At 57.3% G+C, this 87,393-nt stretch carries 81 protein-coding genes, 1 tRNA gene and 2 pseudogenes; 48 read left to right on the top strand and 36 right to left on the bottom strand.

The features are described from left to right. Positions 1 to 149: 149 nt before the first annotated feature. A complete protein-coding gene (locus tag ACKLKD_RS17860) occupies positions 150 to 545 on the top strand; it encodes a lysozyme inhibitor LprI family protein (RefSeq protein ID WP_025714593.1) in 396 nt (131 codons plus the stop codon). Here the strand turns inward: ACKLKD_RS17860 and rutR are convergent. Further along, positions 542 to 1,180: an HTH-type transcriptional regulator RutR gene (rutR, locus tag ACKLKD_RS17855; protein ID WP_087805467.1), complete on the bottom strand. Its 639-nt coding sequence runs from the start codon at positions 1,178 to 1,180 to the stop codon at positions 542 to 544. The genes ACKLKD_RS17860 and rutR overlap by 4 nt on opposite strands. A gap of 285 nt (positions 1,181 to 1,465) precedes the next feature. Between rutR and rutA the strand changes: the two genes are divergently transcribed. From rutA to rutG, 7 genes are read left to right on the top strand one after another with little or no spacing between them, the layout of a single operon-like run. Continuing rightward, the gene (gene rutA / locus ACKLKD_RS17850) at positions 1,466 to 2,557 is read left to right on the top strand and encodes a pyrimidine utilization protein A (RefSeq protein ID WP_087805465.1); all 1,092 of its coding nucleotides are present in this window, start codon (positions 1,466 to 1,468) and stop codon (positions 2,555 to 2,557) included. Continuing rightward, positions 2,557 to 3,267 carry a pyrimidine utilization protein B gene (rutB, locus tag ACKLKD_RS17845; protein ID WP_080924463.1) on the top strand — a complete coding sequence of 237 codons (711 nt, stop codon included), beginning with the start codon at positions 2,557 to 2,559 and terminating at the stop codon, positions 3,265 to 3,267. Before rutA ends, rutB begins: the two co-directional genes overlap by 1 nt. Further along, a complete protein-coding gene (rutC, locus tag ACKLKD_RS17840; protein WP_025714590.1) occupies positions 3,260 to 3,652 on the top strand; it encodes a pyrimidine utilization protein C in 393 nt (130 codons plus the stop codon). The genes rutB and rutC overlap by 8 nt, the downstream gene beginning before the upstream one ends. After that, positions 3,649 to 4,452 carry a pyrimidine utilization protein D gene (gene rutD / locus ACKLKD_RS17835; protein ID WP_080924462.1) on the top strand — a complete coding sequence of 268 codons (804 nt, stop codon included), beginning with the start codon at positions 3,649 to 3,651 and terminating at the stop codon, positions 4,450 to 4,452. Before rutC ends, rutD begins: the two co-directional genes overlap by 4 nt. Further along, complete coding sequence (locus ACKLKD_RS17830; protein ID WP_080924461.1) at positions 4,449 to 5,039, top strand: malonic semialdehyde reductase; 591 nt, start codon at positions 4,449 to 4,451, stop codon at positions 5,037 to 5,039. The genes rutD and ACKLKD_RS17830 overlap by 4 nt, the downstream gene beginning before the upstream one ends. 10 nt (positions 5,040 to 5,049) lie before the next feature. After that, on the top strand, positions 5,050 to 5,544 hold the full coding sequence (rutF, locus tag ACKLKD_RS17825; protein WP_080924460.1) for an NADH-dependent FMN reductase RutF: 495 nt from the start codon (positions 5,050 to 5,052) through the stop codon (positions 5,542 to 5,544). Between the two features lie 21 nt (positions 5,545 to 5,565). Further along, positions 5,566 to 6,888, top strand: a complete 1,323-nt coding sequence (rutG, locus tag ACKLKD_RS17820; RefSeq protein ID WP_087805462.1) for a pyrimidine utilization transport protein G — start codon at positions 5,566 to 5,568, stop codon at positions 6,886 to 6,888. A 1,175-nt stretch (positions 6,889 to 8,063) separates the two neighbouring features. Here the strand turns inward: rutG and ACKLKD_RS17815 are convergent. Together ACKLKD_RS17815 and ACKLKD_RS17810 are read right to left on the bottom strand one after the other, a co-directional pair. Continuing rightward, positions 8,064 to 9,002: a DMT family transporter gene (locus ACKLKD_RS17815; RefSeq protein WP_042929850.1), complete on the bottom strand. Its 939-nt coding sequence runs from the start codon at positions 9,000 to 9,002 to the stop codon at positions 8,064 to 8,066. Positions 9,003 to 9,165: 163 nt separating this feature from the next. Continuing rightward, positions 9,166 to 9,339, bottom strand: coding sequence for a general stress protein (locus ACKLKD_RS17810; RefSeq protein WP_002898708.1), 174 nt, complete (start codon positions 9,337 to 9,339; stop codon positions 9,166 to 9,168). Positions 9,340 to 9,426: 87 nt separating this feature from the next. Here ACKLKD_RS17810 and ACKLKD_RS17805 point away from each other — a divergent pair, with 87 nt between their 5' ends. From ACKLKD_RS17805 to ACKLKD_RS17795, 3 genes are all read left to right on the top strand, one after another. Further along, positions 9,427 to 9,558, top strand: coding sequence for a hypothetical protein (locus ACKLKD_RS17805; protein WP_042929851.1), 132 nt, complete (start codon positions 9,427 to 9,429; stop codon positions 9,556 to 9,558). Between the two features lie 217 nt (positions 9,559 to 9,775). Further along, positions 9,776 to 10,372: an NAD(P)H:quinone oxidoreductase gene (gene wrbA / locus ACKLKD_RS17800; protein ID WP_025714360.1), complete on the top strand. Its 597-nt coding sequence runs from the start codon at positions 9,776 to 9,778 to the stop codon at positions 10,370 to 10,372. Positions 10,373 to 10,392: 20 nt separating this feature from the next. After that, positions 10,393 to 10,620, top strand: coding sequence for a YccJ family protein (locus ACKLKD_RS17795; RefSeq protein WP_008805934.1), 228 nt, complete (start codon positions 10,393 to 10,395; stop codon positions 10,618 to 10,620). Positions 10,621 to 10,754: 134 nt separating this feature from the next. On the opposite strand, the gene ACKLKD_RS17790 is transcribed toward ACKLKD_RS17795, so the two are convergent. Then, positions 10,755 to 11,432 carry a hypothetical protein gene (locus ACKLKD_RS17790; protein ID WP_025714361.1) on the bottom strand — a complete coding sequence of 226 codons (678 nt, stop codon included), beginning with the start codon at positions 11,430 to 11,432 and terminating at the stop codon, positions 10,755 to 10,757. Positions 11,433 to 11,602: 170 nt separating this feature from the next. Continuing rightward, positions 11,603 to 12,850 (bottom strand): bifunctional glucose-1-phosphatase/inositol phosphatase, encoded by a 1,248-nt coding sequence (gene agp, locus ACKLKD_RS17785; RefSeq protein ID WP_080924457.1) that lies wholly within the window; start codon positions 12,848 to 12,850, stop codon positions 11,603 to 11,605. A gap of 152 nt (positions 12,851 to 13,002) precedes the next feature. On the opposite strand from agp, the gene ACKLKD_RS17780 reads away from it, so the two are divergent. Together ACKLKD_RS17780 and ACKLKD_RS17775 are read left to right on the top strand one after the other, a co-directional pair. Then, on the top strand, positions 13,003 to 13,452 hold the full coding sequence (locus ACKLKD_RS17780) for a winged helix-turn-helix transcriptional regulator (protein WP_025714363.1): 450 nt from the start codon (positions 13,003 to 13,005) through the stop codon (positions 13,450 to 13,452). Positions 13,453 to 13,567: 115 nt separating this feature from the next. Beyond that, entirely contained in the window at positions 13,568 to 14,356 is a 789-nt protein-coding gene (locus ACKLKD_RS17775; protein ID WP_080924456.1) for an SDR family NAD(P)-dependent oxidoreductase, read from the top strand. A gap of 20 nt (positions 14,357 to 14,376) precedes the next feature. On the opposite strand, the gene ACKLKD_RS17770 is transcribed toward ACKLKD_RS17775, so the two are convergent. Then, a complete protein-coding gene (locus ACKLKD_RS17770; RefSeq protein ID WP_025714365.1) occupies positions 14,377 to 14,598 on the bottom strand; it encodes a hypothetical protein in 222 nt (73 codons plus the stop codon). 255 nt (positions 14,599 to 14,853) lie between these two features. On the opposite strand from ACKLKD_RS17770, the gene ACKLKD_RS17765 reads away from it, so the two are divergent. Further along, complete coding sequence (locus ACKLKD_RS17765) at positions 14,854 to 14,976, top strand: small membrane protein (RefSeq protein ID WP_002898600.1); 123 nt, start codon at positions 14,854 to 14,856, stop codon at positions 14,974 to 14,976. A 127-nt stretch (positions 14,977 to 15,103) separates the two neighbouring features. On the opposite strand, the gene ACKLKD_RS17760 is transcribed toward ACKLKD_RS17765, so the two are convergent. The 3 genes from ACKLKD_RS17760 to ACKLKD_RS17750 all read right to left on the bottom strand — a co-directional run bounded on the left by ACKLKD_RS17760 (position 15,104) and on the right by ACKLKD_RS17750 (position 18,261). Continuing rightward, positions 15,104 to 16,486, bottom strand: a complete 1,383-nt coding sequence (locus ACKLKD_RS17760; RefSeq protein WP_087805459.1) for an APC family permease — start codon at positions 16,484 to 16,486, stop codon at positions 15,104 to 15,106. Then, positions 16,476 to 16,658: a hypothetical protein gene (locus ACKLKD_RS17755; protein ID WP_420061980.1), complete on the bottom strand. Its 183-nt coding sequence runs from the start codon at positions 16,656 to 16,658 to the stop codon at positions 16,476 to 16,478. Before ACKLKD_RS17755 ends, ACKLKD_RS17760 begins: the two co-directional genes overlap by 11 nt. 181 nt (positions 16,659 to 16,839) lie before the next feature. Next, positions 16,840 to 18,261 (bottom strand): glutamine synthetase family protein, encoded by a 1,422-nt coding sequence (locus ACKLKD_RS17750; protein ID WP_008805927.1) that lies wholly within the window; start codon positions 18,259 to 18,261, stop codon positions 16,840 to 16,842. A 225-nt stretch (positions 18,262 to 18,486) separates the two neighbouring features. Between ACKLKD_RS17750 and puuD the strand changes: the two genes are divergently transcribed. From puuD to ACKLKD_RS17730, 4 genes are all read left to right on the top strand, one after another. Further along, positions 18,487 to 19,239 carry a gamma-glutamyl-gamma-aminobutyrate hydrolase gene (gene puuD, locus ACKLKD_RS17745; RefSeq protein WP_165931820.1) on the top strand — a complete coding sequence of 251 codons (753 nt, stop codon included), beginning with the start codon at positions 18,487 to 18,489 and terminating at the stop codon, positions 19,237 to 19,239. A gap of 25 nt (positions 19,240 to 19,264) precedes the next feature. After that, positions 19,265 to 19,822 (top strand): HTH-type transcriptional regulator PuuR, encoded by a 558-nt coding sequence (gene puuR, locus ACKLKD_RS17740; RefSeq protein WP_002898590.1) that lies wholly within the window; start codon positions 19,265 to 19,267, stop codon positions 19,820 to 19,822. Between the two features lie 294 nt (positions 19,823 to 20,116). Continuing rightward, complete coding sequence (gene puuC / locus ACKLKD_RS17735; protein WP_087805457.1) at positions 20,117 to 21,604, top strand: aldehyde dehydrogenase PuuC; 1,488 nt, start codon at positions 20,117 to 20,119, stop codon at positions 21,602 to 21,604. A gap of 2 nt (positions 21,605 to 21,606) precedes the next feature. Beyond that, on the top strand, positions 21,607 to 22,887 hold the full coding sequence (locus tag ACKLKD_RS17730) for an NAD(P)/FAD-dependent oxidoreductase (RefSeq protein ID WP_080924454.1): 1,281 nt from the start codon (positions 21,607 to 21,609) through the stop codon (positions 22,885 to 22,887). Here ACKLKD_RS17730 and ACKLKD_RS17725 read toward each other — a convergent pair. Further along, positions 22,884 to 23,846 (bottom strand): LysR substrate-binding domain-containing protein, encoded by a 963-nt coding sequence (locus tag ACKLKD_RS17725; RefSeq protein WP_165931821.1) that lies wholly within the window; start codon positions 23,844 to 23,846, stop codon positions 22,884 to 22,886. The two genes, ACKLKD_RS17730 and ACKLKD_RS17725, sit on opposite strands and share 4 nt — an antisense overlap. A gap of 82 nt (positions 23,847 to 23,928) precedes the next feature. Between ACKLKD_RS17725 and ACKLKD_RS17720 the strand changes: the two genes are divergently transcribed. Further along, entirely contained in the window at positions 23,929 to 25,014 is a 1,086-nt protein-coding gene (locus ACKLKD_RS17720) for a tartrate dehydrogenase (RefSeq protein ID WP_025713857.1), read from the top strand. 48 nt (positions 25,015 to 25,062) lie between these two features. On the opposite strand, the gene ptsP is transcribed toward ACKLKD_RS17720, so the two are convergent. Continuing rightward, positions 25,063 to 27,564 carry a phosphoenolpyruvate--protein phosphotransferase gene (gene ptsP / locus ACKLKD_RS17715; RefSeq protein ID WP_025713858.1) on the bottom strand — a complete coding sequence of 834 codons (2,502 nt, stop codon included), beginning with the start codon at positions 27,562 to 27,564 and terminating at the stop codon, positions 25,063 to 25,065. A gap of 309 nt (positions 27,565 to 27,873) precedes the next feature. Here ptsP and ACKLKD_RS17710 point away from each other — a divergent pair, with 309 nt between their 5' ends. Genes ACKLKD_RS17710 through ACKLKD_RS17690 form a run of 5 tightly spaced genes read left to right on the top strand, consistent with a single transcriptional unit; the run spans position 27,874 to position 32,837 of the window. Further along, positions 27,874 to 28,950, top strand: a complete 1,077-nt coding sequence (locus ACKLKD_RS17710; protein WP_025713859.1) for a PTS fructose transporter subunit EIIC — start codon at positions 27,874 to 27,876, stop codon at positions 28,948 to 28,950. Positions 28,951 to 28,970: 20 nt separating this feature from the next. Beyond that, positions 28,971 to 29,291: a PTS fructose-like transporter subunit IIB gene (locus ACKLKD_RS17705; RefSeq protein ID WP_025713860.1), complete on the top strand. Its 321-nt coding sequence runs from the start codon at positions 28,971 to 28,973 to the stop codon at positions 29,289 to 29,291. Between the two features lie 50 nt (positions 29,292 to 29,341). Then, positions 29,342 to 31,639 (top strand): formate C-acetyltransferase, encoded by a 2,298-nt coding sequence (locus ACKLKD_RS17700; RefSeq protein WP_025713861.1) that lies wholly within the window; start codon positions 29,342 to 29,344, stop codon positions 31,637 to 31,639. Continuing rightward, positions 31,605 to 32,480, top strand: a complete 876-nt coding sequence (locus tag ACKLKD_RS17695; protein WP_025713862.1) for a [formate-C-acetyltransferase]-activating enzyme — start codon at positions 31,605 to 31,607, stop codon at positions 32,478 to 32,480. Before ACKLKD_RS17700 ends, ACKLKD_RS17695 begins: the two co-directional genes overlap by 35 nt. A gap of 15 nt (positions 32,481 to 32,495) precedes the next feature. Beyond that, a complete protein-coding gene (locus ACKLKD_RS17690; RefSeq protein ID WP_025713863.1) occupies positions 32,496 to 32,837 on the top strand; it encodes a PTS fructose-like transporter subunit IIB in 342 nt (113 codons plus the stop codon). Positions 32,838 to 32,850: 13 nt separating this feature from the next. Here the strand turns inward: ACKLKD_RS17690 and ACKLKD_RS17685 are convergent, their stop codons facing one another. Then, entirely contained in the window at positions 32,851 to 33,618 is a 768-nt protein-coding gene (locus ACKLKD_RS17685; protein WP_025713864.1) for a phytanoyl-CoA dioxygenase family protein, read from the bottom strand. A 261-nt stretch (positions 33,619 to 33,879) separates the two neighbouring features. Between ACKLKD_RS17685 and ACKLKD_RS17680 the strand changes: the two genes are divergently transcribed. Further along, entirely contained in the window at positions 33,880 to 34,713 is an 834-nt protein-coding gene (locus ACKLKD_RS17680; RefSeq protein ID WP_080924452.1) for a helix-turn-helix transcriptional regulator, read from the top strand. A 17-nt stretch (positions 34,714 to 34,730) separates the two neighbouring features. Here the strand turns inward: ACKLKD_RS17680 and ACKLKD_RS17675 are convergent, their stop codons facing one another. The 4 genes from ACKLKD_RS17675 to ACKLKD_RS17660 form a co-directional block, all read right to left on the bottom strand. Next, positions 34,731 to 35,630, bottom strand: a complete 900-nt coding sequence (locus tag ACKLKD_RS17675; protein WP_025713866.1) for a GGDEF domain-containing protein — start codon at positions 35,628 to 35,630, stop codon at positions 34,731 to 34,733. Between the two features lie 243 nt (positions 35,631 to 35,873). After that, entirely contained in the window at positions 35,874 to 36,902 is a 1,029-nt protein-coding gene (locus ACKLKD_RS17670) for an ABC transporter ATP-binding protein (protein WP_025713867.1), read from the bottom strand. 1 nt (position 36,903) lies between these two features. Continuing rightward, positions 36,904 to 38,478, bottom strand: coding sequence for an ABC transporter permease (locus ACKLKD_RS17665; protein ID WP_165931822.1), 1,575 nt, complete (start codon positions 38,476 to 38,478; stop codon positions 36,904 to 36,906). A 21-nt stretch (positions 38,479 to 38,499) separates the two neighbouring features. Beyond that, the gene (locus tag ACKLKD_RS17660; protein ID WP_025713869.1) at positions 38,500 to 39,516 is read right to left on the bottom strand and encodes an iron ABC transporter substrate-binding protein; all 1,017 of its coding nucleotides are present in this window, start codon (positions 39,514 to 39,516) and stop codon (positions 38,500 to 38,502) included. A gap of 399 nt (positions 39,517 to 39,915) precedes the next feature. Between ACKLKD_RS17660 and ACKLKD_RS17655 the strand changes: the two are divergent. Together ACKLKD_RS17655 and ACKLKD_RS17650 are read left to right on the top strand one after the other, a co-directional pair. Then, positions 39,916 to 40,530, top strand: a pseudogene (locus tag ACKLKD_RS17655) (CSS-motif domain-containing protein); the annotation flags it as partial. Positions 40,531 to 40,659: 129 nt separating this feature from the next. Beyond that, on the top strand, positions 40,660 to 41,451 hold the full coding sequence (locus ACKLKD_RS17650; protein ID WP_228706665.1) for a cyclic diguanylate phosphodiesterase: 792 nt from the start codon (positions 40,660 to 40,662) through the stop codon (positions 41,449 to 41,451). Positions 41,452 to 41,494: 43 nt separating this feature from the next. On the opposite strand, the gene ACKLKD_RS17645 is transcribed toward ACKLKD_RS17650, so the two are convergent. The 4 genes from ACKLKD_RS17645 to ACKLKD_RS17630 form a co-directional block, all read right to left on the bottom strand. Further along, positions 41,495 to 41,836, bottom strand: coding sequence for an STAS domain-containing protein (locus tag ACKLKD_RS17645; RefSeq protein ID WP_087805450.1), 342 nt, complete (start codon positions 41,834 to 41,836; stop codon positions 41,495 to 41,497). A 64-nt stretch (positions 41,837 to 41,900) separates the two neighbouring features. Continuing rightward, a complete protein-coding gene (locus ACKLKD_RS17640) occupies positions 41,901 to 44,327 on the bottom strand; it encodes a glycogen/starch/alpha-glucan phosphorylase (protein ID WP_087805448.1) in 2,427 nt (808 codons plus the stop codon). Between the two features lie 295 nt (positions 44,328 to 44,622). Continuing rightward, positions 44,623 to 44,710 (bottom strand) — tRNA-Ser (locus ACKLKD_RS17635). A 145-nt stretch (positions 44,711 to 44,855) separates the two neighbouring features. Beyond that, positions 44,856 to 46,481, bottom strand: a complete 1,626-nt coding sequence (locus tag ACKLKD_RS17630) for an ABC transporter substrate-binding protein (RefSeq protein WP_025712919.1) — start codon at positions 46,479 to 46,481, stop codon at positions 44,856 to 44,858. A 269-nt stretch (positions 46,482 to 46,750) separates the two neighbouring features. On the opposite strand from ACKLKD_RS17630, the gene yccA reads away from it, so the two are divergent. Next, on the top strand, positions 46,751 to 47,410 hold the full coding sequence (yccA, locus tag ACKLKD_RS17625; RefSeq protein ID WP_025712920.1) for an FtsH protease modulator YccA: 660 nt from the start codon (positions 46,751 to 46,753) through the stop codon (positions 47,408 to 47,410). Positions 47,411 to 47,499: 89 nt separating this feature from the next. After that, positions 47,500 to 47,829, top strand: a complete 330-nt coding sequence (tusE, locus tag ACKLKD_RS17620) for a sulfurtransferase TusE (RefSeq protein ID WP_025712921.1) — start codon at positions 47,500 to 47,502, stop codon at positions 47,827 to 47,829. Here the strand turns inward: tusE and yccX are convergent. Genes yccX through ACKLKD_RS17605 form a run of 3 tightly spaced genes read right to left on the bottom strand, consistent with a single transcriptional unit; the run spans position 47,826 to position 49,515 of the window. Beyond that, entirely contained in the window at positions 47,826 to 48,107 is a 282-nt protein-coding gene (gene yccX, locus ACKLKD_RS17615; RefSeq protein WP_025712922.1) for an acylphosphatase, read from the bottom strand. The two genes, tusE and yccX, sit on opposite strands and share 4 nt — an antisense overlap. Positions 48,108 to 48,154: 47 nt before the next feature. Further along, positions 48,155 to 48,943, bottom strand: a complete 789-nt coding sequence (locus tag ACKLKD_RS17610) for an AraC family transcriptional regulator (protein ID WP_087805446.1) — start codon at positions 48,941 to 48,943, stop codon at positions 48,155 to 48,157. Between the two features lie 17 nt (positions 48,944 to 48,960). Continuing rightward, entirely contained in the window at positions 48,961 to 49,515 is a 555-nt protein-coding gene (locus tag ACKLKD_RS17605) for a YbhB/YbcL family Raf kinase inhibitor-like protein (protein WP_087805444.1), read from the bottom strand. A gap of 190 nt (positions 49,516 to 49,705) precedes the next feature. Between ACKLKD_RS17605 and rlmI the strand changes: the two genes are divergently transcribed. Next, complete coding sequence (gene rlmI / locus ACKLKD_RS17600; protein WP_087805442.1) at positions 49,706 to 50,908, top strand: 23S rRNA (cytosine(1962)-C(5))-methyltransferase RlmI; 1,203 nt, start codon at positions 49,706 to 49,708, stop codon at positions 50,906 to 50,908. A 59-nt stretch (positions 50,909 to 50,967) separates the two neighbouring features. Beyond that, positions 50,968 to 51,285 (top strand): heat shock protein HspQ, encoded by a 318-nt coding sequence (gene hspQ, locus ACKLKD_RS17595; RefSeq protein WP_002898441.1) that lies wholly within the window; start codon positions 50,968 to 50,970, stop codon positions 51,283 to 51,285. Positions 51,286 to 51,314: 29 nt separating this feature from the next. On the opposite strand, the gene ACKLKD_RS17590 is transcribed toward hspQ, so the two are convergent. Next, positions 51,315 to 51,728 (bottom strand): CoA-binding protein, encoded by a 414-nt coding sequence (locus tag ACKLKD_RS17590; RefSeq protein ID WP_002898434.1) that lies wholly within the window; start codon positions 51,726 to 51,728, stop codon positions 51,315 to 51,317. Positions 51,729 to 51,881: 153 nt separating this feature from the next. Here ACKLKD_RS17590 and mgsA point away from each other — a divergent pair, with 153 nt between their 5' ends. Beyond that, a complete protein-coding gene (gene mgsA, locus ACKLKD_RS17585) occupies positions 51,882 to 52,340 on the top strand; it encodes a methylglyoxal synthase (RefSeq protein WP_008805898.1) in 459 nt (152 codons plus the stop codon). An 11-nt stretch (positions 52,341 to 52,351) separates the two neighbouring features. Here the strand turns inward: mgsA and helD are convergent, their stop codons facing one another. Then, positions 52,352 to 54,406: a DNA helicase IV gene (gene helD / locus ACKLKD_RS17580; RefSeq protein ID WP_025712926.1), complete on the bottom strand. Its 2,055-nt coding sequence runs from the start codon at positions 54,404 to 54,406 to the stop codon at positions 52,352 to 52,354. A gap of 124 nt (positions 54,407 to 54,530) precedes the next feature. Between helD and ACKLKD_RS17575 the strand changes: the two genes are divergently transcribed. Together ACKLKD_RS17575 and yccS are read left to right on the top strand one after the other, a co-directional pair. Further along, on the top strand, positions 54,531 to 54,977 hold the full coding sequence (locus tag ACKLKD_RS17575; RefSeq protein ID WP_002898425.1) for a YccF domain-containing protein: 447 nt from the start codon (positions 54,531 to 54,533) through the stop codon (positions 54,975 to 54,977). A 17-nt stretch (positions 54,978 to 54,994) separates the two neighbouring features. After that, positions 54,995 to 57,130 (top strand): YccS family putative transporter, encoded by a 2,136-nt coding sequence (gene yccS, locus ACKLKD_RS17570; RefSeq protein ID WP_025712927.1) that lies wholly within the window; start codon positions 54,995 to 54,997, stop codon positions 57,128 to 57,130. A gap of 13 nt (positions 57,131 to 57,143) precedes the next feature. On the opposite strand, the gene ACKLKD_RS17565 is transcribed toward yccS, so the two are convergent. Next, positions 57,144 to 57,740, bottom strand: coding sequence for a TfoX/Sxy family DNA transformation protein (locus tag ACKLKD_RS17565; RefSeq protein ID WP_025712928.1), 597 nt, complete (start codon positions 57,738 to 57,740; stop codon positions 57,144 to 57,146). A gap of 357 nt (positions 57,741 to 58,097) precedes the next feature. Here ACKLKD_RS17565 and sulA point away from each other — a divergent pair, with 357 nt between their 5' ends. Then, the gene (gene sulA, locus ACKLKD_RS17560) at positions 58,098 to 58,607 is read left to right on the top strand and encodes an SOS-induced cell division inhibitor SulA (protein ID WP_025712929.1); all 510 of its coding nucleotides are present in this window, start codon (positions 58,098 to 58,100) and stop codon (positions 58,605 to 58,607) included. Positions 58,608 to 58,959: 352 nt separating this feature from the next. Next, a complete protein-coding gene (ompA, locus tag ACKLKD_RS17555; protein WP_087805440.1) occupies positions 58,960 to 60,012 on the top strand; it encodes a porin OmpA in 1,053 nt (350 codons plus the stop codon). 107 nt (positions 60,013 to 60,119) lie between these two features. On the opposite strand, the gene matP is transcribed toward ompA, so the two are convergent. Beyond that, positions 60,120 to 60,572, bottom strand: coding sequence for a macrodomain Ter protein MatP (gene matP / locus ACKLKD_RS17550; protein WP_025712931.1), 453 nt, complete (start codon positions 60,570 to 60,572; stop codon positions 60,120 to 60,122). Positions 60,573 to 60,757: 185 nt separating this feature from the next. Here matP and ACKLKD_RS17545 point away from each other — a divergent pair, with 185 nt between their 5' ends. Together ACKLKD_RS17545 and fabA are read left to right on the top strand one after the other, a co-directional pair. After that, positions 60,758 to 62,515, top strand: coding sequence for an AAA family ATPase (locus tag ACKLKD_RS17545; RefSeq protein ID WP_080897935.1), 1,758 nt, complete (start codon positions 60,758 to 60,760; stop codon positions 62,513 to 62,515). Between the two features lie 69 nt (positions 62,516 to 62,584). Continuing rightward, entirely contained in the window at positions 62,585 to 63,103 is a 519-nt protein-coding gene (fabA, locus tag ACKLKD_RS17540) for a bifunctional 3-hydroxydecanoyl-ACP dehydratase/trans-2-decenoyl-ACP isomerase (RefSeq protein WP_025712933.1), read from the top strand. A gap of 68 nt (positions 63,104 to 63,171) precedes the next feature. On the opposite strand, the gene rmf is transcribed toward fabA, so the two are convergent. The 6 genes from rmf to rlmKL form a co-directional block, all read right to left on the bottom strand. Beyond that, positions 63,172 to 63,339: a ribosome modulation factor gene (rmf, locus tag ACKLKD_RS17535; protein WP_002898396.1), complete on the bottom strand. Its 168-nt coding sequence runs from the start codon at positions 63,337 to 63,339 to the stop codon at positions 63,172 to 63,174. A gap of 253 nt (positions 63,340 to 63,592) precedes the next feature. Further along, positions 63,593 to 64,156, bottom strand: a complete 564-nt coding sequence (gene pqiC, locus ACKLKD_RS17530; protein ID WP_025712934.1) for a membrane integrity-associated transporter subunit PqiC — start codon at positions 64,154 to 64,156, stop codon at positions 63,593 to 63,595. After that, positions 64,156 to 65,793, bottom strand: a complete 1,638-nt coding sequence (pqiB, locus tag ACKLKD_RS17525; RefSeq protein WP_025712935.1) for an intermembrane transport protein PqiB — start codon at positions 65,791 to 65,793, stop codon at positions 64,156 to 64,158. Before pqiB ends, pqiC begins: the two co-directional genes overlap by 1 nt. Then, a complete protein-coding gene (gene pqiA / locus ACKLKD_RS17520) occupies positions 65,783 to 67,051 on the bottom strand; it encodes a membrane integrity-associated transporter subunit PqiA (RefSeq protein WP_025712936.1) in 1,269 nt (422 codons plus the stop codon). Before pqiA ends, pqiB begins: the two co-directional genes overlap by 11 nt. 14 nt (positions 67,052 to 67,065) lie before the next feature. Next, positions 67,066 to 68,973 carry an ABC transporter ATP-binding protein gene (locus tag ACKLKD_RS17515; RefSeq protein WP_087805437.1) on the bottom strand — a complete coding sequence of 636 codons (1,908 nt, stop codon included), beginning with the start codon at positions 68,971 to 68,973 and terminating at the stop codon, positions 67,066 to 67,068. Between the two features lie 12 nt (positions 68,974 to 68,985). Continuing rightward, positions 68,986 to 71,091, bottom strand: a complete 2,106-nt coding sequence (gene rlmKL, locus ACKLKD_RS17510; RefSeq protein WP_025712938.1) for a bifunctional 23S rRNA (guanine(2069)-N(7))-methyltransferase RlmK/23S rRNA (guanine(2445)-N(2))-methyltransferase RlmL — start codon at positions 71,089 to 71,091, stop codon at positions 68,986 to 68,988. Positions 71,092 to 71,190: 99 nt separating this feature from the next. On the opposite strand from rlmKL, the gene ACKLKD_RS17505 reads away from it, so the two are divergent. After that, positions 71,191 to 72,300: a YcbX family protein gene (locus ACKLKD_RS17505; protein WP_025712939.1), complete on the top strand. Its 1,110-nt coding sequence runs from the start codon at positions 71,191 to 71,193 to the stop codon at positions 72,298 to 72,300. On the opposite strand, the gene zapC is transcribed toward ACKLKD_RS17505, so the two are convergent. Together zapC and pyrD are read right to left on the bottom strand one after the other, a co-directional pair. Next, a complete protein-coding gene (zapC, locus tag ACKLKD_RS17500; RefSeq protein ID WP_023289043.1) occupies positions 72,297 to 72,839 on the bottom strand; it encodes a cell division protein ZapC in 543 nt (180 codons plus the stop codon). The genes ACKLKD_RS17505 and zapC overlap by 4 nt on opposite strands. A 170-nt stretch (positions 72,840 to 73,009) precedes the next feature. After that, a complete protein-coding gene (gene pyrD / locus ACKLKD_RS17495; protein ID WP_025712940.1) occupies positions 73,010 to 74,020 on the bottom strand; it encodes a quinone-dependent dihydroorotate dehydrogenase in 1,011 nt (336 codons plus the stop codon). A gap of 248 nt (positions 74,021 to 74,268) precedes the next feature. Here pyrD and ssuE point away from each other — a divergent pair, with 248 nt between their 5' ends. Genes ssuE through ssuB form a run of 5 tightly spaced genes read left to right on the top strand, consistent with a single transcriptional unit; the run spans position 74,269 to position 78,513 of the window. Continuing rightward, on the top strand, positions 74,269 to 74,844 hold the full coding sequence (gene ssuE, locus ACKLKD_RS17490) for an NADPH-dependent FMN reductase (protein WP_004201416.1): 576 nt from the start codon (positions 74,269 to 74,271) through the stop codon (positions 74,842 to 74,844). After that, positions 74,837 to 75,799: a sulfonate ABC transporter substrate-binding protein gene (locus ACKLKD_RS17485; protein ID WP_025712941.1), complete on the top strand. Its 963-nt coding sequence runs from the start codon at positions 74,837 to 74,839 to the stop codon at positions 75,797 to 75,799. Before ssuE ends, ACKLKD_RS17485 begins: the two co-directional genes overlap by 8 nt. Continuing rightward, positions 75,796 to 76,941, top strand: a complete 1,146-nt coding sequence (gene ssuD, locus ACKLKD_RS17480; RefSeq protein ID WP_025712942.1) for an FMNH2-dependent alkanesulfonate monooxygenase — start codon at positions 75,796 to 75,798, stop codon at positions 76,939 to 76,941. Before ACKLKD_RS17485 ends, ssuD begins: the two co-directional genes overlap by 4 nt. Positions 76,942 to 76,951: 10 nt before the next feature. Further along, positions 76,952 to 77,743, top strand: coding sequence for an aliphatic sulfonate ABC transporter permease SsuC (gene ssuC / locus ACKLKD_RS17475; protein WP_080897937.1), 792 nt, complete (start codon positions 76,952 to 76,954; stop codon positions 77,741 to 77,743). Further along, positions 77,740 to 78,513 carry an aliphatic sulfonates ABC transporter ATP-binding protein gene (gene ssuB / locus ACKLKD_RS17470; RefSeq protein WP_087805435.1) on the top strand — a complete coding sequence of 258 codons (774 nt, stop codon included), beginning with the start codon at positions 77,740 to 77,742 and terminating at the stop codon, positions 78,511 to 78,513. The genes ssuC and ssuB overlap by 4 nt, the downstream gene beginning before the upstream one ends. Positions 78,514 to 78,610: 97 nt before the next feature. Here the strand turns inward: ssuB and pepN are convergent, their stop codons facing one another. Continuing rightward, positions 78,611 to 81,226, bottom strand: coding sequence for an aminopeptidase N (gene pepN / locus ACKLKD_RS17465; RefSeq protein WP_025712944.1), 2,616 nt, complete (start codon positions 81,224 to 81,226; stop codon positions 78,611 to 78,613). A 326-nt stretch (positions 81,227 to 81,552) separates the two neighbouring features. Here pepN and pncB point away from each other — a divergent pair, with 326 nt between their 5' ends. The 4 genes and pseudogenes from pncB to ACKLKD_RS17445 all read left to right on the top strand — a co-directional run bounded on the left by pncB (position 81,553) and on the right by ACKLKD_RS17445 (position 87,369). Further along, positions 81,553 to 82,755 carry a nicotinate phosphoribosyltransferase gene (gene pncB, locus ACKLKD_RS17460; RefSeq protein WP_087805433.1) on the top strand — a complete coding sequence of 401 codons (1,203 nt, stop codon included), beginning with the start codon at positions 81,553 to 81,555 and terminating at the stop codon, positions 82,753 to 82,755. Between the two features lie 165 nt (positions 82,756 to 82,920). After that, positions 82,921 to 84,321: an asparagine--tRNA ligase gene (gene asnS, locus ACKLKD_RS17455; RefSeq protein WP_008805873.1), complete on the top strand. Its 1,401-nt coding sequence runs from the start codon at positions 82,921 to 82,923 to the stop codon at positions 84,319 to 84,321. Positions 84,322 to 84,911: 590 nt separating this feature from the next. Continuing rightward, positions 84,912 to 85,991: pseudogene (gene ompK35, locus ACKLKD_RS17450) on the top strand (porin OmpK35). A 187-nt stretch (positions 85,992 to 86,178) separates the two neighbouring features. Continuing rightward, entirely contained in the window at positions 86,179 to 87,369 is a 1,191-nt protein-coding gene (locus ACKLKD_RS17445) for an amino acid aminotransferase (protein ID WP_025712947.1), read from the top strand. The last annotated feature ends 24 nt before the right edge of the window (positions 87,370 to 87,393 follow it).

The raw sequence follows: 87,393 nt of genomic DNA, 5'->3' as shown, positions 1-87,393 counted from the left end.
AACAATATAACAATACAACGAGGTAGCCCGGATAAGGCGCTGTGCGCCGCTATCCGGGAGAGCGGCGCGGTGATCAGCTAATGACAGCCGACGTCAGCTGTGCTTAATTAAGGCTCCCGGAGGGGAGCCTTTTTTATGGGAGCAGAACAATGAAACGTATGTTATTTGCCGTAGTGGCCCTGCTGGCCAGCGGCGCGGCGCTGGCGGACGAGTGCAGCAACGCCAATACCCAAACCGAAATGAATCAGTGCGCGGCCGCGCAGTTTCAGGCGGCCGATAAAAAACTGAATGACACCTGGCAGCAGGCCCTGCAGCGGGCGGCGGGTAAACAACAAACATTACTGAAGCAGGCGCAGCAGGCATGGATCGCCCTGCGCGACGCCGATTGCGCCTTTCTCGCCTCCGGCGCCGAAGGCGGCAGCATGCAGCCGATGCTGGTCAGCCAGTGCATGACCGATAAGAGCGTGGAGCGGGAGTCATTCCTCGCCTCGCTGCTGCAGTGCGAGGATGGCGATCAAAGCTGCCCGCTGCCGCCGGCCAATTAACGGACGCGAATGCCTTCGATAATCATCCGCTGGACATTATCGACCGTTTGTTCAAAAAAAGCCGCGTCCTGCAGCGTGGCGCCGGTGACTGCCTCCACCTGGGTGGCAAAGTCGGCGTAATGCTGGGTGGTGGCCCAGATCATAAAGATTAAATGCTGCGGATCGACCGGCGCCAGCTTGCCGCGGTCGATCCAGCCGGAAACAATCGCCGATTTCTCATCCACCAGCGCTTTCAGATCCCCGGTCAGTTCGCCCATCAGCAGCGGCGCGCCCTGCAGCATCTCGAGGCAGAACAGCTTCGAGGCCTGGGGATGATCGCGGGACACCTCCAGCTTCAGGCGAATATATTCGCGGATCGCCACCAGCGGGCTGATGTCCTCACGAAACGCCTTCAGCGGCGCCAGCCAGATGGCGAGGATCTGCTGCAGGACAGCCACATACAGCGCCTCTTTCGAAGGGTAGTAATAGAGCAGATTGGTTTTCGATACCCCGGCGCGCTCAGCCACCTGCTCCAGTCGCGTACCGTGAATGCCAAATTGCGAAAAGGCCTCCAGCGCGGCGGCCAGAATGGCCTCCTTTTTGGCGCTTACCGCTTGTGAACGTTTACCGGTTTTTTTCGCGGCGCCCTGTGCCATACATCCTCTCCTTCAGTTGACGCCTCCAGCATAGCAAAAGCCCTGCCCCGACACGACCCCGTGCACCCTGATTGCGCATGACTGCCGTTTTTTCGTGCACTGATTTTGACCATTCAGTCCACTTTTTTATCGTCCTTTTTAGCAACTCAAAAGTAACACATTAATAACATTAGCATTTATAAAACTGGCATCGCCTTTGCTTTAGCTCTTCTGCGAGGTGGTCCAGAGAGAGGCAGGATGCCGCACCACCGCAACTTCATCTTCCATGACTGCAGAGAGGTAGGTATGAAAATTGGTGTTTTCGTTCCCATTGGCAACAACGGTTGGCTGATCTCTACCCATGCCCTGCAGTATATGCCGACCTTCGAACTGAATAAGGCTATCGTACAGAAGGCCGAGCACTACCATTTCGACTTCGCGCTCTCCATGATCAAGCTGCGCGGCTTCGGCGGGAAAACCGAGTTCTGGGATCACAACCTGGAGTCCTTCACCCTGATGGCCGGCCTGGCCGCGGTGACCTCGAAGATCCAGATCTACGCCACCGCCGCCACCCTGACGCTGCCGCCGGCGATTGTCGCCCGGATGGCCTCCACCATCGATTCCATCTCCGGCGGCCGGTTTGGCGTCAATCTGGTGACCGGCTGGCAAAAACCGGAATATGACCAGATGGGCATGTGGCCGGGAGATGACTATTTCGCCAGCCGCTATGACTATCTCACCGAATACGTCCAGGTGCTCCGTGACCTGTGGGGCACCGGGCGCAGCGATTTCAAAGGCGACTACTTCACCATGAACGACTGCCGGGTCAGCCCGCGCCCTTCGCAGCCGATGAAGGTGATCTGCGCCGGGCAGAGCGATGCCGGTATGGCCTTCTCCGCCCAGCACGCGGACTACAACTTCTGCTTTGGCAAAGGGGTCAACACGCCAACGGCCTTTGCCCCGACCGCCGCGCGCATGATGCAGGCGGCGGAAAAAACCGGCCGCGACGTAGGATCCTATGTGCTGTTCATGGTGATCGCCGACGAAACCGACGAGGCGGCGCGCGCCAAATGGGAACATTACAAAGCGGGCGCCGATGAAGAAGCGCTGGCGTGGCTCACCGAGCAGAGTCAGAAAGACACCCGCTCCGGCAGCGATACCAACGTGCGCCAGATGGCTGACCCCACCTCGGCGGTCAACATTAATATGGGCACCCTTGTCGGATCGTATGCCAGCGTCGCGCGCATGCTCGATGAAGTGGCGAGCGTGCCCGGCACCGACGGCGTGCTGCTGACCTTTGATGATTTTCTTGCCGGCATCGACGCCTTTGGCGAACGCATTCAGCCGCTGATGCGCTGCCGGGACCACATTGCTCCAGTTACCCGTGAGGTGGCCTGATGATTACCCTTCCCGCTCGCCCGGAATCCCTGACCTTCGCGCCGCAGCAGAGCGCGCTGATTGTTGTCGATATGCAGAACGCCTACGCCAGCCAGGGCGGCTATCTGGATCTCGCCGGCTTTGACGTCTCCGCCACCCGGCCGGTTATCGACAATATTAATACCGCCGTCGCCGCCGCCCGCGCCGCGGGCATGCTGATTATCTGGTTCCAGAATGGCTGGGATGATCAGTATGTTGAAGCGGGCGGCCCGGGCTCGCCGAACTATCACAAATCCAACGCGCTGAAAACGATGCGTCAGCGTCCGGAGCTGCAGGGCAAGCTGCTGGCGAAAGGCGGCTGGGATTATCAGCTGGTGGACGAGCTGACGCCGCTGGAAGGCGACATCGTGTTGCCGAAACCGCGTTACAGCGGCTTCTTTAACACCCCGCTCGACAGCATTTTGCGCAGCCGCGGCATACGCCACCTGGTGTTCACCGGGATCGCCACCAATGTCTGCGTCGAATCAACGCTGCGCGATGGCTTCTTTCTCGAATACTTCGGCATCGTGCTGGAGGATGCCACCCATCAGGCCGGCCCGGCCTTCGCCCAGCAGGCGGCGCTGTTCAATATTGAAACCTTTTTCGGCTGGGTCAGCGACGTCGAGAGCTTCTGCCACGCGCTGTCCCCCGCCACCTCGCTGGCTTTAGCCAAGGAGAAACGTTATGCCTAAACAGGTGATTATTCCGCCAGGCACCACCACGCCGATTGCCCCCTTTGTTCCGGGGACGCTCGCCGACGGGGTGGTCTACGTCTCGGGCACCCTGCCGTTTGATAAGCAAAACAATGTGGTGCACATCGGCGACCCAAAGGCGCAAACCCGCCACGTGCTGGAGACCATCAGGAGCGTTATCGAAACGGCGGGCGGGAGTATGGCGGATGTGACTTTCAACAGCATCTTTATCACCGACTGGACAAATTACGCCGCGATTAACGAGGTCTACGCCGAGTTCTTCCCCGGCGATAAACCGGCGCGTTTCTGCATTCAGTGCGGACTGGTGAAGCCCGATGCGCTGGTGGAAATCGCCACCGTCGCCCATATCGGCACCCCGACATGATGAGGCTCAATATCGCCCCGGCCCCATGGCCCGGCGCGCCGGTGGTGGTCCTCAGCGCCGGTCTGGGCGGGGGTGGCGGCTACTGGCTGGCGCAGCGCGCGGCGCTGGAGGCACAGTATCAGCTGGTGAGTTATGACCATAACGGGACCGGGGAAAACGCCGGCCCGCTGCCCGCCGACTACAGCATGGCGACGATGGCCCAGGAGCTGTTCCGCGCCCTGCAGGCGGCGGGGATCGCCCGCTTTGCGCTGGTGGGCCACGCCCTGGGGGCGCTGATTGGCCTGCAGCTGGCGCTCGATCATCCCGAGGCGGTGAGCGCCCTGGTGCTGGTCAACGGCTGGCTGACGCTGTCGCCGCACACCCGCCGCTGCTTCCTGGTCCGCGAGCGTCTGCTGCATGCCGGCGGCGCGCAGGCGTGGGTTGAAGCGCAACCGCTGTTTCTCTACCCGGCGGAATGGATGGCCGCGCGCCTGCCGCGCCTCGAAGCGGAAGATGCGCTTGCCATCAGCCATTTTCAGGGCAAGGAGAATCTGCTGAAGCGGCTGCAGGCCCTGAAGCAGGCTGATTTTTCACGCCGGGCGGCGGCCATCGCCTGCCCGACGCTGATTGTCAGCGCCGCTGACGACCTGCTGGTCCCCGCCTCCTGCTCCCGCGTGCTGCAGGCGGCGATCCCCGGCAGCCAGCGTGTGGAGATGCCGTGGGGCGGCCATGCCTGTAACGTCACCGACGCCGATACCTTTAATACCATTTTATGCGACGGGCTGGCCGCTATGCTGCCGGTCGCCAGGGAGATCCGATGAACGACGCGATAAACCACACGGCCTGCGAGACGCTGTTTACCCAGGCCCGGACCCACAACGGCTGGCTGGATAAACCGGTGAGCGACGCACAGCTGCAGGCCGTCTGGGACCTGATGAAAATGGGGCCCACCTCCGCCAACTGTTCGCCGGCGCGCATCGTGTTCGTGCGCAGCGCGGAAGGCAAAGAGAAGCTCCGCCCGACGCTCTCCAGCGGCAATCTGCAGAAAACCATGCAGGCGCCGGTGACCGCTATCGTGGCGTGGGACAGCGCCTTCTACGAGCGGCTGCCGACCCTGTTTCCCCACGGTGACGCCCGCAGCTGGTTTACCTCCAGTCCGCAGCTGGCGGAGGAGACCGCGTTTCGCAACAGCTCACTGCAGGCGGCGTACCTGATTTTCGCCTGCCGCGCGCTGGGCCTCGACACCGGGCCGATGTCCGGTTTTGACCGGGAAAAAGTCGACGCGGCGTTTTTCGCCGACAACGGCTGGAAAAGCAACCTGCTGGTGAACATCGGCTATGGCGATCCCGGCAAGCTGTACGGCCGCCTGCCGCGTCTGTCTTTTGATGAAGCCTGCCTGCTGGCATAAGGAGTTGGCGATGGAGTTAGCAGACAAACAGAGTTTCCGTGACGCCATGGCCCACGTCGGCGCCGCGGTTAACATCATTACCACCGATGGCCCGGCGGGCCGGGCGGGGTTTACCGCCAGCGCGGTCTGCAGCGTCACCGACGCGCCGCCGACCCTGCTGGTCTGCCTGAACCGCTCGGCCTCGGTGTGGCCGGTGTTCAGCGAACACCACACGCTGTGCGTCAATACCCTGGCGGCCGGCCAGGAGGCCCTGTCGACGCTGTTTGGCGGTAAAACGGCGATGGACGAGCGCTTTGCCGCCGCCGACTGGCAGACCGGCGCCACCGGCTGTCCGCGGCTGGAGGCGGCGCTGGTCAGCTTTGACTGCCGCATTGACCAGCGCGTCAGCGTCGGCACGCACGACATCCTGTTTTGTCACGTCGTGGCCATTACCCGTCACCCGGAGCCCCGGGGACTGATGTGGTTTGACCGCGGTTATCACACGCTTATGCGACCCGCTTGTTAACCTTTAACCCGGGATATCATCATGGCACTCTTCGATTTTCCTCGCTGGAAGTTGACCTCCCCCGCCGCTGAGTCCGGCGTTGTTGCGCCCGATGAACGCTTGTCGGCCGGGCAAACGCTGGTGATGGGCGTGCAGCACGCCGTTGCGATGTTCGGCGCGACGGTGCTGATGCCGTTGTTGATGGGGCTCGACCCCAACCTGTCGATTCTGATGTCGGGCGTCGGCACCCTGCTGTTCTTTATCGTCACCGGCGGACGGGTGCCGAGCTATCTCGGCTCCAGCGCCGCCTTTGTCGGGGTGGTGATCGCCATTACCGGCTTTAACGGCCAGGGGCTGAACCCTCATCTGAGCGTCGCCCTTGGCGGGATCATCGCCTGCGGGCTGGTTTACACCCTGATTGGTCTGGTGGTGATGAAGATCGGCACCCGCTGGATCGAGCGCCTGATGCCGCCGGTGGTGACCGGCGCGGTGGTGATGGCTATCGGCCTGAACCTGGCGCCGATTGCCGTGCGCAGCGTCTCCGCCAGCGCCTTCGACAGCTGGATGGCGGTGTTGACCGTGCTCTGCATCGGCATAGTGGCGGTATTTACCCGCGGGATGCTGCAGCGTCTGCTGATCCTGGTCGGCCTGATCGTCGCCTGCGCACTGTACGCCCTGCTGGCTAACGGCTTTGGCCTTGGCAAGCCGCTGGACTTCTCCCCCCTCGCCCAGGCGGCGTGGTTCGGGCTGCCGCACTTTACCACCCCATCCTTTAACGGTCAGGCGATGATGTTGATTGCGCCCGTCGCGGTGATCCTGGTGGCCGAGAACCTTGGGCACCTGAAGGCCGTCGCCGGAATGACCGGGCGCAATATGGACCCGTACATGGGGCGCGCCTTCGTCGGCGACGGGCTGGCGACCATGCTCTCCGGTTCGGTGGGCGGCAGCGGGGTCACCACCTATGCGGAGAACATTGGCGTCATGGCGGTGACCAAGGTCTATTCGACGCTGGTCTTTGTCGCCGCCGCGCTGATTGCCATGCTGCTGGGCTTCTCGCCGAAGTTTGGCGCATTAATCCACACCATTCCCGGGCCGGTGATCGGCGGCGCCTCGATCGTGGTCTTTGGTTTAATTGCCGTCGCCGGGGCGCGGATCTGGGTGCAAAACCGCGTCGACCTCAGCCAGAACAGCAATTTGATCATGGTGTCGGTGACCCTGGTGCTGGGCGCAGGGGATTTCGCGCTGTCGCTGGGCGGCTTTACGCTGGGCGGGATTGGCACCGCCACCTTCGGGGCGATCCTGCTGCACGCGCTGCTTCATCGCGGAATGCGCGAGGCGAAGGAGGCCAGGGTAACGCCGGTGTAAGCCACATTAGCGCGGCGTTGGCGCGTGGGCCTGGGTGGTGTGAGCCTGTAGGCCGGATAAGGCATTTATGCCGCCATCCGGCACCGCCGCAGGTACGGAGCCTGACCGCCCGGCGGCGCTGCGCTTGCACGGGCCGACTGACGGCCGGAGCTGGATAATTCGATAAGGTTATCGGTTTGCAATGGTTTCGCCCCGGAAAAACGGTTGTTCTGTGTTATTTCCGGGCAGATGGCGCTCCCGATTGGTCTTCTGCGTTATGCCTCTCCTGGCGCAGGGAGCGCACAGGGGGCGGCCAGTCGCCGCCGCCCCCTGTACCCCCGGGCTCCGGCCAGCAACATCGCCACTACGCGGTCCCTTCGACTTATCCCTGCAGGCTTCGGGTCGGGCCGAGGCAGCGTCCGTGCAAAACACGGCCCTCAGCCCGCATCCATGCGGGCTGCCCCGGCCTTCCGGGAACGTCTCAGCGATGTTGAGGCCGTCAGCACCGGCAGTTTCAGCAGCCCCAGGACCCGCGGTGATTTTGGGATGTAGGCCGGGCAAGGCGTGAGCCGCCGCCCGGCATAAAAGCGACGCCGCGCCTGATGCCATCGCCCGGCGGCGCTGCGCTGGCGCGGGCCGACTGACCGTCAGGGCTGGATAATTCGATAGGGTTTTCGGTTAGCAATGGTTTCGCCCCGGAAAAACGGTTGTTCTGTGTTATTTCCGGGCAGATGGCGCTCCCGATAGGTCTTCTGCGTTATGCCTCTCCTGGCGCAGGGAGCGCACAGGGGGCGGCCAGTCGCCGCCGCCCCCTGTACCCCCGGGCTCCGGCCAGCAAAATCGCCACTGCGCGGTGCCTTCGACTTATCCCTGCAGGCTTCGGGTCGGGCCGAGGCAGCGTCCATGCAAAACACGGCCCTCAGCCCGCATCCATGCGGGCTGCCCCGGCCTTCCGGGAACGTCTCAGCGATTTTGAGGCCGCCAACACCGGCAGTTTCAGCAAGAAAGGTGAATAAATTAACGGCAGGTCGCACGAACGTAGGCCGGGCAAGGCGTGAGCCGCCGCCCGGCATAAAAGGCAGCTCTGTGCCTGATGCCATCGCCCGGCGGCGCGGCGCTTGCGCAGGCCTGGAGACAATCAGAGCCGGACGAGCACCAGCCAGAATAAGCGCTGCTGTAGGATCAGATGCGTAAAATTATGGCTCGCGGCGATCGGCCAGGTCCGGGAGCGGCGGCGCATCGTCATTCGTTGCAATCTGCGGCGGCGATTTGCGCTTCCACTTCAGCTCGCTCACCAGTACCCCCGCAAGGATAAAGACGCAGCCGAGGAGGGCCAGCAGCGGCAGACGTTCGCCGGCCAGCCGGCCAAAAATACCGGCCCATACCGGTTCCCCGGTATAGATAAGGGTGGCCCGCGTCGGCGAGACGCTACGCTGCGCCCAGTTCATGGTCACCTGAATGATCGCGCTGAAAATCCCCAGCCCCAGCGCGACGCCGAGCAGTGTCGGCGTCAACGGCGGAACCACCTCACCGGCCGGCTTCATGGCGGCGAAAGCCACCAGCGACGCAGTCGCCAGCTGCACGACCGTCACCCGGCGGACATCGACTTTCCCGGCCCAGGCGCTGATAAGGATAATCTCCGCCGCGATCGCCACTGCGCTCGCCAGCGTGATTATCTCCCCCACGCCAAGCGCCAGCAGATTATTTTCCGGCCCGGCCAGCAGGATCAAACCGATAAAGGCCAGCACAATCCCTATGCAGGACATCACCCCCGGCATACGGCCCAGACACAGCCACTGCAGCAGCGGCACCAGCGGCACATACATCGCCGTGATAAAGGCAGATTTACTGCTGGAGATCGACTGCAGTCCCCAGGTCTGCAGGCCATATCCCAGGGCAATCGCCACGCCAATCGCCACCCCCGCTTTCACCTCCAGCCACGTCAGACCGCGCAGAGTGCGCAGCGAGAGCAGGCCCACCGCCAGCGCGGCGGTCGCGAAGCGCAGACCGACAAAAAACAGCGGCCCGCTGAGGCTCACCGCATACTGCACGGCGAGAAAGGTTCCTCCCCAGAACATGGTGATCATGATGAGGAGCACTTCCTGGCGGGTAATGGAGAATTTTAACAAAGACATAAGACAGCCATGACGATTAACGGGCGACCAGTGTGCAATCCGCCCGGCGGGAGTGCAACCACCGACAGATAAAAAAACCGCCGGCAGATGCCGGCGGCGAGGGGCGATGCGGTTGGGTCGGGGAGATTAACACCGCATCAAAGAGAACCGTGCGGGCCGCACGTTAACTCTCACGACTACCGTGACTGTTTTTACCCCCTTTTTTGCCAGCCTCTGAGGCGCGCTGAGGGTCATTTTTAAAATTCCCCCCGCTATGCTGGCCACCTTTACGTCCTGCTTCTGATGCTCTTTCACGGTCTTCAGCAAAGTTACCTGAGCCGCCACGATGGTTTGCCATTACTGACCTCCATTAGGTTAGACATCATAGTGCATTACGCGGGAGCGGCGATGCCGCTGTCGTACCGCGTACCTATAAGGTTAGTGAATGACGGCTGCTGACGGCGGCAAATGTAATATCCAGAAACAAACCCGGGCGAAAAAAGTCCCTTCGCGCCGCGAACGGCTCCTAACCACCTCTACTGACGGAGAAAAAATAGTCGGCAAAAATGTATCCTGATGCTACACCCCTGCCGCAGCGGCCAGAATAACGAAAGCATAGCTTCCCTCTTCTCTGCCGCTCAGGCCGCGCTGTGCAAGGAAAAGTAAATAACGCTTTGTCATTTTGTTATAAATCAAATAAATGCCTGTTGGATTTGCACTCTCCGACAGAGGCTTTATCTTTAAAGGTAACCAGCCATTTGGCTGGCTTATAACGCAACCGAGGAGTGATGGAAATGGCTAAAATTCTGGTGCTTTATTATTCCATGTATGGACACATTGAAACCATGGCTCACGCCGTCGCCGATGGGGCGAACCGGGTGGATGGCGTTGAGGTGGTTGTGAAGCGCGTGCCGGAAACCATGCAGGCTGAAGCATTTGCCAAAGCAGGCGGGAAAACGCAAAACGCGCCCGTCGCCTCGCCGCAGGAGCTGGCAGAGTATGACGCCATCATCTTTGGTACCCCGACGCGTTTCGGCAACATGTCCGGACAGATGCGCACCTTCCTCGATCAAACCGGCGGCCTGTGGGCGTCCGGCGCCCTGTATGGCAAAATCGCCAGCGTGTTCAGCTCAACCGGCACCGGCGGTGGCCAGGAACAAACGATCACCTCAACCTGGACGACGCTGGCCCACCACGGCATGATCATCGTCCCGATCGGCTATGGCGCCCAGGAGCTGTTTGATATCTCCCAGGTCCGCGGCGGCACCCCGTATGGCGCGACCACCATTGCCGGCGGCGACGGCTCACGTCAGCCGAGTGAGGAAGAGTTAGCCATTGCCCGCTATCAGGGCGAACATGTCGCCAAACTGGCCGTTAAAGTCCACGGCTAATCTTCTGCAGGAGGAGCACTATGCCAACTCAAGAAGCAAAAGCACATCGCGTCGGCGAATGGGCAAGTTTACGTAACACCTCGCCGGAGATCGCCGAAGCGATTTTTGAAGTCGCCCATTATGATGAAAAATTGGCGGAGCAAATTTGGGAGGAAGGCAGCGACGAAGTACTGGCGCTGGCCTTTGCCAAAACCGATAAAGATGCGCTGTTCTGGGGTGAACAGACGATTGAGCGTAAAAACGTCTGACGTCGATCACCTAATGCGGGCTTCAGGCCCGCATATTCCCGGATGAAGTTGGTCATAACTGACCTTATCCCCTTGACAACATTTTGAATGTTGGCAGGCATTGTTATTGATTGTCTCGCTAAAAAAATAGCCATTTAAAGCGTATTATGGTTGCCGGTTATGACGCGTGCAAACCGTGAATGATACCTTACCGGGATCGGCAGTATATAAAAATTCCCATTATCCCTGTCAATCACCCCGTAAAAAATAACATCACCGACATCTGCAACGACTCGTAAAGTGCTACATTCAAAATACTGCATTTTTCCCGCACTGGTGACTATCTTTCCCAGGCCGTCAATATTGTTCAACTCTACGCTCTTGGTTCTGCGCAATGAGTGCATACTGATCTTTATCAAACCATTAGCCCTTATTATAGTAAGACAACGAAGCGTAAACTTCCTATATTTAATACACCTTGCCGAATAGGTTTTATAACAAAAGTCCTGTAATCGGTATTTGTATTTTTTAAAGATAAAAATAACTGCCGGAAATACAATTAAAAATGCAAGCACAGATTCAACAGAATAACCAAGAAGCATAAAGAACATAATAAAGGATAAAAAAATTGAGATGCTCATCACAATATTAAATCGGCGTGCAAACTTACACTTGTCGTCAACCTTGAACCATTTCATGGTTTTTGTTTTTTGTATATTATCCTTCAATAAATATCTTAAATAATTTTTCAGCAAGTACGCTCTAATTGTACAAGCTTCAGTCTTAGTAAGCTCATAATTAACGCTTGAATATATCATCCATGAATCACTCATAAACCATCCATAATATAAGTCTATTGTTTCACATGCCCTCTTATTTCTCAATAAATTATGTGCATCCTCACTGAAAATATCAACACATTAACGTACAGACTATCCACGTAGATAATTTTCAGCATATTACCATCGAGCATAAACCCGGATTGCTCCGGGTTTTTTTTACATTATTTCGCCGCCTCGTTGATCACCTTTTTGAAGGTCTCCAGCGGGCAGAATCCCTGAGCGTCAACCGGGCAGCCGTTAAGCGCCAGCGTGACCCGCTGCGGCGGGGACTGCAGGGTTAACGCGTCGGCGTTACGCAGCTGCTCGGTACTTTGATAGACATACTCAATCTTCATCAGATCGCGATTGCTGCCGCTGTCGTGCCAGCGCTGAAACAGCAGTTTACCGCCGATGGGCGTGCGCTCGTACTGGCCGGGCAGTTGATAGGGCTTGAAGTCCAGGGCCGTCAGCAGCGAAGCGATATTCGAGTCGTGCCCCACCAGCAGCGTGACTTTCGCCTTGTTGGCGTCTTCACCCACTAAAGCGTTATCGATATATTTGACCAGCGGTTTGGCGACGTTTTGCGCCACCGCCACCGAGGTAAACAGACTATCCTGATAGCCGTTTTTCAGCTTCGACAGCACCTGCCACTGCTTATCGCTGGCGATCTCCCCCCACGCCACCTGGTCTTTCGGGAAACCTTCATAATATTGCAGGGTGAAGGCGTCCACCAGCGAGTTACCCACCTTCAGCGGCCCGGTCACGCCCGGCTCCTGCTGATAACCAGCGCTAAAGGTATCCTTACCCTCGCTCAGGGAACAGACCTGCTTCTCTTTGCAGGAGGGCGAGTTGCGGTAATCGATCATCGTCTCCAGCAGCTTGTAGCTCTCGGTCAACTGCATCCCCTGGCGCTCTTTTTCCATCGCCTGCAGCGCTTTCTCGCGAAACGCCGGGGAGTCGTCGGTAATAACCGGGTTGAAGGTCGGATCCATGGTGCCCATCTGCGGCTGGTGATGCACTGCAATGCCGCAGCCAGGGAACGCGCCGGTGATAAAGAACTGCGCGGTGGCAACGGTGCGCTGCAGGCTGTTGGCATAGGCGTAAACCGCGTTTTCCGGCGGGCACTCGCCGCTGGTCACCAGCTTCTGCTGCGCCAGCCATTCGCGCATATAGTGGCCCATATAGACTTCCAGCACCCCGCCTTTGGTGGTCAGCTGGCCGCCCGGCACATCCCACTGCGGCCAGGCTTTCGCTGTCGACTGCTCCAGCACGCTGCCGTTATTGGCCAGCGGCGCACGCAGGTTGTGACGGCTCATGATCAGCACCTGCTGCAGCTGATACCCCTCCGGGGCGGCAGTGTCCTGCGCCTGAGCGCCAGCGGATAACATCACCGCGCCCGCTATGGCGGCGGCAAGTAGACGTTTTTTCATCCCTTCATCCTTAGTCATTTATTATCATCGCGTTAATTGTGACGGATTTATGACATATTTCCTGGTAATCGCTCGCAAACTTAGACCGCAGCCGAAAATTTCCCCTGCCGGGCAAATAGTTTTATAATGAAACAATTAACCTGGAGGCCTTCGTGAAACGTACCCGTCTGGAAAACAGCTGTTGCCCTATAGCCCGCTCCCTCGATGTTATCGGCGACTGGTGGTCGCTGCTGATCGTCCGCGATGCCCTGCGCGGGGTGCGCCGTTTTAGTGAATTCCAGAAAAATCTCGGCATCGCCAAAAATATGCTCGCCGGGCGGCTGAAAATGCTGGTGGATGAGGGTATCCTGCGCCTGCAGCCGGCCTCCGACGGCAGCGCCTGGCAGGAGTATGTCCTGACCGACAAGGGTCGCGCCCTGCAGACAGTGCTGGTCGCCCTCTCCCAGTGGGCAGACGACTATCTTTTTGACCCGAACGAACCGGCGACCCGGCTCATTGACCGTCAGCAGCGCCAGCCCCTGCGTAAGCTGGTCCTGCAGGCGGCCGATGGCCGTGAGCTGGCCCCGGCAGACATCACGATTGCTATTCCGTTGCACGACTAATCGCTGCTCACGGCAGGCAAAAATAAAAAAAGCCCGGCAAAATAGTTGCATTATTAAACCACTTATTCCATGCTCAACTTGGTTTAATAATAAAACCTTTTACGAGGCTCTTCCCATGACCCAACCATCGCACACTGCTTTTATCACCGGCGCGTCCTCAGGTATCGGCGCGATCTATGCTGAACGACTCGCCGCCCGCGGCTACGATCTGATCCTCGCCGCCCGCCGTGAAGACCGGCTGCAGGCGCTCGCCGATCAGCTACAGTCACGCTTTGCCATCCAGGCCAGCATCCTCAAAGTCGATCTCAGTGAGGAGCAAGGCATTGCCGCTGTAGAGCAACGTCTGCAACAGGATCCCGCCATCGATCTGTTTATTAACAACGCCGGCACAGCGAAAATGGCAGGCTTCCTCGCCAGTACACCGCGCGAGCATCAGGCGATTCACACGCTGAACACCACGGCGCTGCTGCGTCTGAGCTATGCCGCGCTGGCGGCTTTCGCTCCCCGAGGTCGCGGTACGCTGATCAATATTGCCTCTATCCTCGCGCTGCATACGCTGCCAGGTAGCGCGGTCTACAGCGCCAGCAAAGCCTGGGTGTTGAGCTTTACCCGCGGTCTGCAGGATGAGTTTGCCGACAGCGGCGTGCGTATTCAGGTGGTATTGCCGGCGGCGACCGCCACCGATCTCTGGCCGACTTCCGGGGTGGCGCTGGATGCCCTGCCCAGCGGCACGGTGATGACCACAGAGGATCTGGTGGACGCCGCCCTCCGTGGACTGGCGTTGGGGGAGAAGGTCACGTTACCGCCGGTTCATGACCTGAAACTGTGGGATACTTATGAGCGGGCCAGGCTGGCGCTGTTTACCACCGCCCGAACCGGGGAGCCGGCGCCACGGTATCGCTAACCAGCACCTCGCGGCGGTGGTTACTCCGGTAGCGGAACCGCCGTCAGGGTACAGATCGCCTCGTGCTCCCCGCCGCGGCGATCGGTTATCATCACCTTATCGCCCGCTTTTTTACCTTCACAGGGTTTGAGAACCTGCTCCACGATCCGCTCGCGGCTCGCCTGACGTTCACTTTCAGCCTGACTGGCGAAGGCGGTTAGCGCCAGCACCACGCCCAGCAGGCCGAGGGTTTTCTTATACATGTCTTACTCTCAGAACATTCTCATTCGCCGTCAGCGTAACCCTCTGTACGCCATACTTCTGTAAAATCACTTAACGGAGTGTTACGTCATTTCAGGTGAAACTCCGGCGGTCACATTCGTGCGGGAAATATATTATCACAACCCCGGCGGCGGTTATTCTCGCGATGAGACGTCATCTTTCAGACATATCCCGATGTTATCTTCAATCGCGCCCTGTATCTTTTTCCCTTTCTAAACAGAATATTAGGTTGGTCTATGTCGGGTCTTATTCTCTTTATCGTCGCGGTGGCGCTGCTGGGCGTCGCCATTTACAGTCTGGTGTCGTACCTCAAAGAGCGGCGCGCCAGTCAGTTGCCTGTCCATAAAAAGAAGAAATAATACCTTCCGTTCCCTGCCGTTTTCTGCAGATTTCCTGACGCGCCTGTACGGTCCCTTACTGTCGCCAAAACGAAGGCAGGCCCATGAGCCTGCCTTCATTCAACGCCTGGATTCGCCTTTATGACTCTCAGGCCTGCTCCGCTTTCGTCGCATCAAACTGCGGCGGCGGTTTACGAAAGCGCCGGGTCAGATAAGTCAGATACAGCAGGCCAAGCGCCGCCCACACCAGACCGAGCGTTAGCGAGGTAGCCTCGAGGTTGATCCACAGCACGCCCACGGTCAACGCCCCCACCATCGGCAACAGCAGATAGTGCAGACGATCCTTCCAGGTCTTGTTGTAGCCCTTGCGCCGCCAGAAGTGGTTGAACACCGACAGGTTAACGAAAGTAAACGCCACCAGTGCGCCAAAGTTGATCAACGCCGTGGCGGTCACCAGGTCGAAGAACAGCGCTGACAGCGCAACGATACCCACCATAATCACGTTCAGCGCCGGGGTACGCCATTTCGGGTGCACATAGCCAAAAATGCGCTCCGGGAAGACGTTGTCGCGGCCCATCACATACAGCAAACGAGAGACGCTGGCATGGGAGGCCAGGCCCGACGCCAGGGTGTTAACAAAGGTGGTGCACAGGAAGATCGACTGGAACAGCTTGCCGCCCACGTACAGCGCAATCTCCGGCAGCGCGGCATCGGGATCTTTAAAGCGATGAATATCCGGAAAGAACAGCTGCATAAAGAACGACGCGACAATGAAAATAATACCGCCGTACATCGCGGTAAGAAAAATTGCTTTCGGGATCACCCGCGCGGCGTCAGGGGTCTCTTCCGACAGGGTGGTCACGGCGTCGAAGCCGAGAAACGAGAAGCAGACAATGGTCGCCCCGGTGATAATCGGGATCAGGTGCGCATTCTGGCTGATAAACGGCTGCAGCGACCAGACGGTCCCCACCCCTTCGCCTTTGTGCAGCCCCTGCACCACCAGAATAATAAACACCACCATAATCGAGATCTGCACCAGCACGAACAGGGTGTTGAAGTTGGCCACCAGGTTAACGCTTTTCAGGTTCGCAGCGGTCAGAATAGCGACAAAGGTCACTACCCACACCCACGGCGGCACCTCCGGGAACAGCGCCGAAAGGTAGATCTTCGCCAGCAGGACGTTGATCATCGGCAGGAACAGATAATCGAGCAACGACGACCAGCCGACCATAAAGCCAACGTGCGGACTGATGGATTTTTGCGCGTAGGTATAGGCGGAACCGGCTTCCGGGAACTGACGCACCAGTTTGCCGTAGCTGATGGCGGTGAACAGCACCCCGGCCAGCGCCAGCAGGTAAGACGCCGGTACGTGGCCATTGCTGATGCCGGAGACGATGCCGAAGGTATCAAACACCGTCATCGGCGTCAGATAGGCCAGCCCCATCATCACCACTTGCCAGAGTTTGAGGGATTTACGCAGACGCGGTCTGCCCGCCTGAGCGGCGTTATGCGCAGGAAGATTAATAGCCATCGCCCATTCCCCCCTTGCTGATAACAGTTTGCGGGCCCAACGTCCGCGTGACAAACCTGCTTAGCAAAGGGGTAAGGCGTAGATAAAAGGGTAAGACGGACCGGTGAGCGGTAGCTGGCTGGCATCCAATGCGGCCTGAGCGGCCTCCCTCTCCCTGCGGATATTTGAACATCTGCATCATCTCATTTCCTCGTCACACACTGTGTCGTTAACTGAAGCCCCGTTGCCGCCTGCGCTCCTTAACGCGACATCCGGGAAATGGCTGGGCTCCCAGCAAAAAGGACGACCAGGCTCCGCTCAGGCCGTATGATGCTACTGATTACCAAACTCATGGGCCCCTCGCGGGGCGACCATTAGGCGTTTTTCAACATCCACTCGATTTCGGTTTCTGTGATAAGACGCTCAAACTGCAGTAATTCATCATGCTTACAGGCATGGAAAACGTGGCAGAAACGCTCGCCGAGGCGCTCGCGCAGATGATCGTTCTGCATAAACTCCCACAGCGCGTCGCTCTGACGGATCGGGAACGGCAGGCCCTCTTGTTCCAGACCGTTACCCTCCACCTCTTCCTGCAAAGGCAGCTGGGGGTTATCCAGCCCGTGCAGAATGCCGGCAAAAATCGCCGCCATCACCAGATACGGGTTGGCGTCCGCCCCCGCCACGCGATACTCGACGCGGTGGTTCTGCCGCTCGCCGCACGGAATACGCAAGGCCACGGTGCGGTTGTTATGCCCCCACGAAGCCTGCGTCGGGACGTACATCCCCGGCTGGAAGCGGCGATACGAGTTCACGTTCGGCGCCAGCAGCGCCATCGAGGCCGGCATCAGATCGATCATCCCGGCCAGCGCGCGTTTGAGCAGCACAGAGTCTTCCCCGTCGCCGTCCACCAGCACGTTTTCCCCTTTATTGTTCAGCATGCTGATGTGGATGTGCATCCCGCTGCCCGCATGCTCTTCATAAGGCTTCGCCATAAAAGTGGCGTGCATCTTATGCTTCTCCGCCATTAAACGCACGAGACGTTTTAACGCCAGCGCATCATCGCAGGCATCCAGCACGTTATCGGTATGGTGAAGGTTGATTTCAAACTGGCCCGGCGAGGCTTCCGCCACCGCGCCGTCGGCGGGGATCAGCTGCAGTTTGGCCAGCTCGTCGATGTCATAAAGCACGTCGGCAAAGTGGTTCAGGTTATCGACGGAGTAGACCTGGCTTTGGGTGTTGCGATCGTCGGTGCCCGGCGCGCACGGCGGCTGGAGGTAGCCTTCGGCGTCGCGTTTGCGGTCCAGTAAATAGAACTCCAGCTCTACCGCTACCACGGGGAACAGCCCGCGCTGGCGCAACTGCTGCCAGAGGCGGTTGAGTACGTTCCGCGGCTCAACGTCAAAGGGAGCGCCATCTTCATCAACCATGGTCAGCTGTACCTGGGCTATCGATTGTGGGTCAGCCGCCGAAGGCGTTAAGGTGCCGGGTACCGGAATGCAGCTGCGATCCGGTTCGCCCATATCCTGACCCAGGCCGGCCTCTTCCACCACATTGCCAAGAATATCCATTGCAAACACCGAGGCCGGGAAATAACAGCCTTTCTCCAGTTTGCTCAGGCCGGCAACCGGAATGCGCTTGCCGCGGAAGCAGCCGTTCAGGTCGGTAAGGAGGACATCGACATACTGGGTATCGGGGTAGGTTTCGAGGTAGCGCTTCACTTCTTTCGCGAACGCGCTGACCCGTCTCTCTTCCGTCTGCTGAACAAAATTCTCTACTTCTACGATATTGGTTTCCATGATTCACCGCCGTTGGTTTGGTTTCGGCCCTGCACTCAGGCCGTTAAATATAATGTCCACCCCATCGACTGTGTATGCAAATAAATTGTTTGTCAAATGTTAAATTAAGTTTGCAAAGGGCTATTTCCACTGCTAGATTGAGAAAATATTGAACGATATGGCCGTTAAACCCGCTATAGCGGTCATAATTTAGTCCACTTTGTGAGGGCGATCATGGAAAATATAATGTACAAGCCAGTTATTGGCGTCGTGATGTGTAGAAACAGGCTTAAGGGTCACCAGACCCAGACTCTGCAAGAAAAGTACCTGAATGCCATTGTTAACGCCGGCGGACTGCCGATCGCCCTGCCGCATGCGCTGGCGGAGCCGGAGCTGCTGGATGCGTTAGTCGATAAACTGGACGGGATTTACCTGCCAGGCAGCCCCAGTAATGTGCAGCCGCACCTTTATGGTGAAAACGGCGATGAGCCTGACGCCGACCCCGGGCGTGATCTTCTGAGCATGGCGCTGATTAACGCCGCGCTCGAAAGGCGCATCCCCATTTTCGCCATCTGTCGTGGACTGCAGGAACTGGTTGTCGCCACCGGCGGGACTCTGTATCGTCGTCTGTTTGAGCAGCCTGAGCTCCTTGAACATCGTGAAGATCCTGAACTGCCCGTCGAGCAGCAGTATGCGCCGTCCCATCAGGTTGAGGTTCAGGAAGGAGGATTGCTGTCGCAATTGATACCGGGCTGCAACACGTTTTGGGTAAACTCGCTACATGGGCAAGGGGCAAAAACCCTGAGCCCGCAGCTGCGCGTGGAGGCGCGAGCGCCGGATGGACTGGTGGAAGCGGTCAGCGTGAACGATCATCCTTTCGCGTTGGGCGTACAGTGGCATCCTGAATGGAACAGTAGCGAATACGCCCTGTCGCGTATGTTGTTTGATGGTTTTATCACCGCCTGTCAGGGCCATCATGCTGAAAAGCGGCGGCGCTGACCACTACCGTTAAGGAAATGCAAATATGAGCGATGACGGACTGGCGCCAGGGAAGCGTCTGTCAGAGATCCGCCAACAGCTGGGTCTCTCGCAGCGTCGTGCCGCCGAACTGTCTGGGTTAACACATAGTGCCATCAGCACCATAGAGCAGGACAAAGTCAGTCCTGCCATCAGTACGCTGCAAAAGCTGCTGAAAGTCTATGGGCTGTCGCTCTCGGAATTCTTTTCTGAACCCGAAAAGCCGGACGAACCCCAGGTGGTCATTAATCAGGATGACCTGATTGAGATGGGAAGTCAGGGCGTTTCCATGAAGCTGGTTCATAACGGAAATCCGAACCGTACGCTGGCGATGATTTTTGAAACTTACCAGCCTGGAACCACGACCGGGGAGAGAATTAAGCATCAGGGTGAGGAGATAGGCACCATACTGGAAGGTGAGATCGTGCTGACCATTAACGGTCAGTCGTACCACCTGGTGGCTGGACAAAGCTATGCCATTAATACCGGCATCCCGCACAGCTTCAGCAACACCTCGGCAGGTATCTGCCGCATCATCAGTGCCCACACCCCCACCACTTTCTGAATATTTAGCCTGAACCAGGTTCAGGCTTTTTTCAGGCCTGCGGCGGCGGAAATTTTATTTTCGTCGCGGCGAAGAACTCGTAGTAATAACGCCTGCGCCGTACGGAATATTATTTCCTGCTGGCCCTGAAATAATTAACGCCAGTGCATGGCGACGCGCTCCTGAACTATTCAGGGGAATAAAACGGTATTCAACTCCGGGGATACGCTATGCCCTGCGCCCGGCGCAGTGCCCTCGTGCAGCCTGAATACGCCGAACTGATTAATTTGCCGATAATGTTTTTAAGGAGTCATGATGAATTTTCAGCACCTGGCTTACTGGCAGGAAAAAGCGAAAAACCTGGCCATTGAAACGCGCTTATTTATTAACGGCGAATATTGCGCCGCGGCCGATAATACCACCTTTGAAACCATTGACCCTGCCGCGCAACAGACATTAGCCCAGGTCGCCCGCGGTAAAAAAGCCGACGTTGAGCTGGCGGTAAAAGCCGCGCGCCAGGCTTTTGATAACGGCGACTGGTCGCAGGCGTCCCCCGCACAGCGTAAAGCGGTTCTCACTAAATTTGCCGACCTGATGGAAGCCCATCGCGAAGAGCTGGCGCTGCTGGAAACGCTGGATACCGGCAAACCGATCCGCCACAGTCTGCGCGACGATATTCCCGGCGCCGCCCGCGCCATTCGCTGGTACGCCGAAGCGCTGGATAAAGTTTATGGCGAAGTGGCCCCCACCGGCAGCAACGAGCTGGCGATGATCGTTCGCGAACCGATTGGCGTGATCGCCGCGGTGGTGCCGTGGAACTTCCCGCTGCTGCTGGCCTGCTGGAAGCTTGGCCCGGCGCTGGCGGCGGGCAACAGCGTGATCCTCAAACCCTCGGAAAAGTCGCCGCTCACCGCCCTGCGTCTGGCCGGGCTGGCAAAAGAGGCCGGCCTGCCGGACGGGGTGCTGAACGTGATCAGCGGCTTTGGTCATGAGGCGGGACAGGCGCTGGCCCTGCATCCCGATGTCGAAGTCATTACCTTCACCGGATCCACCCGCACCGGCAAGCAGCTGCTGAAGGATGCCGGCGACAGCAATATGAAGCGCGTGTGGCTGGAAGCCGGCGGCAAGAGCGCCAACATCGTCTTCGCCGACTGCCCGGATCTGCAAAAAGCGGTCAGCACCACCGCCGGCGGCATCTTCTACAACCAGGGCCAGGTCTGCATCGCCGGGACCCGCCTGCTGCTCGAGGAGAGCATCGCCGACGAGTTCCTGGCGCGGCTGAAAGCCGAGGCGCAACACTGGCAGCCAAGCAACCCGCTCGACCCGAACACCACCATGGGGATGCTGATTGACAATACCCATGCCGACAACGTGCATAGCTTTATTCGCGGCGGTGAAAGCCAAAGCACCCTGTTCCTCGACGGGCGTAAAAATCCGTGGCCTGCCGCCGTCGGTCCGACCATTTTCGTTGACGTCGACCCGGCCTCTCGCCTCAGCCGGGAAGAGATCTTCGGCCCGGTATTGGTGGTGACGCGCTTCAAAAGCGAAGACGAGGCGCTAAAGCTCGCCAACGACAGCGACTACGGCCTCGGCGCCGCGGTGTGGACCCGCGATCTCTCCCGCGCCCACCGCATGAGCCGTCGCCTGAAGGCCGGTTCGGTCTTCGTCAACAACTACAACGATGGTGATATGACCGTTCCGTTCGGCGGCTACAAGCAGAGCGGCAACGGGCGCGATAAATCGCTGCACGCGCTGGAAAAATTCACCGAACTGAAAACCATCTGGATTGCCCTGGAGTCTTGATCATGACTGAACATACCACTAGCTACTACGCTGCCAGCGCCAACAAGTATGAACCGTTCCCAACGCTGGACGAATCGATAAGCTGCGACGTCTGCGTTGTCGGCGGCGGCTACACCGGCCTCTCGTCCGCCCTGCATCTGGCCGAAATGGGCTACGACGTGGTGGTGCTGGAAGGAGCGCGCATCGGCTTCGGCGCCAGCGGCCGCAACGGCGGTCAACTGGTTAACTCCTACAGCCGCGATATCGACGTCATTGAGAAAAACTACGGCCCGGATGCAGCGAAAATGCTCGGCAGTATGATGTTCGAAGGCGGCGATATCATCCGCGAACGGATCCAGCGTTATCAAATTCAGTGCGATTACCGCCCGGGCGGCCTGTTCGTGGCGATGAACCATAAACAGCTGGAAACCCTGGAAGAACAGAAAGCCAACTGGGAGCGCTACGGCAACACCCAGCTGGAGCTGCTGGACAGAGAGGCCATTCGTCGCGAAGTGGACAGCGACCGCTACGTCGGCGCCCTGCTTGACCACAGCGGCGGCCATATTCACCCGCTGAACCTCGCCATCGGCGAAGCGGACGCCATTCGCCTGAACGGCGGCCGGGTGTATGAGCAGTCGCCGGTCACCCGCATCCAGCACACCAGCCCGGCGGTGGTCAGTACCGCCCGCGGCCAGGTCACTGCCCGCTACGTGATCGTCGCCGGTAACGCCTATCTTGGCGATAAACTGGAGCCGGAGCTGGCGAAACGCAGCATGCCGTGCGGCACCCAGGTGGTCACCACCGCGCCGCTGTCGGAAGAGTTAGCCCGCTCGCTGATCCCGAAAAACTACTGTGTGGAAGATTGTAACTACCTGCTGGACTACTACCGTCTGACCGGCGACAACCGCCTGCTGTACGGCGGCGGCGTGGTCTACGGCGCCCGCGATCCGGACGACGTTGAGCGGCTGATTATGCCGAAGCTGCTGAAGACCTTCCCGCAGCTGCAGGGGGTGAAAATTGACTATCGCTGGACCGGCAATTTCCTGCTGACCCTGTCGCGGATGCCGCAGTTCGGGCGTCTCGATAAAAATATTTACTACATGCAGGGCTACAGCGGCCACGGCGTGACCTGTACTCATCTGGCCGGACGCTTGATTTCAGAACTGCTGCGCGGTGACGCCGAGCGCTTTGACGCTTTCGCCAAACTGCCGCACTACCCGTTCCCGGGCGGCCGCAGCCTGCGCATTCCCTTTACCGCCATGGGCGCCGCCTACTACAGCCTGCGCGACCGACTTGGCGTTTAATCGCCTGCGCCGACGGCCCTGGCCGTCGGCGCCTGCTGCGGGTAGTGCTGCTGAAAATAGTGACGCAGAAACTCCACGGTAGTGCGAATTTTGGCTGAGGTGGCCAGCCGGGAGACATACACCGCCCAGACGTTGGCCGGTTGCCAGTAGTCCGGCAGCACCTGCACCAGATGCCCGCTGGCGATATTCTCCCTGACGTCCCACCACGAGCGCAACGCAATCCCCTGCCCGTCCAGGCACCACTGATGCACAATTTCACCATGATTGGAGGAGAGCGGCCCGGTCACTTTGATGGCGTGCTGTCCCTCTTTGCTGTGCAGTTGCCACACGCCGAACGGCCGGTCGCGCTCTTTGATCACCAGGCAGGGTAACGCGGCCAGATCGCTGAGCTGTTTTGGCAACGGATAGCGGGTAAACAGTGCCGGCGCGGCGCACAGAACGCGTTGATTAGTCGCCAGCTGGCGGGCAATCAGATTCGGCGCGATATCGTCGCCGACGCGAATATCAAGATCCACCCCTTCACTGGCCAAATCCACCAGCCGATCCTGGACATCAAAACGCAGCTCCAGCTGCGGATACTGGCGGGCCAGCGCCGACAGCGCCGGGGCCACTACCCGACGACCAAAGCCGAAGCTACTGATGATCCGCAGCGTCCCCTGGGGGACCTCGCGCACGTCGGAGAGTTCGTCCATCATCTCATCGACATCCTGCAGAATGCGCTGCGCCCACTCGTAGATCCGCTCTCCCTCCTCGGTGATAGCCACCCGGCGGGTAGTGCGGTGCAACAGCCGCACATTCAGAGTTTGTTCCAGCAGGGAGAGGCGCTTGCTGACGAAAGCTGGCGACACGCCAAGCTCTTCAGCGGCAACGGCAAAGCTGGCCCGGCGGGCAACCAGCATAAAGACACGCAGGTCATTCAGCAGCGGCAGATTATTCATGATCTGTGTTTTATGTTTCACCAGTTAGCGTGATTAATTATGAAACAGTCAATTATAGGATAGGCAGCGGGTCAAACATCATCGCTAAAAAGTGAGAACCGCTATGAAAAAAACCTGTCGCATCGCCGCCATTCCCGGCGATGGCATTGGTAAAGAAGTGCTTCCGGAAGGGATCCATGTCCTGCAGGCCGCCGCAAGGCGGTGGGATCTGTCGCTCAGCTTCGTGCCGCTGGACTGGGCAAGCAGTGAGTACTATGTCCGTCACGGGAAAATGATGCCCGACGACTGGCGCGAGCAGTTGCAGGGCTGCGACGCTATCTACTTCGGTGCCGTCGGCTGGCCGGATACCGTCCCCGACCACATTTCGCTGTGGGGTTCGCTGCTGAAGTTCCGCCGTGAGTTCGATCAGTACGTCAACCTGCGTCCGGTACGCCTGTTTCCCGGCGTCCCCTGCCCGCTGGCGGGGAAAAAAGCCGGTGATATCGACTTTTACGTGGTGCGCGAAAACACCGAAGGCGAATACTCCGCGCTGGGCGGGCGCGCCAACGAAGGCACCGAGCATGAGCTGGTGATTCAGGAGTCGGTCTTTACCCGTCGCGGCGTCGACCGTATCCTGCGCTACGCTTTCGAGCTGGCGCAAAGCCGCCCGCGTAAGACGCTAACCTCGGCGACCAAATCCAACGGTCTGGCCATCAGCATGCCCTACTGGGACGAGCGGGTGGAGGCGATGGCTAAACACTATCCCGAGGTCCACTGGGACAAACAGCATATCGATATCCTCTGTGCCCGCTTCGTGCTGCAGCCGGAGCGGTTTGACGTGGTAGTGGGTTCCAACCTGTTCGGCGATATCCTCTCTGACCTTGGCCCAGCCTGTACCGGCACCATCGGCATTGCGCCGTCGGCCAATCTCAATCCGGAACGCATCTTCCCGTCGCTGTTCGAGCCGGTTCACGGCTCCGCGCCGGATATCTACGGTAAAAATATCGCCAATCCGCTGGCGACGATCTGGGCCGGGGCAATGATGCTCGACTTCCTTGGCAACGGCGACGAGCGCTACCGCGCCGCTCACGATGGCATCCTGGCGGCAATCGAACAGACGATCGCCAGTGGTCCGAAGACGCCGGATATGCAAGGAACAGCGTCTACCCGGCAGGTCGGGGAAGCAGTTTGCCTGGCCTTAACCCAATAAGGCATAGCCGCCCCGGTTCACGCTGTGCCACCGGGGCGGCTTACCGGCTTAAAGCTCCAGCTCACGCTGGAGCAACGTCGCGATAGCCTCGCTGCTCTCTGCGGATACCAGCGCCTGGCGGAACTCGGCGTGCATAATGCGCCGCGCCAGCCGTGAAAAAATGCGCATATGCTGGTCACCCGCCGAGTGCTTGTTCAGCGTCAGCATGATCACAAACTGCGCCTCTTCATCGCCCCACGCCACCGGCTGGGCCAGCCGGGCAACGCTGATGGTCGACTGCTCAATATGCTCGGATTTACTATGCGGAATGGCAAAGCTAAAACCCAGTCCGGTGGAGAACACCGCTTCGCGGGCCCACAGATCAGCCTCCAGCTTGCGCGGATAGCGACAGCGTCCGGCCAGCAGCAGATTGTCCGTCATCCCCTTCAACACCTCTTCCTTGCTGCGCCAGTCGCTGTTAAGGGTGATGCACTGGCGGCTAATCAGCGGCACATCCTGCTGGCGCATGCGGAACTGGGCCAGCAGATGCTCCACTTCCAGCGAGGTACGACACTGCATGGCCTGATTCAGCAGCTGGCGGCAGGCGCGGCTGTCCAGCTGCGCCAGACGCGCCTTGGTCGCCGGGATCGCCGGCGCGCTCATGCTCAGCTCATCTAAACCGAGACCGACCAGCAGCGGCAGTACCGAACCTTTGGCTCCCAGCTCGCCGCACAGGCCAATCCATTTCCCCTGGCGGTGTACCGCCTGCACGGCATAGTCCAGCGCGCGTAGAAAGGCTGGATTGAGGCTATTGTAATGGCGCGTCACTTTTGCGTTATCACGGTCGACAGCCAGCAAATACTGCGTTAAGTCGTTGCTGCCGATGCTAAAGAAATCCACCTCTTCGCAGCACTGATCGATGATAAACATCACCGACGGCACCTCCAGCATAATGCCCAGCGGGATCTTTTCATCAAAGGGGATCTGCTCGGCACGCAGCGACTGTTTGGCCTCCGCCAGCCGCTCTTTCACCCACAGAATCTCCTCCATTGAGGAAATCATCGGGATCATAATCTTCAGCGAGCCGTGCGCCGAGGCCCGCAGGATCGCCCGCAGCTGGGTATGAAACAGCGCCTGGTACTCTTCATAAATGCGCACCGCGCGGTAGCCGAGGAACGGATTGTTTTCTGCAGGGATGTTGAGATAGGCCACCGGTTTATCGCCGCCGATATCCATGGTGCGCACAATAATGCTGCGCCCGGCGGCCGGCTCCAGCGCCTGGCAAAAGATGTTGTAGAGTTCGTCTTCCGATGGCGCGCCCGGCCGGTCCATATACAACATCTCCGTGCGGAACAGACCAACCGACTGCGCGCCGTGGTTAAACGCCGCCACCGCTTCTACCGAATGAGCGATATTGGCCGCCACCTCAAGGCGGATACCGTCTTGCGTCTGTCCGGCTTTATCCAGCCATACCTGCTGCTGTTGCTGCATTTGCGCCTGTACCCACGCCTCCTGTTGATAGTAGCGCGCCACCGCCGGACTCAGGTCGACCACCAGCAGCCCGGCGTTGCCGTCAATCTGCACCTGGGTATCGCCCCACGGCAGCACCGCGTCCAGGTCTACCCCCACCAGGGTTGGGATATTGAATGAGCGGGCAAGGATCACGGTGTGCGACGTGGTGCCGCCGCTGCGCAGCAGCAGTCCTTTGAGATGCGTTTTATCCAGTTCCAGAAACTGGCTAGGGGTGAGCTCGTCGGCAAGGCAAATGGCGGCCTCCCGCAGCTGGCCCGGCGCCGGGAAACGGGCTTCGCCGTAGATATGCTGCAACAGCTGGAAGCAGACATCACGCACATCCAGCACCCGCTCCTGTAGATAGCTGTTGCCGGAATCGCGGAACTGGGCGCAGAAGTGGTCGCTGGTGGCGACGATCGCCTGGGCGCAGCTGAGACCGGTGAGGATCCCGCCGAGCAGATGCTGGCGCAGCGAGGCATCCGTCGCCAGCGAACGATGAGCGTCCAGGATAGCGCTGGCGGTGCCGTCATTGTCCAGCAGCCGCAGTTCGATATCTTTCACCAGCAGGCGCAGGCCGTTATCCAGTGCCGCCTGCTCCTGTTCAGGACTGCTGGCGACAGGCAGTTCGCCCAGCTCGTGCAGATCGCGGGATTTGAGATGAATCAGCTTGCCCCCCGCGCTGCCGGCACAGACCGGGCGGGCATGGAACAGCGTTGGGTTCAGCCTTGAGAGGGACGCCGGCACCGGCTGGATGTCCAGCGCCTGAGCCGTGGGCAGCGGTGCGTCGCAATGGGGAAACTCATCCCGCATGAAGGCCGTCAACGCGGCGAACGCCTCAGCTTCATCCTCCCCGTTGATGATCAACTGACAGGCGTCGCCTTTCAGGGTATTCGTGCCGATGATGGCCAGCGCGCTTTTGGCGTTTCCCCCCGTTTCACCGCGCAGATTTCGCCATTCAATCGCCGCGATAAAACGGTTGCATAGCGTTTCGACCAGACTGGCCGGACGCGCATGCACGCCGTTGGGCAAATCACATATAAATTCAATGACCAGAGCCATCGCCTTCCTCCTGAGCAATCCATTATTTCCCCAAAAGGTAATGAAAGAAGAGGCCAGGGACTAGGTGATAAAACTGGCAATTACTGGACTATTGTACACACGATTCTTTTTTATGCCCGCCATCACAATTCCACCCTGTTAGCGCTCATCTTTCAGGTCACGACTAAGATTTGAGGTGGATCGCAATTCTTTTCTCACCTTACAAATATCCAGTAAATGCACTTTTTCTCTACTGTTTTATGCGGCGCCCTTTTTCTAATGTTGAGCCATCAATACTGTCACGGGCCCTACAGCGCTCAGGAGCAAGCAATGAACGAACTGGTGCAAATACTAAAAAATACTCGCCAGCATCTGATGACCGGCGTGTCACACATGATCCCCTTCGTCGTCTCCGGCGGGATCCTGCTGGCGGTTTCCGTCATGTTGTATGGCAAAGGCGCCGTGCCTGATGCCGCGACCGATCCCAATCTGAAGAAACTCTTTGACATCGGGGTCGCCGGGCTGACGCTGATGGTCCCCTTTCTCGCCGCCTACATCGGCTACTCCATCGCCGACCGCGCCGCGCTGGCGCCCTGCGCCATCGGCGCCTGGGTGGGCAACAGCTTCGGCGCCGGCTTCTTCGGCGCGTTAATCGCCGGGATGATCGGCGGCCTGGTGGTCTATTACCTGAAAAAAATACCGGTCCACAAGGTGCTGCGATCGGTGATGCCAATTTTCATTATCCCCATCATCGGCACCTTTATTACTGCCGGGATCATGATGTGGGGGCTCGGCGAACCGGTCGGCGCGCTAACGGCAAACCTGACCAGCTGGCTGCAGGGCATGCGCGAAGGCAGCATCGTGGTGCTGGCCATCATTATGGGCCTGATGCTGGCGTTTGATATGGGCGGTCCGGTGAACAAAGTGGCCTACGCTTTCATGCTGATCTGCGTTTCACAAGGGGTCTACAGCGTAGTGGCTATCGCCGCCGTTGGCATCGCCGTGCCGCCGCTGGGGATGGGGCTGGCGACGCTAATCGGCCGCAAATATTTCACCGCCGAAGAGCGGGAAACCGGCAAAGCGGCGCTGGTGATGGGCTGCGTCGGGGTCACCGAAGGGGCCATTCCCTTTGCCGCTGCCGATCCGCTACGCGTTATTCCAGCCAATATGATTGGCGCCGCCAGCGGCTGCGTCACCGCCGCGCTGCTGGGCGCCCAGTGTTACGCCGGCTGGGGCGGGCTCATCGTGCTGCCGGTGGTCCAGGGCAAACTCGGCTTTGTCGCCGCGCTGCTGGTCGGCGCCTGCGTTAGCGCCGCCTGCGTGATTGTGCTGAAGGCGCTGGCTAAAAAGAAATCATCTGACACCAAAGCCGACGACGAATTAGACCTCGATTTCGAAATTAACTAACAGACTGAAAGGAACAGATTATGACCCACATTATCGCTGTCACCGCCTGCCCGTCGGGCGTGGCTCACACCTATATGGCCGCTGAGTCCCTGGAAAGCGCCGCTAAAGCCAAAGGCTGGCAGGTCAAAGTTGAAACCCAGGGCTCGATTGGCATTGAAAACGAGCTGACGGCGGACGAGATCGCCGCCGCCGATATGGTCATCCTGACCAAAGATATCGGCATCAAATTCGAAGAGCGGTTTGCCGGGAAAACCATCGTACGCGTCAATATCAGCGATGCGGTCAAACGCGCCGACGCCATCATGACCAAGATAGACAGCCACCTTTCCCAGCGAGCCTGAAGCCTTAAAAGGGGCGCCCGCGCGCCCTTCGCCACCACATGGAGTTTGTCATGACGAATCGTACTCAACGCCTGAAAGCCAGTCTCTTCGCCCAACCGCGCGAAATCTCTCTTGAACGCGCCCTGCTGTATACCGAGAGCCATCGGCAAACGGAGGGCGAGCCGGTGATTATTCGCCGGGCGAAGGCCACCGCCTGGATCCTCGATAAGGTGATGATTTCGATTCGTGAAGATGAACTGATTGCCGGCAACCGCACCGTCAAACCGCGGGCAGGCATTATGTCGCCAGAGATGGACCCCTACTGGCTGCTTAACGAACTCGACACCTTCCCGACCCGTCCGCAGGACCGCTTCGCAATAAGTGAAGAAGACAAGCGGATATATCGGGAAACGCTGTTCCCCTACTGGGAAAAGCGCTCGATGAAAGATTTCATCAACGGGCAGATGACCGACGAGGTCAAGGCCGCGGTCCGCACCCAGATCTTCAGCGTTAACCAGACCGATAAAGGCCAGGGCCACATCATCATCGACTATCCCCGCCTGCTCAATCATGGTCTCGGCGCGCTGGTTGCGGAGATAAACACCCTCTGCGAACAGCAACCCGAGAACCCCTTTTACCAGGCCGTGCTGATCCTGCTGGAGGCCTCCCGGCGCCATATTCTGCGCTACGCCACGCTGGCCGAAGAGATGGCTACGCGCTGTCAGGACCCGCAGCGTCGCCAGGAGCTGGCCACCATCGCCGCTATTTCGCGCCATAACGCGCAGCATCGGCCAACGGACTTTCCCCAGGCCTGCCAGTTGTTCTGGTATATGAACATCATTCTGCAGTACGAATCCAATGCCAGCTCGATTTCGCTGGGGCGTTTTGACCAGTATATGCTGCCGTTTTATCAGGCATCGCTAAATCAGGGTCAGGATCCCGCCTATCTCAAGGCGCTGCTGGAGTCGCTGTGGGTGAAATGCAACGATATCGTCCTGCTACGCTCCTCCAGCAGCGCGCGCTATTTTGCCGGTTTTCCCACCGGCTATACCGCTCTGCTCGGCGGGTTGACGGAAACCGGGCGCAGCGCGGTCAATGTGCTGTCATTTTTATGCCTCGACGCCTATCAAAACGTGCAGCTGCCGCAGCCGAATCTTGGCGTGCGGGTCAACGAGCTGATTGACCGCCCGTTTCTGCGCAAAACCGCCGAAACCATCCGCCTGGGCACCGGCATCCCGCAGATTTTCAACGACGAGGTGGTGGTGCCCGCCTTCCTTAACCGCGGCGTATCGCTGGAAGATGCCCGTGATTACGCGGTGGTTGGCTGTGTGGAGCTCTCCATTCCGGGCCGCACCTACGGCCTGCACGATATCGCCATGTTTAATCTGCTAAAGGTGATGGAAATTGTGCTGCAGGAAAATGAAGGGCAACCGGAAGTGAGCTGGGACGGGCTTATCCGCCAGATCCGAGATAAAATTCGCTACTACATCAAGCTGATGGTCGAGGGCAGCAACATTTGCGATATTGGTCATCGCGACTGGGCGCCGGTGCCTCTCCTCTCCTCGTTCATTGCTGATTGTATCCAGCACGGCAAAGACATCACCGCCGGCGGCGCGCGCTATAACTTCTCCGGCGTCCAGGGCATCGGTATTGCCAACCTGAGTGATTCGCTTTATGCCCTGAAGGGGATGGTCTTCGACCAGCAGCGCCTCAGCTTTGACCAACTGATGGCGGTGCTGAAAGCCAACTTCCAGACGCCAGAGGGAGAAAAAATCCGCGCCCGGCTGATCAACCGTTTTGAAAAATATGGCAACGATATCGACGACGTCGACAATATTAGCGCCGATCTGCTGCGTTTTTACTGCAAAGAAGTGGAGCAATATCTGAACCCGCGCGGCGGCCACTTTACGCCCGGATCCTATACCGTCTCAGCGCACGTGCCGCTGGGTTCGGTGGTCGGCGCCACGCCGGATGGCCGGCTGGCCGGCGAACAGCTGGCGGATGGCGGCCTTTCGCCGATGGTCGGTCAGGACGCCCAGGGGCCAACGGCGGTGCTGAAATCAGTGAGCAAGCTGGATAATTATCTGCTGTCGAACGGCACGCTATTGAACGTCAAATTTACGCCGGCGACGCTGGCCGGCGACGGTGGGTTGAACAAGCTGGCAGACTTTTTACAGGCTTTCTGCAAGCTCAAGCTGCAGCATATCCAGTTTAACGTGGTCAACGCCGACACCCTGCGTGAAGCCCAGCAGCGGCCGCAGGACTTCGCCGGTCTGGTGGTGCGCGTTGCGGGCTACAGCGCCTTCTTTGTTGAGCTGTCAAAGGAGATTCAGGATGACATTATCCGCCGCACCGCGCATCAGCTGTGAGGTCATCGACACGCGCCCCGACCGGGCGCGCATTTTTAACCTCCAGCGCTACTCGCTCAACGATGGCCAGGGGATCCGCACGTTGGTCTTTTTTAAAGGCTGCCCCCACACCTGCCCGTGGTGCGCTAATCCCGAGTCAATCTCCCCAAAAATTCAGACCCTGCGCCGGGAGAGCAAATGCCTGCACTGCGCCCGCTGCCAGCAGGACGTCGCCGAGTGTCCGTCCGGCGCATGGGAGCAGATCGGTCGCGACGTAACGCTGGACACCCTGCTGCAGGAGGTGCTGAAAGACGAGGTCTTCTTCCGCGCCTCCGGTGGCGGTGTTACCCTCTCCGGCGGCGAAGTGCTCATGCAGGCCGAATTTGCCGCCCGCTTTCTCCGGCGCCTGCGCCAGTGGGGGATCCATACCGCCATCGAAACCGCCGGCGACAGCGCCTTCAGCCGTTTTTTACCGCTGGCCGAAGCCTGCGATGAAGTGTTATTCGATTTAAAAATCATGGACCCTGAGCGGGCGCGGTCGCTGCTGCGAATGAATCAGCCGCGGGTCATGGACAACTTTCGCCAGCTGGCAGCGCGAGACATCAACCTGATCCCGCGAGTGCCGCTGATCCCCGGTTACACCATGAGCCTTGAGAATTTTCGTCAGATTCTGGCGTTCCTCGCGCCCTTCGCGCTTAAAGAAATACACCTGCTGCCGTTTCATCATTATGGCGAGCCAAAATATCGTCTGCTGGGCAAACGCTGGCCGCTGGCTGGCGTAAACGCCCCAGAAGAAGCAGAAATTCTTCCTTACCGGGCGCTGGCCGAAGCGGCCGGCTTCCACGTCACTATCGGCGGTTAACGCCAAGAGGATGTTATGGACTTCAATATCGTCGCCGTCACCGCCTGCGTCAGCGGAGTGGCGCACACCTATATGGCCGCTGAACGGCTGGAAAAGGTCGGTCATCATGAAAAATGGCACCTGAAGGTGGAAACCCAGGGCGCGCTCGGGGTGGAAAATCGCATTACCGCGGAAGATATCGCCCGCGCCGAAGTGGTGCTGCTGGTGACGGATATCGAAATTGATGACGCCCAGCGCTTTTGCGGCCTGCGGACAATTAAAACCAGCATTCAAAGCTTCCTGCTGCAGCCGCAGCAGATCGTCGAGGCCGTGAAAAGCATCATGAAGAAGCCGGTCGTCTATCTGGAGATCCCCTGACCGGCTCCGGGCCTTACTCTACATCCAGCAGCCACTTTTGCGCCGGCGTCAGGCGGCTTGCCGTCTCGGGCGTCAGCCAGCGCCGCTGGTCCTGCTGCGCAGTATCCGCGCGATCGATATATAACCCATGCAGCACACGTCGTCTGCTGCCCTCACGATTACGCGTACCGCCGTGCCAGGCGTGGGCGTTGTAAATCATCACGCTCCCGGCCGGCGCGGCGAAAACAATTTCTTCAGGGTGGGTCAGCTCCGGGTCGGCCAGCACCTCCTCCGGTAACTCGGGGCGAAGATGGGTACCGGGGATAATCCGCGGCGCACCGTTGGCGGCGCTCAAATCGTCTATCGCCCAGATGGTATTCACCAGGTGGACTTTAGGAAAATCCGGGCGCGGCTTTTTCCAGTCGGCGTGCAGCGGCTGATGGCCGCCGTTATACAGCGCCTCGCGCGCGTTCAGACTGGAGACTTTAAAATCGCCGTTGAAGATATAGCGGCAGGCGGAGAGGATCAGCGGGTGCGACCAGACTTTCTCCCAGATAACGCCTTTATTCACCAGGTTGGCGATCCGCGTCGCCGTCGCCTCCTGGTGGTGTTCCATCGCCAGATTGTCACCTTCACGTTCCACCAGGGTATCAATTAGCTGGCGCATTTCGCTCAGCCACTGAGCGTCTACAACGTTATGCACAATGGTGTAGCCGAGGGTGTCGAGCTCGTATTTCATTTGTGCGCTAAGCGCCAGACCGGCGCCCAGCGCATCGAGAAAGCTAGCCGAGGATGAGTTCATTTTGCGTTCCTTTTTAACGTTCCGATAACACAAACAAACTCTACTGGTCCACACGGGGTATGACAGGAGGGGAGCGCTACGAAAAACTGGACATACGTACGCGAGCCAACAAAATGTGATGGGCATCAACAATCTCGTTTCCGGTGATGCATGCGCTGCACCTGGCCGGGAATTCGCGGCGCAAAATGGCGAAACAAACGCTGCCTGGCAGGAAAAAATAGCTTACCATCAACGGGATAATGCGCATTCTGAGGGCAAGCAATGATTGAAGATCTGCCGGATATTCTGCATCGGTTAATCAGTCAAAAAGATCACTTACAGGTGAGATTTCCTGAACCGGATATCTCCGTGCCTGCCCTCGCCTTCAACGTGCCGTTTCCACGTCTGGAAATAGTGCTGGAGGGCCAGCTTACTGAGCAGGGACTGCCGCTGGCCGCCTCGACGTTAACCACCCTGCAGGTGCTGTACGTTCAGGCGGGAAAATGGACGCTGCCACAGTGGACCGGACCGGCAACCACCCTGAGCGTCCTGTTTGGCCGGCAGAAGCTGGGTTTCAGTATTCAGCGCTGGGACGGGAAAAGCCTGCACACGGAAAAACAGAGCGTGGCCCGCCTCGGGCCGCGCGTGGGCTCCTACCTGCTGCTGAGCCTGAATGAAGTCAGCCTGCAGCCCGATCCGCTGACCGCACGGCTGGTGGTCGCTGCGCTGCTGAGTCACTGTCGTGAACAGCTGGTCGGGCTGGAGATGCGCGTCAGCCGCAGTCGGGATCTGTTCCTCGCCGTCCAGGACTACCTCGAGGAGAATCTTAGCCTGCCGTTAACGCGGGAATCGGTAGCCAAACGTTTTCACATCACGCCCAACTACCTTTCGCATATTTTTCAGAAATCAGGCTCGGTAGGATTTAATGAATATCTGACGCGGGTACGCCTGGAAAAAGCGAAGCAGCTGCTGCGCGGCTATGACCTGAAGGTAAAGGAGATCGCTCATAACTGCGGCTTTGTCGACAGCAACTATTTTTGCCGGGTGTTCAAACGTTACACCGAACGCTCGCCGTCGGAGTATCGGCGACACTGCCGCAGCGCACAGCAGGCCTAACCTTCAGCCGGGGAATATTATGCCCACTCCACGCGTCCGCGCCCGTTGTGCTTGGCTTTGTACAGCGCCTCGTCGACTTTGCGGATAAACGTCTCCTGGGCTTCGCCTGGCCGCCACGTTCCGACGCCAATGCTGATCGACAGCGGCGTTTGGTTATTGATCAGAATGGTACGGGCATTATTGAGGATATCCTGCGCCAGGGCATGCAACTCCGGCTCTGACTGGCCGTCGACGATGATGGCAAACTCTTCACCGCCGATACGCGCCGGCTGGACGTGTTCGCCGGTCAGTTTCGCCAGCTGTTTCCCCAACGAAAATAACACCTCATCCCCCACCAGATGCCCCCAGGTATCATTAATTTTCTTAAAAAAATCGATATCCAGGATCATCAGTCCCAGCCCCTGTCCGGATTTCTCGCGGATCGTGTCGATGAAAAAACGGCGGTTGGGCAACTGAGTGAGTTCATCCTTCAGGGATTGCGAGCGCGCATCAACATACAGCAGATTGATCCGCTCAATAATTTTGTAGACCCCCACCACGGTAAATAACATCCCGGAAAGGCGCAGCAGATCTTCGCAGTAATAGCCCATCCAGCGCGGCTGCACCACGATCTCATCCATTACGTCAAAGGTGCCACCGGCAATCCACAGCAGCAGCCCATAGCGCACCCAGTTAACGGCAATATGGCTCATCCGCACCCTGGCAGAGCTCCAGAGCATAAACACCAGAAACAGTAAGGCCAGCAGATCGATATAGAGTCCGGGGTTGGCCAGGATCTCACCCAGCGTGCCAATCGGCGGCGATACCAGCGCACAGCCGACAGCGACGGCGACGATAACCAGCAGCGCAGGCAGGAGCGTCCCCCGGGGCAGAGCGGCCGAAATGGGGCGATTCGCAGGATGTTGGCATTCAGGCATAGCGATGTCTCATGGTAACAGCAGGGCCGATCGCGGGACAGAATAGCAGGTAAGCGCAGCGGGACGAATGAAAAAGCGTCGCATAGGTCAATGACGGCGTGGTGGACTGACCCCGCGGAATTGTTCCAACGTACTACCACTCCATGGCGACGAGGTCAGTGGCGCGGATACTATCGGCTTCATCCGCCATCTGATTAGCATTCTGTGCGGCACCGCTGTAACCCGGCGCCGCCTGCTCAGGGATTAGCCGCTAAACACCCGCGCCTTGCCGCTGACCGTCAGTTGCACCGTCGCGCCGGGCTGCCACGCCGGCTGGCTGACGGTTCGCAGCACTATTGGCCGATCTTGCCCGACCATCGACAGCGTCAGTGTGGAAAGATGGCCTGAAAAATCGACATCGCGAATGGTCGCCGTACTCTCCTGCGGGGCGCTCACGCTGACGCTGAGCTGTTCCGGACGCAGCATCACCTTTCCTTCACCAGCAGGATGCAGTGCGTCCGTCGCCAGATCGCCCAGCACGCAGCTTGCCCTTCCGGGGCTCAGACGTGCGGGAAGGATCAGGGCATCACCAAGAAACAGCGCCGTCTCTTCATCCACCGGCTGCGAGTAAACCGCCAGGGGGGTCCCCACCTGAGCGAAACGCCCCTCGCGCATCACCGCCACCTGAGTGGCGAACGACAGCGCCTCGTTCTGGTCATGAGTCACCAGAATCGAGGCGATACCCGTCTCGGCCAGCAGATCGGCGGTCGCTTTACGCGTGCTGGCGCGCAGTCCGGTATCCAGTGCCGAAAACGGCTCATCCAGCAGCATTAGCGCCGGCTGCTGCGCCAGCGCGCGGGCCAGGGCAACGCGCTGCTGCTGACCGCCGGAAATTTCGTGTGGCCAGTGGCGCGCCAGGCCGTGATCGAGGGCAACCATCTCCATCAGCGCGCCCACCCGGCGACGTTTCTCCTCGCGGCTGACGTCCAGCCCCCAGGCGATATTGTCCGCAACATTGAGATGAGGGAACAGCGCTCCCTCCTGCGGGACATAGCCGATCCGTCGCTGATGCGCGGGGACAAACGCCCCCTCGGCGAAAAGAGGCGCTCCGTGCATAACGATCCGCCCGCTGTCGGGCGTTTCGAAGCCGGCAAGAATGCGCAGCAGCGTGGTTTTTCCCGAGCCTGACGGACCCACAATGGCCGTCCGGCTCCCCGGCGCCACCGTCAGATTGAGATTATCGAGGACCCGCACGTCGGCGAAGGATTTCGAAATAGAAGACAATTCCAGCATGTTACAACCCTGCCATTTTTTTCGACTGCATATAAAGAACCGCGGTCAGCGGCAGCGAAATGACGATCATCAGTAGCGCGTACGGCGCCGCCGCCACATAGTCGATCTCGCTGGTTAAGGCCCAGAAGCCGGTCGACAGGGTGCGGGTGCCTAGTGGCGAGAGCAGCAGCGTGGCGGTAAGCTCATTGCTCACGCCGAGGAACACCAGCGCGGCGCCGGCGGTCGCCCCCGGGGCGGCAAGCCGCATGGTGATGCTCCACAGGGCGCGGGCCGGGCTGCGTCCGAGGCTACGGGCGACGTTTTCCAGTTCCACCGGCGCCTGAGCGATACCGGCGCGCAGGTTAATGAGCGCGCGCGGCATAAACATCAGCAGGTAGGCGAGAAACAGCGTCACTTCCGTCTGGTACACCGGGCGGGCATAGTGGATGGTGACGGTCACCAGCGCCAGCGCGGTGACGATGCCGGGCAGCGAGCTGGTGATGTAATTACACCCCTCCAGCAGGCGGAACAGCGGACACGGATAGCGCACGCCGAGCCAGGCGATGGGGATCGCGCAGGCCGTTGTCAGCAGCGCCCCGCCCGCCCCCAGTAACAAGGTTTGGCGCAGCGAATGCCACAGATCGGCATGCAGCCAGTTGTCGATGCCCCCCAGCCATAGCCAGCGGCACAGGACCAGCAACGGCACTCCCATCGCCAGCATCACCAACAGCAGAAGCAGTAGCTGCGCGCTAAAAGCGGCCCCTTTTCCCAGCACCAGGCGTTGCTGCTCGCGCGCCGCCCCGGCGCCGATACGCGCGTAACGCGCTTTACCGCGTGAGGCGCTCTCCAGCAGCAGGATCGCCAGACAACACAGGGCCAACACGCCTGCCAGCATGTTGGCGGCCGGACCGCTGAAGGTCGACTGGAACTGATCGTAAATAGCGGTGGTGAAGGTATCGAAGCGGATCATCACATACAGGCCATATTCCGCCAGCAGATGCAGGGCCACCAGCAGCGCACCGCCGCAGATAGCCAGTCGCAACTGCGGAAGCACCACCCGGAAAAAGACTTTCCACGGCGGCGTGCCCAGCGATGCGGCGACATCTTCAAGGGTAGGATCGAGGCGGCGCAGCACGGCTGCCACCGGCATATAAATAAACGGATAGTAGGCCAGCACCGAGAGAAACACCCCGGCGGAGAGGCCATGCAGCGATGGCACGGCGCTGATCCAGGCGTAGCTCTGGACAAAAGCCGGAATCGCCAGCGGCGCCACCGCCAGCGCCGCCCACAGCTGCCGACCGGCCAGCGCGGTACGTTCCGTCAGCCAGGCCAGCGTCACGCCGAGCACAATGCTGATGGGGACCGCCAGCATCGTCAGCCACAGGGTATTGTTGAGCAACTCCCCGACCCGCGGACGAAAGACCAGCGCTTTGATCGTCAGCCAGCCGGTGTCGAATCCGACGGCCACCACAAACCCTAACGGCAACAGCGCCAGCAATGAAAACAGCAGCGCTAACGCAACCATCGGAAATGCAGGACGCCTGCGCTCGGGCAGGCGTCCTGTTTTCTTTCCGAGCGACAGACTCAGAACAGACATAGCAACATCACTTCCTCAGGATCAGAGCAGGCCAGCCTGCGTCATCAGCTCAATGACCTTTTTGCTGTTCAGCGAGGAAGGTTCCACCTTCGGTGCATCCAGATCTTTCAGCGGGGTCAGTTTCGGGTTAGAGGCCGCGTCTACCCCCACCGCATATTCGAAGGCGTTATTGGTGCGTAGCGCATCCTGCCCCTGCTTGCCGGTGATCCATTTAATAAACGCCTGCGCCTGCGCTTTATGTTTGCTGGAAGCCAGCACGCCGCCGCCGGAAAGGCTGACGAAGGCGCCCGGATCCTGATGTTTGAAGTAATACAGTTGGGTGTTTTTGCTGTTCTCGCCGGTTTTTGACTGGTCGACGAAGCGATAGTAGTGGTAGATCACCCCGCCGTCGATCTGCCCGGCGTTGACCGCTTTCATCACCGTGCTGTTGCCTTTGTAGGCGACAAAGTTGGTTTTCATCGCCTTCAGCCAGTCGAGAGTCGCCTGCTCACCCTTCAGCGCCAGCATCGCGCTGACGATAGCCTGGAAATCAGCCCCCGATGGTGAAGCCGCCCAGCGCCCTTTCCACTCCGGTTTTGCCAGATCCATCAGGGAATGCGGCAGTTGCGCCTCGCTGATTTTCGCCGGGTTGTAGACGAAAACAGTGCTGCGGGCGGCGATGCCGATCCAGCGCCCATGCTGCGGACGGTATTGCGCCGGAACCTGCTGCAGGGTGGCGGCATCCAGCGGGGCGAAAAGTTTGGCATTATCGACCAGCACCATCGACGGTGAGTTCTCGGTCAGAAACACATCGGCCGGCGACGCGGAACCTTCCTGAACCAGCTGATTACCCAGCTCGCTGTCATCGCCATTGCGCAGCGTGACCTTAATACCCGTCTCTTTGGTGAATCCATCCACCCACGACTTCACCAGATTTTCGTGCTGAGCGTTGTAAACCACGATCCCATCGTGACCGTCAGCCGCCATTCCCTGCGGCGCCAGAAACAGAGAAGCGGCAACCAGCGCTGCCGTGCGGAAAGGCGATAAGCGAAACTTCATGAACGCATCCTTAATGAAATGGGACAATAAACGGTGAATAGCCTGAACGGAGGGGATTAAATCACAGCAAAAAAAGAATGATAATGAAAACAATTATCATAAACTTAAAAAAGCAAAAAATAACGTCGGCGCACCACTCTGGATGGGAAAATGCTTAAAAACATACCGCACCGGAATTTATATTAAGAAAACATTAAATTTCGATTTTTTATTGTCGGTGGAAAAATCTGCCGTTGTTACATGCGGTAAGCGGCCTTGCCAGTGGGTATTGTGATATGGATCATATTTTTAATATGCTCAATCATCGCGAAAGATTTCCCCCTTCTACGATCATTGAAAAGCCTTTACCGCCAGATGGACGGTTCCCTTTATGCCTAATTACCTTAGCACGCTAAATAAATGAAAGAGATAAAGCGGCGAAATGCATGGATTGCCTTTTCTCTGGCACTGGTGGTATTTCTTGCTGGCGTGTTTGTCATTAACTGGCAATTGTGGCATTCAGACCAGGCTGCCCATGTCGATGACGCCAAACAAGCGGCGAAGAAAATCGCCGTGATCCTTGATGAGGCGCGTGCCGCAACGGCCACTGCACTGAATGTCAGCAGTGCCGGTTGCTCCGGTCAGGGTCAGTTCCAGCTCGGAACGGAAGCCGCGCTGCAGCCACATCTGCGTACTATCCTGCTGGTAAAAAACGGCAAGGTGTGGTGCTCGTCACTGCCAGGTAACCGGGTTTTGACGCTCCATGCTGAGGCATTACCGGACGAACCGCTGCTGTTGTTGCCATCCCGAATGATGGTCAATAAACGACCGGTACTGATCTATCAAACACGGTCGGCAGAGGTCAAAGTTATTGTCAGTATCAGCGACGTGCATCTGCGCGATGCCCTGTATAGCGATACGGATAACGACGGGCTCGCACTCTGGGTACAGAACCAGATGATCGCCAGATATGGCGATGTACAAACGCTAACAAACCAGCCTCAGTTGGGCGTATTTTCCTCAGCGGACTACCCGTTTCGCATCGTCTATCCTGAGTCTCCCTTTTTTAGCCCCGGTCGCTTATTTCATAATGGTTTCGGTCTGTTGATTTTTATTTTCTCCGTTTCGCTGCTGTTCTATTTCCTGCTGCGGAAATACCTCAATGTGTATACCTCAGAAGAGGAAAACCTGCGCTATGCGATAACCCAGGGCGATATCGTTCCCTTTTACCAGCCGCTGGTGAATGGGAAAACCGGGGAGATATACGGCGTGGAAATTCTCGCCCGCTGGCAAAACACCACCCCCCAATGGCGTTCGCCCGCGGAATTTATTCCGCTGGCCGAACGTACCGGCTTAATTATTCCCCTAACCCGCAGCCTGATGGCGCAGGTTAACGCGCAGATGAGACCACTCTTTAGTAAACTTCCGGATGGGTTTCATATTGGCCTCAATATCAGCGCGTCCCATATTAACGCCCCAACGTTTATCGATGATTGCCTGCACTTTCAGCACGGTTTTGAGGGTAAAGCGGTAAAGCTGATGCTGGAGATCACCGAACAGGAACCGCTGTTGCTCAACGGCGCGGTTGTCGACAAACTCAATAAATTGCACAATCGCGGGTTTTCCATCGCGCTGGACGATTTCGGCACCGGCTATTCCGGGCTTTCCTATCTTCACGAGCTGGTTTTCGACTATATCAAAATCGATCAGAGCTTTGTTGGCCGCGTGACCGTTGAGGCACCGTCTAGCAAACTGCTGGACTGCGTGATAGAGATGGCGCGGACGTTGTCATTGCGCATCATTGCCGAGGGCGTCGAAACTCAGGCCCAGCTGGAATATCTTAATCGCCAGAATATTCATCTGCTGCAGGGCTATTATTTCTGGAAGCCGATGCCCTACGTCGCGCTGGTCATGCTTCTTCTGAGCAAACCCAAAGCGAAGATTATCGAACAATAAGCGGGCGCTCCATAACCCGCTGGCAACCCTGACCGCATAAACGTTATAACGAGGTGAACGCGTTTAACACATCCTGGCGGGTCTCCTGAATGGCAAAGATGCGATCCATACGGGTGAGCTTAAACAGGTTTTTAATCGTGTCATTGAGCGAACACAGCGCCAGCTCGCCCTGACCATTGACGCTTTTCAGAATGGATACCAGCGCGCCAAGACAGCTACTGTCAATGAAATCGACGTGACTCAGATCCAGCAGCACATTTTTGGTATCCGGATCGATAGCCTCCAGAACCTGCTGCTTAAACGCCTGCACGACGGAAGCATCCAGTCGGCGCACCAGTGGCACAATAATTTTTACGCCCTGCTCGGTGTGTAATTCAACGTTCATGCTCATCCTCAATAGTGACTGATATTCGTCGACGAGTCCCTTTTTTGCCCGGCGTGTTCGCTCTTTAGCTGGTGATACCCCAAATATCCCGGGCGTAGCCACGTATGGTTCTGTCGCTGGAAAATTCGCCCATCCGGCAAATATTGAGTAAGGCCCGACGGTGCCATTGTTCCGGCTGTTCAAAATCGATCATCGCCTGCTGCTGCGTCTGGCAATAGCTGTCGAAATCCAGCAAATGGCAGTAATGATCGCCCTCCACCAACATATGGTGAAGCGGCGCAAATAGCTCACGATCGGCGGTAAACAACCCAGACACCAGGGTATCGACAACACGCGCAATAGCCGGATTCTGATGATAGAAAGTATGGTGATACCCGATGCGCCGGCTCTCTTCAATCTCTTCCGCCACGGCACCAAACAGATAAAAATTGTCCGCCCCCACGGCCTCGCGAATTTCGATATTCGCCCCATCATAGGTACCGATAGTTAACGCGCCGTTCATGGCAAACTTCATATTGCTGGTGCCGGAGGCCTCGGTACCTGCCGTGGAAATCTGCTCGGACAGATCCGTCGCCGGAATAATTTTTTCCGCCAGCGAGACTTTATAGTCTTCGAGGAAAACGACTTTAAGTTGTCCGGCAATCTGTGGGTCGCGGTTAATTTTTCGGGCAACGGTGTTAATTAACTGAATAATCAGCTTCGCCATTCGATAGCCCGGTGCCGCTTTGCCCGCAAACAAATGCACCTTAGGCGCGATAGTCTTCCCTGTCTCTTTGATATCCAGGTAAAGCGCGATCACGTGAAGAATATTGAGCAACTGACGCTTATATTCATGGATACGTTTGACCTGACAATCAAACATCGCCAGCGGATCCAGCGCGATGCCGTAGCGTTGAGCCACCAGCTGGCTGAGCACGGTTTTGTTGGCAAATTTAATGGCCCGGATGTTATCAATAATAGCGGTATCATCGGCCAGGCTTTCCAGACTGGACAGCAAGGGTAAATCGGTCGGCCACCCTTCTCCCAGCTGTTGGTGCAAAAATGCTGCCAGGCCGGGGTTCGCCTGCTGCACCCAGCGACGCGGCGTAACGCCGTTGGTCTGATTAATGAATTTCTCCGGGGTCAAAAAATAAAAGTCGGGCACCAGTTGTTTCTTGACCAGCTCCGAATGCAGCCATGCCACGCCGTTCACGCGATGGCTACCGACAATGGCCAGATTGGCCATACGAATTTGCTTATCGTGATGTTCATCGATTAAAGACAGCGAAGATAACAGATGATTTTTATCCGGCCAGCGCCGGGCCACCTCTTCAAGGAAACGATGGTTGATCTCAAATATAATTTGCAAATGACGCGGCAGCAGTTTTTCAAACAGCGTTACTGGCCAGGTCTCCAGCGCTTCCGGCATCAACGTATGATTAGTGTAGGCACAGGTGTTTTGCGTTATTTCCCACGCCTGCTCCCACGGCAGTCGGTATTCATCCACCAGGATCCGCATCAGCTCCACGACCGCTAATGCCGGATGGGTATCATTAAGCTGAATAGCCACATGCTGCGACAGGAAAGAAATATCGTCATTAACTTCGGCATAATCACGGAATATATCCCGCAGCGTACAAGCCACCAGAAAATATTCTTGCGTCAGCCGCAACTCTTTTCCGGTGAGCACCTCATCGGATGGATAGAGTATTTTTGAAATATTCTCCGATGCAATTTTATCACTCACTGCCTTAATATAATCGCCGCGATTGAAAATATGGATATTAAAGGAGTCAGAGGCCACCGCGCTGTAGAGCCGCAGCTTGTTGGTCGTCGTATCCCGGTAGCCGGAAACAAAATAATCATGGGGAATACCGACGATGGTTTTCCAGCCCAGCCACATTGGATTGTAATTGCCATCAATATCTTCGCTGTGTTCGATATATCCCCCCAGCGGGACCAGGATTTGCTGAGCATGATGCGCCACCAGCCATGGTGAATGCATGGAGTGCCAGTCATCCGGATGCTCGATCTGCTGGTCATTTTGAAAGGATTGGCGAAACAGACCATATTCGTATTTGATGCCATGCCCGGATGCAGCAATATCAAGGGTAGCCATCGAGTCGATAAAGCATGCAGCTAAACGCCCTAACCCGCCGTTGCCCAGCGCGGCATCTGGCTCTTCGTCAAGGAGCTGATCAAGATCAAAACCCAGGTCGTGCACCACCTGACGCATCTCCGCCAGTAAATTCATATTTAGCAGGTTATTACGCAACGACTGGCCCAGTAAAAACTCCATCGACAGATAGTAAACACGTTTTTTACGTTGTTCACGTTGCCGCGTCTGGCTCGTCAGAAAATGGTCCTGTTGAAAATGACGAATGGCCAGCGCCACCGCGTTAAAAATATCGCCATGCGTAGCTTTATTTAAGCTAACACACAATGCGTACTTTAATTGCTGTTCAACTAACGCCCGTAATTCTTTGATATTTTGCGGGTTAATGACAGGCATGCTGACCTCACTGGTCTCTGTATCTGTGTAAAAACCATGGCAGGTAAATCATCATTTTTCCAAGTATAGACGAAGATATTTTGCCGAATGGTTTTTATTCCTCAGCACCATTGCCGTTTATAACGAGAGGCTAATAATTAAAATAACAACACGTTGCATTGGATGGATCGTCATCTTTTGCCAGCGATAACGCTACAGGCAAGGCGGGTTTGCGGGGTTGGGAAGTGAAAGCGCCGTCAAGACGGTCGTGGGGAAAGCAAAAAGGGGTTACCTTTCGGTAACCCCTTCTTTTATATGGCGGAAGCGCAGAGATTCGAACTCTGGAACCCTTTCGGGTCGCCGGTTTTCAAGACCGGTGCCTTCAACCGCTCGGCCACACTTCCGGTGTGAGGCGCACTATAAACACCTCGGCGGATGCTGTAAAGCACCATTTTGTTCAACTGCCTTAAAAACAAACAATTTTGTGTTATTCGTCTGAATTTCAGGCAGTTCGCGCAGAAAATCAGCGCCCTCACCGCTATCAGAGGACTATTTTTTAATGTACATGTCTTTAGTGTAGTAATACCCCAGCTTATCCGGCGTGAAACCGCCCACCCTGGGTTTCACTAAATGGGTGCGCACATAGTGATAGACCGGAATGGCGGGAACATCCTGCGCCAGCAGATCTTCCGCCTGCTGATAGTATTTGCCCCGGGTCGCCACGTCGGGGGCTTTCGCCGCGTTGCGCAGGGCCGCGTCGTAAGCCGGGTTGCTGTACTGACTGGTATTCTCACTATCCCCGGTACGGAAAGTATTGAGGAAGGTGGCGGCATCGTCGTAGTCGGCGATCCAGGCATAGCGGACGGCGTCAAAGTTATGCGTATGCATGGTATCGAGCATCGTCTTCCACTCCTGGTTTTGCAGCTTCACCTCGACGCCGAGGTTTTTCTTCCACATTGAGCTGGCGGCGATGGCGATACGCTGGTGCGATTCAGAGGTGTTATACAGCAGGGAAAAGACCAGCGGATGGCTTTCATCATACCCCGCCTGCGCCAGTAGTTTTTTCGCCTCGGCAATTCGCTTCTCGCGCGGCCAGCTGGCGTAGTCCGGGTTGTGCAGCGTCACGCCGCCGATATCCGGTTGACTGATCAGCCAGGCCGGGCGCTGCCCCTGGCCAAGCACTTTTCCGGCAATGATATCTTTATCAAGCGCCATATTCAGCGCCCGACGCACGCGGGCGTCGTTAAACGGCGGCCGGGTAGTATTGAATTCGTAGTAATAGGTCGCCAGCTGCGGCGAAACGTCCAGCTGGTCGCCCATGGTTTTCTGCAACTGCGCAAACTGATTGATCGGCACCGTATAAACAATATCAATCTCCCCCGCTTTGTAGCGGTTGACATCGGCGGCCTCCGAAGTGATCGGCAGGTAAGTCACTTTATTAATAACGGTGTGCGCATTATCCCAGTACTTCGCGTTACGTTCAGCCACCAGCCGCTCATTCACCACCCATTGGGTCAGCTTATACGGGCCGCTGGTGACGATATGCTCTGGTCGGGTCCATTTATCGGCAAAACGCTCCACCAGCACTTTGTCGATCGGTACCAGCGAAGGGTGCGCCAGCATCGCCAGGAAGGCGGCATTCGGCTCGGTCAGAGTGACCTGCAGCGTGGTGTCGTTCAGCGCTTTTACCCCCAGCGTCTCGGGTCCCTTTTGCCCCAGGGCAATTTCGCGGGCGTTGGCGATATGCATATTGCCGGGATAGCTCGCATAGGGCGAGGCGGTGGCCGGCGAGACCAGCCGTTGCCAGCTCCAGACGATATCCTGCGCCGTGATGGCCGTGCCGTCGGACCAGGTCAGACCGGGGCGTAAATGGAAGGTCCATAACAGGTTGTCCTTGTTTTCCCAGCTTTCCGCCAGCCGCGGCTCGATCGCCCCCGCAGGCGTCACGCTGACCAGCCCTTCAAAGAGATCGCTAATGATGTTGAATTCAATATCGCTCTCGACTTTGTGCGGATCGAGTGACGCCGGTTCACTGCCGTTATTTCTGACCAGCTCCTGCTTTTCCGCCAGCTGAGTACCCGGCGGCACCTGCGCCGCCAGCGCCCCGCCGATCGTGGCCAGCATACTTACTGCCAGGAGTGTTCGCGTGATGTGATTTTTGTTGTGTAATGTCATTTCCCTTTGCCTTTGACGTACGGGGCTATCCCCCTCTTCCACACTTAGTCGCAGAAACGCAATAAGGCAATATTTTTCAGTGACCTATAAGATTTCGATCGGCTCAGCGACGCGAAAAGCGAAAATATATCGCTTTTCCCTATCTATATAGAATTTTATGCTAGGCAAAAGCGCTAAAAACTAAGTAAAGATGGGTAAAAGGATTAGGGCTTCACGCTTGTTTTTCTTATTCTTTATCCCTAATTACATCTGTCATAAGAGAGTGACTCATGGATCGCATAATTACATCATCGCGTGACCGTTCCTCGCTGCTTAGCACGCACAAGGTTCTGCGTAATACCTACTTCCTGCTCAGCCTGACGCTGGCGTTTTCCGCTATCACCGCCACCGCCAGCACAGTGCTGATGCTCCCTTCGCCGGGTCTCATTTTGACCCTCGTGGGGGTGTACGGTCTGATGTTCCTGACCTACAAAACGGCGAATAAACCCACCGGGATTATTTCCGCCTTCGCCTTCACCGGCTTCCTCGGCTATATCCTTGGACCGATGCTGAACGCGTATCTTTCTGCCGGCATGGGCGATTTGATCGGCCTGGCGCTGGGCGGTACGGCGCTGGTCTTCTTCTGCTGCTCGGCCTACGTGCTGACGACGCGCAAAGACATGTCGTTCCTCGGCGGGATGCTGATGGCGGGCGTGGTGGTCGTCCTGATTGGTATGGTCGCTAACCTGTTCCTGCAGCTGCCGGCGCTCCATCTGGCGATTAGCGCGGTGTTCATTCTGATCTCTTCGGGCGCCATCCTGTTCGAGACCAGCAACATCATCCGCGGTGGTGAAACCAACTACATCCGCGCGACGGTTAGCCTGTATGTCTCGCTGTACAACATCTTTGTCAGCCTGCTGAGCATCCTGGGCTTCGCCAGCCGGGACTAACCGCTCCCCTGCTAATCCGGAGGCCTCGCTTATGCGGGGCCTTTTTTTTTGCTACACTGCGGCCAGTTTCAGGCGGTATGTGAAAAATCATGTTTATTTTTGAAGGCAATGAAATTGAGACGGATAGCGAAGGCTATCTGAAAGATACGACTCAGTGGAACGAGGCGATGGCGGAAGTTATCGCCGCGCAGGAAGGGATAACGCTCGCCGTTGAGCATTGGGAAGTGGTGCGCTTTGTGCGAGAGTTTTACCTTGAATTCAACACCTCGCCAGCGATCCGCATGCTGGTGAAGGCGATGGCCAACAAGTTTGGCGAAGAGAAAGGCAACAGCCGCTATCTCTATCGCCTGTTCCCGAAAGGCCCCGCCAAACAGGCGACCAAAATCGCCGGGCTGCCGAAGCCGGTGAAGTGCATCTAATACAGAATCGCGAATTTGTCCCAGCTGCGGGTGGGTTGATGGGGCTCGGTTAACACCCGGTCAACCCGCGCGCTGCGCGGCCCCCCGGCTTTCAGCCAGGCTATGAGTTTTTCCACCTGCGCCGCCTCGCCGCAGGCAAGCACTTCCACCCCGCCGTCATCCAAATTACGGGCATAGCCGGTCAACCCCAGCTGCAGCGCTTCCCGCTGCGTCGAATAGCGAAACCCTACCCCCTGAACCGAACCGTAAACCCATGCCATGGTGCAGATACTGGCCATTATCTTCTCCTTTTGCTCACCCTTTACGCTGAGAATAGCAAATTCGCTCAGCGTACGTGCTTCGGCAGTAAACCATAGTGCTGACGAAAGCGCGCGGTAAAGCGCGAACCCGACTGATATCCGCTATTCTGCGCAATTTCGCCTATCGACCGCGAAGTGGTCTGCAGCTGCCCCAGGGCGTGGGCCATCCGCACCTCCTCGACGATCTGGCGGAAACTCTGCGATTCCTGCTGCAGCCGACGGCGCAGCGTGGACTCGCCGAGAAAGAGCATTTTCGCCACCCGCGACACGCTCCATGCCTGCGCCGGCGACAGCATGACCAGTTGTCGAACCTGCGCCGACAGATCCTGCTGCCGCTCGACGAGCAGCGGGCCCGCATAGCCCGCCTCGTGCAGGGCCAGCAGCAGGCCCATAGTCTGGTGGAGCTGTAGAGAGGTGGATAATCCCTCCCGCACCGCCTGCAGAACGTTTTGCCACATAAACGCCAGCTCTGTCGTCACCGGGGCGCAGAGCGAGGTCAGACGCCCTGGCGGTGGTTCTCTGAGATAACGAGTCTTAAACGTCGTCAACAGCTCGGGGGTCAGCGACAGCAGATCGGAGCAAAAGAGGCCGTTCTCCGGCTGGTTAATCACCTCCAGCTCCACGTCAGCTGGCAACACAATCAGCTGTTGCGGCGTCGCCAGCACCCGGCTCTCCCCTTGCACAATCACTTTGCTGCCGCGTTTCACCCGACAGAGCGCCGGGGAGAACAGCCGCACGCGATGCAGCCTGCACAGCCGTCGGGTAGTGATCTCTGCCGCGGTTAAGGCGTTATGCTGAAAGTGGATACTCTCCATGCGACCGACCTTTTATTTTAGCGCCCGGCCATCGCCGTCAACTGTGCGCTGGCGAGAGCATGGCTGTGTAACAGATAGCCGACCAGCGCCCCGCTGGCCCCGGCATCCACCGGCAGCGTGGGGACATCCAGCGCCCATACCGTAAAGCGGTAGCGGTGTGGTTTGTCTCCCGCCGGCGGACAGGCGCCGCCGAAACCGGCATAGCCAAAATCATTGCGGCCCTGCACCGCTCCGCCCGGCAGTGTAGCGCTGTTTTTATCTCCCGCGCCAGCGGGCAACGAAAAGACGCTGCTGGCGATATTGACCACCGTCCAGTGCCACCAGCCGCTGCCGGTAGGCGCATCGGGATCCCGGACGGTGACCGCGAAGCTGCGCGTCCCCGCCGGGGCATTTTTCCATGCCAGCTGCGGAGAGACATTGCCTCCGGTACAGCCGAAACCGGCAAACCAGTGCTTCCGGGCCAGCGCCTGCCCGTCATGCATATCATCGCTGCTCACGCTAAACGGCGCAGCCATCGCGCCGCTGCTCACTGCCGCGACCATCGCCACGGCCATGCGGATACCTGTTTTCATCGTCTGCTCCTCGTTGGGGTGAGAAAACAGGGTATGAGAGTCCGCACAAACTGAATGTGCCGAAGCGCCTGCATTTTGTGCCGAAACGCTCACCTGTGCCTGCCGGGCGAAAGATGCTTGCGTGCGCCAGGTGTGCTACTCTACGCGCCATTTTTCGGTGCCGACATTCCCGTTGCTTAAAGGTAGCTCCATGACAGATTCCCTATTCCCCCGCTTAGTGTTAGCCAAAGGACGCGAGAAATCCCTGCTGCGTCGCCATCCGTGGATTTTCTCAGGCGGCGTCGCCCGCATGGAGGGTAAAGCCCGCAGCGGTGAAACCATCGATATTGTTGACCATCAGGGAAAATGGCTGGCCCGCGGCGCTTACTCGCCGTCGTCGCAGATCCGCGCCCGCGTGTGGACCTTCGACCGCAATGAAGCCATCGATAGCACCTTCTTTGAACGCCGCCTGCAGCAAGCGCAAACCTGGCGGGCATGGCTGGCCGAGCGCGATGGTCTCGACAGCTACCGTCTGATCGCCGGCGAGTCCGATGGGCTGCCGGGCGTCACTATCGACCGCTTTGGCAACTTTTTCGTGCTGCAGTTGCTCAGCGCAGGCGCCGAATACCAGCGGGCCGCCATCATCAGCGCCCTGCAGAACCTGTTCCCGGACTGCGCCATTTACGATCGCAGCGATGTCGCCGTGCGTAAAAAAGAGGGACTGGAGCTGGCCCAGGGGCCGGTGGTGGGCGAGCTGCCCCCGGCGCTGCTGCCGATCACCGAGCACGGCATGAAACTATTGGTTGATATCCAGGGCGGGCACAAAACCGGCTACTACCTCGACCAGCGCGACAGTCGCCTGGCGACCCGTCGTTATGTTGCGGATAAGCGGGTGCTGAACTGCTTCTCTTATACTGGCGGCTTTGCGGTGTCAGCGCTGATGGGCGGCTGCCGCCAGGTCACCAGCGTGGATACCTCTCAGGAAGCGCTGGACGTCGCCCGACAGAACGTCGAGCTCAACAGACTGGATCTGTCGAAAGCGGAATTTGTGCGCGACGACGTGTTCAAACTGCTGCGTAAATACCGCGATCAGGGAGAGAAATTCGACGTGATCGTGATGGATCCGCCGAAATTCGTGGAAAACAAAAGCCAGCTGATGGGCGCCTGCCGCGGTTATAAAGATATCAATATGCTGGCGATCCAGCTGCTGAACCCCGGCGGCGTGCTGCTGACTTTCTCCTGCTCCGGCCTGATGACCACCGATTTATTTCAGAAAATCATCGCCGATGCCGCAATTGATGCCGGGCGTGATGTACAATTTATAGAACAGTTCCGTCAGGCTGCCGACCACCCGGTGATCGCAACCTACCCGGAAGGGCTGTATCTGAAGGGGTTTGCCTGTCGCGTCATGTAACTTGAAAAACGAAACATGAGCCTCATATAGGGAGTATTCATGTTTCCCAGGAGGTGCCTATGATAGCCAGCAAATTCGGTATCGGCCAACAGGTCCGCCATACGCTCTTGGGCTACCTGGGTGTCATCGTCGATGTCGATCCTGAGTATTCACTCGCGGAACCGGAAGAGGATGAGATTGCCGCCAATGACGAACTGCGTGCGGCGCCCTGGTACCATGTGGTGATGGAAGATGATGATGGTCAGCCGATCCACACCTATCTGGCAGAAGCGCAGCTGAGCAGCGAAACCCGCGACGAACACCCGGAACAGCCGTCCCTCGACGAACTGGCCAAAACGATTCGTCAGCAGCTGCAGGCTCCGCGCCTTCGCAACTAAAACAAAACCCCGCCAGGCGGGGTTTTTTGTTATTTTGCTAATCCCAGTCGCGGTAGCTCAATGGCCGGGCAACGATCCATCACCACGTTCAATCCGGCTTCTCTGGCCAGCACCGCGGCCTGTTCATTGATCACCCCCAGCTGCAGCCACAGCGTTTTCGCGCCGATGGCTATCGCCTCTTGCGCCACGCCCCACGCCGCTTCTGAATTACGGAAGACATCAACCATGTCGACCTTTTCCGGAACGTCGGCGAGCGTCGCATAGCCCTGTTGCCCGAGCAGCGTCTTGCCCGCCACCTTCGGCGAAACCGGGATCACGTGATACCCCTGATCCAACAAATACTTCATGACCCGATAGCTCGGGCGGTCAGGCTTATCGCTGGCGCCGACCAGCGCAATTGTCCGTGTCGACGTCAGAATGCCGGCAATATCGTTCTCTTTCATGGGTTCCTCCTGCTATTTCATCTAAGTGTATGCTAATCCGCAGCAGGCGGCCATCCAGGCTAACCCACAGATTCGACAAAATTTTCACCCGGATGCTTGCAGCGACAGCCACATTCAGTAATCTGTTTGCAGGTCAAAATGTGGAATGAAATTATGGAACTGACAACTCGTACCCTGTCCGCGCAAAAACATATCGCGCTGGTGGCTCACGATCACTGTAAAGATATGCTGATGAAATGGGTGGCACGCCATCAGGCGCTGCTGGCGCAACACGTTTTGTATGCCACCGGCACCACCGGTAACCTGGTCTCGCGGGCTACCGGACTGGAGGTTAATGCCATGCTGAGCGGCCCAATGGGCGGTGACCAGCAGGTGGGCGCACTCATCTCAGAAGGGAAAATCGACGTGCTGATCTTCTTCTGGGATCCACTGAACGCAGTACCTCACGATCCGGACGTTAAAGCCTTGCTGCGCCTGGCCACCGTCTGGAACATTCCGGTCGCCACTAACGTCTCCACCGCTGACTTCATCATCCAGTCACCGCACTTTAATCAGCCGCTCGATATTCTGATCCCGGATTATCCGCGCTATCTTGCCGAGCGCCTGAAATAACCCAGCCGTGATTAGGGTTTCCTGGCAACCGGCACATTCAGCTCCTGCAGGATCTCGACAAACGGCGAAGGTTGCGCTTTGTTAAATAACAACCACACCCGATGACGCGCGCGGGTTATCGCCACGTACAGTAGTCGACGCTCCTCCGCATCAGGAAAATCTTCCGGCTGCGGCAGGAGCGCCTGCTCCATGATCGACTCGCGCGCCGGCGCAGGAAACGCATCCTCCCCTTCCTGCAGCCCCACAACGATCACATAGTCCGCCTGCTGGCCTTTGCTGGCATGAATGGTCATAAAATCAAGCTGCAGATGCGGCCAGCGCGTCGCCGCTTTGTTGAGCGCCTCAGGCTTCAAATGGTGATAGCGAGCGAGCAGCAGGATCCGCTGCTCGGGCTTAACGTAACCACTCAGTTTATCCAGTAAATCATCCAGCTTATCGTCGGCTAACAAAGTGACGGCCTTTTTATCGCCCGCCGTCAGGCTGTTCAACGGTTTACTTAACTGATGCGGATTCTGCTGGATAAAGCCATTGGCTACTTCGCCGATACGGCCGTTAAAGCGATAGGTGGTATCCAGCGCGCAGCAATCCCCTTCGCCAAAATAGTGATTAAATGCAGTGGTGAGAGACATTTGTGCCCCGCTGAAGCGATAAATCGCCTGCCAGTCGTCCCCGACGGCAAAGAGCGTGGTTTGGGCGTTCTGACGGCGTAACGCGGCCAGTAGCGAGGCTCGCTGCGGCGAGATATCCTGAAATTCATCCACCAGAATATGTTTCCACGGGCTGACGAAGCGACCTTTATCAAGAATATTGACTGCCTGGTGGATCAAGCCCGAGAAGTCGACCGCATTCTCCGCCTTCAGTGCGGCTTTCCACTCTTTCAGCAGGGGCGACAATAATTTCACTCGCTTACTGAACAGATCGCGTACCGCTTCCGGCGCGCCGGCGATCATCTCCGCCTGCGATCCGCCGTGCATACGCATCAGGCTGACCCAGCGGTCGAGCCGACTGGCCATCCGCCGCTGCACCCTTTTGTCCTGCCAGAAGTCCCCTTCCGGCAGCTGCCAGCCCATCTCCTCTTCCAGCCACAGGCGCCAGCCTTTGGCCTGGGCTTTTTTCTCATGACACTGCTGCTGCCAGCATTTCAGGAGCAGAGCCTGACGGGCTGCGCTATCGCTTTCCAGTTTGCTGATGGTGGGCACTTTTTTGCTGCCCTGCTGAATAATATGCAATGCCAGCGAGTGGAAGGTACGCGCGGTGATATCGTCGGATGCCAGACGCTCGCGGATCCGCGCGTCCATCTCCTGCGCCGCCTGGCGGCCGAATGCCAGCAGCAGAATTTGATCTGCCGCCGCTTCTCCCCGCGCCAGCAGCCAGCCTGCCCGCGCCACCAGCACTGAGGTTTTACCGCTGCCCGCCCCCGCCAGCACCAGCAGGGAGCGCTCACCATTCACCACCGCCCGCGCCTGTGAGGCATTGAGCGGGGACGACTCAACGCTATCAAAAAAGCCGCGATACTGTTCGAGCATCGCCTCGGTGAAGGCCTGGTTATGGGCCAGACGCGTTGTTTCAATATCCCCTAACCAGCGCTGACACTCCCGCCACAGGTCGCGGCAGTTATCAAAGGACTCAAGCCGACGGGCAGGCATCGGCAATCCGGTGAGCGCCTGGCGAATATTGTCCTGAACATCTGCCACCTGCTGACGCGTCAACCATTTACCTTCCGCGCGGGTGCGTTCGATCGTCGCCAGTTGCTGCTTTAGCACGCCGGCAGCGATATCACTCATTTCGGCGCTCCATTGCTCCCAGAGTGTATGTAAATGGTGATAGAAACGTTGCGTTTCGCTCCATTCGGTCCCGTGCAAACGCACGACTTTCTCGTCAGGCAACACAAATTCCAGCTCGCCCCATACCAGACCACGCTTACAATGCACTGACAATAACTGATTGAAAGGGATAAGATACTCATGACGATCGCCGGAAACCTTTACCCCGGCGTTCAGTAATTGCACCCGATCATAAGGGTGCTGAGCCATGCGTTTGCCCAATGTTGTCGCTTTAAGTTCCATATAATGTCGATTTTCAATCAGGGTGGATTGTTTTTCAGTTTAACCGCCCGGGACCAGGTGCTCCAGCGCAAAAAAACGTTACAATTGTCAGGTCTAATTATCCACAGGGCAAAACCGAGGGTTTATGCGTACCATTCTGAATATTTTGAATTTTATCCTTGGCGGTTTCGCCACCACCTTAGGCTGGCTGCTCGCCACGCTGGTCAGCATCATTCTTATCGTGACGCTGCCGCTGACCCGTTCCTGCTGGGAAATTACTCGCCTTTCGTTATTTCCCTATGGTAATGAGGCAATTCATGTCGATGAACTGGAGCCAGGCCGCAAAAATGGACTGCTGAACGCCGGCGGCACGGTGCTGAATATTCTGTGGTTCATTTTTTTCGGCTGGTGGCTGTGTCTGATGCATATTTTCAGCGGCATTGCTCAATGCCTGACGATTATTGGCATTCCGGTGGGAATCGCTAACTTTAAAATTGCCGCCATTGCCCTTTGGCCGGTGGGACGCCGGGTCGTCTCTGTGGAAACCGCGCGTGCTGCGCGTGAAGCCAATGCGCGTCGTCGCTTTCAGTAACCGAACGGAACACGGACATGATTAGCCCCCTGCTACGTCGCTACACCTGGAACAGTGCCTGGCTTTATAACGTAAGGATTTTTATCGCGCTTTGCGGCACGACGCTGTTTCCCTGGTGGATCGGTGAAGTCAAACTGACCATCCCTCTGACCCTCGGCGTTGTGGCCGCGGCCCTGACCGATCTTGACGACCGCCTGACCGGTCGCCTGCGAAACCTTGCCATTACCCTGGTCTGCTTTTTTATCGCCTCCGCTTCCGTGGAGCTGCTTTTTCCCTGGCCACCGCTGTTTGCCCTCGGTCTGACGGTCTCTACCATCGGCTTTATTTTGCTCGGCGGCCTTGGCCAGCGCTATGCGACTATCGCCTTCGGCGCGTTACTCATTGCTATCTATACTATGCTCGGCGTCACGCTGTACGATCACTGGTATCTGCAACCGCTGTTTTTGCTGGCGGGCGCCGTGTGGTACAACCTGCTAACCCTCTCCGGGCACCTGATCTTTCCTATTCGCCCATTGCAGGACAACCTGGCGCGCAGCTATGAGCAACTGGCCCGCTATCTGGAGCTCAAATCCCGGCTGTTTGACCCTGACCTGGAGGATGAGAGCCAGGCGCCGTTATACGACCTGGCCCTTGCCAATGGCCAACTGGTGGCGACGCTTAATCAGACCAAGGTATCGCTCTTAACCAGACTGCGAGGCGACCGGGGCCAGCGCGGCACTCGCCGCACACTGCAGTATTACTTTGTGGCTCAGGATATTCATGAACGCGCCAGCTCGTCGCATATTCAGTATCAAACCCTACGCGATCAGTTTCGCTACAGCGACGTGATGTTCCGTTTCCAGCGTATGCTGTCGATGCAGGCACAGGCCTGCCAGAAGCTCTCGCGGGCGATTCTGCTGCGCGAACCTTATCAACATGACGCCCATTTTGAACGCGCGTTTATGCATCTCGATGCGGCACTCGAGCGCGTGCGCGCCAGCGGCGCATCCGACGAGCAGATCAATGCCCTGGGCTTTTTACTCAATAACCTGCGCGCCATCGATGCGCAGCTGGCCACGATTGAATCGGTGCAAACCACCGCCCCTGTTAACAGTAATACCGAGACACTGCTGGCCGATGATCGGCTCGGCGGGTTGAACGATATCTGGCTGCGTCTGCGGCGCAATATGTCGCCAGAATCAGCCCTTTTTCGCCACGCGGTGCGTATGTCACTGGTGCTCTGCGCCGGCTATGCCTTTATTCAGTTTACCGGCCTCCAGCATGGCTACTGGATCCTGCTGACCAGCCTGTTTGTCTGTCAGCCGAACTATAACGCCACCCGCCATCGACTGGCGTTGAGAATTATCGGCACGCTGGTTGGCGTCGCGATCGGCCTGCCCGTCCTGCTGCTGGTTCCCTCTGTTGAAGGGCAATTACTGCTGATCGTCCTGACCGGCGTGCTGTTCTTTGCCTTTCGTAACGTACAGTATGCCCATGCCACCATGTTTATTACCCTGCTGGTACTGCTGTGCTTTAACCTGCTCGGGGAAGGTTTTGAGGTCGCGCTGCCGCGCATCATTGATACCCTTATCGGCTGCGCCATTGCCTGGGCGGCAGTCAGCTTCATCTGGCCGGACTGGAAATTCCGTAACCTGCCACGAGTGCTGGACCGGGCGATGAATGCCAACTGCCGTTATCTGGACGCGATTCTGGAACAGTATCACCAGGGACGCGACAACCGCCTGGCATACCGCGTGGCCCGTCGCGATGCCTACAACCGGGATGCGGAACTGGCCTCCGTCGTCTCTAATTTATCGACGGAACCACGTGCAGACGCCACTCAGCGCGAGACCGCGTTTCGCCTGCTCTGTCTGAATCATACTTTCACCAGCTATATCTCCGCCCTGGGCGCGCATCGGGAAAAATTGTCCACCCCCGATATTCTCGCCCTGCTGGATGATGCGGTTTGCTATGTTGATGACGCCCTGCACCATACCCCCGCCGATGAACATCGGGTACAAAAGTCTTTGACCAGCCTGCAAAGCCGGATTCAGCATCTGGAACCGCGCGCGGACAGTAAAGAGCCGCTGGTATTACAGCAAATCGGCTTGTTGCTCGCGCTGCTGCCTGAAATCTGCCGCCTGCAACAGCGCGTTCATACTCAAACTGAATGAAGACTGTTATCCGCTAGCGATCCTCCGCCCATTCCATCAGCTCCTGACGCCGCGGCGTCGGGAGCGCGGCGACATGGATCCCGCCAATCGCGGCTTCCAGCCCCAGCAGTACACTGTGTGACAAAGAAGCATTATTTTCACGTAGCTTCAGCCAGGCTTGCTGGGCGCCAATATCCCGAAGCGTCCTGACATCCGGAATGCCCGCATGAATCAGCTGCACTTCCATATGAAAGCTGATATTGGGTAAATCCTTCAAACGGCCAGAATCCCGGCGGTGATACTTTTCGCGCTGGGCACTCTGCCATGACAACAGCGACAGGCGAAAGAGCTGTTTCTCATCGCGCCATAAGGCGTCGTCGATCTGATAATATTTCAGCGGCACGATGCGCCCATGTCGGCGCAGCATCAATAAAGGATTATGGTGTTCAACCCGATAGGCGGCGCTCTGCTCGCAGGCCTTCAGATAAATATTTCCCTCTGCCACCATCGCAAACACCGTGTCATCAATGGCCAGACTGTAACCGCCAAAGAGCGGACGGGTATGTAATTGACCCAGCGGTGAAACGCAGGCCTGAAATTGCGGGAGCCGCGGACAAACGAGTTTTCTCATGATCATTCCTTTGTTAATCATGTAATTAAACTTAAGTTGTTAGCGGATCCACTATGGAAAACATAAGGGACTTCCCCGGCAGCAGCAAGGTGATTTTTGTCGACTTTCCTACCAGAATGCGGTTTTGCGAGAAGCTTTCAGAAATTTTCTCGCGTTGCTGCAACCGACCGGGGGGAGAGAAACGATTAGCCCGCGTTAAGGATGCCCGGAGAAAAAGTGTCGAACGCGGTAGCAGAGGAAGGCACATCGCGGCAGGAAATGAGTAAATTTCAGGCAGCAAAATGGCAAATTGCGGTTGATCTTTTCCCCTGACGGATATACTGTACATACATACAGTAACTACAGGCGGGATAGACTATGTTTACTTCAGCTCACGCAAATCGTTCAGCACAGGCTTCTGCTCCAGCTGGCCACTACGCTCATCGTTCCGGCGAACAGACCGCCAGTGGGCTGATCAGTGAAATTGTCTATCGTGAAGATCAACCCATGATGACACAGTTATTACTGCTACCTTTATTACAGCAGCTGGGTCAACAGTCTCGCTGGCAGCTCTGGCTCACACCGCAACAGAAGCTAAGCCGCCAGTGGGTTCAGTCCGCCGGCCTGCCACTGTCTAAAGTCATGCAAATTAGCCAGCTGTCTCCCTGCCATACCGTAGACTCGATGATCCGCGCGCTGCGCACCGGGAATTATAGTGTGGTTATCTGCTGGCTGGCGGAGGAGCTAACCGCCGAGGAGCATGAGCGTCTGGTTAATGCCGCTCAGGAAGGCTGCGCGATGGGGTTCATCATGCGCCCGGTCAGAAATCAGGGCACGCTCGGCAGACAACTCAGCGGGCTAAAAATTCACTCAAATTTGTATCATTGAGTGAAATTAGGATTATTCCTGGAATTTTTTTTACCGTTGGTTAAGGTGCTGCGATTTAGAGGGTCTTTTTCGCTGAATGCCTGCCACACGGGGATTTCTGCCTTTTCCCTGCGTACGAAAATCAACCATATTTGTTAAATATTGTGTATACAACCCTTTTTTTTCATATGCCTGACAGAGTTCACACTTGTAAGTTTCGAACTAAGTTGTAGACTTTACATCGCCAGGGGTGATCGGCTTACGCTGCATGTATCAGCATAGTTAACAACAAGTCACGCCCCCGGTGAAGGATTTAACCGTGAGGTCTTTTGTAACTTCATGGCGAATTTTGGATGATAATGAGGCGCAAAAAATGAAAAAGACAGCTATCGCGATTGCAGTGGCACTGGCTGGCTTCGCTACCGTAGCGCAGGCCGCTCCGAAAGATAACACCTGGTATGCAGGTGGTAAACTGGGTTGGTCCCAGTTCCATGACACTGGCTGGTACAACAGCTCTCTGAACAACAATGGTCCGACCCACGAAAGCCAGCTGGGCGCTGGTGCGTTCGGTGGTTACCAGGTTAACCCGTACCTCGGTTTCGAAATGGGTTACGACTGGCTGGGCCGTATGCCGTACAAAGGCGACCAGGTTAACGGCGCATTCAAAGCTCAGGGCGTTCAGCTGACCGCTAAACTGGGTTACCCGATCACTGACGATCTGGACATCTACACCCGTCTGGGCGGCATGGTATGGCGCGCAGACTCCAGCAACAGCATCGCTGGCGACAACCACGACACTGGCGTTTCCCCGGTATTTGCGGGCGGCGTAGAGTGGGCTGTTACTCGTGACATCGCTACCCGTCTGGAATACCAGTGGGTTAACAACATCGGCGACGCGGGCACCGTTGGCGTTCGTCCGGACAACGGCATGCTGAGCGTGGGTGTTTCCTACCGCTTCGGTCAGGAAGATGCTGCACCGGTTGTAGCTCCGGCTCCGGCTCCGGCTCCGGAAGTGACTACCAAGCACTTCACCCTGAAGTCTGACGTTCTGTTCAACTTCAACAAAGCAACCCTGAAACCGGAAGGTCAGCAGGCTCTGGATCAGCTGTACACCCAGCTGAGCAACATGGATCCGAAAGACGGTTCTGCTGTTGTTCTGGGTTACACCGACCGTATCGGTTCCGAAGCTTACAACCAGCAGCTGTCTGAGAAACGTGCTCAGTCCGTTGTTGACTACCTGGTTGCTAAAGGCATCCCGGCTGGCAAAATCTCCGCTCGCGGCATGGGTAAATCCAACCCGGTTACTGGCAACACCTGTGACAACGTGAAAGCGCGCGCTGCCCTGATCGACTGCCTGGCTCCGGATCGTCGTGTAGAGATCGAAGTTAAAGGCTACAAAGACGTTGTAACTCAGCCGGCGGCTTAAGTTATAACTGATAAAAAAACCCGCTTCGGCGGGTTTTTTTATGGCGTTAACTCGCCTTCACGACTGGGGGAAGTTACGCCTGGGTGGCATCAGACAGACCGTACTGATTACTCTTTGCCTAACAGCACCTGCAGATCGTGCTTCAGACTCGACATTTTGCTGGCATACTTCTCTTTGTGCTCAGCATCCTCAATCAGCTGCACGATGGTTTCAGACAAGGTTTTCCCCCGCCGCTGCGCCAGGCCGGCAAGACGCTGCCAGACGACAAACTCAAGGTCGATAGACTTCTTACGCGTATGCTGATGCTCGGCGTTAAAATGGCGTTTGCGCCGCGCGCGGATAGTCTGCTTCATGCGGTTCATTAACGCCGGATTCATATGCTGCTCAATCCAGGCTTGCACCAGCACAGGTTCATTTTCGAGCGTCAGCAAGTCATCTACCGCAGCTTGCGCAGCGCTGGCCTCAATGTAGCGGGTAATCAGCTCACCTTCCCGGTGCTTCTTTACCAGATATTTCCATTTCCAGCCGCTTTCAAGATTTTCCAGTTGTTGATATTTCATTGCGATCTCAATGTGACCGTGTAACTCATTTCAGGATATCAGTTTTTTCCTGATGTGCTGAACATAAATCATTATTCGCGATGTATATGGCCGGGGAATCACCGAGGTAACCATAATCCTCCGTGTGCTCGGTCGCGGCATCAGGTATAATTGCGCGCTTTACATCTAACTAAAAAACAGCGACTTTGACCATTACGAAACTGACCCGAACCGACCTCGCGCCTGATACGGAACCTTATCAGGCGCTGTTTGCACAAGCTGATCTTTCCCATCCGGCCCCCTCTCTTTCGGGCGATCTGCAGCCGCGTTTATTCTACGCGCTTGAACAGCTGTTGTTCACGCCGGCGGTCTCCTCCTTCATGCTGGTGAAAGCCCCAGAAGAGCCGGAGTATCTGCAATGGCTGGCAGCCGAAACCCGGACGCTGCATGAACCTGCCGCACCGCTCTACGGTGTTCGCTATGAGGTTGATGGCGCTCGCGTCACGCTCTCTCCGGCGCAACGTGCTGAGGATAATTTTGCCAGCATCGCGCCGGTCGTGGCAGCCGATTGGGTAGAGGCGGAACAGCTGTTTGGCTGCGTACGCCAGTTTAATGGCGAAATTAGCCTCCAGCCAGGCCTTGTCCACCAGGCCAACGGCGGTGTGCTGGTACTCTCTCTACGCGCACTGCTGGCCCAACCCCTGCTGTGGGTACGCCTGAAAAATATGGTGACTCGTCAGCGTTTTGACTGGCTTTCCGTCGATGAATCCCGCCCCTTGCCGGTCAGCATTCCCGCCATGCCGCTGAGCCTGAAAGTCATGCTAGTGGGTGAACGTGAATCGCTGGCGGATTTCCAGGAAATGGAGCCAGAGCTCTCTGCACAGGCCATCTACAGCGAATATGAAGATACACTGCAGTTCGCTGACGCCGATACGCTGAAAGGCTGGTGTCAGTGGGTATGGCAAAATGCCCAGCAGCTGGCGCTGCCAGGACCGGCAGCCGATGCCTGGCCGCTGTTGCTCGATGAAGGGACACGCTATACCGGCGATCAGGAGACGTTACCGCTCAGCCCACTATGGATAGCCCGCCAGCTTCGGGAGGCCGCCGCTTTCTGCGAAGGCGAGAAGATCACTGGCGAAGAAATGCAGACGATGCTGGCTCGCCGGGAGTGGCGTGAAGGCTATCTGGCCGAACGTATGCAAGATGAAATCCTGCAGGAACAGATCCTGATTGAGACCGAAGGTGAATGCGTCGGACAGATCAACGCCCTGTCGGTGATTGAATTCCCTGGCCATCCGCGCGCGTTCGGTGAGCCATCGCGCATCAGCTGCGTCGTGCACATTGGTGATGGCGAATTTATCGACGTCGAACGCAAAGCCGAGCTGGGCGGTAACATTCATGCGAAAGGCATGATGATCATGCAGGCTTTCCTGATGTCCGAGCTGGAGCTGGAACAGCAGCTTCCCTTCACTGCTTCGCTGACGTTCGAACAGTCCTACAGCGAAGTGGACGGCGACAGCGCCTCCATGGCCGAACTCTGCGCCTTAATCAGCGCCCTGGCCAATGTGCCAATTAATCAGAGCATTGCAATTACCGGCTCCGTCGACCAGTTTGGTCGCGTGCAACCGGTCGGCGGGCTGAACGAAAAAATTGAAGGCTTCTTCACCATTTGTCAGCAGCGCGGCTTAACCGGCAAACAAGGGGTCATCATCCCTTCCGCCAACGTTCGCCACCTCAGCTTGACCCGCGAGTTACGTCAGGCTGTTGCCGAAGACCAGTTTGCCATCTGGGCCATTGATGATATTACCGAAGCGCTGCCGATGTTGACCCAGCTGATGTGGGACGGAGAAGGACAGACGCTGCGACAAACCATTCAGGAGCGGATAGCGCAGGCGACCCAGCAAGAGACTCGCCATCGTTTTCCGTGGCCGCTACGCTGGTTAGGTGGGACAAGTTCTAACTGATCGGACTTGTTCAGCTTACACGTGTTAGCTATCCTGCGTCCCGAACTTAAAATAAGGCTTACTGAAAACATGGTAGATAAACGCGAATCCTATACAAAAGAAGATCTTCTTGCCTCCGGTCGTGGTGAACTGTTCGGCGCGAAAGGCCCGCAGTTGCCGGCACCGAACATGCTGATGATGGACCGCGTCATCAAAATGACCGAAACTGGTGGTAACTATGACAAAGGTTATGTTGAAGCAGAACTCGACATCAACCCGGACCTGTGGTTCTTCGGTTGTCACTTCATCGGCGACCCGGTGATGCCGGGCTGCCTGGGCCTGGATGCGATGTGGCAGCTGGTCGGTTTCTACCTCGGCTGGCTCGGCGGCGAAGGCAAAGGCCGTGCCCTGGGCGTTGGCGAAGTGAAATTCACCGGTCAGGTTCGGCCGACCGCGAAAAAAGTTACCTACCGCATCCACTTCAAGCGCATCGTTAACCGTCGTCTGATTATGGGCCTGGCGGATGGTGAAGTGCTGGTTGACGATCGTCTGATTTATACCGCGAACGATCTGAAAGTGGGGCTGTTCCAGGATACTTCCGCTTTCTGATAATTATCAGCAGCGATTAAAAGGCGAAGCCCCCGCCAGGCGGAGGCTTCTTTTTTAAAGAGACAGTGTCAGGCAGTTAGTACCCTGTCCTCCATGGCTTCTCGCCAGCCTCCCAGCCACCATGAGCGTTGATTCAGGCTCTGGTATGGACACATTTCTTTCGATCTCCCCGCGATACCCGCTTGATATCCACGTTGATGTGCCCGTTCCAGGCGATCTCGTTTTTGTCTCTTCATGCCTCGTTTCCCTCATTCTTTGATCTGGTGGAAAAGAAAACAGTGGTCGCAAATTGTGCAGCCACGGGTTACGAATACCGCGAAATGGAGGCAACGTCAATGCGCAAAATTCACGCCAGTGTCATATTTGTGACCTATATAAGAGTTCATTTTTTGTTCATTCAGCGCCGCGGTTGCTAACAAATTGACCTGGCAAAAAAAATGCCGCGCGGCTCAGATGAACCGCGCGGCATATTATTTTTATGAATTTTACTTATGGCAGACGCTTAAGCTCGCCGGCAATGGCAACCGCCTCCTGGCTCCATGCCTGGGCCAGAGTCTTCACCATCGCGTCATAGCCATCATCTTGCTGCTTGAGCACGATGTCGAAAGGACGCTTAATCAGCTGCCCCTGATGCTTCAACAGCCACTCGCCGCTGACGATAACCCGCCCGTCGTAGCGCCCGTGAAAGCCATTCACTGCAACGTTGAGGGTATCCTGCTCACTCCCCAGAGGCTGGGATGAGACGACCCAGCCCGGCAGCTGCTGGCTGAGGTTTGCCACCAGCGTGGTGCGTAGCTGCTGGTCCAGCGGGCTGGCCCACAGATTATTATTGGCAATCACATACTGCACATCGGTAGTCTGATAGACCACTCCGTTGCCCGCCAGATAATCCGGGATACTGACCTGCTCAACCCACAGCAGACGCGCGCCCTGGCTGGCGGCGCTTTGCGCACCGCCCTGCACCACCGGTAGCTGGTAGTATGTCTTGCTTTCGCCGCCGCTACTGCACGCCGTCAGGGCGCATACGGCTGCCGCCAGTAACCATTTTTTCATTATTTCGCTCCCTTCGGCTGTGGGTCTTTTTTATCCTTGGCCTCAAATACCAGCGCATTGCTCTTATCATTGAGCGTTTTCAGAACCGGCTGCAGTTCGCGCAGCACCTGATCCAGACGCTGCATATCCGCCACCATCTTATTGTAGGCCGCGGAGCCAGGCTGGAAGCCCTGCATGCTGCGGTTCAGCTCACGCAGCGTTGTCTGCATATCGGCAGGCAGCTGCTGCATCGACTGGCTGGAGGTGATCTTATTCAGATTATCCAGCGTCGTCTGCACATGCTGCATGGTCTTCTCACTCTGCGCCAGGGTACTGGTCGCCTGCTCCAGCAGCGGGTTGATCGGCAGGTTATTAATCTTATCCAGCGCATCCATCAGACGCTGCTGGATCTGCGCCAGGCCGCCGCTGATAGTCGGGATAATTGGATAGCCGTTAAACTCCTGGATTTTGCCGCGCGGCGGCGCTTTCGGATAGAAGTCGAGATCGATATACAGCGCGCCGGTCACCAGGTTGCCGGTTTTCAGCGAGCCGCGCAGTCCGCGGTTGATCAGATCGTCAATATGGGCACGAATATTCGGATCGCCGCCGAGCTGGTTAACCAGACGTTGCGGTTCAACCCGCACTTCCACCGGAATGCGATAATCATCGTTCAGACGCTGCTTCAGCCCAGGAATAAAGAACGGCACTTTACCGACGGTGCCCAGACGGATACCGCGGAACTCCACCGGCGCGCCGGGCTGCAGACCACGAACCGAATCTTTGAAGAACATCACATAGTCAATATGCTCGGTAAAGACCGAATCCTGGATGCTCTTCTGATCGTCAAACAGGTGGTATTCCGTTTTGTTCGCCACCGGCTCGCCGAGATCCAGACCTTCCGGAATATCGAAGCTCACACCGCCGCCAAACAGTGTCGATAGCGAGCCCATCTCAACGCGCATGCCCGCCGCGGTCAAATCAACCGCGATACCGCTGTCTTTCCAGAAGCGAACGTTGGTGGTCACCAGACGGTCATTCGGCGCATTAATAAACAGCTGATAAGAGATACGACGTTTCTGCGCATCAAAAGTGCTGGTTTCAACCGATCCCACGCGGTAGCCGCGGAACAGCACCGGGTCGCCCGGCGAAAGCTGGCCCGCTTTGCTGCTTTCCAGCAGAATACGGATCCCCTTAGCATCCGGCGAGGCCAGCGGCGGAGAATCCAGCAGTGGGTACTGCGCCGGCACCGAACCTTTCGTCCCTGGCTGCAGTTCAATATAGGCCCCGGACAATAAGGTCCCGAGACCGCTTATCCCCTCGCGCCCTACCTGCGGTTTCACCACCCAGAAGACGGAATCGTTATGCAGTAATTTCTGCATCCCGGAGTTGAGGCGGGCTTTGATTTCTACGTGAGTGAGATCATCGGTCAGCGTCGCGCTCTCCACCACCCCAACGTCCACACTGCGGCTCTTGATACGGGTTTTTCCCCCTTCAATCCCTTCCGCGTTGGTGGTGATCAGCGTGACCTCAGGCCCCTGATGGCTGTAATGATAAAACAGGATCCACGCCCCGATCAGCGCAGTGACGATAGGGAAGATCCACACCGGTGACCAGTTCTTCACCTTCTGCACTTTCGCTTCTCCGCTCTTATTTTCCATGTTGTTGTATTTCCTCATGGCTTGAATCTGGCTCACGATCCCACAGCAAACGGGGATCAAACGTCATCGCTGAAAACATGGTCATCACCACTACCAGCGCAAACATGACCGCGCCGATGGCGGGATAAATATTCATCAACCCTCCCATGCGCACCAGCGCAGAGAGTACGGCGATGACAAAAACATCAATCATTGACCAGCGGCCAACAAATTCCACCACTTCATAGATCAGATGCATGCGTTCCGAATCGCGCGCGCCGTTGCCGTTAGCATTCCAGCACAGCCAGGCGATAGCTATCATCTTCAGCGTCGGCACCATAATACTGGCGATAAAGATCACCAGCGCAACCGGGTAGGAACCTTCACTCCACAGTAAAACCACTCCGGCCATAATGGTTGACGGCATTTTATCGCCCAGCAGATCGGTGATCATGATCGGCATAATGTTGGCAGGGAGATAAAGAATAAATGAAGTCACCAGCAGCGCCAGCGTCCACTGGAGGCTATTTTTACGCCGCGCCGTTCCTTTGCTGTGACAGCGCGGGCAGACGGTCTGGTCAGCCGGCAATACCGCCGTGCAGCAGGCACAGGAACGTAGCCCCTGGCGGATCCCGGCCACGCCGACCTTCAGCGGCTGGGTAATGGCCGGCATGGGGGCAATATCATCCCATAGCCAGCGCCGGTCGACGCACTGGAAAGTGCGTAACTGCAGCAGGCAAAACATGCACCAGGGAATAAAGCTCAGACCAATGCCGATGTCGCCATAGGCCATCAGTTTGACGAAGCTCACCAGCACGCCGGCAAGAAAAATCTCCGCCATCCCCCAGGTCTTCAGTTGAAAGAGAATACGCGCGAGGAACGCCTTCAGGCCAGCGGGCATCCTGACCCGATTAACCAGCAGCAGAATGGTGACCAGGCAAAACGCTGGCACAAGTTGGACAAAGAGTAAAAAGAAGGTGCCGAGGCTGGCGTAATCCTCGGTAAACAGCACATTGGGAATTTCCAGCAGCTCTATTTCGCTACTGATGCCGCCCACTTTCATATAGATAAAAGGGAACAGATTGGCCAATAGCAGCATAAACAGCGCGACCAGCGCATACGCCGTGGGACGCTGGCGAGGCGCGTCCCACGTGGTAGTTAACGTTGTACCGCAGCGCGGGCAGGCGGCTTTCTGGCGATGCTCAAGCTGCGGCAAAGCCACCAGCAAATCACATTGGGGACATAAAATATGTCGCGCAGCATGATGATGATCGCACATGACAACTCCTCGGCTCAGGCGCCGTTTTTTAATCCTTCGAGATATTCCCAGCGTTCAAAGGCAGCTTCCAGCGCCTGCTCCGCCTCGGCCAGCTGCGCCAGCACCTGCTGCGTGCGATCGTGCGGTTGTCCGAAGAAATCGGGATCGGCAACCTGCTCCTGCAGCGTTTGCAGTTCAGCCTCGAGGGCTTCCAGCTTCTGCGGCAGCTGTTCCAGCTCGCGCTGCAGGTTATAGCTTAGTTTGTTCCCGCCGCGTTTGACAGTTTCTGCTTTTGGCTGAGCGACTTCCATCGTTTTTTTCGCAGCTGGCTGTTTCTGCGCCAGCGACTGGGACTGCTGACCGCGAGCGTCGTGATAGCCGCCGATATACTGACCAATGCGACCACCGCCTTCGAAGATCCAGCATTCGGTGACGGTATTGTCCACGAACTGACGATCGTGGCTCACCAGCATCACAGTGCCCTGATAGCCATCGATCAGCTCTTCCAGCAGTTCCAGCGTTTCAACATCGAGATCGTTTGTCGGTTCATCGAGGATCAACAGGTTGCTGGGTTTCAGGAACAAGCGAGCCAGCAACAGGCGGTTACGTTCCCCGCCGGAGAGTGCACGTACCGGGGTCATCGCCCGTTTCGGATGGAACAGGAAGTCCTGCAGATAGCCCAGCACATGGCGCGGCTTACCGTTAACCATCACCTCCTGTTTGCCTTCCGCCAGGTTGTCCATCACCGTTTTATCCGGGTCCAGCTCGGCGCGGTGCTGGTCGAAGTACGCGACCTCCAGCTTGGTGCCAACGTGGATCCGCCCGCTGTCGGCCTGCAGTTGGCCAAGCATTAGCTTCAGCAGCGTGGTTTTGCCACAGCCGTTGGGGCCAATCAGGGCAATCTTATCGCCACGCTGGATCTGCGCGGAGAAATCTTTGACCAACACTTTGCCGTCAACCTGATAGTTGACGTTCTCCATTTCGAAAACGATTTTGCCGGAGCGCGAAGCCTCTTCAACCTGCATCTTCGCGCTGCCCATCACTTCCCGGCGCTCACCGCGCTCGCGGCGCATCGCCTTCAGCGCGCGGACGCGGCCTTCGTTACGGGTGCGGCGTGCTTTGATCCCCTGACGGATCCACACCTCTTCCTGGGCCAGCTTGCGGTCAAATTCCGCATTCTGCAGCTCTTCGACGCGCAGCGCTTCTTCTTTATCCAGCAGATACTGATCGTAATTGCCCGGATAGGTCACCAGCTTGCCGCGATCAAGGTCGACAATGCGTGTCGCCATATTGCGGATAAAGGATCGGTCGTGCGAAATGAAGATAATCGTGCCTTTAAAGGTTTTCAGGAACCCTTCCAGCCAGTCGATAGTTTCGATATCGAGGTGGTTAGTGGGTTCATCCAGCAGCAGCACGCGCGGCCCGCTGACCAGCGCACGGCCCAGCGCCGCTTTACGCAGCCAGCCGCCGGAGAGCGACGCCAGTTGCGCATTGGCGTCAAGGCCAAGCTGCTCAATCACTTCGTTGATACGGCTATCCAGCTGCCACAGCCCCAGGTTATCCAGCTGCTCCTGCAGGCGCGCCAGTTCATTTAAATTTTTGTCGCTCGGATCGGTCATTACCTGATGCGACACGTCATGGTAGGCCTTCAGGTAAGCCGCCTGCTCGGCGATCCCTTCGGCGACAAAATCGTACACCGTACCAGCGACGTTACGCGGCGGATCCTGCTGCAGACGCGCCACGATCAGATCTTGTTCATAAATAATGCGTCCGTCATCCAGCCCCTGTTCACGATTAAGGATCTTCATCAGGGTGGATTTACCGGCGCCGTTGCGGCCGACCAGGCAGACGCGTTCGTTATCTTCGATATGCAGCTCGGCATTATCCAGCAGCGGCGCATCGCTGAAGGAGAGCCAGGCGCCGTGCATACTAATCAGTGACATTCTTTATTCCTTTCAGGCTGCGGTAATCAGCCAGCAGTTGTGGATCTGACGGTTGCGGGCAAAATCCTGCGACAGCGTTTTTTGCGAAATCTCTTGCGCCTTCAGGCCAAGCGCCGCCAGCCCGTCATGATCCATACGGAAACCGCGTTTGTTATTCGAGAACATAATGGTGCCGCCTTTGCGCAGCAGGCGTTTCAGATCGGTCATCAGGCGAATGTGATCGCGCTGGACGTCGAAAGCATCTTCCATCCGTTTGGAGTTGGAGAAGGTCGGCGGATCGATAAAGATCAGATCGAACTGCTCGGTACTCTCCCGCAGCCAGCCCAGTACGTCCGCCTGCATCAGGCGATGCGCGCGGCCGGTCAGGCCATTGAGACGCAGGTTGCGTTCCGCCCACTCCAGATAGGTGCGCGACATATCCACCGTGGTGGTAGAGCGTGCGCCGCCGAGGCCTGCGTGGACGCTTGCGCTGCCGGTATAGGAGAACAGGTTGAGGAAGTCCTTACCTTTACTCATCTGGCCGAGCATGCGACGGGCGATCCGGTGGTCGAGGAACAGACCGGTATCCAGGTAGTCGGTGAGGTTGACCCACAGGCGCGCGTTATACTCCTGCACCTCAATAAAGTCGCCCTTCTCTGCCATCTTCTGATACTGGTTTTTGCCCTTTTGCCGCTCGCGGGTCTTCAGCACCAGCTTATTAGGCGCCATGTCCAGCACGGCGATGGTCGCCGCAATAATATCGAACAGACGCTGACGCGCTTTGTGCGCATCGACGGTTTTCGGCGGCGCATACTCCTGCACTACCACCCAGTCACCGTAGCGATCGATCGCCACGTTATATTCCGGCAGATCGGCATCGTACAGGCGATAGCATTCAATGCCTTCCTGACGGGCCCATTTTTCAAACTTCTTCAGGTTCTTACGCAGACGGTTGGCAAAATCTTCCGCCAGCATCGCCGGCTTGCCGCCTTCGCTCTCCGCCAGGTGATAGTTCTTCTGTACGCAATCCAGCGGGCCGTTCTTGGCTTTGAATTGCTTATCGGCACGCAGCTGCAGGCAGCTCAGCAATTCCGGCGAAGCGCTGAACACCGACAGGTTCCAGCCGCCAAACTGACTTTTCATGATCCGGCCCAGCAGGCTGTGCAGAGCGATCAGCGCCGGCTCGCTTTCCAGACGTTCGCCGTACGGCGGGTTACTGATCACCGTACCGTACGGGCCTTTCGGCAGCGGGTTGTTCAACTGGGCGACGTCTTTCACGTCAAAATCGATCAGCTCGCCGATGCCGGCGCGGCGGGCGTTGCGGCGCGCGCGTTCAATGACGCGCTCGTCGACGTCGGAGCCGTAGAAGCGCGATTCATAAGTAGCCAGTCCCTGACGCGCGCGGGTTTGCGCCTCGGCTTTCACCTCTTTCCAGATGGCGTCATCATGCTGCGCCCAGCCGCCAAAGCCCCAGTGGCCGCGATGCAGGCCCGGCGCGCGGTCGGTCGCCAGCATCGCCGCTTCAATCAGCAGGGTACCGGAGCCGCACATCGGATCGAGCAACGGCGTACCCGGCACCCAGCCAGAGCGCATGACGATCGCCGCCGCAAGGTTTTCTTTAATCGGCGCCATACCGGTCCCATCGCGATAGCCGCGCAGGTGCAGACCTTCACCGCTCAGATCCAGAGAGATATGCGCCGTCTCTTTGTTCAGCCAGACATTGATCCGCAGATCGGGCGATTCACGATCGACGTTCGGACGCGGCAGATTCTTGCGGGTGAAGCTGTCAACAATGGCGTCTTTGACCTTCAGCGCGCCGTACTGGCTGTTGCGGATCTCCTCATTGAGGCCGCTAAAATGCACCGCAAAGGTAGCGCCTGGAGTAAACATCTCCGTCCACGGAATGGCCTGTACGCCGAGGTACAGATCCAGATCGCTGTATACGCGACACTCGCCCAGCGGCAGCATGATGCGCGAAGCCAGCCGGCTCCACATCAGGCTTTGATACAGCAGGCGCGTATCCCCCTGAAAATGGACCCCGCCCTGGACTACCTGGCAGTCCGTCGCGCCAAGTCCTTCCAGTTCAGTTTTTAACAGCTCTTCCAGCCCACGAGCCGTACTGGCAAACAGAGAATTCATATCGTCACTTTTACTTAAAGAAAATTGGTGCGCATTATAGCCAATATGTGCCCTATGTCATAAAGTTATAGGCTTATTTTTGGAACCCGGAGGCAGCGTATGGTAACGCTCTCGCGACTTTTTATTCACCCCGTAAAATCCATGCGCGGCATGGGCCTGACCCATGCCTTTGCTGATATCAGCGGCCTGGCCTTCGATCGCCTGTTTATGATCACCGAAACCGACGGCACCTTTATTACCGCCCGCCAGTTTCCGCAGATGGTGAAATTTATTCCGGCGCCGCTGCATGACGGCCTTCACCTGACCGCCCCGGACGGCAGTAGCGCCGTGGTGCGTTTTCGTGATTTCGCCACGCAGGCCGAGCCGACCGAAGTCTGGGGTAACCATTTCACCGCGCTCATCGCGCCTGCCGCCGTTAACCAGTGGCTCAGCGGCTTTTTCAATCGCGATGTCCAGTTGCGCTGGCTGGGGCCACAGTTAACCCGCCGGGTGAAGCGCCACGATGCGGTACCGCTCTCCTTCGCCGACGGCTACCCGTACCTGCTGGCTAACGAGGCTTCGCTGCGCGACCTGCAGCAGCGCTGTCCGGCCAGCGTAAGCATAGAACAGTTTCGTCCTAATCTCGTGGTCACCGGCGCGGCGGCCTGGGATGAAGATAGCTGGAAAGTGATCCGCATCGGCGAGGTGGTATTTGATGTGGCTAAACCCTGCAGCCGCTGCATTTTTACCACCGTCAGCCCGGAGCGTGGACAGAAACACCCCACCGGGGAGCCGCTGGAAACCTTAAAGCGTTTTCGCACCGCGCAGGATAATGGCGATGTCGACTTTGGTCAGAACCTGATTGCCCGCAACAGCGGCGTGATCCGGGTGGGAGATGAAGTGGAAATCCTCGCCCGCGGCCCGGCAAAAGCCTACGGCGCCGGGGAAAGCGACGATACCCCTGCCCCTGACACGCAGCAGCAGGCCACGGTAGCCATTGACTGGCAGGGCCATCAGTTTACCGGCAATAATCAGCAGGTGTTGCTGGAACAGCTGGAGCAACAGGGCATTCGCGTACCCTACTCCTGTCGGGCGGGGATCTGCGGCAGCTGCCGCATTCGTCTGGAAGAAGGCGAAGTCAGTGCGTTAAAGAAAAATGCGGTCGCCGAAGATGGCACTATTCTCGCCTGCAGCTGTGTGCCTAAGACGGCACTGCGCCTGGCGCCTTAAACCGCCTGTCCCAGGCTGTAGCTCACCGCGCTCTGCGCCGGCTGCAGCCTGTCGTTCATGATCTTAATGACATCGCCTAACTGCATCACGCGACCGGCAAGGGTAAGTCCTGGCTGAGCCAGCAGACAAAGCGCGGCGTTATCTCCCGGCTCCACCACCAGCAAATTTACCTGCTCCCCGGTATCGCTCAACCAGACGCAGGCCGCGTCGCCGCCGCTCGGCTGCCAGTGGTGAGGATGGGCGACGAAGTGCCAGCTTTTCGGCATCTGCGGTTTGAGAAAACGGATCGCGGTTAACGCGTTGAGGACTAATTCCGCCCGCTGCTCTTTCGACAGTTCGAAATCGCGGCATTTTTCTTCAAAAGAGAAATAGAGCGCGGCGTCATCGACGCAAAATCCCGATGGGGCAAAAGCGTCCGGGGTCAGCATGCGCCGGGCGAAGCGCGAACGAAATAACATGCCATTGGCCAAATCGAGCATCATACGATCGTGCTCTTCATCGTAATACCAACGCCAGTTATCGTCAGGTTTAATTCGCATTTTTCCCCCAGTGCCCTTCGATGCGCCTCCGCAAAGTTGTTGCGACTTGCCGCAGAATATTTTTCTAAAATTAAGAAAAGTCTAAAATGTTTAAATAAGCAACAGTGAGGGAATATAAAACAACCAGGGCCGGAAATAAAGCCCTGGGTGGGATTCAGAGGAGGAAAAGATTAGATGTGGGTAACAATTTCTTTAATCAGCGGCGGGCCTTTAAAAATAAATCCGGAATAGATCTGCACCAGCGATGCCCCGGCGGCCATCTTCTCCCGCGCGGCAATCACCGAATCAATACCGCCCACGCCGATGATCGGTAAACGACCATTCAGCTCAGCGGAGAGCATACGGATAATTTCGGTGCTCTTTAATTGTAATGGACGACCACTAAGCCCGCCGGTCTCATCACAATGTTTCATTCCCTGAACCAGAGAACGATCGAGGGTGGTATTGGTTGCAATCACGCCATCAATATTATGGCGTACGAGGCTATCGGCAACCTGGATCAATTCCTCAGGCAAAAGATCCGGCGCGATCTTCACGGCAACCGGAACATATTTTTGATGCTTTTGCTGCAACTCAAGCTGCTTATTTTTAATACCAGAAAGTAAATCATCGAGCGCTTCACCGTATTGCAGTGTGCGCAGCCCCGGGGTATTCGGTGAGGAGATATTAATGGCGATATACCCGGCGTACGGATAGACTTTTTCCATACAAATCAGGTAATCATCTTTCCCATGCTCCACCGGCGTATCTTTATTTTTGCCGATATTGATGCCCAGTACGCCGTCAAAATGCGCCTTTTTAACGTTCTCAACGAGGTTATCAACGCCATGGTTATTAAAGCCCATGCGGTTGATCAATCCCTCGGCATCCACCAGACGGAAGATCCTCGGCTTATCGTTGCCCGGCTGTGGACGTGGCGTCACGGTGCCGATCTCAATCGAACCAAACCCCATCGCGCCCAGCGCGTCAATACATTCCCCATTTTTATCCAGCCCGGCCGCCAGACCCAGAGGATTTTTAAAGGTTAGCCCCATGCAGGTGACAGGCCTGGACGGTACCTTCTGGCGAACCAGGCATTCCAGCGGCGTCCCGGTGACACGGCGTAATTGTTGAAAGGTAACTTCATGAGCGCGCTCAGGATCGAGCTGGAAAAGGGCTTTACGAACGAAGGGGTAGTACATGAACTCTCCTGGATTCCCGGTGTGCAAACCGGGGGCGTATTATGTGCGATCTATGGCGGAAAGGGAATTGACCTGCGACAAAAAATCACCCATCAGCGCAAACGATTACCTGGCCAGCCGCCGTTATGCGCTTTTCGGCTATCTAACGGCGGATAAATCATTTAGGGAAATAATGGCGCTCTGTCACACTCACTGTAAATGTTATCAATTATAGATAAATGCAAACATTTAGTTATAAGGAGAGAAAGATGCGCGTCATTACGCTTGCGGGCAGCCCGCGTTACCCTTCCCGTTCCAGCGCCCTGCTGGAATACGCCAGAGAGACGCTCACCGCCGCCGATATCGAAGTCTGCCACTGGCATCTGCAGAACTTTGCCCCGGAAGACCTCCTGTACGCTCGCTTTGACAACCCGGCGCTACAAACGCTCAATGAGCAACTGGCGGGAGCTGACGGTCTGATTATCGCCACGCCAGTTTATAAAGCCTCGTTTTCCGGCGCGCTGAAGACCCTGCTCGATCTGCTGCCTGAGCGCGCGCTGGAGGGTAAAATCGTGCTACCGCTGGCCACCGGCGGCACCATCGCCCACATGCTGGCGGTGGACTACGCGCTGAAACCCGTTCTCAATGCCCTGAAGGCGCAGGAGATCCTCCATGGCGTCTTCGCCGATGACAGCCAGGTGACCGATTACCAGCACAAGCCGCAATTTACCCCAAACCTGCAGCGACGCCTTGATGAAGCCCTGGAGACGTTCTGGCAGGCGCTGCATCGCCCCAGCAGCCGCGCACCGTCATTAACGTCTCTGCGCGGGGTGGAGCATGCTTAATCCTCTCCGCGCCCTGACTCTGGGGGGGCTGCTGCTCTTTTCGGCGCTGGGTCACGCCGCGCCGGCGGCGCCTGATGCCCTGCGCATTGGTTATCAGAAAGGCAGCGTCAGCATGGTGCTGGCGAAAAGCCATCAACTGCTGGAGCAGCGTTACCCGAAGACCCATATCTCCTGGATTGAATTCCCTGCCGGTCCGCAGATGCTGGAGGCGCTGAATGTCGGCAGCATCGATATCGGCAGCACTGGCGATATCCCGCCTATCTTTGCCCAGGCGGCAGGCGCCGATCTGGTCTATATCGGCGCGGAGCCGCCTAAGCCCAAAGCCGAAGTGATTCTGGTAGCGCAAGGCAGTCCCATCCATAACGTCGCTGAATTAAAAGGGAAAAAGGTCGCTTTTCAGAAAGGCTCCAGCTCCCACAATCTCTTGCTGCGCGCCCTGCAGCTCGCGGGCCTGAAATTTAGTGATATTCAGCCAGTCTACCTTGCTCCTGCCGATGCGCGCGCCGCCTTCCAGCAGGGTAACGTCGACGCCTGGGCTATCTGGGATCCGTACTACTCCGCCGCGCTGCTGCAGGGCGGCGCCCGGGTGCTGACCGACGGAACCGATCTGAAACAGACAGGATCGTTCTATCTCGCCTCCCGGCCCTACGCTGAACGTAATGGCGCTTTTATTGAAGGCGTACTCGACACCTTTACCCAGGCCGATGCCCTGACCCATAGCCAGCGCGCGCAAAGCATTACGCTACTGGCGAAGACGATGGGCTTACCGGAGGCGGTGATCGCCAGCTATCTGGACCATCGTCCCCCCACCTCAGTGACCCCGGTGAGCGCCGAAACCGCTGCTCGCCAGCAGCAGACGGCTGACCTGTTCTATGAGAACAAGCTGGTGCCTAAAAAAGTTGATATCCGGGCCCGTATCTGGCAGCCCGCCGCCGCACAAGGAGCGAAATCATGAGTCTGAATATGTTCTGGTTTTTACCGACCCATGGTGATGGTCGTTATCTGGGCACTGAAGAGGGTGCCCGTCCGGTCGATTACGGCTATCTGCAGCAAATCGCCCAGACGGCGGATCGACTGGGCTTCACCGGCGTGCTGATCCCGACCGGACGCTCTTGTGAAGATGCCTGGCTGGTTGCGGCCTCGATGATCCCGGTGACGCAGCGGCTGAAATTTCTTGTCGCCCTCAGGCCTAGCGTGGTGTCGCCGACGGTAGCCGCCCGCCAGGCGGCGACCCTGGACCGACTGTCGAACGGCCGGGCGCTGTTCAATCTGGTGACCGGTAGCGATCCGGCCGAACTGGCCGGCGACGGTGTCTTCCTCGACCACACCGAGCGCTATGAGGCCTCGGCTGAATTTACCCACATCTGGCGCAAGCTGATGGAAGGGGAAACCGTCACCTATAACGGCAAGCACCAGCGCGTTCGCGATGCAAAGCTGCTGTTTCCGCCGCTCCAGCAGCCGCGTCCACCGCTCTATTTTGGCGGATCGTCTGAGGTGGCGCAGGATCTGGCCGCTGAGCAGGTCGATCTCTATCTCACCTGGGGTGAACCGCCGGCTCAGGTAGCAGAGAAAATCGCTCAGGTGCGGGAGAAAGCCGCCCGCCACGGTCGCCAGGTGCGTTTTGGCATCCGTCTGCACGTGATCGTGCGGGAGACCAACGAGGAAGCCTGGCAGGCAGCAGATAGCCTGATTTCTCACCTTGACGATGAGACGATCGCCCGCGCGCAGGCCGCCTTCGCCAGAACCGACTCCGTTGGTCAGCAGCGAATGGCGGCCCTGCATAACGGGCGACGCGACAAACTTGAAATCAGCCCCAACCTGTGGGCTGGCGTCGGTTTAGCGCGCGGCGGCGCCGGCACCGCGCTGGTGGGCGATGCCGCCACCGTTGCCGAACGGATCAATGAATACGCCGCGCTGGGTATCGATAGCTTTATCTTCTCCGGCTATCCGCATCTGGAAGAGGCGTATCGGGTCGGCGAGCTGCTGTTCCCCCTGCTCGACGTCGCCGTGCCGTCGATCCCGCAGCCGCAAAACCTGCGCCTGCAGGGAGAAGCCGTTGCCAATGAGTTTATCCCGCGTAAAGTGGCGCAAAGCTGAGGAGGACCTGATGGCAAAATCGACTCATCCCCTGTTGTTACGTCTCGCCCCCTGGCTGCTTCCGGTAGGGACGGTCGTTGTCTGGCAGCTGGCGTCGTCCGTCGGCTGGCTGTCGACGCGGGTGCTGCCCTCGCCGGAGGGGGTATTGAAAGCGTTCTGGACGCTCTCGGCCAGCGGTGAGCTGTGGCAGCATCTGGCCATCAGTTCGTGGCGGGCGCTGGTCGGCTTCGCCATCGGCGGCTCCATCGGGCTGGTGCTCGGCCTGATCAGCGGCCTGTCACGCTGGGGCGAGCGCCTGCTGGACACCTCGATCCAGATGCTGCGCAATGTGCCGCATCTGGCGCTGATCCCACTGGTGATTTTGTGGTTCGGCATCGACGAGACTGCCAAGATCTTCCTTGTGTCGCTGGGTACCCTGTTCCCGATCTATATCAACACCTGGCACGGGATCCGCAATATTGACCGTGGGCTGGTGGAGATGGCGCGCAGCTATGGCTTATCCGGCTTCGCCCTGTTCCGTCACGTGATATTACCCGGCGCCCTGCCCTCGATTATGGTCGGCGTACGTTTCGCTCTTGGCCTGATGTGGCTGACACTTATTGTCGCCGAAACCATCTCGGCGAATGCCGGCATCGGTTATCTGGCGATGAACGCGCGTGAATTTCTGCAAACCGATGTGGTGGTGGTAGCCATCATTCTTTACGCCATCCTTGGCAAACTGGCTGACGTCAGCGCCCAGTTGCTGGAACGGCTCTGGCTACGCTGGAACCCGGCGTATCATCTTCAGGAGGCTAACGCATGAATACTGCCCGTCTGAACCCTGGCATTCCCCTGCTGCTGAACGGGGTGACTAAACGCTATGGCGACAACACCATTCTTAACGAGCTGGATCTGCATATTCCCAGCGGCCAGTTTGTGGCGGTGGTGGGCCGCAGCGGCGGCGGCAAAAGTACCCTGCTGCGCCTGCTGGCGGGCCTGGAAAAACCGAACGCCGGCGAGCTGCTGGCGGGCGTGACGCCGCTGGCGGCGATCCAGGACGACACCCGAATGATGTTTCAGGATGCGCGCCTGCTGCCGTGGAAAACGGTGATTGATAACGTCGGGCTGGGGTTAAAAGGCGCCTGGCGCGATGCCGCCCTACAGGCGTTGGCCAGCGTTGGACTGGAGAACCGCGCGCAGGAGTGGCCAGCGGCGCTGTCGGGCGGGCAAAAGCAGCGCGTTGCGCTGGCTCGCGCCCTGAGCCATCGCCCGCGCCTGCTGCTGCTGGACGAGCCGCTGGGGGCGCTGGATGCCCTCACCCGCCTGGAGATGCAGGAGCTGATCGTCTCCCTGTGGCAGGAGCATGGCTTTACGGTCCTGCTGGTGACGCACGACGTCAGCGAAGCCGTGGCGATGGCCGACCGGGTGCTGTTAATTGAAGAGAAGAAGATCGGGCTCGATTTAAGCGTGGATATCCCACGACCGCGACGCACCGGTTCGGCGAAGCTGGCCGAACTGGAGGCAGAAGTGCTGGATCGGGTGATGAAACGCGGCAAGAGCGAAAGCGCGCCGCGTTTATTTAGTCATGGCTAACTAACGTCCCCGGCCCACGCTTCGCTCGGCCGGGCTACCAAATCGCACAGCGCTGTAGCCCCGGTAAGCGAGAGCGCAACCGGGGATTTTGCGGCCGTTACGCCAGCGCCTTACTGATTTTCTCGAACAGATCGCCGGAGAGATTCTCCAGCCCCTTCAGCTGCTCCAGCGCGGCGCGCATCAGCGCCTGCCGCTTCTCATCATAACGCTTCAGACGAATCAACGGCTCAATCAGTCGCGACGCCACCTGCGGGTTGCGCTGGTTCAGCTCGGTCAGCATCTCCACCAGGAACTGGTAGCCGCTGCCGTCTTCAGCATGGAACGCCGCCGGGTTGCTGCTGGCGAAAGCGCCAATTAACGAGCGCACGCGGTTCGGGTTGCTCATGCTGAATGAACGGTGTTTCAGCAGACCACGTACCGTTTCCACCACGTTGGCCGCCGGGCTGGTGGACTGCAGGATAAACCACTTATCCATCACCAGACCATCCTGATGCCATTTATCGTCATACTCCTGCATCAGCGCATCGCGGCTCGGCAGCTCGGCGGCAACCGCTGCCGACAGCGCAGCCAGCGCGTCGGTCATGTTATCCGCCTGGTGATACTGCGCCGCCACCAGCTTATCGCCCAGCGTCGGCTCCGCAAACGCCAGATAGCGCAGGCAGGTATTGCGCAGGGCGCGCTTACCGATATCGGCGTGCTCCACCCGGTAGCTGTCGAGCTTATTGGCGTTATATACCGCGAGGAATTCGTCCGCCAGTTCGTTCGCCAGTGTGCGGGTGAGCGCTTCGCGCACGGTGGCTATAGCGATCGGATCGATAATCGCGAACATCTCGGCGATTTCGTTGGCCGACGGCAGGGTTAAGATCTCAGCGGCCAGCGCCGGGTCAATTTTCTCATCCAGCAGGATGGCGCGGAAGGCATCGGCCACGTGTACCGGCAGTGACAGCGGCTGCCCCTGCTGATGACGGTTAACGTTCAGCTTGATATAGGTCGCCAGCAGGCTCTGCGCCGCATCCCAGCGCGAGAAATCATTCCGCGCGTGGCGCATCAGGAAGGTCAGCTGCTGATCGCTCCATTTATATTCCAGTTTCACCGGTGCTGAAAATTCGCACAGCAGCGCCGGCACCGGCTGGAAATAGACGTTATCGAAGACAAAGGTCTGCTCGGCCTGGGTCACATTAAGCACCGGGTGTACCGGGTGGCCACCTTTCTGCAGGGGGATCACCTTGCCCTCGTTATCGTACAGCTCAATGGCAAACGGGATATGCAGCGGCTTCTTTTCGGCCTGCTCGGCGGTCGGCGGCGTACGCTGGCTGATGGTCAGCGTATACTGTTCGGTTTCCGGATTATAGTCATCATGCACGGTGACGATCGGCGTCCCGGACTGGCTGTACCAGAGGCGGAAGTGCGACAGGTCGACGTTAGAGGCATCCTCCATCGCCTGCACGAAATCGTCGCAGGTGGCGGCGCTGCCGTCATGGCGTTCAAAATATAGCTGCATCCCTTTCTGGAAGTTTTCTTCACCCAGCAGGGTGTGCAGCATGCGGATCACTTCAGCACCCTTTTCATAAACCGTCAGGGTGTAGAAGTTGTTCATCTCGATAACCATATCCGGGCGGATCGGGTGCGCCATCGGGCTAGCGTCTTCGGCAAACTGCAACCCGCGCATAGTGCGCACGTTGTTGATGCGGTTTACCGCCCGTGAGCCGAGGTCCGAGCTGAACTCCTGATCGCGGAATACGGTCAGCCCCTCTTTCAGGCTGAGCTGGAACCAGTCGCGGCAGGTGACACGGTTGCCGGTCCAGTTATGGAAATACTCATGACCGATCACGCGTTCAATATCGAGGTAGTCTTTATCGGTGGCGGTATCGGTGCGTGCCAGGACATATTTGGAGTTAAAGACGTTGAGTCCTTTGTTCTCCATCGCGCCCATATTAAAGAAGTCGACGGCGACAATCATATAGATGTCGAGGTCATACTCAAGACCAAAGCGCTCCTCATCCCACTTCATGGAGTTTTTCAGCGAGGTCATCGCCCACGGCGCGCGGTCGAGGTTGCCGCGATCGACATACAGCTCCAGCGCCACTTCGCGGCCAGAGCGGGTGCGGAATGAATCGCGCAGGACGTCAAAATCACCGGCCACCAGCGCAAACAGGTAGCACGGCTTCGGGAACGGATCCTGCCACTGTACCCAGTGACGACCGTTCTCCAGCTCTCCTTCCGCCATGCGGTTGCCGTTGGAGAGCAGGAACGGGTATTTCGCTTTGTCGGCGATGATTTTGGTGGTAAACCGCGCCAGCACGTCCGGGCGGTCCAGATACCAGGTAATATGGCGGAAACCTTCCGCTTCGCACTGGGTGCACAGCGCTTCGCCTGACTGATACAGGCCTTCCAGCGCAGTGTTCGCCGCCGGGCTGATCTCATTGACGATAGTCAGGGTGAAATGTTCCGGCAGGCCGCCGATCACCAGCTGATTGTTTTCTTCTTTATAGTCACTCCACGGCTGGCCATTCACCTGCAGAGCGATCAGGGTGAGATCTTCGCCGTCCAGGCGCAATGGCACATCAGACGTAGCCGCATGGCGGGAGACCTTGCTCTCGGCCGTAACAACGGTTTTTGCGGCATCCAGGTCAAAGGTCAAATCGATATCGCTAATCAGATACTCCGGCGCACGATAGTCGTGGCGGTATTTGGCTTGGGGCTGTTGTGTCATAAAAAACCTTTAGCATCGTCGGTAAAGTGTCGTCCCAGTCTATTCCTGTTGTGTCAAACGCGCTATGCAGAATCTTCATCTTTTCAACGTGAAACACGGTAATCGCTACATTTTTTTAACACTCGCGGCACGAAATGCCCTCGACCCGACGCAAAGCTTGTGGTGTGATCCATGTTCAATATATTAAACTAGGCCTCGCAAATGACCGTCAGCGTCGCCGTCGCTCGCCATCGCGGGACAGAGTCGGGTAATAAAGGTATACTCCGGCTCCTTTTTCCGCGTTGGTTTGGATGGAACGCTCCAGTGAGAGGATGCTACTGCGCACCATGACACAATTCACTTCTCCTGTACTGCACTCGCTGCTTGATACGGATGCCTACAAGCTGCACATGCAGCAGGCTGTCTTCCACCACTACGGTGATGTACATGTGGCGGCGGAGTTTCGTTGCCGTGGAGACGAACTGCTCGGCATCTATGCCGACGCGATCCGCGAGCAGGTGGAGTCCATGCGCGACCTGAGGCTGCGGGATGATGAATATCACTGGCTGTCCACCCTTCCCTTTTTCCGCCAGGATTATCTCGACTGGCTGCGCGATTTTCGCTATGACCCGCGCCAGGTCTCGGTCAGCAACGACAACGGTAAGCTGAACATTCGCCTTACCGGCCCGTGGCGGGAAGCCATTATGTGGGAAGTCCCACTGCTGGCGGTAATAAGCGAGCTGGTCCATCGCTATCGTTCACCGGAGATGGGCGTTGAACAGGCGCTAAACACGCTGGAACATAAGCTAGGCGACTTCGCCAGCATGACGGCGGACCTCGACATGAGCGCCTTCCGTCTGATGGACTTCGGCACCCGCCGTCGCTTTTCACGCGAGGTGCAGGAAGGTATTGTGCAACGTCTGCAGCAGGAGCCGTGGTTTGTCGGCACCAGCAATTACGATCTGGCGCGTCGTCTGAATTTAACCCCGATGGGCACCCAGGCCCATGAGTGGTTCCAGGCCCACCAGCAGATCAGCCCAAACCTTGCCAGCAGCCAGCGGGCGGCCCTTGCCGCCTGGCTGGAAGAGTATCCCGACCAGTTGGGCATCGCGCTGACCGACTGCATCACTATGGATGCGTTCCTGCGCGATTTCGGCCCCGAATTCGCCACCCGCTATCAGGGATTGCGCCATGATTCTGGCGACCCGGTGGAATGGGGCGAAAAAGCGATTGCCCATTACCAGAAGCTGGGCATCGATCCGCTGAGCAAAGTGCTGGTCTTCTCCGATAATCTCGACCTGGCGAAAGCCGTCGACCTGTATCGCCACTTCGCCTCGCGGGTGAAGTTGAGCTTTGGTATCGGCACCCGCTTAACCTGCGATCTGCCGCAGGTTAAACCGCTCAATATCGTGATTAAGCTGGTGGAATGTAACGGCAAGCCGGTGGCGAAACTCTCCGACAGCCCGGGGAAAACCATCTGCCACGATAAGGCCTTCGTCCGCGCCCTGCGCGAAGCGTTCGACCTGCCGCCGATTAAAAAGGCGAGTTAATTTCCCTAAGGAGCCTTTCAGGCTCCTTTTTCTTGATTATTTATTGCCGAATTATCCGCTTATGATGCGAAATCTACTTGTCTGATGGAAGATGACAGGTAACATAGATATCCCCCCGCTGTTGGGGGAAGAGACTTTTTTATTGGACTACATAGAGAGATTATTATGAGCGTTGTGCCTGTAGCCGACGTACTCCAGGGCCGCGTTGCCGTTGACAGCGAAGTCACGGTCCGCGGATGGGTGCGTACCCGCCGAGATTCTAAAGCTGGCTTTTCATTCCTCGCCGTCTATGACGGTTCCTGCTTTGATCCTGTACAGGCCGTTATTAATAATTCTCTGCCCAATTACAATCAGGAAGTGCTGCGTCTGACCACCGGTTGCTCGGTGATTGTCACCGGTAAAGTCGTGGCTTCCCAGGGTCAGGGTCAAAGCTTTGAGATCCAGGCGACCAGCGTGGAAGTGACCGGCTGGGTGGAAGACCCGGACACCTACCCGATGGCGGCCAAGCGCCACAGCATCGAGTATCTGCGTGAAGTGGCGCACCTGCGTCCGCGCACCAACCTGATTGGCGCGGTAGCCCGCGTGCGTCACACCCTGGCGCAGGCGCTGCACCGCTTCTTCGACGAACAGGGCTTCTTCTGGGTTTCCACCCCGCTGATCACCGCCTCCGATACCGAAGGCGCCGGCGAAATGTTCCGCGTGTCGACGCTGGATCTGGAAAACCTGCCGCGTAACGATCAGGGCAAAGTCGATTTCGACAAAGACTTCTTCGGTAAAGAGTCGTTCCTGACCGTTTCCGGCCAGCTGAACGGCGAGACCTACGCCTGTGCGCTGTCGAAGATTTATACCTTCGGCCCGACCTTCCGCGCGGAAAATTCCAACACCAGCCGCCACCTGGCGGAATTCTGGATGCTGGAGCCGGAAGTGGCTTTCGCTAACCTGAATGACGTTGCCGGCCTGGCGGAAGCGATGCTTAAGTACGTCTTTAAAGCGGTACTGGAAGAGCGTGCGGACGACATGCAGTTCTTCGCTGAGCGCGTGGATAAAGACGCTATCGACCGTCTGCAGCGCTTTATCACCGCTGATTTTGCCCAAGTGGATTATACCGACGCCGTCACAATTCTGGAAAACTGCGGCAAGCAGTTCGAGAACCCGGTGTACTGGGGTGTGGATCTCTCCTCCGAGCACGAACGTTACCTGGCAGAAGAGCACTTCAAAGCGCCGGTGGTGGTGAAAAACTATCCGAAAGACATTAAGGCGTTCTATATGCGCCTTAACGAAGACGGTAAAACCGTCGCGGCAATGGACGTCCTGGCGCCGGGCATCGGCGAGATCATCGGTGGTTCCCAGCGTGAAGAGCGTCTCGACGTGCTGGACGCGCGTATGGCAGAGATGGGGCTTAACAAAGAAGACTACTGGTGGTATCGCGATCTGCGTCGCTACGGCACCGTGCCGCATTCCGGCTTTGGTCTGGGCTTCGAACGCCTTATCGCCTACGTGACCGGTGTGCAGAACGTCCGCGATGTCATTCCGTTCCCACGGACTCCACGCAACGCGACGTTCTAAATTTTTCGTTGAAAAGGTTAAAGGCCAGCGCAAGCTGGCCTTTTTTTATGTCAATTACTGTTAGCTAATTTCAACAAAATTAAACATCAATACCTGAAACTCACATTTATGTTACGCACTGTTTCGGTGCATCCCGGTGATACAGATCGCACTTTATGTTCATAACAGAGCAAAAGCGCTGATTAATTTGTTCATTTTTTAATCATTGGCCGCACGTCTTGCAAAGACAAACTCTGAATGAAAAGAAGACTAATTCGATACACAAAATGAGCAAATTCACACTTAGCCAAATTAATCATAAATAATTCATATAGATATATAAGCACCTGCGTTTTCTCTTTCCTGCTGGAACGGAATTTTGATTAAGTTCACAAAGTTCCTTAAAATACATATTTGATTACATGTTTTTTCATATTGTTACTCATATTAGATATTCGTAGCATTTTCCGGCTAGCGAAACGTTGTCGCGGATGGAAAGATGCCTGCAGACACCAAACTCTCATCAATGGTTCTGTAAATTTTTATTGACAGAACTCATTGACGGCAGTGGCACGTGTTCATATAAAAAATATTAATGAGGGTAATAAATAATGATGAAGCGCAATATTCTGGCAGTGGTGATCCCTGCCCTGCTGGTAGCCGGTGCAGCGAACGCTGCAGAAATCTATAACAAAAACGGCAACAAACTGGACTTCTACGGAAAAATGGTCGGCGAACACGTCTGGACCACCAATGGCAATACCAGCAGCGACGATACCACCTATGCCCGTATCGGCCTGAAAGGCGAAACCCAGATCAACGATCAGCTGACCGGTTACGGCCAGTGGGAATACAACATGGATGCGTCCAACGTTGAAGGTGCCCAGACCACCAAAACTCGTCTGGCGTTCGCGGGTCTGAAAGCAGGCGAATACGGTTCATTCGATTATGGCCGTAACTACGGTGCAATCTACGACGTCGAAGCGGCAACCGATATGCTGGTTAAATAGGGCGGCGACGGCTGGAACTACACCGACAACTACATGACCGGCCGTACCAATGGCGTGGCAACTTACCGTAACTCTGACTTCTTCGGTCTGGTTGACGGCCTGAGCTTCGCGCTGCAGTACCAGGGTAAAAACGATCATGACCGCGCGATTCGTAAGCAGAATGGCGACGGCTTCAGCACCGCAGCGACCTACGCGTTCGACAACGGTATCGCACTGTCTGCAGGCTACTCCGGTTCCAACCGTAGCGTCGACCAGAAAGCTGACGGCAATGGCGACAAGGCCGAAGCATGGGCAACTTCTGCAAAATATGACGCCAACAACGTCTACGCCGCTGTCATGTACTCCCAGACCTACAACATGACGCCGGAAGAAGATAACCACTTCGCCGGCAAAACGCAGAACTTCGAAGCGGTTGTCCAGTATCAGTTCGACTTCGGCCTGCGTCCGTCCATCGGCTACGTGCAGACCAAAGGCAAAGATCTGCAGTCCCGTGCTGGCTTCTCCGGCGGCGATGCGGATCTGGTTAAATACGTTGAAGTGGGTACCTGGTACTACTTCAACAAAAATATGAACGTCTATGCTGCTTATAAGTTCAACCAGCTGGACGACAACGATTACACCAAAGCGGCTGGCGTTGCCACCGACGACCAGGCGGCCGTGGGTATCGTTTACCAGTTCTAATCTGCAGTACACCCCTTCGTGATATGCCTTCAGAGCAGGACTTCGGTCCTGCTTTTCTCTATTCATGAGGTAAAGATCGTCTCTTTTGAAAACCTTCTCGCTTTTTGTCGCAAACGGTTGGCAATTCGTTATTCTCCCGTTAACCTGATAGCGGATTTCCCTTCAGTAATCACAATGGAACCTCGTCATGTTTGAGAACATTACCGCCGCCCCAGCCGACCCGATTTTAGGTCTGGCCGATCTGTTTCGTGCCGATGACCGCCCTGAAAAAATTAACCTCGGAATTGGTGTTTACAAGGATGAAACCGGTAAAACACCCGTTCTGACCAGCGTCAAAAAAGCAGAACAGTACCTGCTGGAGAATGAAACGACTAAAAACTATCTGGGCATCGATGGTATTCCTGAATTTGGTCGCTGCACCCAGGAACTGCTGTTCGGTAAAGGCAATGCGATTATCGCCGATAAACGCGCCCGCACCGCGCAGACCCCGGGCGGTACCGGTGCGCTGCGCGTCGCCGCAGACTTCCTCGCTAAAAACACCGACGTAAAACGTGTGTGGGTGAGTAACCCAAGCTGGCCTAACCACAAGAGCGTGTTTACCTCTGCCGGGCTGGAAGTGCGTGAATATGCCTATTACGACGCGGCTAACCACGCGCTGGACTTTGATGGTCTGCTGGTCAGCCTGAACGAAGCCCAGGCCGGTGACGTGGTGCTGTTCCACGGCTGCTGCCACAACCCGACCGGTATCGATCCGACGCTCGATCAGTGGCAGAAGCTGGCGCAGCTGTCGGTCGAAAAAGGCTGGCTGCCGCTGTTTGATTTCGCTTACCAGGGCTTTGCCCGTGGTCTGGAAGAAGATGCTGAAGGGCTGCGCGCCTTTGCCGCGCTGCATAAAGAGCTGCTGGTCGCCAGCTCCTACTCGAAAAACTTTGGTTTGTACAACGAACGTGTCGGTGCCTGCACGCTGGTCGCCGCCGATCAGGAGACCGTGGACCGCGCGTTCAGTCAGATGAAATCGGTGATCCGCGCCAACTACTCCAACCCGCCGGCACATGGCGCCTCCGTGGTCGCCACCATTCTGAGCAACGATGCGCTGAGGGCGATCTGGGAGCAGGAGCTGACCGATATGCGCCAGCGCATTCAGCGTATGCGCCTGCTGTTCGTCAATACCCTGCAGGAGAAAGGCGCGAGCCGCGACTTCAGCTTTATCAGCAAGCAGAACGGCATGTTCTCGTTCAGCGGCCTGAGTAAAGAGCAGGTCCTGCGTCTGCGCGAAGAGTTCGCCATCTACGCGGTCGCTTCCGGACGTATCAACGTGGCCGGTATGACGCCTGACAACATGGCGCCGCTGTGCGAAGCCATCGTCGCAGTACTGTAAGCGACAGCGTGCTCTAAGCGAGAT

Source organism: Klebsiella sp. 10982 (assembly GCF_048589245.1).
GTDB lineage: Bacteria > Pseudomonadota > Gammaproteobacteria > Enterobacterales > Enterobacteriaceae > Klebsiella > Klebsiella quasivariicola.
This window is presented reverse-complemented; position numbering and strand designations above follow the sequence as displayed.

Bases quoted from the DNA above. Each gene is read 5' to 3' on its own strand.
- ACKLKD_RS17860 (WP_025714593.1), top strand. From the start codon at position 150: ATGAAACGTATGTTATTTGCCGTAGTGGCCCTGCTGGCCAGCGGCGCG.
- rutR (WP_087805467.1), bottom strand. From the start codon at position 1,180: ATGGCACAGGGCGCCGCGAAAAAAACCGGTAAACGTTCACAAGCGGTA.
- rutA (WP_087805465.1), top strand. From the start codon at position 1,466: ATGAAAATTGGTGTTTTCGTTCCCATTGGCAACAACGGTTGGCTGATC.
- rutB (WP_080924463.1), top strand. From the start codon at position 2,557: ATGATTACCCTTCCCGCTCGCCCGGAATCCCTGACCTTCGCGCCGCAG.
- rutC (WP_025714590.1), top strand. From the start codon at position 3,260: ATGCCTAAACAGGTGATTATTCCGCCAGGCACCACCACGCCGATTGCC.
- rutD (WP_080924462.1), top strand. From the start codon at position 3,649: ATGATGAGGCTCAATATCGCCCCGGCCCCATGGCCCGGCGCGCCGGTG.
- ACKLKD_RS17830 (WP_080924461.1), top strand. From the start codon at position 4,449: ATGAACGACGCGATAAACCACACGGCCTGCGAGACGCTGTTTACCCAG.
- rutF (WP_080924460.1), top strand. From the start codon at position 5,050: ATGGAGTTAGCAGACAAACAGAGTTTCCGTGACGCCATGGCCCACGTC.
- rutG (WP_087805462.1), top strand. From the start codon at position 5,566: ATGGCACTCTTCGATTTTCCTCGCTGGAAGTTGACCTCCCCCGCCGCT.
- ACKLKD_RS17815 (WP_042929850.1), bottom strand. From the start codon at position 9,002: ATGTCTTTGTTAAAATTCTCCATTACCCGCCAGGAAGTGCTCCTCATC.
- ACKLKD_RS17810 (WP_002898708.1), bottom strand. From the start codon at position 9,339: ATGGCAAACCATCGTGGCGGCTCAGGTAACTTTGCTGAAGACCGTGAA.
- ACKLKD_RS17805 (WP_042929851.1), top strand. From the start codon at position 9,427: ATGACGGCTGCTGACGGCGGCAAATGTAATATCCAGAAACAAACCCGG.
- wrbA (WP_025714360.1), top strand. From the start codon at position 9,776: ATGGCTAAAATTCTGGTGCTTTATTATTCCATGTATGGACACATTGAA.
- ACKLKD_RS17795 (WP_008805934.1), top strand. From the start codon at position 10,393: ATGCCAACTCAAGAAGCAAAAGCACATCGCGTCGGCGAATGGGCAAGT.
- ACKLKD_RS17790 (WP_025714361.1), bottom strand. From the start codon at position 11,432: ATGAGTGATTCATGGATGATATATTCAAGCGTTAATTATGAGCTTACT.
- agp (WP_080924457.1), bottom strand. From the start codon at position 12,850: ATGAAAAAACGTCTACTTGCCGCCGCCATAGCGGGCGCGGTGATGTTA.
- ACKLKD_RS17775 (WP_080924456.1), top strand. From the start codon at position 13,568: ATGACCCAACCATCGCACACTGCTTTTATCACCGGCGCGTCCTCAGGT.
- ACKLKD_RS17770 (WP_025714365.1), bottom strand. From the start codon at position 14,598: ATGTATAAGAAAACCCTCGGCCTGCTGGGCGTGGTGCTGGCGCTAACC.
- ACKLKD_RS17765 (WP_002898600.1), top strand. From the start codon at position 14,854: ATGTCGGGTCTTATTCTCTTTATCGTCGCGGTGGCGCTGCTGGGCGTC.
- ACKLKD_RS17760 (WP_087805459.1), bottom strand. From the start codon at position 16,486: ATGGCTATTAATCTTCCTGCGCATAACGCCGCTCAGGCGGGCAGACCG.
- ACKLKD_RS17755 (WP_420061980.1), bottom strand. From the start codon at position 16,658: ATGTTCAAATATCCGCAGGGAGAGGGAGGCCGCTCAGGCCGCATTGGA.
- ACKLKD_RS17750 (WP_008805927.1), bottom strand. From the start codon at position 18,261: ATGGAAACCAATATCGTAGAAGTAGAGAATTTTGTTCAGCAGACGGAA.
- puuD (WP_165931820.1), top strand. From the start codon at position 18,487: ATGTACAAGCCAGTTATTGGCGTCGTGATGTGTAGAAACAGGCTTAAG.
- puuR (WP_002898590.1), top strand. From the start codon at position 19,265: ATGAGCGATGACGGACTGGCGCCAGGGAAGCGTCTGTCAGAGATCCGC.
- puuC (WP_087805457.1), top strand. From the start codon at position 20,117: ATGAATTTTCAGCACCTGGCTTACTGGCAGGAAAAAGCGAAAAACCTG.
- ACKLKD_RS17730 (WP_080924454.1), top strand. From the start codon at position 21,607: ATGACTGAACATACCACTAGCTACTACGCTGCCAGCGCCAACAAGTAT.
- ACKLKD_RS17720 (WP_025713857.1), top strand. From the start codon at position 23,929: ATGAAAAAAACCTGTCGCATCGCCGCCATTCCCGGCGATGGCATTGGT.
- ptsP (WP_025713858.1), bottom strand. From the start codon at position 27,564: ATGGCTCTGGTCATTGAATTTATATGTGATTTGCCCAACGGCGTGCAT.
- ACKLKD_RS17710 (WP_025713859.1), top strand. From the start codon at position 27,874: ATGAACGAACTGGTGCAAATACTAAAAAATACTCGCCAGCATCTGATG.
- ACKLKD_RS17705 (WP_025713860.1), top strand. From the start codon at position 28,971: ATGACCCACATTATCGCTGTCACCGCCTGCCCGTCGGGCGTGGCTCAC.
- ACKLKD_RS17700 (WP_025713861.1), top strand. From the start codon at position 29,342: ATGACGAATCGTACTCAACGCCTGAAAGCCAGTCTCTTCGCCCAACCG.
- ACKLKD_RS17695 (WP_025713862.1), top strand. From the start codon at position 31,605: ATGACATTATCCGCCGCACCGCGCATCAGCTGTGAGGTCATCGACACG.
- ACKLKD_RS17690 (WP_025713863.1), top strand. From the start codon at position 32,496: ATGGACTTCAATATCGTCGCCGTCACCGCCTGCGTCAGCGGAGTGGCG.
- ACKLKD_RS17685 (WP_025713864.1), bottom strand. From the start codon at position 33,618: ATGAACTCATCCTCGGCTAGCTTTCTCGATGCGCTGGGCGCCGGTCTG.
- ACKLKD_RS17680 (WP_080924452.1), top strand. From the start codon at position 33,880: ATGATTGAAGATCTGCCGGATATTCTGCATCGGTTAATCAGTCAAAAA.
- ACKLKD_RS17675 (WP_025713866.1), bottom strand. From the start codon at position 35,630: ATGCCTGAATGCCAACATCCTGCGAATCGCCCCATTTCGGCCGCTCTG.
- ACKLKD_RS17670 (WP_025713867.1), bottom strand. From the start codon at position 36,902: ATGCTGGAATTGTCTTCTATTTCGAAATCCTTCGCCGACGTGCGGGTC.
- ACKLKD_RS17665 (WP_165931822.1), bottom strand. From the start codon at position 38,478: ATGTCTGTTCTGAGTCTGTCGCTCGGAAAGAAAACAGGACGCCTGCCC.
- ACKLKD_RS17660 (WP_025713869.1), bottom strand. From the start codon at position 39,516: ATGAAGTTTCGCTTATCGCCTTTCCGCACGGCAGCGCTGGTTGCCGCT.
- ACKLKD_RS17645 (WP_087805450.1), bottom strand. From the start codon at position 41,836: ATGAACGTTGAATTACACACCGAGCAGGGCGTAAAAATTATTGTGCCA.
- ACKLKD_RS17640 (WP_087805448.1), bottom strand. From the start codon at position 44,327: ATGCCTGTCATTAACCCGCAAAATATCAAAGAATTACGGGCGTTAGTT.
- ACKLKD_RS17630 (WP_025712919.1), bottom strand. From the start codon at position 46,481: ATGACATTACACAACAAAAATCACATCACGCGAACACTCCTGGCAGTA.
- yccA (WP_025712920.1), top strand. From the start codon at position 46,751: ATGGATCGCATAATTACATCATCGCGTGACCGTTCCTCGCTGCTTAGC.
- tusE (WP_025712921.1), top strand. From the start codon at position 47,500: ATGTTTATTTTTGAAGGCAATGAAATTGAGACGGATAGCGAAGGCTAT.
- yccX (WP_025712922.1), bottom strand. From the start codon at position 48,107: ATGGCCAGTATCTGCACCATGGCATGGGTTTACGGTTCGGTTCAGGGG.
- ACKLKD_RS17610 (WP_087805446.1), bottom strand. From the start codon at position 48,943: ATGGAGAGTATCCACTTTCAGCATAACGCCTTAACCGCGGCAGAGATC.
- ACKLKD_RS17605 (WP_087805444.1), bottom strand. From the start codon at position 49,515: ATGAAAACAGGTATCCGCATGGCCGTGGCGATGGTCGCGGCAGTGAGC.
- rlmI (WP_087805442.1), top strand. From the start codon at position 49,706: ATGACAGATTCCCTATTCCCCCGCTTAGTGTTAGCCAAAGGACGCGAG.
- hspQ (WP_002898441.1), top strand. From the start codon at position 50,968: ATGATAGCCAGCAAATTCGGTATCGGCCAACAGGTCCGCCATACGCTC.
- ACKLKD_RS17590 (WP_002898434.1), bottom strand. From the start codon at position 51,728: ATGAAAGAGAACGATATTGCCGGCATTCTGACGTCGACACGGACAATT.
- mgsA (WP_008805898.1), top strand. From the start codon at position 51,882: ATGGAACTGACAACTCGTACCCTGTCCGCGCAAAAACATATCGCGCTG.
- helD (WP_025712926.1), bottom strand. From the start codon at position 54,406: ATGGAACTTAAAGCGACAACATTGGGCAAACGCATGGCTCAGCACCCT.
- ACKLKD_RS17575 (WP_002898425.1), top strand. From the start codon at position 54,531: ATGCGTACCATTCTGAATATTTTGAATTTTATCCTTGGCGGTTTCGCC.
- yccS (WP_025712927.1), top strand. From the start codon at position 54,995: ATGATTAGCCCCCTGCTACGTCGCTACACCTGGAACAGTGCCTGGCTT.
- ACKLKD_RS17565 (WP_025712928.1), bottom strand. From the start codon at position 57,740: ATGAGAAAACTCGTTTGTCCGCGGCTCCCGCAATTTCAGGCCTGCGTT.
- sulA (WP_025712929.1), top strand. From the start codon at position 58,098: ATGTTTACTTCAGCTCACGCAAATCGTTCAGCACAGGCTTCTGCTCCA.
- ompA (WP_087805440.1), top strand. From the start codon at position 58,960: ATGAAAAAGACAGCTATCGCGATTGCAGTGGCACTGGCTGGCTTCGCT.
- matP (WP_025712931.1), bottom strand. From the start codon at position 60,572: ATGAAATATCAACAACTGGAAAATCTTGAAAGCGGCTGGAAATGGAAA.
- fabA (WP_025712933.1), top strand. From the start codon at position 62,585: ATGGTAGATAAACGCGAATCCTATACAAAAGAAGATCTTCTTGCCTCC.
- rmf (WP_002898396.1), bottom strand. From the start codon at position 63,339: ATGAAGAGACAAAAACGAGATCGCCTGGAACGGGCACATCAACGTGGA.
- pqiC (WP_025712934.1), bottom strand. From the start codon at position 64,156: ATGAAAAAATGGTTACTGGCGGCAGCCGTATGCGCCCTGACGGCGTGC.
- pqiB (WP_025712935.1), bottom strand. From the start codon at position 65,793: ATGGAAAATAAGAGCGGAGAAGCGAAAGTGCAGAAGGTGAAGAACTGG.
- pqiA (WP_025712936.1), bottom strand. From the start codon at position 67,051: ATGTGCGATCATCATCATGCTGCGCGACATATTTTATGTCCCCAATGT.
- ACKLKD_RS17515 (WP_087805437.1), bottom strand. From the start codon at position 68,973: ATGTCACTGATTAGTATGCACGGCGCCTGGCTCTCCTTCAGCGATGCG.
- rlmKL (WP_025712938.1), bottom strand. From the start codon at position 71,091: ATGAATTCTCTGTTTGCCAGTACGGCTCGTGGGCTGGAAGAGCTGTTA.
- ACKLKD_RS17505 (WP_025712939.1), top strand. From the start codon at position 71,191: ATGGTAACGCTCTCGCGACTTTTTATTCACCCCGTAAAATCCATGCGC.
- zapC (WP_023289043.1), bottom strand. From the start codon at position 72,839: ATGCGAATTAAACCTGACGATAACTGGCGTTGGTATTACGATGAAGAG.
- pyrD (WP_025712940.1), bottom strand. From the start codon at position 74,020: ATGTACTACCCCTTCGTTCGTAAAGCCCTTTTCCAGCTCGATCCTGAG.
- ssuE (WP_004201416.1), top strand. From the start codon at position 74,269: ATGCGCGTCATTACGCTTGCGGGCAGCCCGCGTTACCCTTCCCGTTCC.
- ACKLKD_RS17485 (WP_025712941.1), top strand. From the start codon at position 74,837: ATGCTTAATCCTCTCCGCGCCCTGACTCTGGGGGGGCTGCTGCTCTTT.
- ssuD (WP_025712942.1), top strand. From the start codon at position 75,796: ATGAGTCTGAATATGTTCTGGTTTTTACCGACCCATGGTGATGGTCGT.
- ssuC (WP_080897937.1), top strand. From the start codon at position 76,952: ATGGCAAAATCGACTCATCCCCTGTTGTTACGTCTCGCCCCCTGGCTG.
- ssuB (WP_087805435.1), top strand. From the start codon at position 77,740: ATGAATACTGCCCGTCTGAACCCTGGCATTCCCCTGCTGCTGAACGGG.
- pepN (WP_025712944.1), bottom strand. From the start codon at position 81,226: ATGACACAACAGCCCCAAGCCAAATACCGCCACGACTATCGTGCGCCG.
- pncB (WP_087805433.1), top strand. From the start codon at position 81,553: ATGACACAATTCACTTCTCCTGTACTGCACTCGCTGCTTGATACGGAT.
- asnS (WP_008805873.1), top strand. From the start codon at position 82,921: ATGAGCGTTGTGCCTGTAGCCGACGTACTCCAGGGCCGCGTTGCCGTT.
- ACKLKD_RS17445 (WP_025712947.1), top strand. From the start codon at position 86,179: ATGTTTGAGAACATTACCGCCGCCCCAGCCGACCCGATTTTAGGTCTG.